Genomic DNA, 115,343 nt, shown 5'->3' on the forward strand with positions numbered 1-115,343 from the left:
TGTTACGCATCCACTTCAAGTGATTCGTACACTTCGTTCTTTAATTAGTGACGATACAACCGTTACATGTGACATCGGTTCCCATTCTATTTGGATGGCGAGATGTTTCCGTTCTTATGAACCACGTAGATTATTATTTAGTAACGGCATGCAAACGTTAGGTGTTGCACTTCCTTGGGCAATCGCTGCTACTTTAGTAGAACCAGGTAAAAAAGTAGTTTCCGTATCAGGTGACGGTGGTTTCTTATTCTCAGCGATGGAGTTAGAAACAGCGGTACGTTTAAATGCTCCAATCGTCCATCTTGTATGGAGAGACGGCACATATGATATGGTTGCATTCCAACAAATGATGAAATACGGCAGAACATCAGCTACAGAGTTTGGCGATGTTGATCTTGTGAAATATGCGGAAAGTTTCGGGGCGTTAGGTCTTCGTGTTAACACGCCTGATGAATTAGAAGGGGTATTAAAATCCGCATTAGCAGCAGACGGCCCTGTCATTATTGATATTCCAATCGACTACCGTGATAACATTAAATTAAGCGAAAAATTATTACCAAACCAACTAAACTAATGGAGGCAGATTTGAGATGACTGTTGCGCAATTAATTGATATTGATGCAAAAAAAACGAAAATGAGTAATGAAGTATATCAAACATCTACAATGCTTGCGCTATTAGATGGTATATATGATGGTGTGATTAGCTTTGAAGATTTGAAAAAACATGGTGATTTCGGCATCGGCACATTTGATCAATTAGACGGTGAAATGATTGCATTTGATAATGGATTTTATCATTTACGTTCAGACGGTTCAGCGGAAAAAGTAGAGCCAGAAGAAACAACGCCATTTGCGACTGTAACGTTTTTTGAAAAAGAAATGAGTTATACGGTAGAGCGTCCGATGAATCGTGAAGAAGTTGAAGCGTTATTACATGAATTAATGCCAAGTAAAAACTTATTTTACGCTATTCGAATGGACGGTACGTTCCGTGAAGTAAGAACGAGAACTGTTCCAAGACAAGAAAAACCGTATACACCACTCGTTGAAGTGACGAAATCGCAACCAATCTTTTCGTTTGAAAATACAGAAGGTACGCTTGCTGGATTTTGGACACCAGATTACGCACAAGGTATTGGGGTAGCTGGATTCCACTTACATTACATTGATGATGAAAGAAGCGGAGGCGGACATGTTTTCGACTATGTTGTAGAAAACTGCACGATTCAAATTTGTCAAAAAGCTCATATGCATTTAGCACTTCCAGAAACAGCAGATTTTATGAAGGCTGAATTATCAAGAGAAAATTTAGAGGATAATATTGCAACTGCGGAAGGTGCAGAGTAAGAGGGAAAGACTGTTCCAAAATGGAACAGTCTTCTTTTATTCGTAATGTTATTATTTGTCGATAAATCGATATTTCTTGTCGAACCGTTGATATATTGTAAGTTACGATAGATATATTTGAAAAATCGTTGATATCGCTTATTTCTTTGAAACGAACGGATGTCCTTCATAATAAAAACGCCACGGATAATGTACAGCTTCTTCCGCATAGTCGATGTTAATACGAGGTCCTGCTGTTATTTTATATTGTGATGATAGGTGTTCTTCTTCTGGGACGAGTTCAATATGTAATGTATCACTTTGTAAGGATACACCTCGTTCTTCTAAAGTAATTCCGAGGGCACGGCATAGTTTGCCAGGGCCGTTCGTTACATTTTTATACTGGGCTTTTGTAATGTCGGTTTTGTTGTAGCGTGCTAGTTTTATTTCTTCTATTCCATCTACCGGCTCAAGGGCTCGAATGAGAACACCTTGCGGGGTGCCAACTGGCGCTGTAATGACGTTAAAACAATGATACATACCGTAAATTAAATATACGTAAGCATGTCCCGGTGCACCAAACATGACTTCTGTACGGTCCGTTCGTCTACCTCCGTAACTATGTGCGGCTTTATCATCGGGACCTTTGTATGCTTCTACTTCTACAATGATTCCGCTTCGTTTTACTCCGTCTACAATATGTACAAGTTTCTGTCCGAGTAATTTCTTTGCGACTTCTAACGTATCGCCTTCATAAAAGGAAGGTGGTGCCTGCATTGTACTATCTCCTTTGCTAAGTGTATATGTATATAGTAAACCAAATTTTCAGTAGTAATTCTAACTCGTTCTATTTGCTACATTTATTTCATAAATTATGGATAGAGTACAACAGCGAAGAGGGGGAGTGCGACATGATTTATCGCTTACTAGCTCTTAATATAGATGGGACACTACTATACAACAACGGAAAAATTGCAAAAGGATTAAGAGAAACAATTGAATTTGTGAAAAGAAAAGATGTATACGTTACATTATTTACGAGTCGTAATTTTCAATCCGCTCATAAAGTAGCAAAAGCGTTAAAATTAGATTCTATATTAGTGACACATGGTGGTGCTTTCGTTTCAGCAACGTTAGATAAGCCGTACGTTCAAAGAAGATTATCTGAAGAGAAGACTTTTAACATTGTGCAAGTGTTAGAGCACTTTGATTGTAACGTACGTATTTCTCATGAACGGTTTTCAATCGGAAATCGTGAGAGAAATACACCAAACTTAATTGCGCGCACTGTATTATCAAGCGCAGATCCGTTATTTTATCCAGTTCAATTTGTAGATTCGTTAGGTGATGCGCTTCGTGATCATCCGGTAGCGGCGCCAAAAATTGATGTTCTTTTCCAAACTAAAGGTGAAAAAGAACGCGGGCTAAATACATTAAGAAAAGCGTTCCAAGATGTAGAGTATGTTGAATGTGATTCAAAACGAATAGAAATTTTACCACAAAATGTATCAAAATTACGTGGATTACAATTGCTTGGAGAGCATTTAAATATTTCGCTAAATGAAATGGTTGCGATTGGAGATAGTATGGAAGATTTAGAAGTTATTGAAAACGTGGGACTTGGGGTAGCGATGGGGAACGCACCTGTAGAATTAAAGCAAGCAGCAGATTGGATTACACGTTCAAATAGCGAAAACGGTGTAGAGTATATGATTAAAGAGCATTTCCGTAAGCAATTCCCGCTTCCGTTTTTGAAGAATCATAAAAATACACCGAAACGATGAAAGAAAAACGTAGCTTTTTGGCTACGTTTTTTTGTTTATCTTATTAAAAACAGTGAAAGCGTTTTAAAATATGAATTGTGTACGAAATCCATACAATTCACTTGAATCCTTCAGAAAACTAATGTAAAGTGGATGATGTTGCCAAAACAGTTACACCACATGAAATATTCTTCAGATTAATTTTATTGGGCTCCCATACGTAAAAGTATTTCCGCATGACAGTTTAGTTCACGTATTATTTCAAAAATGAATTGTAGCAATCTTATTAAGTAGTTGTAGTGTTTCTTTGTTTTATTTAAATGGATTATTTTAAGTTAATGTGAGTAAGGTTTGGTACATATGATATGTACTTCTTTTTGTGATTTTAGGAAGTTTAAAAGGGGGAATGAATTTCTTGAGGAAATCATTTAATCAAAAAATTAAAAAGTTAAGTAGTAGTTTAATAGTTGTATTACTAATATGTATGAATTTTTTAATCCACTTACCATTTAAAGCAGAGGCAGCTACAACAGAATTAAAAGGTTTAGGTGATGTATCTTATTACAATGCCATCATTTTTGGAGATCATAGTGCAACGAGTGCGGATATTGAAGGTGCGATGGCTGTTCAGAAAAATATGAACGCATCAAGTTATACAGTCGTAGCGGCTGCAACTGTAGCAAATAACTTAGCTGGAGCAACTTGGGTAGATGAAGGATATCCATCATTATTACTAGGCGGTCAATTTACGAAAGCGGGAGCAGGACAAGTAATTATTCAAGATGGAACAGTGGCGATGACAAAAGACGGTGACCCAGATGGCGCAATGAAAACATCATATGACCGTATCTCTTATAAAGAGCAAGCGGAGATTGATGCTAAGTTTAAAGAATTTAGAAAAGACGTCGATGGTGTAATTGGGGATGCAAGTAAACTACACACTGATAAGCCAAAACCTAATATGAGCTTTGGAATCGGTGAAGATGTAAACAACCCTAATATTTATGTCTCTTCAGGCCAAACGGGAAAGAAAACATTTGATGTAAAAGACGTTTTTCTTCCGAATGTAGAGAATAAAGACTTTATTGTTATTTATTCAGATGCAGAAGAAGTGAGTTTTGGTGGCGGTGCAATTTTGTATGATACAAGAAATACTGGGATGGCGACGGATTTAATTAATACATCTCAAGCATACGACCCTAATTCATCTTTTACTGAGTTAGCTAGTAAGGTAATTTGGGTATTTCCTAATGCTACAAAGATAACAACTAAAGGTTATGGTGTAGTAGGTAGTGTGTTTGCACCTAATGCAGTTGTAGAAACAAAAGGTGGTTCTATTAATGGACAAGCCTATGTTGGAGGATTACACCAAAGAGATGGTTTTGAGGTTCATAATTTTAAATTTAACTGGCCAAAGTGGAATAAGCCAGCAGCTGAAAAAGGACATTTACAAATTAAAAAAGTTGATGAAAATGATGAAAACATTGTTTTAAAAGATGCAAAATTTGATGTTATAGACAAAGATAATAACGTTGTGGCTACTGTTACAACAAACGAAAAGGGTATTGCGGAAGTTAAAGATTTACCATTTGGTGACTATTTTGTAAAAGAAATAAATGCACCAGAAGGATATATAAAAGTTGATACACCAGTCAAAGTAACAATTGATAATACAAACGTAATTGAACTTGTTATGAAGAATACGAGAAAAGTAGAGAATGGCCAATTTAAATTATTGAAAAAAGATAGTGAATCTGGTCAACTTCTACCAGGTGCAAAATTTGATGTTATCGATAAAGATGGGAAAGTTGTGGAAACAATTGTTACAGATGATAAAGGTGAAGCCTTATCGAAACAACTTCCAGTTGGAAGCTATACATTAAAAGAAGTAGAAGCACCAAAAGGATATGAATTATCATCTAGTTCAGTTTCTATTGATGTAGAGGCTAATAAAGTAGTGACTGTAGATGTGGTGAATAAAAAGATCCCCGAAAAAGTAACGGGTCAATTCGAAATCGTGAAAGTAGATGCGGAAGATAAAACGAAAGTATTATCAGATGCAGAATTCGAAGTGTATAAAGATGGTAAAAAAGTAGAGACGTTACGAACAGATAAAACTGGTAAAGTAGTTTCACAGAAATTAGAACCAGGAAAGTATACATTAAAAGAAACGAAAGCACCACAAGGATATAAATTGTTAAAAGAAGAAATTGAAGTCGTTGTGGAAGCAAACAAGTTAGTAGAAGTACAAATAGAAAATGCGAAAGAACTAGGAAGCTTACAAGTAATCAAAAAGGATGCAGAGAGTGGAACAGTTCTAGCAGGTGCAGAATTTAAATTAAAGAACGAAGCTGGTCAAGTAGTTGGAGAAGCGAAAACAACGAATAAAGAAGGTGTTGTGAAATTCGAAAACTTAGTGCCAGGAAAGTACACGTTAGAGGAAACAAAAGCGCCAGAAGGTTATAAGGCGTTAGAAGTAACAGTAGAAGTAAATGTTATAGCGAACGAAGTAGTAAAACAAGAAGTTACGAATGAAAAAGTAACAGGTCAATTTGAAATCGTGAAAGTAGATGCGAATGATAAAACGAAATTGTTATCAGGTGCAGAATTCGAAGTGTATAAAGATGGTAAAAAGGTAGCAGAACTAAAAACAGATGAGAGTGGAAAAGTGATGTCACCGAAATTACCGCTAGGTGAATACACAGTGAAAGAAACGAAAGCACCAGCGGGCTACAAGCTTTCAAATAAAGAATGGAAAGTAACAATTCAAAACGAGAAAGAAGTAGTAAAAGTAGAGGCAGAAAACGAAAAAATCTTAGGTTCTCTACAAATTATTAAAATGGATGATAAAGATCAAACGAAACGCTTAGCAGGCGCACAATTTACATTGAAAGATGTGAAAGGAAATGTTGTAAAAGAAGGAATTACAACAGATAAGTCTGGAACGGTTAAAGTAGACGGACTTGTGCCAGGTGAATATACGTTAGAAGAAACAAAAGCACCAGAAGGTTATGAGTTAACAAAACAAATAATTCATGTAACAGTTGACGGTGAAAAAGTTGTTGATGTAAAAGTAACGAACAGTAAGAGCCTTGGTCAATTCGAAATCGTGAAAGTAGATGCGGAAGATAAAACGAAAGTATTATCAGACGCAGAATTCGAAGTGTATAAAGATGGTAAAAAAGTAGAGACGTTACGAACAGATAAAACTGGTAAAGTAATCTCTAAGAAATTAGAACCAGGAACATACACATTAAAAGAAACGAAAGCACCACAAGGATATAAATTGTTAAAAGAAGAGATTGAAGTCGTTGTGGAAGCAAACAAAGTAGTAGAAGTACAAGTAGAAAACGCAAAAGAACTAGGAAGCTTACAAGTAACCAAAAAGGATGCAGAGAGTGGAACAGTTCTAGCAGGTGCAGAATTTAAATTAAAGAACGAAGCTGGTCAAGTAGTTGGAGAAGCGAAAACAACGAATAAAGAAGGTGTTGTGAAATTCGAAAACTTAGTGCCAGGAAAGTACACGTTAGAGGAAACAAAAGCGCCAGAAGGTTATAAGGCGTTAGAAGTAACAGTAGAAGTAAACGTTGTAGCGAACGAAGTAGTAAAACAAGAAGTTATGAATGAAAAAGTGAAAGAAGAAATTACAGGTCAATTAGAAATTACAAAGGTAGATGCCAATAATACAAATAAAACTTTAGCAGGCGCAGTGTTTGAAATTTGGAAAGACGGAACAAAAATCGACACATTAACAACAAACAAGAGCGGTAAAGCGACTTCTAAGAAGTTAGAACCAGGAGATTACACTTTAAAAGAAATCCAAGCGCCAGAAGGATATACTTTATCCGATAAGGAAATGAAATTTACGATTTCTAATGAAAAAATTGAAGTTGTAAAGCTTCAAATTACAAATAAAAAAGATACAGAAAAAGGTCCGGAAAAACCAGGTGAAGGAACAGAAAAGCCAGGTGAAGAAACAGGGAAGCCAGGTGAAGAAACAGGGAAGCCAGGTGAAGAAACAGGGAAGCCAGGTGAAGAAACAGGGAAGCCAGGTGAAGAAACAGGGAAGCCAGGTGAAGAAACAGAAAAACCAGGTGAAGAAACAGGGAAGCCAGGTGAAGAAACAGAGAAGCCAGGTGAAGAAACAGGGAAGCCAGGTGAAGAAACAGAAAAACCAGGTGAAGAAACAGGGAAGCCAGGTGAAGGAACAGAGAAGCCAGGTGAAGGAACAGAAAAGCCAGGTGAAGGAACAGAAAAGCCAGGTGAAGGAACAGAGAAGCCAGATGAAGGAACAGAGAAGCCGGGAGAAGGAACAGAAAAACCAGGTGAGGGAGTAGAAAAACCTAATTTACCAGAAAAAGGACAAGGTTCTTCTAATAATCAACAACTTCCAGCTACAGGACACAATACGAATTACGTTCCATTCATCGGTTTTATGCTTCTGTTATTAGGAATACGTTTAAGATTCATGGCTAAAAATAGCTAACAGATGTATAAAAGGCATCAGAGATATATAGTCTCTGATGCCTTTTAAGTGAATACAGATAAAATGAAAATATCTATATGGAATGATAAATATGTTAAGCTTCAATTACGCTAAGCATTCTGTTTATAAATGCAGCTGCGTGAGCACGTTGTGATGGTCCTTTTGGTACGAATTGATTAAATTCATTACCTTTTACAATTCCATATCCATACACTCTTTGTACTTCTTCTTTAGCGTAAATTAAGTTTTGGTCTACGAATGGTAGTTCAACTTGTTTTGCAAAAATACCAGCGTGTTTTAGAGAACGATCAATCATAATAACAGCTTCTTCGCGTGTAATTGTAGTATTTGGATCAAATGTATTATCACCACGTCCGCGGATTATGCCTGCGCTTGCTGCACGATTAATACCGTCTCTTAACGATGGGTGTACTTGTTCTAAGTCTGTGAAATTAGCATTTCCACTTGGTAATTGTAAAGCACGAGTAATTAGTGTAGCAAATTCAGCACGCGTTACAAGACGTTCTGGGAAGTACTTGCCGTTCCCTTCTCCTTGCATAATGCCTCTAGCTGCTAATTGACGAATGTCTTGTTCATACCATCCACCTGTAATGTCATCAGTTACTGGATCTTTTTGGTTTTCCTTATAGTATGTTTCAGTTCCTTTTAAGAAAGCATCCCATTGTCCGCGTTGAATCATAAACGCAGGGCAGTTTTTTCCTGACCAAAATTGGTGTTTTTGGACCTTATCTAGAGAAATATTTAAGTCGTTCATTAAATAAGCTGCCAATTTACGGGCATTTTCTACCGCTTTTTCATAGTTTCCATCTTGATTAACGGCAATTTCAATTCCGATAGATTCATAGTTTCCAGTTTTATTTCCAGCATGCCAACCAACTTCATTTACTGGAAGATGTTGATAAATTTCTTTATCATCTACTGTGAAATGCCAAGATGCAGCGCGATCAGCTGTTCCGCGTGCTTGATTATCTAAGAATTTTGCATGATTTAGAGCATTGGCACCTTTCGCTGTATTAGCCGTTTCGTGAATCGTAATATATTTAGGTACCATTGGGTAGCCAGGGCGAATATCATCGTTTCCTTTTGGGACAATCATTTCTTTAAATGTAACGCCATAAATATTGTTTGTTTGTAGAGCTTCTGGCGATCTCAATAAACTATTTTTAGCAGTACGACTGTTTTTTAATAATGAAGCTTTTGTACCTTCAAATGTAGCAGCAGGTGCATAAATCCATTTTGCGGTTTCATTTATTTGGACTTTAAACCAATTTCCAGCTTGTTCAGTAGGAGTTATGACTTGTGGCTGTAGTTTCCCTTCTTCTTTAAATGATTGGAACGGAAGGGCATGTATGGAAGCTTCTTCTTTTACGATTAATTTTTGGTTAGATAGTTTATGAATCTCTTGAACTTCTAAACTATTATCATTGTTATCTATCCATCCAGCGCCAGTTGGCGTCGTTATGTAATAAGCATTTCCTTTTTTCTTTGTCGCCGTTACGACTTGTTCTGTAATCTCGATATTCGATTTGTTTTTTAAATCATTCGCGGTATATAATGAATGTTTTTTTGAAGTGTATAGTAGGAATTGACCAGTAACCTCGATATCTTCTTCATGAGTACTATGCTCATTAACATGCTCTTTAATACTTTTAAAAACTTGATCTTCCGTATATACTTCAGCGGATTTTTCAGCACTCTCTGCAAATGAATAAGTAGGTGCAAGAACAGTTTGTAATGCAAGAGAGAGAGTTAAAACACTATAAAATTTCTTTTTCATATTTGTTTTTAACACATTAGATTATGGAATCTAGTGTTAACATTCCTCCTTTTTATATTGTATTTTCACTATGTATCGATTTTAATACTAATAAATTTTAACAAGAGAAAATGATGATGTCTATATACATGAGCGATATTCATAAAAAGAATTATTTGAAAAAATGTAAGAGAAACAGGTAAAACCTTCTGTATTGACCTGTAAACGCCCTTCAAGTAAACTAAAGAGAGTTTGCAAATGAAAAGGTGATAATGTTGTTAATTTCAATTAAAACGTTACAAGATGATCGTTTTTTACGTCCGCTACAAAATATTGGCGGCTTATTTTTTGAAGATAGTACGATTGGATTTGAACAAGAGGAAGCGAATCTTATCGTTGATATACACATTGAGGATAATGTGAAAGCATCCGCTCGATTAACGGATGTTAGCACAGGAAATGTGTATGAAGAAACATTCTCGAAAGATTTATCTGCTTTCACAGATGAAAAAGAGCGTATGAAGCAAGTGAAACACGTTGTTTCTTATGTATATCTTTCTGTTCTTCAGCAGTTAACTGGTATTGAACAAAGCTGGGGTATTTTAACCGGAGTACGTCCGACGAAACTTCTTCATAAAATGCTTCAAAATGGTATGTCAAAAGAAGAAGCGCATCAAGAGCTTCGTGAAAGTTATTTAATTCATGAAGAGAAAATTGAACTTCTTCAGCGCATTGTTGATTGCCAATTAGCAGTTGTTCCGGATTTATACCGTTTGAAAGAAGAAGTAAGTATTTATATCGGTATTCCGTTCTGCCCAACGAAGTGTGCATATTGTACATTCCCGGCTTATGCGATTAATGGACGCCAAGGCTCTGTTGATTCGTTCTTAGGTGGTTTACATTATGAAGTTCGTGAAATTGGTAAGTTTTTAAAAGAAAAAGGTGTAACAGTCACGACGATTTATTACGGCGGCGGTACACCGACAAGTATTACAGCAGAAGAGATGGATATGCTGTATGAAGAAATGTATGAAGCGTTCCCAGATGTGAAAAATGTGCGTGAAGTAACAGTTGAGGCAGGTCGACCAGATACGATCACGCCAGCAAAGCTAGAAGTGTTAAATAAATGGAACATTGACCGTATTAGTATTAATCCGCAGTCATACCATCAAGAGACACTAAAAGCAATTGGACGTCATCATACTGTAGAAGAAACAATTGAGAAATACCATTTAGCTCGTGAAATGGGAATGAACAATATTAATATGGACTTAATTATTGGTCTTCCTGGTGAAGGGTTAGATATCTTCAAACATACGTTAGATGAAACAGAAAAGTTAATGCCAGAATCATTAACAGTTCATATGTTATCATTTAAACGTGCTTCTGAAATGACGCAAAACAAACGTAAATATAAAGTAGCAGGTCGCGAAGAAATTACAGCGATGATGCACGAAGCAGAAGAGTGGACGCAAAAGCATAATTACGTACCATATTACCTATATCGTCAAAAGAATATTTTAGGTAACTTAGAGAACGTTGGGTATGCAATGCCGACGCAAGAAAGTATTTACAACATTGTTATTATGGAAGAAGTACAATCGATTATCGGACTTGGCTGTGGTGCATCAAGTAAATTTGTTCACCCGAAGACGGGGGCAATTACGCACTTCGCAAATCCGAAAGATCCAAAATCATATAACGATGGCTTCGTAAAATATACAGAAGACAAACTGAAAATTTTAGAAGAGCTATTTGCATAAGAAGAAAGAGGTTGTTCCGAGTCGGAACAACCTCTTTTTTATCCTGCAGTAATGGGCGGTCCGATTATATCTTGTCAGTTTTTGTCGGTAAGTCGATATATTCGAAAAATCGCTGATATAATTCGAGTTGCGCTGATATATTTCAAGTTACGGTCGATATACCTGGAAAATGGCTGATATAATTTCATTTACCTTCTAGCGGCACCGTATGTAAAACTATGTCGATAATAATCAGAAAAATTAGTCAAATCATTAAAGGACAATGTCTACTTATGGACGAAATGATAGATTTATGAAAGAGAAAAGGGGGAAATTGTTGGCATGTACATGACGATAGGGAGAATTTTTGATTTATCAGTTGGTAAGTATCCGAATAAAGAGGCGTTAGTGGAACCTGAAAAGAATATTCGCTGGACGTATAAACAGTGGGATGAACAAATAAATAAAACAGCGCACGCTCTATTAGAAGACGGAGTAAGAAAGGGAGATACTGTATCTGTTTACTTATATAATTGCCGTGAATTTGTAAACGTTTACTTAGCCTGTGCGAAAATTGGAGCGATCTTTAACCCGATTAATTTCCGCTTAAAAGCAAAAGAAGTATCTTATATTCTTCAGGACGCATCCTCGAAAGTCGTTGTCTTTGAAAAAGCAGTTGAGTCAACTGTTGCTATAATTGAAAGAGATTTTCCAAATACATCTTTTTGGTCTATAGAAAACGATAAACCTTCCTATGCAAGTTCCTACCATGAAAAAGTGAATGCAGCATCTTCTGAGAAAGTAAATATCGAAATTGATGAAATGGATTATTGTTCAATGCTTTATACGAGCGGTACGACAGGTCATCCGAAAGGCGTATTACATCGTCATCGTGAAATGACTGAGCATAGTATGATTTGTACGTATTTCCTTAAATATAATAGAGATAGTGTAGGGCTTGTTGTGGCGCCTTTATATCACTGTGGTGAATTAAATGCCGGAATCATACCACGCATTCAAGTTGGTGGAAAGAATGTTATTTTGCATCATTTTGATACAGAAACAGTATTACATACGATTCAAGAAGAAAAGATTACGACGTTCTTTGCAGCGCCGACGATGTGGAATATGTTGTTGCAAAAAGATTTAGCTCAGTATGATTTAACTTCGATGAAGATTGGTATATACGGCGGAGCAGCAATGGCACCGGCGTTAGTGAAGGAATGTAAAGAACGCCTTTATATTGATCTTGTTCAAATATACGGAATGACAGAAATGGGACCAGTTGTTGCGTTTCTCGTAGAGGAGGATCAAATTACGAAAGCTGGTTCAGCAGGCACGCCATGCTTTAGCCATGAAGTTCGTATTGTGAAACCGAACGAGGATGCACCGGCAGAACCAGAGGATGTATTACCTCCTTATGAAGTGGGAGAAATTATTTTGCGCGGCCCAACTATGATGGCTGGCTATCATAATCGTGAAGAAGCGAATAAAAAATCGATGTATAAAGGATGGTATCATTCTGGTGATCTAGGCTATTTTGATAAAGACGGTTATTTATTCGTTGCTGATCGCGTTGATGATATGGTAATTAGCGGTGGCGTAAATATTTATCCTCGTGAAATTGAAGATTTCCTTCATAGTCATCCTGGTATATTAGATGTGGCGGTACTTGGTGAGCCAGATGAATTATGGGGAGAGCGTGTTGTAGCAGTTATTGTGAAGAAAGATGAAACAATAACTGAAGCTGATTTAGAAACGTATTGCAAAGAAAGTGATGAACTAGCAGATTATAAACGTCCGCGTCATTATTTATTTGTAGATGAACTTCCGCGTAATGCGAGCGGTAAGTTGCAGAAGTTTGTGCTGAGGGAATCGTTGAAAGGGGCAAAAAATAGAAAATGAAGGGTGCCTCATACCTATGGGATTTTTGTCCCTTGTTCTGTAAGAGATTAAACCGAAGAAACAATATCTTTGTTAATTCTTAAATGTCCTGTTCCTTTATAGAGATTGAGAATTAAGTGAATATCAATCACTTTATATTTACTTAATTCTCGTTTCTTCTTGGTGAAGGTTAATTAGCGCATTTGAAATAAGGTGGAAAAACAAAATGGATGTAATGTCCAAAAAGAAAAGACACCTTAAGGTGCCTCTCTCCGACTTGAACCATTTCATTTCATACGAATCGGAATCTATCCGTATTACCATTACCCCTTTGTTATGAGTGTAAACACACACTATAAAGCAGAATCGTCTATATACACTAGATTGTTAGTTCACAAAAGACAAGAGATTTGAGATCAATATCGAAGTGACGCCACATCCCCTATAATAATTGATATGTTACGCCTTTTAAAAGAATCTGCTTTATAGAACGTGCCCACAAGTTATATTTTACTACATGTAATATTCATTTAGTGTATTTTTTAATGAATATGTATAATTACATAAAATGTATGAAAAAAGAGTATACTCTAATATTGTGTAATAAAGATAAAGCCCACCTACGGAATGAAGTGCACCCCAATTGTTAGACACAGTCTAACAATTGGAGGTGCATTTTTTATGGCTAAATTTTCTTCAAAAGAAAAAATCCAAGCGGTGAAACGATATTTAGATGGTACAGAAAGTGGAAAAACAATTGCTAAATCTATAGGAGTTAACCCTAGCGTACTTCGTGAGTGGATTAGACGATATGAGTCTTCAGGTGAAAAGGCCTTTGAAAAGTGCTATACATTCTACCCAGCCCAGTATAAACTAGATGTACTTTATTATATGAATGAACACGGGACATCTATCAGAGAAACAGCGGCACTTTTCAATATACCGTCTTATGAAACACTTCGGAAATGGAAAATAGCTTATGAAACAGGAGGATTGGATGCCCTACAATCAAAGAAAAAGGGGCGTCCAACCATGAAAGATAAAAAAATAAAACCAGTAGATGAAGGATCAATCGAAGCCTTACAAGCGGAAAATGAGCGTTTACGTATGGAAAATTCATATTTAAAAAAGTTGAATGCCTTAGTTCAAAACAAAGAAAAATCACCAAACAAGACAAAGCGCAAGTAATCTACGAGTTAAGGCATGAATTTCCTATCAAGGAGTTACTTCAACTCGCAAACATTCCACGTAGTACGTACTATTACTGGATGAAACATTTTAATCGTCCTGATCCAAATGCGGAGGTAAAAGAACTGATTCAAGCTATTTATAATGAACACGATGGGTGTTATGGTTATCGTCGTATTCGTGATGAACTTATGAATCGTGGACACAAAGTAAATCATAAAAAAGTGTATCGTCTTATGAAAGAATTAGGGTTAAAATGTCTGGTTCGTATGAAAAAATATCGCTCTTACAAAGGGACAGTTGGGAAAATTGCACCAAATATTTTAAATCGCAACTTCCAAGCTGAAAAACCAAATGAAAAGTGGGTTACAGATATTACGGAGTTTAAGTTATTTGGGGAGAAGTTATACCTATCACCAATGTTGGATTTATTTAATGGTGAAATTATCACGTATACAATTGGTTCAAGACCGACCTATTCCCTTGTTTCAACGATGTTGGACCAAGCCCTTTATTGTGTAACCGATCCGGATAAACTCCTCATTCACTCTGATCAAGGTTGGCACTATCAAATGAAACAATACCGTCATTCTCTTAAGAATTGTGGCATAACTCAAAGTATGTCTCGCAAAGGAAACTGTTATGACAATGCCGTTATTGAAAATTTCTTCGGTATCATGAAATCGGAATTTCTGTATCGAAAAGAATTTGAAAGTATAACACATTTCAAACAAGAGTTAGCAAAGTATATAGAATACTATAATCATAAAAGAATTAAGGCAAAATTAAAGGGTATGAGCCCAGTACAATACCGGGCTCATACCCTAGAGGCTGCCTAATGAAACGACCTGTCTAACTTTCGGGGGTCACTTCACATATAGGAGTGGCTTTTTTGTTTTTTGTTCATATTTAATTGTTTTATGAATCTTCGTGTATTTAACATATCAAATTATGTTGTGTAGAATGATGCTTGTTGTTTATTACGTTACAACAAGCTTTTTTATTTGTAAACAATGAAATCAAAACTTTAAATTAAACATGAGTAGAAATTTATATAAATCAAGTTTAATATTTTAACCATTTCCAAATACGTTCTAGTAAATTTAAATTGGGTGAAAAAATCAATGACAGCTGTTGGCTGTTCTTTCTTAGGAACGGCTTGGATAACTTCGCATGATGAATACGAGCATTATCCAATACCATGATAATGTGTTTTTTGAGGTTTTCTTTTACAATATATTGTAGAATATCTTGAAAGGTAATCGCATTACAAGCAGTAGTCTCTATACAATGTAAATGTCTATTTGACAGATTTACTGCACCAAATAACGTGACACTTGCATGTTGCATGGCCGCCATATGTAGGAATTTGTTTACCACGAAGAAACCAAGAAGTATGTAGAGCTTGATAATCAATCACGTATATGTGTTTCATCTTCATAGAATAGTCTCATATCGCTTCTGTTGCAAAGTTTTTGGAGCTAGACTGTAGAAAAAATGAGACGAGGAGCATAACATATGGGATATTTTAAAGAAAAACAATTCGAGAGAGACATTATCTTGGTAGCCGTCGGCTATTATTGTCGTTTTTCTTTAAGTTATCGTGATGTTTCTGAAATCTTGAAAGAACGTGGTATATCTGTTCATCCTACGACCATTATGCGTTGGATTCATGAATATGACAATTTGATTTATCAAATCTGGAAAAAGAAAAACAAAACGACGCTTTGTCAAATCTTCTGGATTCCAAAGTATCCGTCATGCTTCTCGTACCATAAAAGGGATTGAAACGATTCAGGCTAGATATAAACAGAGACGAAGTCTTGAATGAGACTCCGTCTTTTCGGCGTATAATGAACTACAAAAATTAGTAGCGGTTGCTTAAACCCAAATGCCACTTTATAATCCGTTCTCTATTTTTTTAACTTTGCAACAGAACCTGTTTTTTCATACTAATCACACATCTTATTATTTTGGGGAATCCCCTATTTGTACACTGGATAAGGACAAATTACAACTATCTAACGATAAATATAAAAATTAAAATAATGATACAGTGTATCTCCAGATGGAATGAACCAAACCCGATCGATGATTTAGAGCGAAAAGTAATGAAGCACTTTTACAAAATATCAACATAATCGTAATCCTTTGATGGAATATTTATGTATTATGAATATTTTTGCATCATCATTGAGAAAAATGTAGGGAGGATTACCTTTACAAAGCTGAAGGTGTTATTGAAAGACCAAAACATTCTTAAAAATTCCATTTTTTAGAAAGGAGTGTACCTAATAACTATATTAGGAATTTATAAACCATGCTACTATCACGACAAATCGACTTATTATCCATATTAATTGAGGATAAACATTGGCATACTTTTTCGGAAATTGCTCAAAAGATACATTGCTCCTCAAAAACCGTGCAACGTGATTTACAGGTGATAAAAGATGTATTGCCTGTAAATTGGAGAATCGACATTTGTAAAGGAAAAGGGGCCGTACTGTATAAACCTCCAGGCAGCTCTCGGAGGGAATTAGATTTTCTATGTAGGAGAGGGGAGATCACATTTCAAATCATAGATATTCTTTTTCGAAGTCCTCCCCTTACTGTTACTGAATTATCTTCTAAGTTATATATTCCAGTGACATCACTATATGCCCATCTAAAAAAGGTAGACCAATATCTACAACGGTTTGGATTACGGCTAAAGCGAAAGCCCCTTTCTATCCAAGGAGAATCTGCAAATTTGATTTTTATGTATCAAGAATTCTATACGTCTTCATATGGAGATCATGAATGGGCTTTTCAGCAACTGGCAGAAAGAGATATGGAACAATATATATTGAATATCGAAAAAAAATTAAATATTTTCTTTTATCCAATGTATAAAAGAAAATTAATGTATATGTTAGCCATTCTCCTCGAACATAAAAAGAAAAAAAACACTATCCAATTAGATGAAACTTTTATGAATAGGATGATTGATACACCTTTTTATCAGAATATTTCAGAACTAAACTCTTCTATAGGAACTCAATATTTTTTGAATAAAGAAGAAATAGCTCTCTTAGTGATTGCAATTAATTGCTCAAAATATATAAACGAAAATTTAAATACGTATAAACAGGAAGTATTAGAGTATTTTCAAACAGGCACCAGCACAATATGTAAATATATAAAAGAATTTATCCTTCAATTAGAGAATAATTTTCATATATCGTTACTTAATAACGATGAATTCATTTTTGCTATTTTAGAATACCTTAAGTATATTTTGTCCAAATATCGTTTTTTACCTCGGTTTGATTGTCCTGTGAACAAGACTACGCTATACATTAAGAATCAACATAGGGATACTTTTGTAAAAGTTTGGAGCATTTACCGTGAGTGGGTTGAACAATATAAGATTCAGACCTCTATTTCTGATGAGGAAATAGCTACCCTAACACTGCACTTGGAAGGGGCTTTTATGTTGGCCCATACACGGACTGTTAAGGTATTATTATTAATTGAGGATGGGATAAAATGGGAATCTTATATAAAAGGTATTTTACATGCTGTTTTTAATTCCATATTTCATTTTGTTCAAGCTGATATACAAGATATTAGAATGTATGATTATTCAAAATTAGATATAGATGTAATCATTACCACTTTTCTCAGTGTACAATCATCGGTTCCTATTGTGCGAATATCTACTATACCTACAAATCGAGAATTACACGATATAAGGGCATTTATATATAAAAATTAAATTGAAACAGGAATATGATATACAATAAAACCAAGCATACCTATAACGTTGTTCTCCATTCTGGTACAAAAACTATAAAACCTGTGCAATGAGTCTTAAAATTTCGGACATACTGATACGATTACTCTACAAAAGGGATTTGATCAGTATGAAAAAGAAAAATTTGTTTAAATGGAAGCATTATCAACCAGATATTATTGTATTAACAATACGTTGATACCTATGGTACACAGGCTGTGGAGAAAGTTCTTTTACATTCTATTTTTCATGTTCACTGTCTTTGTAGGTCTGTTATGATGAAAGAAAAGGATAAGAGGGGCGAGACCTTATGATGGGGGAACAAAAAAATCATAGAGAAGAACGTGTTACGATATCTGTAGAAGAGTTAGTGCTGAAGAAAGACTTCGTCCTTATTATTGTGAAAATAATGGTGGCCCTTCTATTCATCCTATTACTTTATTCAAAATGATGTTTATCGGTTATTTTTATGGTATTCGTTCCGAACGACAACTTGAAAAAAGAAATTCAAACGAATATCGAATATCTTTGGTTTTTGGGGTTCTTTTTATCCGCCCCCATTCCAGATCAATCGACTATGAGTTGGAATCGCCGTACCCGATTTTTATACATACAAATATTTTTCAAGAGATTTTAGATGAAATTTTACACCAAGTTATGGAGCATCGTATGATAGGTGGACGAGCTCTGCTGAAAGATTCTACTTATATCAAGGCAAAATGCGAATAAAATTAAATTGATCAAGCAAGTTCAGCAAGTACATCCACTAGAAACGACTATAATAGCGGACCGTATTTAACAAGGAAAAAGGCACTTGTACAACGAAAGGAAGATGATGCAAAATACAATATTATTACAGATCCCTATATTACGGCTGGAAATGTGACAGATTCCGAGCCGTATTTAGCACGTCTGCAAGAACAAATTAATAAATTTGGTTTTCAAGTAGAAGTGGTTGCTTTAGATGTGGGGTATTGTAACAATTATATTTGTAAAAAGCTAACGGAATAACGGATTTTTATGGTGATGGGTTATCGACGTTTCGGAAAATCAAAACAAGAAGTACCTGGAAGGTTCTTTCAATATGTCAAACAAATCGATAAATTTGCTTGCCCAATGGGGTGTATTCTCACATATTGTACAACGGATCGTGAAAGGCAAAGACAATACAAATCTAGCAGACGGTGCAGTCTGTCCACTTCGTTCAGGTTATTTTTCAGCAAATCAAACATGTCGAAGAATCACTCGAAATGTTTGGGAAGAATACAAAGCACTCGCTTTTGTGAATAAACGAACGAGTGCTGGAATACGTTTATATAAATTACGCAGTTCAACCAGTGAACGAAGCTTTGTGGATGCCAAAGAACTACATGGCTACCAGTATGCTCGTTTCTGAGGGCGGGAGTCTGTCCAAATACAGGCGTATCTTACAGCGTATTACCAAAATAAAGAAATAAATTGTTCTTCACCCAGCTAAAAAAACGGGTAAAGAGCGATTTCTTTAATTTTACATTCATACATGTCATATTTTGTCATGTATCCTATAAAAAAGTCATGTGTTCAGGGGTTTTTTCAACACTCTGGAGGACCTTTGCTCCTTGCTTTTGAAAAGGTACATAACCTAGTTCATCTAAAATTAATAAATCACAGGCTTCAATTTGCTTCTTGATACGGGTTAAAACGCATAGTTAAGAAGACTGAGTTCAATATTCGTATGGACTTAGGTTCTTTATTTGAGAAGGGAAGGGATAGAGTAGGTCTTCTCATGCAGATAGTTTTGTCAATATCAAAGAATCATTTATCACAGGACTTATTCTTATGTTTTACAGTTTGAATTTAATGCTACTATAAGAATGGCCCAAAATACATTATATACACAGATATTTTGAATAACATCTTTGGAGGAGCTATACTATGATAAAATTAAAAATAAAATTCGAGAAAATCATCCCGATAACAATACTATTAGCGGCTACGCTAACATTTGCGCCCCTTTCTTCTTTTGCAGTTGAACTAGACAGTTCTTTTACAGAAGAAGAGTCTATGCAGCATGCTCTTGACTGGGCAGTTTTGGGTCTTTAATAGTAGTTCTAGTGCAAATATAATAAGATATAATCTGAAATCTTGAAAGAACGTGGTATATTTGTTCATCCTACGACCATTATGCGTTGGGTTCATGAATATGGCAATTTGATTTATCAAATCTGGAAAAAGAAAAACACAACGACACAACCTGTTTGGCATTTAGATGAGACTTACATTAAAGTTAAAGAGGAGTGATGCTATCTTTATCGTGCCATTGATGGAGATGGACATACTTTGGATATTCAACTTCGTAGAACTCGTGATCATCAAGCGGCTTATATGTTTATGAAGCGACTTGTCAAAGCTTTTGGAGAACCGTCGGTTCTTACGACAGACAAGGCCCCCAGCTTTGCTTTGTGCATTCAAAAAATTGAAGAAAGACGATTATTATACACATACCAAATATCGTAATAATCTTATTGAACAAGATCGTCGACATGTAAAACGATGCTTTGCCAAATATGATAGTAAAAATACAACGTTTTCCAGTTGTTTGGGAAGTCACTTGGTAGATTGCGCCATTGGCAGCCTGTGGTAAGTACGTATAATACGCCGCAGAATACCTCATATAAATCAACTGTACGTGGACGCGTCCTTTTACGTGCGTTTTCTAAATCTTCTCCAATGAGTTCAAACTGTTCATGTGCAATGTTACGTGTATAATTATGTATCATAGAAAATACCCTTTTTGTACAGATTATACCATAAATTCTAAATGTTGTTCACGATTCTTTATACAGCAAGCTTTCCAAGGAAGCACTTCATGCTTAAAACTTATACTTTTTTATCTTGTTAAAAAGAATATTGAAATTAATGGATTAAAATCAGGATCTGATAGTCCTGATTAATACAAAAATGACGCTACAATTCATATTTTGAATTATAGCGTCGTTTTTGTATTATTATTTTTTAATCTGTACAAAAATCCGAAGGATTTTCAGTGGCTTCATTTTTCATTAAATCGTTTATTTAAGCCTTCGGGGCTCAGTAAAGTCCCTGTAGCTGCGTGAAGCCTACTACACAATTGGACTAAAGGATCACTGAGCACTCTTTGGCTGATTCAAATACAAATGGTAGCTAAATCTGATCCCGAAAATTTGCGTTTTTTCTTTACAAACTTCATCTCTCTTGCCAGTTCTTCCTAAAAAATTAAGTGTGATATAGCGCTGCAATTCTTCTGCAAATGGTTGTAGCGCTTCTTGAATCGAAAGATTCATAAAAAACGTCAACCTTTCTCATAGATATAAAAAAGAATAAAGTTTTTTTGTACTTGGGGATTGATAGGCATATATGGTGAGGCCTATACAATAAAACAGTTTTTATTCGCTAGCTTTCATTACTTCAAAAGGTGTTTGTTTATCATCCAACGGTATCCTGAATCTACCATTATCACGATCATATACATACCGATAATTTATTGACTCTATCCAAGCCTTTTCTTCATTTTTTCCTTTATATTCATCAAAAAAGCACTTCATCCAATTTAGATTACTTAGATCTAACACATTTCTAAACATTCCAATGCCTATGGAATTATCTTCAGAGGATCCATAGATGACATGATCTGCGCGGTTACTATAATTCAAATAAATAGAATTTAACAAAGGATCATAAGCCCAATAGTTCATACCAGGTTTAGTGGCATTAGTGAATTTTATTCTTATTTCATCGGTAGATTCGATGCACCCGTCTTTTCCATCTCTATGCTCAAAAATAATAGATGTTCCATTATCCATTACAGAATCCGCAAACAGAACGAAATCACCCAAGAAGCCCCAAGGTTCGAATGTGACACCACCTTTACCTGATAAATTTTTATCCTTTACATAATACGGTGTATTATATTTCAATCGTTCTCCATTTTTTGTGACAGGATCGGAATTATCTGCAGCTAACGCTGTTACTGGCAGGGAGGCTGCAGTAATTACTAAAGTCAGTACACTCGCTAATATTTTTTTCATATTTCACATCTCCTCGTATGATTAAATTAGATTTTTAGGAAAGAAATTTACCTATATAAACCCAAGGTATTTTAACTGCAGTAAAAATACTGTTACTTGTAGATAGAGTGGGTTCTAGTACAAAAATGATTTTATAAAGCTTCCAATCTGAACATTCCTCGGTTTTGAAAATGAATCATTGGAAATCTGAAGCGAAATTGCGGGTTGTAATGATAATTATTTATCCAACGTTCGGAATCCATCTTATATTTTTCCATCATGCGAGGTTTGCACCGGAACCCTTAAAACCTTAAGATTCAGGAGCTATACGAAAACTACTTTCTTTTATGTTTAATTGATTAATAATATTCGCAACTACAGCCGTAAGAGTTTTTTCATCAAACTAAGCTATTAGATTATCATCCGAATAAATATTCCATTTTTTCTAAAATGACCCATTTCTTTTCCGCCATCTTCTGCTTCCACATGTAAAGTATCCTTCTCTAACCTGAAAATAAGTTTTCCAAAATAGGAACCAAGTTTGAATAGGACATTTTGGAAAACACCATCCTTATCAAAGTAATATTGTTTCCCCTCTATTATAGGAGTGTCGGTTACCTTGAATCCTTTCTCATCATAGTAATATTTTTCCCCGTTTTCTGATTAGTCACTTAACCTTTTGGGGTAATTTGTATATTTATTTTTGCTTGGAGTTTTAATTTCATCGGATCTATTTTTCAATTTAGCTGTTTTCTTGCTTGTTTTTCCACCATTTCTGCGTTCCACTCCTCATGAGATAGGCGACCTTTTCCTGCTACCATTGCATTATATTGAGTGGAATCTAGTTGTACTCTTTTTCGTGGTTCTAAATCACTCAATTGATCGATATTAATGGAAATTGGCATTGGTCCAAAATCATCTATTTTGTTAAGTAAAATTGGTAGGCTACTTAAGTCAGGATACGTTTCATCAGAATTAATTCTATTTGCTATTTGATTTTCTTTTGCCTTTATAGTCGCAAGTGTAGCATTTTTTCCGATTCCTAAAGAAATTGTTGGCTTTACTTTATATGCGGGTGCTGTCCCTATATTGGTATACCTTAATCGGGCACCTAAATAAGCTGCTTCTCCGGTCTGTATCCCAATGGTTTGAGACCAATTTCTTTCCCAAGTAGATGAATTTTCCTTCGCCATTATTGCAGTAGAGCTCTGTGATTGATTAAAAGTGCTTGTTATACTTGTATGTATTGTTAAGAAAGCAGATAAATTAACCAAGACTGTTGTACTAATTCTTTCAGATGCTTCTAATGTTTTACTATTAGAAGTACGGGCTCCAAAAGTATGACTTGTTACTCCTCCATATAAAGCTGTCGATTCTTGATTTTTCGAAATGACCAAGCTTTCCATTTTTACCCCCATATTCGGATATGCTGCAACTAATGGATTTTGAGCGTCTTTCTTTGTAGCTCCATCTATTTTACCAGCTGCTTTTTCATAATCCGTATAAGGATCTCCGGCTGTATGTACCTTATATGGACTTTAGATGGCCGAGTAATTATAAAATAATTTAGAATATTTGCACCAGAACTCTTATAAATAATTATACTCTTTCAACTTATCTTCTATATATTTCACAGCTTCGGGTGCTTCTTTTCTAATTGATTCGCGATATTTAACAATTGACGAATACATCGATTTAAATATTTCTGCAAAAAATTCAATAGTACTTTCTTGTGCATAATCATGTACTGTATTTAATTTTGTAACATTAGATTTTTCTTCCTTAATAAATCCTAACTTTTCAGCAGTAAAATGTAGGACAAAATCGCCTGATTTCATTATTTCACCCCCAATCTGTTTTGATAATTCCATTGAACTAGTCAAAAAATTAAAAACGTCTTCGCTTTTAACCAATACCTAAATAGAAAAGAAAATTCTCTTTTCACTTCATTTTTTAGATGAATTGTATTCCCTTATTTCTTACAATTTTTTTGCCATTCGTCCATCTTGTTGTTTGGGATACATCATGTACTTCCTGACAATGTAATAAGATCAGTAAAAAAATCGTTTTTATTACCTAGACAAATTGTTTTTGATTCATTTTCACTTGCATGAGAAACAATGGAATCAAACGGTAAAATTGAGAATGCACATGCTGATGCTATAGCAGTGGCTTTTAAATTCATTCATTTTTCTCCTTTACTGCATAGTACTGGAATATTATTATGCATAATAATATTCCATTTACCACATATTTAAATTATTTAGTTCCTAATATTTGTCCTTTTACAAATGACATTAAGAGATTCTATTTTCCAGTTGCGAAATTTACTTTAAGAGTCTGTTTATAGTCTCATAAATATGTTAGGATGTATGAAAAAACAGGAGATAAGTGTATATCTTATCCAAGGGATATCAGCCATGAAAAACTCGAGATTATTAGTGAGGGTTCTGTTGCAAAGTTTGAAAAAGGTTTACACGAGTAGAGAAATGAGAGGAAATATTTATGCAGTGGCCACTAATTGTTGTAATTCATTGTATACCGAAAAGACGAAATTCGTTTGAAAATTTCGCCTCTGTTTATAGATAGCCTGAATCGTTTCGATTCCTTTAATAGTACGAGAAGCATGACGAAGAGTTTGAAATCCAGCTGATTTCACAAATCGGCGTTTGACATGTCGATGGTCCTGTTCAATAAGATTATTACGATGTTTAATCGTACAATGTTTGGTCTGTGTATAATAATCGTCTTTCTTCAATTTTTTAAATGCACAAAGTAAAGCAGGAGCCTTGTCTGTCGTAAGAACCGATGGTTCTCCAAACTGTTTGACCAACCTTTTCATGAAGGAATAAGCAGCTTGATGATTACGTGTTTTTCGAAGTTGAAAGTCCAGTGTATGTCCATCACTATCAATGGCGCGATATAAATAACACCATTCTCCTTTGACTTTCATATACGTCTCATCCAAATGCCAAACATGGTGCGCTAATTTGTTTTTCTTCTTCCGCATTTGATAGATGAGATTGCCATATTCATGCACCCAACGCATGATGGTTGTAGGATGCACTGATACACCACGTTCTTTCAACATTTCAGATACATCACGATAGCTTAAAGAAAAACGGCTACTAAAATAATGTCTTTTTTGAACTGTTTTCCTTTAAAATATCTCATTTTGGATGCTCCTCACTCTGTTTTGCAAAAGTTTAGCTTCATTTAAAAAACTTTGCAACAGAACCGTTTTGATCATGTTGATACAACCAATCTATATGAAACGAATGGTTTTGTGTACCAACTGTATACGAACTCACTTGAAACAAACTCTTCAGATTGACTAGTAAACGTTTTTAATTTATGCGGAGTAGGAAAAGCATGTGAACGAATTAAAACGAGTACACAACCCTATAAGAACCTTTAAAATAATTGAAGGTGTTTTTCTAATAAAAGAGCATTGTATTTTTAATATAATTCCCGTAAAGTAAGCGCATACCATACAAAATATACAACTAGGAGTGTGATACACAATGAAACCCATTTTCAAAACAAGTATAGCTCTAACACTTTTTTCTCTTTCTCTTATAGGGTGTCAGTCACCACAAACACAGCCGAAACAACCATTTTCACTAACCGAACAACAAGTGATGGCAGATGCTTGGTATCAAACCGCTGGAGAAGTCAAAGCGCTCTATCATCAAGGATATAATATCGGAAAGATGAAATTAGACGCAGCACTTGCCAAAGGTACCGAGAAAAAGGCTGCCATCGTTTTAGATTTAGATGAAACTGTCGTGGATAATAGTCCGTATCAAGCCATGACAGTAAAAGAGAAGAAAGGATTTCCTTATAAATGGGAGGATTGGATTCAACAAGCGAAAGCAGAAGATCTTCCTGGTGCCGTTTCCTTTTTACAATATGCAAATAAAAAAGGTGTGGCGATCTACTACATTTCAAATCGCAAACAAAGTCAATTAGATGCTACCTTACAAAATTTACAGAATCTGAATATCCCGCAAGCTGATAAGGAGCATGTCTTATTGCAGGGAAAAGAAGAAAAAGGGAAGGAAGAACGCAGAAAGAAAGTTGCGACAGAACATGATATTATTCTATTCTTTGGAGATAATTTATCTGATTTTACAGGATTTGATGAGAAATCTGTACAAGATAGAAATCAATCAGTTGAAGCGATACACGAAGCATTTGGAGAAAAATTTATTGTGTTCCCGAATCCGATGTATGGGGATTGGGAATCCGCTTTATATCAATACGATTTCAAAAGGTCAGATACTGAAAAAGATAAGCTCCGTAAAGATGCATTGCATGTATTTGAAGATGCGAAATAATAAACGTATTGAGACAAATGGATATATGTTTGCTATTATATTCTATAAGCTGTGGTAAGCTGTCATTTGGAAGATTGGGCGCATTCGCTCAATCTTTTTTCCTATTTTTTATGATCCCATGATTAAATTGCAACATATGGCGAATACATACTACCTATCAAGGGGATTTCCTTGACGATAAAATGTTGATGCATCAACGATATAGGGCTTTTATCCCAATCTTTATGTTTTAAACAAACGTTTAATTCGACATCTTTCGTACAAATCCCACACGGATTCGCTACAATTCGTCAATATTTGTATGCATTTTTTGAGAAAGGAATTCTCTTATGTATAAATCTAATTTCGTTGCTTTCTTACTATTCGTAATCTCTTTTTCTTGTTACATCATCTATGTAACCAAAAACCCACTCTATTTGAAGTGAACCCGAATAGTGGTACATGAAAAAAACACCTCCTGAATTCGCATACTAAGTATGCAAATTCATTGGAGGTGTTTTTCGTTTGAAGACAAGAGTTCATTACCCAGAAGAAACAAAGTGGAAAGTGATTGAAATGAAGAAAGACGGCTACTCAAATCGTACAATTATGGAGAAACTCGGAATTAAAAATGTTTCCCAAATTAAGACATGGATGAAATGGTATCGTACAGATCAAACGTATCGTTTTCAACAACCTGTAGGAAAACAATATTCTTATGGAAAAGGACCAAAAGAGCTCAGTGAATTAGAACAGATACGTTTAGAAAATAAACATCTAAAAACAAAATTACTTGTATGGGGAAAGTATCTGGAAATCGAAAGGGGCTGAAACCAGAAACTGTAGTTGCTTTATGGGAAAATGTAAAAACAAAAATAACGGTAAAAGAATTGTGTAACGTATTAGAATTACCCCGTTCCACATTTTATCGTTGGTTACAACGAACGGAAGATTTGAAAGATGGTATAGAAGAGAAAGTAAAGGACGTTTGTCTTAGGCATAAATTCCGGTATGGATATCGAAGAGTGACCGCTACTCTTCGAAAAATGGGACTGTGTGTCAATCATAAAAAAGTATTACGAATCATGAGACAAAATCACATTCTTTCAAAAGTACGTCGAAAGAAAAAGAAATATATCAATGGTACGGAGCCAATGGTATCCCCTCATCGATTGGAGCGCCAATTCGATGCATCCAGACCAAATGAAAAGTGGTTTACGGATGTGACGTATCTCTTATTTGGAGAGCGTACCTTGTATTTATCAACGATTATGGATGCCTTTAATCGTGAAATTATTAGTTGTGTCATCAGCGAATCACAAACACTGACATTAGCGATGAAGACATTAAAACAAGCAATGAGAGGGCGAAAAGTAAAAGATGTCCTTCTTCACTCAGATCAAGGAAGTATTTATACAGCAAAAGAATTTCAAGCGTATGCCAAAGAAAACGGCATGATCACCAGCATGTCCCGGAGAGGAAATTGCCATGATAATGCCGTCATGGAAAGCTTCTTTGGTCATTTAAAAAGTGAAGCCTTCTATTCACAAGAGATAACAAAAGTATCCAACACAACTGTGCAAAAGATTGTGCTAGAATACATTCATTACTACAATTGTGTGCGAATTCAAGAAAAATTAAACCACCTATCCCCTAAAGAATTTAGGGAACAAGTGGTTTAGGTGTTTTGATTGGTGTCCCCTTTTCGGGGGTCACTTCAATTTTACAGGGTTTTTTGTTAGTTCTAGTTTATTTTTTTGTCTTCCTAAGCGCTAAGCATACTAGTATAAGTTGAGAAATGAACAAAACGATAATGATAGGCAAACCTTTCTCACGATGTAACTGTAACCATCTAAAGCCCAATTCATAAACTATGATGGAGGCTTTTTACTTACTAATCGGATGAAAAAGGAGTGTAATCATGAAGAAATGTACTGTTAATGAAGCGGGAGGGAATGTGCCACAACCAATCCGCAGCGACGGAGCAGGTGCGATTGATTCTGGACCTCGTAATGTTATGCGGGATATTCAAAATCCGAATATGCTTGTTCCGCCTATAACGGATGCAGGGTTAGTTCCTAACTTGAAGTTTTCATTCTCGGACACTTCTATGATTTTGAAACAAGGCGGGTGGTCTCGGGAGATTACTGCTCGGGAACTACCGGTTTCGACGACGATTGCGGGAGTGAATATGAGTTTAACGGCCGGTGGAGTACGAGAACTACATTGGCATAAAGAGGCAGAATGGGCGTATATGCTTTTAGGACGGGCGCGCATAACGGCTGTTGATCAAAATGGGCGTAATTTTATTGCTGATGTTGGGCCAGGTGATCTTTGGTATTTTCCTCCTGGTATTCCGCATTCCATTCAAGGATTGGAACATTGTGAATTTCTACTCGTTTTCGATGATGGGCATTTTTCTGATTTATCTACTTTAGCTATTTCTGATTGGTTTGCGCATACGCCAAAAGAAGTGTTGTCGGCTAATTTCGGAGTACCTGAGAGTGCTTTTCGTTCTATTCCTTCAGATCAAGTTTATATTTATCAAGGAGAGGTGCCAGGTTCGCTTGAAAGTCAGGAAATTCAATCACCTAAAGGAGAAGTTCCTTTAACATTTAAACATGAATTGTTAAAACAAAAGCCGATTAAGACTCCTGGTGGTAGCGTTCGAATTGTAGATTCTACAAATTTCCCTATTTCCAAAACAATCGCAGCAGCGCTCGTTGAGGTTGAGCCTGGCGGAATGAGAGAACTTCATTGGCACCCGAATAATGATGAATGGCAATATTATTTGACAGGGGAAGCGAGAATGACTGTGTTTCTTGGAAATGGTACCGCTCGTACATTTGATTATAGAGCTGGCGATGTCGGATATGTACCGTTTGCGACGGGGCATTATATTCAAAATACAGGTACCGAAACATTATGGTTTTTAGAGATGTTCAGAAGTAATCGTTTTGAAGATGTATCGTTAAATCAATGGATGGCACTGACTCCTAAAGAAATAGTGGAGAGTAATATACATGTTGGCCCGCAAGTAATGGATTCCCTGCGTAAGGAGAAGTGGCCTGTTGTGAAATATCCGGGGTTTTCATATAGTCCGAAAAATGATGAGTAAAAATGAAAATTTGCGTTATTCTTTCTGGAGACTGATAAGAAGGGATGGCGTATTTTTTATGCCTAATCTAGTCTTTATCCCGCTATTTGCCGGGCAGTAAGACCCCCCACCTCAAAATTCAGCGGAAGCAAAGAAGTTAGGTGGGGGATCAACAAAACCCCCACTGATTAAAGTTTCAATTTATTAGTATCCGTCCTTTGTATTATTGTTCGGGAAATTATTATTGGAGCATAGTATAGGGAAGAAACATATAAAATAGCGCCATTATAAGCTGTAACGCATAAGTTGCGCAGGAAATGCAACGATAACTCGCTTTACTCTTCATCATTTATTTGAACATAATGGGCATAGAGAGGTGATAAACACAGTATGATTTTTAGTGAGCGTTTAAAAGAAGAAAGGGAAAAAAGAAATTGGTCGCAAAATGATTTGGCTGAAAAACTTCGTGTGAGCAGGTAATCTGTTTCGAAATGGGAGACGGGAAAGAACTATCCGAGCATTGAAATTATTATTCATTTAAGTGATCTGTTCGGTATTACAATTGATGAACTGCTGAGGAGTGATGAAGAATTGACGCAGAAAGTAATTGAAGATAGTAAGCAATTGGCGTATCCAAAATGGAAGGTGTTTTTTGATAGTCTATTTATGATAGGAGTATTTTTGTTTATTGCAAAAATCGTTGTATGGATGCTAAATAAGTTTGCTGGAGCAAGTATTACAATTGTAGCAGATGCGCCATATGTAATGAATCTTTTGCCCCTTGCACTAATGATTATAGGTGGTATAGGTTCCGATAAGTTGAAGAAAATATATAGATAAGAGAAAGATTTGAAAGAAATCCCCAACACTAGCTGTTCTTTTCACTTAAATTGTGTACTATAAAGGATAGGATGACATAAAGAAGGGGACATATAGAATGGAATTTCATGAACAGAAGATTTTGCCGGCAGTGAGGCAAATTAAAGATTTGGAAAAGCTATTACATAGTTCGTATGAATATATCGTTATTTTAGATATTCATGTCGGTCAATTGAAGAGTGTTATATCACTTGCGAAGCAATATTGTAAAAAGGTGTTTTTACATGTGGATTTAATTCATGGTTTGCAGAGTGATGGGCATGCGACGGAATATTTATGTCAGGAGTTTAGACCGTACGGGTTACTTTCAACAAAGGCGAGCGTTATTATGAAGGCGAAGCAAAAAGGTGTTGTGGCAATACAACGCATCTTTTTAATCGATTCGAGTGCAATGGAGAAGAGCTGCAATCTTTTAGATAAGACGAAACCGGATTATATTGAGGTACTTCCTGGAGCATTAACGGACGTTATCGCTGAAGTGAAAGAGCGTACTGGTGTACCGATTTTAGCGGGTGGTTTTATTCGTACTGTAGAAGATGTGGAAAGAGCTTTAAACGCTGGTGCGACAGCAATTACGACATCAAAACGCGAACTATGGAAACATTACCAAAAAAAGTGACGAAAATGTGAATTTTTTCGTTGACACCGCTTTCATTTACGGTTAACATTATAGACAAGTTAATAAACGTGACGGAGAAAAGTAGAGATCCACATTTCATTGTTTCTATATAAATGTATATAGAAGCGTGCAAGCTGTGGGTCTTTTTCTTTTGACAAAAACGAATGGCCATTCATTTTACCTCTATCACATTTGGAAGCGTTTAAATTGATTGTGGAGGGATACTATGTCAGCATTTTTAGGAGAGTTAATAGGGACTGCGTTGTTAATCGTACTTGGTGGCGGCGTTTGTGCTGGTGTAAGTTTAAAGAAATCGTTTGCGAAAGATTCAGGTTGGATTGTTATTACAATGGGCTGGGGCTTAGCAGTAGCGGTTGCAGCGTATGCGGTTGGATCAATTAGTGGGGCACATTTGAATCCAGCTTTAACGATAGGATTAGCATTTAAGGGAGCGTTCCCATGGAGTGACGTACCAGGTTATATCGTAGCACAAATGATTGGGGCAATTATCGGGGCAGTTATCGTATATTTACATTACTTACCACACTGGAAAGAAACAGAAGATCCAGGAACAAAGTTAGGTGTATTTGCAACAGGTCCAGCAATTCCGAACACATTTGCAAACCTTTTAAGTGAAATGATTGGAACATTCGTTTTAGTATTTGGTATATTAGCAATTGGTGCAAATAAATTTGCAGATGGATTAAATCCATTTATCGTAGGTTTCTTAATTGTAAGTATTGGTTTATCATTAGGTGGGACAACAGGATACGCAATTAACCCAGCGCGTGATTTAGGTCCGCGTATCGCACACTTCTTCCTTCCGATTGCAGGAAAAGGCGGTTCAAACTGGAAGTATGCATGGATTCCAGTAGTTGGTCCAATTTTAGGTGGATCACTTGCAGGTTTATTCCATCAAGTTGTATTTGAAGGAAAGCAAAATTCAGCACTTATTTATGTGATTATCGCAACTGTGATTGTACTAGCAATCTCTTATATGACAAGTAAAAAAAGCGGAAGCAATACAAATAGTAGAAAAGTAGCATAAGGGGGAAACCGATATGAAAAAATATATTCTTTCATTAGACCAAGGAACAACAAGCTCACGCGCAATTCTTTTCAATAAAAAAGGTGAAATTGTTCATTCAGCTCAAAAAGAGTTTACACAACATTTTCCAAAGCCGGGCTGGGTAGAGCATAATGCACAAGAAATTTGGGGATCTATTTTAGCAGTTATCGCAACTTGCTTAAGCGAAGCAGATGTAAAACCAGAACAAATCGCTGGTATCGGTATTACGAACCAACGTGAAACAACGGTTGTCTGGGATAAAACGACTAGTAAACCAATTTACAACGCAATCGTATGGCAATCTCGCCAAACAGCTGAAATTTGTGATGAGTTAAAAGAAAAAGGTTATAGTGAAATGGTTCGCGAAAAAACAGGTCTTTTAATTGATGCATACTTCTCTGGAACGAAAGTAAAATGGATTTTAGATAACGTTGAAGGTGCAAGAGAAAAAGCAGAAAACGGCGATCTATTATTCGGAACAATTGATTCGTGGCTTGTATGGAAACTATCTGGTGGTAAAGCACACGTAACAGATTACTCAAACGCATCACGTACGTTAATGTTTAACATTCACGACTTACAGTGGGATGATGAGCTTCTAGAAATGTTAACAGTACCAAAGAGCATGCTTCCAGAAGTACGTCCATCATCTGAAATTTACGGAGAAACAATTGATTACCACTTCTTCGGTCAAAATGTACCGATTGCAGGTGTAGCTGGTGACCAACAAGCAGCATTATTTGGACAAGCTTGTTTCGGTGAAGGTATGGCGAAAAATACTTACGGAACTGGTTGCTTCATGTTAATGAACACAGGTGAAAAAGCAGTAGCTTCTGAGCACGGTCTATTAACAACAATTGCATGGGGAATAGATGGTAAAGTAAACTACGCATTAGAAGGAAGTATTTTCGTAGCAGGTTCTGCAATTCAGTGGTTACGTGACGGAATGCGCATGTTTAAAGATGCAAGTGAGAGTGAAGTGTATGCGAATCGCGTTGAATCAACTGATGGTGTATACGTTGTACCAGCATTCGTTGGACTAGGAACACCTTATTGGGATAGTGAAGTACGCGGCGCTATGTTTGGTGTAACACGCGGTACGACGAAAGAGCATTTCATTCGTGCAACGCTAGAATCTTTAGCTTACCAAACGAAAGATGTATTATGCGCAATGGAAGCAGATTCAGGTATTGAACTGAAAACATTACGCGTTGATGGCGGAGCGGTTAAAAATAACTTCTTAATGAAGTTCCAAAGTGATATTTTAGATGTTCCTGTAGAGCGTCCAGTGATCAACGAAACAACGGCTCTAGGTGCAGCATACTTAGCTGGTCTTGCAGTTGGATATTGGAAAAACCAAGATGAAATTAAAGAACAGTGGCATATGGACAAACGCTTTGAGCCAACGATGGAAGCGAAAACAAGCGAAGAGCTATATGCTGGATGGAAAAAAGCAATTGAAGCAACAAAAGCTTTCAAATAATCATAAACAGTGTTATAATGATGACAAGTTAATAATTCGGTAGGAGATTTGGAGAGACCACAACGCGCTATAGAGGCGAAATCTATAGCGGAGTTTGTGGTCTCTTTTTTCGTTATCAAAGGGAGGAATTACCATGAAATTTTCAAGTAAACAACGTAAAGACGTATTAAACGGAGTAAATAAACAAGAGTTAGATGTGATCGTAATTGGTGGAGGTATTACTGGTTCTGGTATTGCATTAGATGGAGCAACACGCGGGTTATCAACAATTGTGTTTGAAATGCAGGACTTTGCAGCAGGTACATCAAGTCGTTCAACGAAGCTTGTACATGGTGGTCTACGTTATTTAAAACAACTTGAAGTGAAAATGGTAGCAGAGGTGGGTAAAGAGCGTGCGATCGTATATGAGAACGGTCCCCATGTAACAACACCAGAGTGGATGTTACTTCCGTTCCATACAGGCGGTACGTTCGGATCATTTAGTACATCAATTGGTCTTCGTGTATACGACTTCTTAGCAGGTGTAAAACGAAGCGAGCGCAGAAAGATGTTTAACCGTGAAGAAACATTAAACAAAGAGCCTCTTGTAAAAAAAGAAGGATTAAAAGGCGGCGGTTACTACGTAGAATATCGTACAGATGATGCGCGTCTTACAATTGAAGTAATGAAAGAAGCAATTGAGCACGGCGCAAAAGCTGTTAACTACGCAAAAGTAGACAGTTTCTTATATAAAGATGGAAAAGTATGCGGTGTACGTGTAATCGATTTACTAGACGGTGAAGTATATGAAGTGTACGGTAAGAAAATTGTAAACGCAGCTGGCCCTTGGGTAGATACACTTCGTGAAAAAGATAACTCGAAAAAAGGAAAAGTACTTCAGTTATCAAAAGGTGTTCACTTAGTAATTGACCAAAAACGTTTCCCATTAGGTCAAGCAATTTACTTCGATACACCAGATAAACGTATGGTGTTCGCGATTCCTCGCGGCGGAAAAACTTATGTAGGTACAACAGATACGTTCTACGATAAAGACGCAGCTGTACCACAAATGACAACAGAAGATCGCACATACATCATTAATGCGATTAACTACATGTTCCCAAGCGTGAAAATTACAGAGAAAGACATTGAATCAAGCTGGGCTGGTGTACGTCCGTTAATTTATGAAGAAGGTAAGAGTGCATCTGAAATTTCTCGTAAAGATGAAATTTGGACTTCTGAATCTGGTTTAATTACAATCGCAGGTGGTAAATTAACAGGATACCGCAAAATGGCTGAAATGGTAGTAGACTACGTAACGAACTTACTACAAAAAGAAGGTCATAGCGCATATCCGAAGAGCGACACGAAACATATGCCAATCTCTGGTGGACATGTAGATGGTTCACACGGATTCCCAGCATTCGTTGCGAAAAAAGCTGGCGAAGGTACGAAATATGGTTTAACAACAGCACAAGCAGAAGAATTCGCGAAATTCTACGGTTCTAACGTTGACGTACTATTTGACTTAGCGAAAAAACATAAAGACGAAGCGAAAGAATACAACATGCCGCTTGACGTTCTAATCCCGCTTGTATACGCAATGGATTACGAAATGACAGCAAAACCAGTTGACTTCTTCGTACGCCGTAGAGGCGCTGTATTCTTCAACATCCACTGGGTATACGAGTGGAAAGAAGCAGTAATCAACTACATGGCTGCGAAACTAGGCTGGAGCAAAGAAGAACAAATGAAATATACAGCTGAACTAGAAAAAGCATTAACAGACGCTGTAATTCCTGTAGATCAACAAGAACAGGCGGCTGCGTTAGCATAAAATAGAGAACCACCTGAAGGGGAGCCTTTAGGTGGTTTTTTTATGGAATATTCTTCTAACTATATTGTATAACGACATATGTTGTTATACGATGTATATAAGGTGGTGGTATTGTTGGACAAAGAAATCTTGAAGGGAAGTATAGATATTTTATTACTTTCTATCATTGCAAAACGTGATACATATGGATATGAAATAGCTCAAAGTTTAAAGGATGCAAGTGAAGATTTGTATAGTATGGGGCAGGGAACTTTATATCCTGCTTTAAAGAGATTAGAGAAAAAGGAGTTTCTTGAATCTTATTGGAATGAATCTGAGAATGGGATGAAAAGGAAATTCTATACTATTACAGATAAAGGGAAAAAAGAATTGCAGAAGAAAGTGAACTCTTGGGAGAGTGTAACAGCATTAATTCAAGCTTGTCAGAAAGGAGTTATTTATGAGTGAATTTGATGAGTATATTAAGTCTATTTTAGCCTATTCAGAACTTAGTGATATTGAACAGGATGAGTTATTTCTAGAAATGTATGATCACTTGAACAGCTTGAAAGAAGAATATATGGAACAAGGTATGAATGAAAAAGCAGCGATTTATAAAGCGATTCAAAGTTTTGGAGAATCAAAAGTTATTGGCGTAGAGATTAATAAATCGGTATACGAAGTTCCTAGGTCATTAAAGGTATTATCAAAAATTTTATGTATTCCTTATATAATCATTTGTTTTATTGTCTTTTTAGGAACGTTTATTTCAACTTCTACATTTGACTCTGTTCGCAGTTTGACAGGTGGGACTGTCTATCATCCCATTGAATTTTGGCAGCAATTTTTACATATATCTGATTTAGAAACGTTATTACAACTTTTTGGAATAACACTTTGGCAAGTTGAAGATTTTATTGCACATCCAGGTCCTTGGGGAAACTCAACTTATTGGCTAAGCGTTTTACAACATATAATATTAGTAGTTCCATTTGGATTTTTCGTTCCAGTGCTTATTAATAAAGTGACTAACTACAAGAAAGCTCGTAAGTGGTATGTTATGACCTTTCTTGTTTGGGAGATATTACATTTACTAACTTTGTCTGATGTTTTTGATGTGTGGCGGATTGCTATAAATATGCTCGGTGCGTCGGTAGGATATCTTTTATTTATAAGCATGATACAAATAGATAATAAATTTAGGATAATGCGCAAGAAGATATTTGAAAATTAGCTTGCTATTCTGTAGTTTAAATTATACAAATTTAGTTTGATGGTAATAGAGTATTGCTGAAAACATAGGTGTTATATAGTGAGAGGATTTTTTATATTCGTAATAGGTGTTGTTCCTTGTTTACTCATACTGTTATGAAGCGGGTACATAATCCGTCTTTATTGGTGCTATAAATGATGAGAGCGGCACAGCTGAACTAGAAAAAGTCTAGATCAACAAGAACAGGCAGCTGCGTTAGCATAAAATAGAGAACCACCTGAAGGGGAGCCTTTAGGTGGTTTTTTCTCTTGACTAAAAATAAATAAAATGTGTTACAATGATGATAGAGTATGTAGTGTGAATTTTGCATAAAATAAAGAAGACAGAAGCCTGAGAAACTTCTGCCTTGTGTAACCTAACTTGCTATTGTGGTGGTAGTAGGTGCGGTTATAAGACAATTACATTAACGTTTTAGCCGAGAACCGCCCTTACCTTTTCCACGAAGCAGGGTGGTTCTCGCTTTTTTGTATACAGAAATTAGCCACGGACCGACGTATCTTCTACCGATGACAACGCCAGCTCCGGTTAGGATACCGTACACTAATTTAATGACAAACATCGCGATCATTTTATCACCTCCCCCCTTTTTTCAAAATGGAAGAGATGATTACCACACCTACTAGTTATAGCTTATTAAGTTACATTTCAATTGTATTATGTTTTAAAATAGGGAACAAGACAAATGAATACGGATATGAGGTGTATCATAAAAAAATTAATTACTTATGATCCTAAAATCTAGATGGTATATCTGTATGTAATTCCGTTCACTTCAGAAATTGAGGTTGAATCGACTGAAGAGTTAGCAGAAAATCCAAAACTAAATGTAGATATTGTAAAATGACAATAAAGTTATTTAATTTAAAAGCCCAAACAAGTATAACCCCGTTCTAAATTTAGGACGGGGTTAAAAATATAGTTGTTTAATCTTGATGTAAGATACTTTACTACACTAAAAAAATATAACAATAAAGTGGTTTGGAAATTTAGGTTTTATTCAAAAAATGGCACCCGTTTGTTAAACAAGAAAATGTAGTATTCCCTATTAATCGAAAGTTGCGATCACTTGATTTAATTCATTTAAGGCCTGTGGTTCAAGTTTTAAAGTAAATGTTGATTGACCAGTACCTCCGTAAATATAATCATAATGGAAAAGTCGTTTGTCTATCACACAAGGTAAATCAAGACCTACCATACGAACACTTCCTACCTGAAAGCCTGTAACTTTTTGAACTTCCTCTGGAGATGCTAATTTCACTTTACTACAACCTAAAATATTAGCTATTTTCTCAAAATTAATTTTACTACGGCTTCCAGATACAATTAACACAAAGAAGCCTTTATCGGTTTTTAGTATCATCGTTGGAGCTGTTTGCCCAACTTCAATCCCAAAATACTCTGAGCCCTCTTGTCTTGAGTGTATCGGTTTTTCGTGTTGAATTATTGCATATGTATAGTTGCTTTTCTCTAAAATTTCTTGCAATTCCTCCATAAGAAACACCTCCAACATTAATTTTAACATAGAAAATTGCGGTAATATTTAAAAGGCGAACTATTAAATTAAATGAGTTCTCTTTTTAATTTAGCGGAGGATACACCCTGCTCAAAGAAAATTACCTAGAAGCTTTTGGATGATGAATTTGATAAAAACATTTATGAAGATCCAGAACTACTAGAGCACTACGATAAAACCCTTATCACAAACTGAAAGAGCGCCTTGGGAGAGAGTCGCTCTTTCAGTGAATGTATTGTAACGACTATTCGGTTTATTATATGTAAGTGGCTGGAAAGTGTTTTATAAAAAAACGTTATTGCCGTCCGTATTTTTTATACATTTATAAAACTTTTCTATACAGTGCGTCGTCTAATATATGGGAAGGAGGAAATGATGTGGATGAATTAACGGTAGAAGCGTTTGAAATAGAAGATAAGGAACTCCTTATCGATGAAATCATGAACAAGTATGGACAAGAAGTCCTGCAGCTTGTGTATTCATATGTAAACAATAAAGAAATCGCTGAGGATGTAACGCAAGATATATTTGTGAAATGTTATAAGTCTCTTCATACATACAAAGGGAAGTCGAATGTGAAAACGTGGTTATGGAGAATTGCGATTAATCAATGTAAGGACTATATAAAAAGTTGGTATAACAAAAAGGTGATCGTGACAGAGGATGAATCTGCTTATATGGGGGTTCAAAATGATAGTGTCGAACAAACTGTTATGCAAAATGCGGAGGATCGTGAGCTCGCTTCTGCGGTAATGAATTTACCGATAAAATATCGAGAAGTCATTTATCTATTTTATTATGAAGAATTATCAATTAAAGAGATTGCTACTGTAATAGACGTGAAAGAAAACACGATAAAAACGAGACTGAAAAAAGCGAAGGAGCTTTTGAAGAAAGGATTGGAGGGATAATCAAATGGAAGATCGATTAAAAGGCTTGCGAAAATCAATGGAGAACACAACGTTTAAACATTTGAGTTTTTCTGATCAACACCAGAAGCAGGTGCGCGAAAAAATTAAGCAATCGTCCGAAAAGGAAGAAGATATCCTTTTAGCAGTGTTACAACTTCTTATGAATGAAAAAACAGGTTATGAATTGATGCAGTTACTAAGAGGGAGAGGGATTCAAAAATTCGAAGGTGATGAAGGGTCTCTATACACTTTATTACATCGTCTAGAACAGAATCGCTTTATCCAATCTAACTGGGATCACGTAGGAGCTAAATATTATCAATTAAATGATAAAGGAAACAAGATGCTGCGAAAGGCAGAGAAGAATGCTACGAAGGCACGATTTATATTAAAAGGATTAGTACAGGAGTGAGAAAAAATTGAACAAAAAAGGGGAGCGTTTTTTAAAGGAAGTTACGAACCATATTAAATCAAAAGAAGCGAAGGACTTGGTGGTAACGGAACTAGAATTTCACTTAAAACAGACGAAGAATATGTGGATAGGGAAAGGGTTAAGTGAGGCAGTTGCGGAAGATAAGGCCGTTGAACAAATGGGAAGTCCGGTCAAACTTGGCGAAGAACTTAACAAACTGTATAAACCAAAGGTGGATTGGTTTTTAATTGGTTTATTAGTGGCTGCGATGGGGTTAGGGTTTTTGCCGGTTATAACTTTTGGACATGCTGACTTATTCATGAATAAGGTGATATTTGTTATTCTCGGTGTTGTAACAGCTGTTGGGATAATGCTGATTGATTATCGGAAGTTAGAGAGGTTTGGATGGTTGTTTTATACAATTGGGGTACTGATCTTATTAATGATAAAATGTTTTCCGACTGGTTACGTGATTGGAGAGGCAATCATAAAAATTGGTCCCATCACAATTGACTGTTTAATGACGATACCATTCTTCTTTCTGGCTTGGGCTTCTTTTTTCAATAATAGTAGGTTAAAGCTTATGCATCTTCTCATGTTGTACGTATTTTCTTTATATCTATTTTCAACTACATCAATTCTTTTACCAATTTTCATCTATATTACGATGGTATTTGTTATGCTTTGGTGGAGTAAGTTAGGAAAGAAAACGGCATGGCTCATTACGATTTTACCTATTGTACCATTGATTATTAGGGATCTACTTTCCTGGTCTGCTGTAAAAGAATACCGTATGGCCAGAATTTTAGGAATGTTAAATCCAGAGCATGATCTATGGTATTTACGTTTAAAAGAGGCAATGGCATCGGCAGGTTGGTTTGGTACATATGAAAATATAAAGTCTATCCCTGCTACTCATACTGATTTTGTATTTGCAAGTTTGACTTACTATTATGGATATGTACTTGCGCTAGTTCTTGTCGTGATTCTTTCTCTTTTTGCAGTAAGAATAATGAACATAGCTTATAAAATAAATGATGGTTATGGTAAATTGCTTCTCGTTGGCGGAGTGACTCTTTTTGTAATCCATTTTATTTGTAATGTTGGCATGACCCTCGGGATATTACCACGTGTTTCTATATCATTACCATTTATTAGCTACGGATTGATACCAACTCTGTTTCATGCATTTATAATGGGAATTGTGTTAAGTGTATATCGACGTAAAGATATTCCTTTTAGAATGAGAAAAACACCTTGATAATCATCAAGGTGTTTTAGTTATTAGCTCAAAACTATACGAATCAGCCCCAAGCACAAAAGGACTAACCTCGCCAACGCTATAAAGTTGCAATTCATGCATCGCGCGCGTACAAGCAGTGTAGAACAATCTACGAACGCTCTCAGTGCTGTACACATCTTTAGAAGCATCGTAAATAATAACGGCATCAAATTCGATACCTTTCGCTAAGTAAGCAGGGATCACGACAATGCCTTGCTCATACTCGGCTGAGTTACTCTTCACGAGTTTAATATTATCGATATGATTAAGTGCTTCGTATGCAGCGGCGCTTTCAGCTGCGGATTTACATATAATTGCGATTGTATTGTGCTGCTCTTTTTGTAGTTCAGCAACTTTGGCAGTAATATGTTCGTGCAGTTCGCTCTCATTCGCTACTTTCGTCACTGTGGGTTTCTCGCCGTCACGTTCAAAGGCGTGAATGTTCTTGCCTTCCGGTACGAGAGCGCGTGTGAATTCAATAATCGGTTTTGTGGAGCGATAGCTACGAGTTAAGTTAATGCCGTTTGTTTCGTCTGGACCGTATAAATTTGTAAGTGTATCGAAATTAACTGTTTCACTCGCATGAGCAAATATCGCTTGGTTAAAGTCGCCGAGTACTGTCATTCTCGCGGCAGGGAAGAGACGTTTTAAAAACTCGAACTGAAACGGCGAATAATCTTGCGCTTCGTCTACGAGTACGTGTTTAATCGATCTGTTCGTTTGGAAGCCTTCAATTAACTCTTTTAAAAGTAAAAATGGAGTTGCGTCCTCGTAATATAGTTTTCCTTCATCGAGCATGTTTACTGTTAATGAGCAAATGTCATCCCACTCTTTTGGTTTTTCCCCAGTAACCCATGATGCATCTGTGAAGAGCTGTTTATATATGCCTGTGAAATTGATGAAACGCAATGTTTGAACGCCTTTACGAAGTGGCTTCATTTTTTTACGGACAATCATACGTCCAAGTACTCTCGTTTCTTTTTCAAAATCATGAAAGGAGTTGTCGTCAAACTCGCCTTTTTTCTGTAAATATTTATAAGCCTTTTGGTATTCATCTTTACTAAGTAATTCAATTTCTTCTTCTACCCAAGGCTTTTTCAGTTCTGCTTTTTCAAGTGCATCTATTTGCTTATTTAGCCAATCCGTTAACTTCTCAATTCGACTATGGAAGCGGAGGGAGGAGTCAGTATTATAAAATTGCTCTGTAATTTCTTTAGCTGAGACGATTAGTTTTCCTCTAAATTTCATTCCTCTAAATAGCATACCTGAAGATTCAAGAGATTGTCTGTACGCTCTAATCATCTCGAAAAATTGAGTGGATGCTTTAAATCGGATGCTCGCATTTCTCGTTTTATAGGTAGGGCTATTCGTTTCAGTTAACATATATTCCAATTGCTCATAAGGATCTTCAACTTCAAATGACTTACTTAGTCTATGATTTAAATATTCTTGGAATGTAACTTGCTGCATATTTTCTTCACCGAGTTCAGGTAGTACGTTAGAAACGTAGCTATTGAACATAGAGTTAGGAGAGAAGAGAATAATTTGATCTGCTTTTAGCCATTCGCGATATTTATATAGTAAGTAGGCGATTCGTTGCAATGCCGCTGATGTTTTACCACTACCAGCGGCTCCTTGCACGATAAGGAGTCGGCCTTCATCGTGACGGATAATTTCATTTTGCTCGCGCTGAATCGTAGCGACGATGCTTTGCATATGTTTGTTCGTGCCTTTTCCAAGCGCTTGTTGCAAGATTTCATCACCAATTGTAAGGCTCGTATCGAACATAGAATCAATCTCGCCATTTTGAATAATGTATTGTAATTTTTTCTCCACGTTACCGTGGATTACGCCGTCTGGTGTACTATATTCAGCAGGTCCTGGTGGATAATCATAGTACACACTCGAAATAGGTGCGCGCCAGTCATATATAAGGAAGTTTTCTCCGCTTGCATCAGTAAGTGTAGCGACGCCGATATAAATTTGATCTGCGGCAGATTCTCCTTCTTCTTTAAAATCAATTCTTCCGAAATAAGGTGCTTTATGCATACGTCTTAATGCGGCAAGTCGATTAAAGGTGTGCTTATGGGTAATTTGTGTGACAGCTAGTGACTGAGCTTGTTGTCTTAAGTTGATAACTGTTTCAAGATAATCATCGAAAGTATCCGTGTTCACTTTCACATCATCCCAAAAGTGTTTACGAATATTGATTACTTCTGCTCGGCGTCTGCCAGTTTCGTTTTCCAGTTTATCAATTTGCTCCGTAATTGTTTCAATTACGGTATCCAATCGTTTTTGCTCTTGATCAAGTTTTTTATTCATACGGTAGCACTCCTTTAAAAGTGAAAAATAGAGGTTGACTGAAGATGTGTTTTGGTGTAAAATTAAGATACGGGTAAATACGTTCCTTTTGTTTTGTGAAACGTGTTTCTGTTCTAATTTAACATAGTTTTTTCATTTAATCAATGATAATAAGATAAACCTTGGTTCTACGTGGCGTGGATCAAGGTTTTTTTGTGTTTGAAGAGGGAGTCACGCTTGTTGTCGTTTTTTGTCGGTAAGTCGATATATTTCGAAAATCGCTGATATAATTGGAGTTGCGCTGATATATTTTGAAAATCGCCGATATAATTGGAGTTGCGGTCGATATATTTGAAAAATCGCCGATATAATTTCATTTACCGAATCTAGATATAACTACCGGGAGAAGAGGGGATAAAAAAAGCTCGGGCCTAAGCCCAAGCTTTTTACTGCATTATTTCTTTTCTTCTTTTTTATCGTCAGCTTTTTTCTCTTCGAAAAGATCTTTTAAATCTTTATCGTCAACTTTTACGTCAGCTTTTTTGATTTCTTTCATCATAAGATCATTCATGAATGCAGCATCTTGTGCTTTCTTCTGAACTAGATCTTTTTTGATGTCGCCTTTTACTTCATCAAATGGTTTTTGTTCTTTAATGTCTGTTACTTTAATGATGTGGTAACCGAATTGTGATTTTACAGGCTCGCTTACTTCATCTTTTTTCAGTTTATAAGCAGCATCTTCGAATTCTTTAACCATTTTACCAGCAGTAAAGTAGCCAAGGTCTCCACCTTTTTCTTTTGAACCAGTATCTTCAGAATATTGTTTCGCTAACTCTTCGAAAGATTTACCTTGTCCAAGTTCTTCTTTTACCTTTTTCGCAGTAGCTTCATCTTTTACAAGGATGTGGCTTGCTTTAATTTCAGGCTTGTAGTTTTCTTTTAGTTCTTTATCAGTGATTGTTTTCTCGATAGCTTTTTCTTGAGCTAATTGAGCACGCACACCAGTTTTTATAGTTTCTTCTTTAATACCTTGTTGTTTTAATAGTGTATCGAATTGATCACCGTATTGTTTTTTCATTTCATCGAACTTTTTGTCTACATCTTTGTCTTCAACTTTGTAGTTTTTAATAAGTACTTTTTCCATAACCATGTTGTTTAGTACTTGTTTACCAGCTTGTGTCTTCATTTGATCGTAGAATTCTTCTTTTGTAATGTCACCAGCTTTAGATGTAACGATTTTGTCTGATGATGATGTTCCACATGCTGATAATGCGATTACACTTGTTGCGGCTAAGGCAAGCATAGCTTTCTTCATTCAATAAACACTCCTACTATTATGTATTTTTAATTTATCCTACACCAATGAATTTTGATTCATAAGAGCCCGATTAAGTCTCACTGATACTTTTGCTTTTTTATATTGGTAAAGCGCGCTTAACAGGGCTTACCGTGGCTGAGGATAAAGTTTTGATGAATGTTTTGTTCTATAGTATAAGCAATATGTACAAAATTTAATATATCATATTTCGAACCGTTTTCATATTGATAAAGAAAAATTAACCAGCACGTGTCAGATTTTGAAAGTGTGCCATATTGGGCGCATGCCGCATATACAGAATAGAGGAGGGGATGGGGATGAATTCTCAACTTATTTTATTACTTGTACTGTTTATTTTATTGGTTATTGTAGGTATAATTTGCTTATAGAGGAAAAAAGTGAGGAAGGGGCTTTCCTTCCTCACTTTCCATGAAATATAATTTCTATATAACTAGAAATTAATAAAATTGTTATACATACATTAATAACCCGAAAGACACCGGGCTGGCGGCTCGCAGCTATTTGTTTTCGTTCACACAGTGTATGTGTCATGAAATTCGTGTAAAATATAACAAGAAGTGCGAATGCGACAAAAACAACTGTTATAAGTGTCATGAGGCGAGACCTCCTTTTGGCTAAAATACATATACATACATTGTATCACACGATATTTTGTTCGTGTTACAAAATTCAGAAATAGAAGACTTTGTGTTAGAAAGTGAGGGAGAAAATGGACGTTGTTAGAAGATTAGAACAAGCTGAATACTATGTAGACCTACTATTTAAAATGATTGATGAAGAGAAGTGTCCATTTTATTCTTTGATCATAAAGAAAAAAGCTCGTAAAAAAGATATTGAACGTATACTAAATCTTTGTGAAAAACTGAACGAGCAATATGTAGTGGAGAAAGCAGAAGGGCTTCTTTTGTTCGATGCGCTGTTAGATCAATTTGAAAAAGCGCTTCCACATCAGCTCGAAGTACACGAAACTGCGGAAGCGCTAGCAAAACAAGGTTTATTTAAGCCGCTTATGAATGAATTCTTAAGCATGATTGCGAAAAAATAAATAGATTATTTCTTAACTAACTTTTGATCGGATTCTGTAAAGTTCTCTTCAATATCTTCTAATGATTTCTCAAAAATATCGATAAAGTCTTGTCCGTAAATATTACGCAGGATTGCAATCAGTTCGATATTTTCTGGGAACTTCCCATAAAAATTACGGAGTGCAAGAGCCCCATTAAACACTGAATTATTTTCAGGATCATACTCCTCCATTAAGCGAAGTAGTAATTCTTCCCCTTTGTCTGTAATTTCAATGTACGTATTTCGTTTATCATCTTCCTTTTTTGAGAATACAAGATAGCCGCGTTCTTCCAGCTTTTTCGAGAAGTTAAACGCTGTTGATACGTGCATAACTCCAAACTTAGCAATCTCAGAAATAGAAGCCCCTTTTAAATGATAAGCGATTGTTAAAATATGATGTTCATTAATATTTAAATCGTAAGGTTTAATCCACTGCTGCCAATCTTTCTCTACACATTTCCATAACGCTTTCGATAATTGAGCAATGCGTTGGCTGAAAATCATCGCTTCTTTTACCGAGTAATCTTTTTCTCCACTTTTCATTTACTCACCCACTTTAACATTCTTTTTTCATTACTATCTATTATGCCAGTAAAATAAAAATTAATAAAGTCTTTTTGTGAGAATTGTGAAAATTTTTCGGAAAAATGACATTCTATACAAATCATGCATAACTATGGAAGCGTTTTATGAGTCGTGAATACATACGTTGTCCTTACATGTTAAGTGATAACATATATTGTAAATGCATAAAAACACGGCATATCTATACGATATGCCGTGTCAAGGTCAATTTATATAAAAAATATTTGTTATATGCAAAAAACTAAGCAGGAATTTGTTTACGCTTTTTCTGGAACAGCTTCTTGTAGTTTCTCAATTGACTTTTGGATGTCCAAAATTTCTTTCTCAATATGGCGCTTGTTTTGAGAAATATCTTGCTTCCAGTTAGAAAGTGTATCGTGCATATCGTCTTTTAATTCTTGAAACACTTCTTTACCTTCTGAAGCAGTTTCAACGATTTGACGTTTTAATAATTTCGTATCAGCTGTAATATCAGCTAAAGTCTTTTTAATATCATTTCCTTTTTCTTTTAACTTGCCGCGCATGTCTTTACCAGAAGAAGGAGTTGAGAAAAGAACAGCTAGTCCAGCAACTGCTCCGCCGCAAATAACACCTGTAATAAAGGATTTAGCTTTTGACATAAAAGGAGACCTCCTTATTTTTTGTTCGTATTCATGATGGAAAAAATATGCATATCTTTCTTATCTGTGCTATGCACAAACAATCATCCCTGAGCATTTTAAGTGAAGAAACAAGCCATGCGGAATTTGATGACTTCAGGGAAGTGGCTTGTTATGTATTACGCCTTCTTATAGTGTCATTATTTCACACTATTTGCAATTGTACTTGCGATGTTTTGTAAATTTTCCATAGTGTATTCATTTTGATGTGATTTCCAAACAGCACCGAAACCATCTTTTTCACCGTAGCGTGGAATTAAATGAAGGTGGAAGTGGAACACAGTTTGTCCAGCTTTTTCACCGTTATTGTTAAGTAGGTTAAAGCCAACTGGATTAAACTCTGCTTTAATCGCATTTGCGATTTTTGGAACGACAGAAAAAATGTGTGATGCGATTTCTGGCGTTAACGCAAAAATGTCTTGTTTGTGAACTTTCGGAATAACAAGAGTATGTCCTTTTGTTACTTGACTAATATCTAAAAATGCAAGCACATGTTCATCTTCGTATACTTTTGAGCAAGGGATTTGCCCGTCAATGATTTTACAAAAAATACAATTGTCTGCTGTATGATTCATTGATCTCATCCTTTCAAATATCCTTAGCCGTATTTTACCATAATTACATAAGAGAACAAACACGAAAAACAGGAAGCTGACTCAGCTTCCTGTTTTCTGAAGAGGGATTGAAAAAGCATTATCGTAATTTACGTTTCGCAGACACCTCATTTATTTAAGAAATGCACGGTAAATCGGCTAAAGTTTCTGCCGTAGACACCCCATTTTCAAGTGAAATGAATTGCAATCTTTTTTAAAATGAAATTGTTTATTTTTTAAAACAGTATATGCTCTTTCAGAGACACCCCGTTTCGAAAATGAAACAAATGATCTGGTTATGTGTAAATTTCATTGTCCAACTTGGACACCCCATTTCATGATGACTTCACTATGTTGTTGTACTCATCAATTGGTGGTTGCTTTTTCAATGTGTTCCTTCTTCAATAATTATGATGTCCGCTTTCGGAAAAATATATGCTAATAAATTTTAAAAATTTTTTTGAGTACATGGATACTATGTAGTACGGCATAATTTTTGGTAAGATGAATATAGAATGAATACTAATGAAGAAAGTGGTGTCGTATGAGCGAGTTATTGCGTGTAGAAAATGTTACAGGAGGATATACGAAACGACCTGTATTAAAAGACGTTTCGTTCTCTGTTAATAAAGGCGAACTTGTCGGCTTAATCGGTTTAAATGGAGCTGGTAAAAGTACGACGATTAAACATATTATCGGTTTAATGGAACCGAAAAAAGGAACTGTCACAATTAATGGGAAAACAATTCGTGATGATATGACAGCGTACCGTTCCAGCTTTTCATTCATTCCAGAAACGCCGGTATTATATGATGAATTAACGTTAGAAGAGCATTTGAAATTAACAGCTATGGCGTATGGTGTTGATGAAAAACAATATGAAGAACGTGTAGGACAACTACTACAAGAGTTTCGTATGAAAAATCGTTTAAAATGGTTTCCATCTCATTTCTCAAAAGGGATGAAACAAAAGGTAATGATTATGAGCGCATTTTTAGTGGAGCCATCTCTTTACATAGTAGACGAACCTTTCGTTGGATTAGATCCGTTAGCGATTCAATCGCTTCTTCAAATGATGGACCAAATGAAAAAGAGTGGCGCGGGTATTTTAATGAGTACACATATTTTAGCGACAGCAGAGCGTTACTGTGATTCGTTCATTATTTTGCATCAAGGTGAAGTAAGGGCGAAGGGAACGTTATCTGAACTGCAATCACAGTTTCATATGCCAGGTGCAACGTTAGATGATATTTACATCGCGCTAACAAAGGAAGAAGATTATGAATAGCACAGCGTTATGGAAAGAACGATTTCGTCACTTTCTAAAAGAAGTTCGTACATATAGTAAATACGTATTTAATGATCATTTGAAATTTATTTTCGTGTTCATCATCGGTGCGGGAGCGTATTATTACCAGCAATGGTTACAAACGTTAACAACTTCGTTTCCGGCGGCGCTCGTAATGGCAGTATTAATTGGACTTGTGTTAACGGCTGGATCCATTCAAACATTATTAAAAGAAGCGGATCTCGTTTACTTACTGCCAGTTGAAGAAAAGTTAAAACCTTACTTCACAAAGGCATTTCTTTTTACATTTATGATTCAGTTATACATAATCGCAATCGTAGCAGCTGCGCTTGCCCCGTTATATTTCCAACAAATGAAACAAACAGGAGCTGCTTACATATGGATTGTACTCGCGTTTGTCATTGTAAAAGCGTGGAATTTATTTGTAGCGTGGGAAAAGTCATTTTTAACAGATCAAAATATACAAAGGGCTGATTGGTTTGTTCGTTTTATCTTAAACGGTTTATTTGTATATTTCCTTGTAGAACGTACTTCAGTTCTTTTCATTGGCGGAATCGTCCTTCTCATGGTGTTATACCTCGCTATCATGCATCAAATGGTAAAGGGAAAGCCGCTAAACTGGGAGTATTTAATTTCTGAAGAAGGTAAGAAAATGATGCTGCTGTACCGCATCGCGAACATGTTCGTTGATGTACCAGCATTAAAAGAAAGAGTAGCACGTAGGAAATGGCTTGATTTCATTCTTTCGGTAATCGGCGAAAAGCGTACATATTTATACTTATATACGAGAACGTTTTTAAGATCAGGTAACTATTTTGGATTATATGTGCGCCTGCTCGCTCTTGGCGGAGTTATTCTTTACTTCATTCCGTTTTTATATGGACGATTTATCGTAAGCTTTATCTTCCTATACTTAATCGGTTATCAGCTCTTAACTTTATGGAAGCATCACCGTATGAAGATTTGGCTTGATTTGTATCCGGTTGGGGGAGAAGAGAAGAAGAAAGATTTTCTTACTTTATTAAATGCGATTCTAATCATCGGGAGCGTAATCTTTACAGTTATATTTGCACTAGCAACGAAAAATTTCATAATGACAGGAATTTTACTTATCCTAAGCATATTATTTAGTATCGGTTTCGTTTACCAATACGGGGCGAAGCGCATTGAGCGTTTAAATTGAAAGGAATGAACCTATGATTACATACGAAGAGAAGGTTATAAAAGAATTGGAGCAGTGGAAAGCTACATTCATGAAAGATTCTTCTATGATGACACGGTTCTCCAAAAAAGTGCAGACGAAAGTGCAACAGCTCATTCCGGCGAAAGTACAAAAGGTACTAACAGAGACGATTCGTATGATGGTGCAAACGATCAGCGCCGGGTCAAACTTTATAAAGCCGAAGCTAAAAGAGACGACATGGTCACTGCAAAGACGTGACGATGAAGTGCGTAAAAAAATGGATGAGTACAAAAAAATAGCTGCGGCAGAAGGAGCAGGGACGGGGGCTGGTGGTATTTTACTCGGTCTTGCTGACTTTCCGCTTTTACTTACGATTAAAATTAAATTTTTATTCGATGCAGCAACGTTGTATGGATTTGATACAAGTAAACAAGAAGAGCGTCTTTTTATTCTTCACGTTTTCCAACTCGCCTTTTCAAGTGATGATCATAGAAAAGAAATATGGAAAGCAATTGAAACGTGGGATACAGAAAAAGAAAATCATATGGACTGGGAAAAGTTCCAAACAGAGTACCGAGACTATATTGATTTAGCGAAAATGCTTCAGCTCGTACCAGTAATCGGTGCCCCAGTCGGCGCATATGCAAACTATCAATTGCTGCAAAGACTTGGAGAAGTGACGATGAATTGTTATCGTATGCGATTGCTGAATAGGGATTAAAAAGAAGGCGTCCTACATGTGTAATGTGGGACGCCTTTTCTTAGAAGCCAAGTCCGATATAGTTAACTCCAACTATAATCAATACGATAAAAAGTAAAATGATTAATGAAAATCCGCTCTTACCAGCTTGTCCCGCTTCACCGCCGCCATTATCCCCACTACCCCATTACCACCAAGTCCCATACGATATCCTCTTTATTGTTATATATTGCTTTTACTTTATAATTTTCGGTATTTTCCTATAAATACCTTATGTAGTACTAATTAAATTGAAAATCATTTCGTTTTGTTTTATAATTTACTTACCGACCGGTAAGTAAAAATAAGTGAGGTACAGTATGACGAAGAATTTACAAACATCGCAGAACATTGTAGAGGCATCATTTAAACTTATGGCAGAACACGGCATTGAGAAGATGAGTCTTTCCATGATTGCGAAAGAGGTAGGTATTTCAAAACCGGCTATTTACTATCATTTTTCTTCTAAAGAAGCGTTAGTTGATTTTTTATTTGAAGAGATTTTTTCTGATTATCATTTCGCAAATTACTTCGATGAAGAGCAGTATACGAAAGAAAACTTTGCAGAAAAGCTAATCACAGATGGTTTACATATGCTCTCTGAGTATGAAGGGCAAGAAGGAATACTACGCGTTATCAATGAATTTATCGTAACTGCATCGCGAAATGAAAAGTACCAGAAACGTTTATTTGAAATACAAGAGGATTTCTTACATGGTTTCCACGATTTATTGAAGAAAGGCGCGAGACTGGGCGTTGTGTTACAACATGAAACGGAAGAAAATGCTCATACGCTAGCACTCGTGATCGATAATATGAGCAACTATATGCTCATGGGATTCCAGTTAAAGTATAAAGAAATTTGGATTCGAAATGTGAAAAACGTAATGAAGGAGGAGTAAAAATGAAAATGCAAAAAAACTGGTGGCTCGGTTTTCTTGGATTTATTGGGGTTTATAAAATACCAGGTATGATTGAAGCTTTTCAAGCGGATGGAAATTGGATGAAGTTAATCGGTTTCATTTGGCTACTTTGGTTCGGATATTTTATTCCTGAGAAGAAAGAAGATTGAATTTCAATTTTCTGTAAAGTTACGTAAAATATAGATTAAGAGTATTCATATATTAGATTACTAGATTTGGAGTGGTTACATGGAGCCATTGAAAAATGAAATTCACCCTGACATGGTCAAGGTGTGGAAAGTTCGTGCTGTAATTGAAGAAGGGATCGGTATTCTCGTCATTTTAGCTTACCTTTTCCTCATGATAAAGTTTGATTGGTGGGCATGGATTTTGTATGTGATGATTGGGCTAACAGTTGTGTTCGCACCATTTTCGTACTTCTTATTCCCGAAACTACGTCAACGTTATTACAGTTATCAATTAAATGAAGAAGAGCTTGAAATTCAGCACGGTCTTTTCGTCGTAAAGCGCGTATTAGTACCGATGATTCGTGTGCAGCACGTGACAATTGAACAAGGACCGATTATGAGAAAATATGACTTAGCAGAATTACATATTTCTACAGCGGCAACTTCTCACAGCATCCCAGGCTTAACGATGTATGAAGCAGAAATGTTGAAAACAAAAATCGCAGAATTAGCGAAAGTGAGTGATGAGGATGTATAAGAGGCAGCATCCAATCACGATGTTATTGGAATTAAAAATAAGAGATTTTATACCACTCTTTATTTTCATGTTTAGCTTAAATGGAAAATTCCCGTTTTGGTACTTAATTCCCGCCGCATTTGGTTTACTCACTGTCTTTTCAGCGTTTGAAAAATGGTATTACACAACATACTGGGTTGAAAATAACGTATTACATGTGAAGCAAGGTCTCTTTGTGAAAAAGGAGAGCTACTTAAATAAAGAACGTGTTCAAACAATCAATACAAGCTCTAACGTGTTATATCAAATGCTTGGCTTAAAGAAAATCCAAATTGAAACAGCTGGTGGGGGCGATGATGCGGAGGTTAGCTTAGCCGGTATTACAGTAGAAGAGGCAACTGAGCTTATTGCTTTGCTAAATGAGCCAACTCCAGAAGTGAAAGCAGAAGGAACGCTAGACGAAAAAACGGAACATGAAGTAGAAAAAGAAATCGTTACAGAAGAAAAACAAACGACAGAATATAAATTGACTTGGAAAGAAATTTTACTAGCCTCTGTTACATCGGGGCAGTTTGGACTATTATTCTCGTTAATCTTTTTCGTGTATCACCAAGTACAGGAGTACATTCCGAAATGGATAGAGAATAGCGTAAAGTCATATGTAATGGAGTATGATATATATGGCTGGATTTTCATGGTAGCTATTTTGCTCGTCCTTTCGTGGATTATATCTACAATCGGTTATGCGCTAAAACATGGAGATTTCACAGTGAATCGAAGAAATGATGAAGTCCGCATTTCGCAAGGATTACTTGAGAAAAAAGAACTCGTACTAAAATTGCACCGTATTCAAGGTATTACCATAAAAGAAAGTATTTTACGTCAGCCATTCGGCTATTGTGCTGTGCAAGTAGAAGTGATTCAAAGTAAGGGAACGGATGATGAAAAAGAAAAAGTTACACTGCATCCAATCATTCGAAAAGATCGAGTACAACAGTTACTCGCGCATTTACAACTACCATACGAACTGGATACAAATATTATTTCATTACCAAAAGCAGCATTACGCCGCTATCTCATTGATAGTTTAATCTTTTTCGCTATGCTCGCAATCCCGCTTACTGGAATAAGCATATACTTTGAAAAGTATTACATCATGTGGGCATTACTACCGCTCGCAATCCTTATCTTTACACTTGGCTACGCAACATTTAAAACAAATGGTTACAGTGTTAACGGAGAACAAATTACACTTGTCTATCGTAGCGTCGGAAAATATACAGGACTTATTAGAAGAAGACACGTCCAATCAATGGAGAAGACACAATCATATTTCCAGCGCCGTGCGGATTTATGTACGTATAAGTTTTCGAGTGCATCATCTAGTTACAAAATAGAGCATACGAGAGTAGAAGATGCGGAGAGAATGCAGGATTGGTATAAGAAGAAAATAAATGAGAAATAACCAGAGAGAGCTTGCCTATTATGAAGGGCAAGCTTTCTCTGGTTATAGGGAAAAGAGTGGTTTAATCCATATATCAGTACAACTACAGCACACATATACCAATACGTATGAAAAAAGGTAATATGCTTCTGTTTTAGGAAAATATGTGGGATTTTTGATATAAATGGTATAATAAAATGGAAATAGTATTAGGAGGTTATATATGATAAGTCAGTTGAAAAGAGAAGCACTTGATGCATTAAAAGGAAGATGGGGATTAGCGGTAGGGGCAACCTTATTAATTGGAATCCTTATTGGCGTTGTTGAAATGCTAACAACAGGTATTTTCTCGATATTTTGGGGTTGGGAAGAAGCAAGTGATTCATTTACAGTAAGTATTATTGTAATGCTTGTTATAGGTCCATTAACAATAGGTGCCTATTATCTTGTTTTAAATGCAATTCGTGGGACTGATGCTAGCATTGGTCATATATTTAGATGGTTTAGCGATGGAAGTAAGTTGATGAAGTCGTTTTTAACATATTTACTAATGTATGTATACTTGACTCTATGGACATTACTTCTTATTATCCCAGGTATTATTAAATCATTTTCTTATTCTATGACATATTTTATTTTGAATGATCATCCAGAATATACAGCGAATCAAGCGATTACTGAGAGTCGTCATATGATGAATGGACATAAAATGGATTACTTTTTACTATGCTTAAGTTTCTTAGGGTGGTTCATTTTAAGTATTCTTACTGTAGGAATTGGTTTCTTATGGTTAGTACCTTATTTCTACTCGACATCGGCAGCATTTTATGAAGAGATTTCAAAAGAATATTATAAAAAAGTGAGCACTACTTTCTAATAAAACATATAAACTATCTACCCTAAAGAATGTAGGGAGCAGATAGCAGATGGTTTAGGTGTTGTCCTATTTTTGGGATTCACTTCAGGATAAGGTATAGATTTTTATATAGAAATGCTACCCTCTATGTTTTATCATAGAGGGTTATTTTTTTATGTAAAAATGATAGGAAATAATGAATAATATATGTAAAGAAAAAAGCGAGGTGAATGAGAGTGAGCAAATTTTTAATACCGTATTCATTTTCTATATTAAGTTTCTTTATTTCAGCAACAGCACTTGATTTATATGATAGGATGGGAAACGATAGTGAGCTGGTTTCGCCGAACATAATTGGAAAGATAATTCAATCTACTGCGCAAATGGGAGTCCTTACATTGTATTTCGGAGTACCTATTATTTTAGGTGGCTGTCTACTTGGTGAGCTATTGTTTAGAGGTATCATTTTACGATTTAAACTAAGCTATATTATATCTTTATTATTATATCTATTTTTAGCTTTTAGTATTGTTTTCGTAACGGTAGGCATTCCAACTACATATGAAGATTCTAATACATTTTTCATGGGGATAACTATGATTTGTGCTGTTACATTCTTTGTGAGTCGGAATATATGGGAAAACAAGTTAATAATGGAGTGACAAAATGAAATACACCTGTCCATGTTGCGTATATAAAGTGAAACTTTAATCAGTGGGGATTTTGTTCATTCCCCACTGATTATTAGTTGAACCAATCGGGCATTTATGGGCAGTTAATCTTCCACCTAACTCCTTTGCTCTAGTTGAATTTTGAGGTGGGAATTTTACTGTCCGTTAATGCGGGGTAAAACATTGGAAGAAGAACCACCAGATACATATGAAATTTGTAATATATGTTATTGGGAAGATGATGGGGGTCAGTTTAACGATCCTGACTTTGAAGGCGGTGCAAATGAAGTCTCGTTAAGACAAGCACAGAAAAATTTTATTGCATTTGGTGCTTGCGAGGAATGTTTTGTTGGATTAGTTAGAAAACCGACTAGTGAAGATGTGAAGGATGCTAGTTGGCAGCGAATTTGTTAAGTGAAATGTTATTACTCAATTCAATGGGAGTAATAACATTTTTTATTTAGTGCTGAAAGAATTACTGCCGTCTTATAAAGTAATAAGAAGGACTAAATTGGTAAATTTTATTAATGGATATATTTTCAATAAATACAAAAGTATAGATGTATAGTCAACTATGAGCATTTAATGTTATCATATTGAATGATATGGAAATTTTTAATAGAATAAGTAACTAAAAATTCAAAGGTAATGAAGCTTTTGTTGTATAAAGAAAATACTTAGTAGTAATCAACAATATTAAAAATAAGATTCGTATTTATATAAATTTAGTAGAAATGGGGTTTTAAAAAGGAATGAGTATAAGCATAACGCGGCAAAAGATTTTGGCGGCCGCTTCTCAAATTGTGCAATGTAAAGGGGTTGCTAAATTAACCTTAGAAGCAGTGGCAAAAGAGGCGGGTGTAAGTAAAGGTGGATTATTGTATCACTTTTCAAATAAAGAAGCTTTAATAGAAGGTATGATAGTCAGAGGGATAGAGGATTATGAAGGGGCCATTTACAATAAAGTAGCGGAAGACTCAGAGAGGAAAGGGAGATGGGTTCGCTCTTTTGTAGAGGAAAGATTAAATAATGAGAGAAGAACAGAAGAGTTATCTAGTAGTATGATGGCAGCATTCATGTTAAAACCTGAATTACTTGAGCCATTACAACAATCATTTCAGCAACTGCAAAAGAATATAGAAAATGATGAGATAGATTCAGTTTGTGCAACAATTATTAGATTAGCAGCAGATGGATTATGGTATTCGGAATATTTAGGGGTTGGAAGACTAAGCCCCGAGTTAAGAGAAAAAGTGATTCAAGCACTTATTAGGAATTCATATAAATAGAATATACGAACTATATAATGTGAAAATAATTCACCGTTGCTTCTTTAATGTAGTGGTGAATTATTTTTTTTATTAGAAAAATAGAACAATTTTATAGAGTATTGAATTATAACCGTCCAGACGGTATAGTAATATTTGGTTTAAGAGGAAAATTAAACAAAAAAAGAATAAAAGATATTTTTAGCACACTATTCGAAAGGATAGGCCGCAAAGCTTAGAGTCTACGGTAATACATATTGGTTACTAAGATCGTCTGGTTGCACATTTTTGATGCAACCGGACGGTCTTTTTTTGTTATATAAATATAAAAAATAGGAGGGAACTATGCAAATGAAAAGTACTAAAAGACATATTTCAATGGTTTCATTAGTTTTTCTAGTATTATTTTCAGTGCTGAATGTGTGGGCTCCAGTTATTCAAGCTGCTGTGATGAAAAGTCCAGTGGACGAAATTAATATTTCCCGTACTGATGGCACGACATCTGAACCGTATCAAGCCTCAGATGGTATGAAAGTAGAAGTGAAGTGGTCAGCTAAAGAAAAAATAAAAAGTGGAGATCAATTCACAATTGATATGCCAAAAGAGTTTCGAAAAGACCTTATGAATATGAGTTTTCCTTTAAAAGATGCTGAAGGAAAAACAGTTGGTACATGTGAGATGAAAAAGGGTCTATTAACGTGTACTATGGGTGATTACGTAGAAGGAAAGAATAACATTAAAGGTTCTTTATTCGTAGAATTCTACTTTGGTCTAGAAGCATATGATGGTGTTAAAGAAATTCCATTAGAATTTAACGTTGATGGTCAAATCGTCAATAAAGAAGTAAATGTAAGTAATACGACAGAGAGACCGAAGCCACAGCCCAATACAGATAATCTATTGAAATGGGGTTCTTATAATCAAGAAGATCCTTCGATTGCTGATTGGCTTGTATATGTAAATGCAACTGGAACAGAAATGCAAGATCTTAAATTAACAGATACATTAGGACCTGGGCATGAGTTAATTACAGACAGCGTAGTATTAGAAGAGGCTGTATTTGAAGATGGTTATGCACCAACAAATATTAAGCCAGCAGATTTATCTAACATTAAAATTAATGCAACAAAGGCTGGATTTACAATTGAGTTTCCAGACAGTTCAAAAGGCTATATTTTAAGATATAAAACAAAGGTTACAAATCCTGCTGCGAAGCCTCATAAAAATACTGTGAAATTAGAAGGTAAAAATATTAAAACTGAAGAAAAAGTAGGACAAGTATTTGTAAGTGGTGGGGGAGGATCCGGTTCAGGTGACAATAATCCACCTAGCATTGAAAAAAATATAGTTGATGAGAATGGCAAGCTTGTAGAGAATGAGCAGTTAACAAAAATGGATCAAGTGATTCAATACCAAGTTGGTACACACATACCGAACGATCCTCCTAAATACACATCAATGGTAATTAGTGATGATTTAGAAGATGTTTTAGAAGTATTAGAGGCAAAAGTGTATGATCAAAATGGCCAAGATATTACATCTAAAGGAACGTTAAATATAGATAAACAAAGAAGTGAAGTAACATTTACGTTTGGTGAGAATTTTGACTATAAGTCATATGAAGACCAGATAATTAATCTCAGTATCAAGGCGAAAATTAAAAATGATGCAGACTTATCTTCTTACGTAGATAAGAAGATTCCTAATAAAGCGGAATTACATTTTGATGATAAAACATTAACATCAAAAGAAGTAACTATTACGCCGCCTGAAGCTCCAAAGGATGGTACAGTATCGATTCATAAAATAGATTCTGAGAATCCGAACAAAGGGTTAAAAGGTGCCGAATTTGAAGTTCGAAATAGTGCAAATGAAGTTGTTGCAAAACTGAAAACGGACGAAAAAGGTTTTTCAGTACCTCAAACTTTAGCTCCTGGGACGTATAAAGTTTATGAAACAGTAGCACCAGAAGGATATCAAAAATTAACAAGCCCAGTAGAGGTTACACTTCAAGCTGGAGAAACAAAAACAATTGAAATTAAAAATACTATGCAAAAGGGTCAAATTGAAGTAAAGAAAATTGATTCGGAAAATGGTGAAAAACCATTAGCAAATGCAGAGTTTGATATAGTAAAAGACGGTGTAGTAGTCGAACATATTGTTACAGATAAAGATGGTAAGGCAACTTCTAAACCGTTAGCACTAGGAAAATATATTTTAAAAGAAACGAAAGCGCCTGAAGGCTACCAATTAAAAGAAATAGAGTTCGAAGTAAATGTAACAGGGGACGGCATATTTCCAATACAAGTGGAAAATGCAATGATAGACAAAGGTAATATAGAAATTACAAAAGTGGACAAAGCAAACGGGGCAGTATTAGCGAGTGTCGAATTTGAAGTCCAAGATGAGAAAGATGGAGTAGTAAGAAAAGTAGTAACAGATAAAGATGGAAAAGCAAACGTTTCAGATTTATCAGTAGGAAAGTACAAATTAGTAGAGACGAAAAGCTTACCGGGTTATAAAAAGCTAACAGAACCAGTACCATTTGAAATAAAAAAAGGTATGACAAAAGCTTTAGCAATAAAAGTAGAAAATGAGCAGTTAGACAAAGGCTCAGTAGAAATTACAAAAATAGATAAAGATAGTCAAAAAGTATTAGAAGGCGTAGTCTTCGAAGTGCAAGATGAGCAAGGTAAAGTAGTAACAGAAGTAAAAACAGATAAAGATGGTAAAGCAAAAATCTCTGATTTATCAGTAGGGAAGTACAAATTAGTAGAGACGAAAAGTTTACCAGGCTACAAAAAGCTAACAGATTCAGTATCATTCGAAATTACAAAAGGTATGACAACGGTCCTATCGTTGAAAGTAGAAAATGAACAGTTAGATAAAGGTTCAGTAGAAATTACAAAAGTAGATAAAGACAGCAAAAAAGTATTAAAAGGCGTAGTCTTTGAAGTGCAAGATGAAGCTGGAACAGTAGTAAAGGAAGTAAAAACAGATAAAGATGGTAAAGCAAAAATCTCAGATCTATCAGTAGGAAAGTACAAATTAGTAGAGAAAGAAAGTTTACCAGGCTATAAGAAACTAACAGATCCAGTATCATTTGAAATAAAAAAAGGCATGACCGAAGTTCTATCATTAAAAATAGAAAATGAAATGGTAGATACGGGAAATATAGAAATTACAAAGATAGATAAAGATAATAAAGCACCGTTAGCGGGAGTAACATTCATCGTCCAAGATGAAAAGGGTAATGAAGTTACAAAAGTAACGACAGATAAAGATGGAAAAGCAAATGTTTCAGATTTACCTGTAGGAAAGTATGAATTAGTAGAGGTAGAAAGTTTACCTGGTTATAAAAAGTTAGAAAAACCAATATCATTTGAAATAAAAAAAGGCATGACCGAAGTCCTATCATTAAAAGTAGAAAATGAAATGGTGGATACAGGGAATGTAGAGATAACAAAAATAGATAAAGATAGTAAAGCTCCATTAGAAAATGTTGTATTTGAAGTACGTGATTTAAAAGGAAAAGTAGTTGCGAAAGTAAAAACGGATAAAGAAGGAAAAGCAAACGTTTCAGATTTATCTATTGGGAAGTATGAGTTGGTAGAAGTAGAAACACCGGCAGGATACAAACCACTAGAAAAGCCAATTTCATTCGAAATTGAAAAGGGTAGAGTAACAGCGCTAAAGCTAACAGTAGAAAATGAATTAGTGGATACAGGAAATGTAGAAATTACAAAAGTAGACAAAGAAACGAAAGATGCTTTAGCTGATGCAGTCTTTGAAATTCAAGATGAAGCAGGACAAGTAGTCGCTAAAATAACGACAGATAAAAAAGGACAAGCACAAGCTACTAATTTATCAGTTGGCACATACAAGTTAGTAGAAGTAAAAGCACCAAAAGGATATAAACAATTAGTAGATCCGATTACTTTCCAAATTGAAAAAGGCATGACAAAATCTCTTGCTTTAACAGTAGAAAATGAAATGTTAGACAAGGGAAATGTAGAAATCACAAAAGTAGATAAAGATAGTCAAAAAGTATTAGCAGGTGTAGTCTTCGAAGTACAAGACGAACAAGGCAAAGTAGTAACAGAAGTAACGACAGATAAAGAAGGAAAAGCAACAATTTCAGATTTATCAGTAGGAAAGTATAAATTAGTAGAAAAAGAAAGCTTACCAGGCTACAAAAAATTAACAGAACCAGTATCGTTTGAAATTAAAAAAGGTATGACGAAAGTTTTATCATTGAAAGTAGAGAACGAACAGTTAGACAAAGGTTCAGTAGAGATTACAAAAGTGGACAAAGAAAGTGGCGCAGTATTAGCGGGCGTAACATTCGAAGTGCAAGATGAAAAAGATAAAGTAGTAACGAAAGTAACAACAGATAAAGAAGGAAAAACAACAATTTCAGATTTATCAGTAGGAAAATATAAGCTAGTAGAGGTAGAAAGCTTACCAGGATATAAAAAACTAGCGAAACCAGTATCATTCGAAATCAAAAAAGGTATGACAGAAGTCTTATCACTAAAAGTAGAGAATGAACTAGTAGACAAAGGATCAGTAGAAATCACAAAAGTAGATAAAGATAGTCAAAAAGTATTAGAAGGCGTAGTCTTCGAAGTACAAGACGAACAAGGCAAAGTAGTAACGGAAGTAAAAACAGATAAAAATGGTAAAGCAAAAATCTCAGACTTATCTGTAGGAAAGTACAAATTAGTAGAGAAAGAAAGCTTACCAGGCTACAAAAAATTAACAGAACCAGTATCGTTTGAAATTAAAAAGGGTATGACAGAAGTTCTATCATTAAAAATAGAAAATGAAATGGTAGATACGGGAAATGTAGAAATTACAAAAATAGATAAAGATAATAAGGCACCGTTAGCAGGTGTAGTCTTTGAAGTACAAGACGACAAAGGCAAAGTAGTAACGAAAGTAACGACAGATAAAGCTGGAAAAGCAATAGTTGCAGATTTATCAGTAGGAAAGTACAAGCTAGTAGAAGTAGAGAGTTTACCAGGCTACAAAAAATTAGAAAAGCCTGTACTATTTGAAATTACAAAAGGTATGATAAAATCTTTAGCGTTCACTGTAGAAAATGAAATGGTAGATACGGGGAATGTAGAAATCACAAAAATAGATAAAGACAGTAAAGCACCATTAGAAAATGTTGTATTTGAAGTACGTGACTCAAAAGGCAAAGTAGTTGCGAAAGTAACAACGGATAAAGAAGGAAAAGCAGACGTTTCAGATTTATCTATTGGAAAGTATGAGTTAGTAGAAGTAGAAACACCAGCAGGCTACAAACTACTAGAAAAGCCAGTTTCATTCGAAATCAAAAAAGGTATGACGAAAGTCTTATCATTGAAAGTAGAGAATGAACAGTTAGACAAAGGTTCAGTGGAGATTACAAAAATGGCTGCTGAAAGCAAGGAAGTCTTATCAGGAGCTGTGTTTGAAGTTCATGATGAAAAGGGAAAAGTAGTAGTCAAAGTAACAACAGATAAAGATGGAAAGGCAAAAATCGCAGATCTATCTGTAGGTAACTACACACTAGTAGAAGTAGAAGCACCAAAAGGATATGAAAAATTAACTAATCCAATTCCATTTGAAATTACAAATGGAATGATAAATGCAGTTCAATTAGAAGTATTAAACAAATTGAATCATTTAGCACCACCAGGTCCAGAAACACCAGATCCAGAAAATCCTGGAACACCGGATCCAGAAAATCCTGGAACACCGGATCCAGAAAATCCTGGAACACCAGATCCGGAAAATCCTGGAATACCAGATCCAGAAAATCCTGGAACACCAGATCCAGAAAATCCTGGAACACCGAATCCAGAAAATCCTGGAACACCAGATCCAGAAAATCCTGGAACCCCGAATTCAGAAAATCCTGGAACACCAGATCCAGAGAAACCTGGAACACAAAATCCAGAAAAACCTGAAAAAGAATTACCGAAGACAGGGCAGAAAATGCCTGTGGAACCATATATGGGAGCACTTCTTGTAATGATGAGTTTTGGATTACTCGTATTAGGTAGAAAACAGCAGAGATAATAAAGGTGAAAAGGTATCCTCAAAGTATTTGAGGATACCTTTTTTAGCATAAAAAAAGGCATCTAGCAAAAGTACTAGATGCAAATAAAAACACAAGGGAAGACAAAATTCTTCCCTTTTCCCGTATGTAATTATATCAAAAAATTTATAAAAAACTAGCTATATTTCAAATATAATTTTAAAAAAAGTTATATACATAAATAATTGCAATACACGCAGTTTTATCTTTCTGAAAAATCTATTTCTTTATTTTTGAATAATAAGACTAATGTTGATAAATCTTCAGATAATTAGAAAAAATACCCGGAAGGATATATAATATTGCTTAATAAATAATTTTAATGAATTACGTATATTTCATTTGGTGTATTAATTGAATATCATAATTTTAAATTTTATTAAGCAAGAATCTCGGTTACTTATTGCATTTCTAACATAGGGTGAGATAGAAAAATAAAATAGTGTGGAGGTTTTTATAATGACGTTTGTTCTTAGTAAAATGAGTGGCTTTAGCATAGAAGAAAAGGTACATGAATTTGAATCTAAAGGATTCCTTGAAATCTCAAATGAAATCTTTTTACAAGAGGAAGAGAATCATCGTTTATTAACACAAGCACAGTTAGATTATTATAATTTGGAAGATGATACGTACGGTGAATGCCGTGCTAGATCTTATTCAAGGTATATAAAGTATGTTGATTCACCAGATTATATTTTAGATAATAGTAATGATTACTTCCAATCTAAAGAATATAACTATGACGATGGCGGGAAAGTTAGACAGTTCAATAGCATAAATGATAGCTTTTTATGTAATCCTTTAATTCAAAATATCGTGCGTTTCGATACTGAATTTGCATTTAAAACAAATATAATAGATACAAGTAAAGACTTAATTATAGGTTTACATCAAGTAAGATATAAAGCTACTAAAGAAAGACCATCTTTTAGTTCACCTATTTGGTTACATAAAGATGATGAACCAGTAGTGTTTTTACACCTTATGAATTTAAGTAATACAGCTATTGGCGGAGATAATTTAATAGCTAATTCTCCTCGGGAAATTAATCAGTTTATAAGTTTGAAGGAGCCTTTAGAAACTTTAGTATTTGGACAAAAGGTCTTCCATGCCGTAACGCCACTTGGAACAGAATGTAGTACGGAGGCTTTTCGCGATATTTTATTAGTAACATTTTCTTATAAGGAGACAAAATGAGAGAGAATAAAATAATTATGATTTCTGGAGCCAATAGCGGTATAGGTTATGCTTGTATAAAATACTTTTTAGAAAAATCATTTCATGTAATAGCGCTTGATATTAATAATAATAATTTAATAGATTATATGAAAACAGATATGCCTTTGAAAGTAGTGCAAATTGATTTAAGTAATAGCGAAGCAATTCATAATCTTTTTACTCAATTAGATTTAGAAAAGCTTTCTCCTGATATATTAATAAATGCAGCTGGTATTCGAGAGATAACACCTGTTTTACATTTATCCGATGATATGTTTAAAAAAGTAATTGATGTAAATTTAGTAGCCCCATTTATCCTTTCTAGGGAAGTAGCGAAGCGATGGTGTGAATCGAAAATAAAAGGTTGTATTGTGAATATAGCATCGGTTTCTGGATTAATGGCTGAACCAGAGCGAGCTGCTTATGTTGCATCAAAGCATGCTTTAATCGGATTAACTAAACAGATGGCTATGGAATTTGGGAAGCAAAATATAAGGGTAAATAGCATTTCTCCTGGTGTTATTAGAACTGAACTTACAGAAGAATACTTTAGTAATAAAGCCTTGATGTCTATGATAAAAAGTAATCAATCTTTAGATACTTGGGGGTTGCCGCAGGATATTGTTTCATGTATTGAGTACTTGATTTCTGATCAGGCCCGCTTTATTACTGGTTCTAATTTTGTAATTGATGGTGGTTGGACTGCTGGGAAAAATTTATAATTGAGTGTTTTTGAGGAAAAGCACCTGTCCTTTTTTAGGCTGGTGTTTTTCTCACTATAAACCGAGTTTTTATTGGAGGGGGATTAATTTGCTTCAAAAAAGTTTTAAGCAAGAGAAAACGGTACCGGCCTTAAAGATGATAGCGTCAATGGTTATCTTTGGATCAGTTGGATTTTTTTCGGTTCAAACAAACTTACCTTCGTTTGAATTAGTGTTTGTAAGGTGTATTTTTGCGACAATATTTTTAAGTGTATGCTGGTTGCTTACAGGGCAATATAAACAAGATAAATGGGAACGAAAAGAAGTTATTCAAGTTTTAATATGTGGCTTTTTCTTAGTATTTAATTGGGTTTTCTTATTTAAAGCCTTTGAAAATATGTCAGTTACAATTGCTATCTCAGTTTATCATCTTGCACCAGTAATTGTACTGTTAATTGGAAGTATCGTCTTTAAAGAAAAATTAACATTAATATCTATCATTTCAATAGTTGTGTGTTTTGCAGGAGCTTTATTAATTGCTGGTATCGATGGAAGCTTCTCTGTCGGCTCATTAATGTCTTCAGGTATGATATGGGGATTTCTTGCAGCTCTCTTTTATGCATTTACAACTTTATTTGGTAAAGGGATTAACAAAATGAGTGCGTATGCAATGACATTTTTACAAACATTCTTGGGGATATTTCTTTTAATACCATTTATAGATTTAGATGCTTTTAGTGGCCTCACTCAAAGTAATTGGACATATATTATAGCTACTGGTTTTATTCACACAGGGATAGTATATTATCTGTTTTTTGATAGTCTACGTTATTTATCTACAAAAACAATCTCAATATTAGTTTTTTTAGATCCGGCAGTGGCAATATTATTAGATACTGTACTTACTGGATTCCGTCCAACTTTAATGCAAATAACAGGAATTCTTTTTATTTTTATTGGCATGACTTTAACATTAAAAAAATCTAAAGATAAAAAACTGAGCCAAAAAGAAAATCAAATTGAAAGCGATGCTAGTATATCTCAACAATAATGAAATATATTGTGCATAAAACGATAAACCTTGCATGAATTATGTAAGGTTTATTTTAGTTCAAAATAATTCATATTTATAATATATAATTTTCAAAACTGAGGTATGTGTTTCTTTAATATGCTTTTGATTCATATTTTTTGATAATATATAAGTAATAAATTCATAGAATTGGAGTGATGAGATGCAGCCGTTAGAAAGAGAGATTCATTCTAATATGCTGAAAGTGTGGCGAATTCACGCTTTAATTGGGGCGGCAGTTATACTAACAGTCGTAATTGCGTATTTCTTTTTTATGATTAATTTTAACTGGTGGGGCTGGTTGTTTGGACTATTAGTAACAGGAGCCATTATATTTATTCCACTTGATTATTTTGTGTTTCCAAATTTACGTCAGCGCTATTATAGTTACAGATTAAATGAAGAAGAGATTGAGATTCAAAAGGGAATGTTCGTTGTAAAACGCGTACTTATTCCGATGATCCGTGTGCAGCACGTAACGATTGAGCAAGGGCCAATCATGAGAAAGTATAATTTAGCAGAATTACATATTTCAACAGCCGCAACTTCTCATAGTATCCCAGGTTTAACGAAAGAAGAAGCAGAACAGCTGAAAAGACAAATTGGAGAACTTGCGAAAGTGAGTGATGAGGATGTATAAGAGGCAACATCCGATTACAATATTGTTAGGTATTAGGGTTGCGAGTTTGTTGCCACTTATTATTCTTGTTTTATTTTAAACCTGATGAACAAGTGGAACCTTGGTATTTATTTTATCTTTTTCTTCTGGTTGTTTTATTCATCATGGCTATTTTTTCAGCAATTAAATGGTATTTTAAAGTGTACTGGATTGAGAATAATATTCTACATATAAAGCACGGTGTTTTTGTAAAGAAGGAAAGTTATTTAAATAAAGAACGTGTGCAAAATGTTAGTACGTCTTCTAACGTTATTTATCAGATGCTTGGACTTATGAAGTTAAATATAGAAGTAGCGGGTGGTGGTAGTGAACCAGAAGTGATGTTGGCTGGTATTAAAGAAGACGAGGCAAAACATTTAATCGCTTTATTACATAAGAAAGAAACTACTGTAAAAGAAGAAATAGAAGAGGAAGAAAGCAAGACAGTTTATCAGTTAACAGCGAAAGAGGTTTTAGCAGCAGCGATTACCTCTGGTCGGTTCGGACTAGTGTTTTCTGGACTAGTACTTCTTTACACAAAGTTTGATTTTATTCTTCCTGAAGGATTCACAAGTAAAGTAGAAGCGTATGTGATGGGAAACGGTGTTTATAAACTAATTGTAATAGCATTAATTTTAATGGCAATTTCATGGATTATTTCCACGGCTGGATATGTGTTGAAATATGCAAACTTTAAAATTGAGCGAAAAGGGGAAGAAATTCGTATCGTTCAAGGTTTATTTGAAAAGAAAGAGTTTGTCTTAAAATTGCACCGAATTCAAGCGATTACTGTAAAAGAAGGTATGCTTCGCCAGCCATTTGGTTATTGCGCTGTTGAAGTGGAAGCAATTCACAGTATTGGAGCAGCAAGTAATGAAGTGATGCTGCATCCGTTTATGAAGAAAAAAGATGTACGGCAACTGCTCACATATTTAGAGTTACCTTATGAAATTGAAGCGGAGATCGTTCACTTACCAAAAACAGCGTTGCGTCGTTATTTCATTATGGGCTGGTTAATAAGTATCATACTAACAGTTCTAATTGCCAGCGTTAGTATATATTTAAAACAATATATTGCATTGTTTGTTATTTTACCGTTATTTATCGTATTTTCGTTACTTGCGTATGCTAGATATAAAAGCGGCGGTTATGAATTAAGAGAAAATCAACTAACGGTTGTATATCGTGATTTTTCGAAATATACAGGAATAATGCGAAGAAGACATGTTCAAGCAGTAGGTTATAATCAATCGTATTTTCAAAGAAAGGATGAATTATGTACAACTCTTGTAGCGGTAGCGGGGCGGGGTTATGAAGTAAAGCATATGAGAAAAAAAGATTCACTTCGTATATATAATTGGTACAAAGAAAAAGGAAACACCGGTGTGTAATGGTGTTTCCTTTTTATGTCATGATTTGTCGATAAGTCGATATATTCGAAGAATCGCTGATATAATTCGAGTTACGCCGATATATTCGAAAAATCGCCGATATAATTTCACATACCGAGAATTCCGAACTCCAAACTCCAAAAAATTAAACTAACACATTAAAAGTAGTCACAAAAGATGGACGTGAGAAAATACTCTTTTGCTGTTCCGCATGTGGATGTGCCGGAGCTTGTCCTTCTGCTTGCGTGGGACGTTTTTTATGAGCGTTTTCGAATGAACGTGATTCTGTCCAGTCTTTAAAGTTTTGCTCTGTTTCCCACATCGTTAAGATAACATATGTATCGTTACTTAATGGGCGTAGAACACGGATCGCTTGGAATCCTGGTTCGTTTTCGATAAGGCCTGCGCGGTTTTTAAAGCGGTTTTCAAATACAGGGCGACCTTCGTCTGTGACAGAAATGTTGTTACAAACGATATAGCCAGGTTGTCCTTTAAATTCACCGACAGCATCTAGTACGTCATACTTAAGTGAGCCTTCTACAGATTCTTCTGTATTTTCTTTATAAAACATATTTTTTTCATCATTTTTTGCAGTGAAATGTGCTTGTTCTAGAGGTGTTTCATATGAAATAATAGCCTTCATTTTAATGCCCCCTTAATAGTTTGTTTCTATTATATCAACTCTCTTAAAAAACTTCGAAGATAATATACATAAAGATACTTCTTTTTCAAATAATAAATGTACCATCATTTGGAAAGAAGGACGATGTATGAAGAAAGTAAAGTGGACTTTATTAGGCGGCGTCGCAACGTTCGTAGTAGCGATTGTACTCTATAAACTTATCGTGTTAGCTGGTGGCTATATGATGGATGAAAAGCAGCTCGTTTTCCACTCTTCATCACGTATCGTTGACCAGAAAGGGAAAGAAATTACGAAATTATACGTAGAAAATAGAGAGCTCGTACCGATCGAGCAAATTCCGAAGTATGTGCAACAGGCATTTGTTGCGGTGGAAGATTCTCGTTTTTATGAGCATCAAGGAATTGATTATCCCTCTATATTCCGTGCTCTTTATAAAGATACGTTAGCTGGAGAAAAGGTAGAGGGGGGTAGTACCATTACGCAGCAACTCGCTAAAAACGTCTTTTTAACTCGTGAAAAAACATTTACGCGCAAATTGAAGGAAGTCGCAATTTCTCTTCAATTAGAGCAAAAATATACGAAGCAACAAATTCTTGAAATGTATATGAACCATATTTATTTTGGTCATGGGGCTTACGGTATTCAAGCAGCAGCAAAGTTATATTTTAATAAAAATGTTGAGGATTTAACAGTAGAGGAAGGGGCAATGCTTGCAGGCCTTCCGAAGTCACCAAACGGATATTCACCGTACTATTCTGCAGAGAAGAGTAAGGAACGCCGCGATCTAGTATTGTCACTTATGCATAAACAAGGCTATTTGACTGCCGAAGATAGCGTACGTTATCAAGGAAAGACGATTGCTTTATATAAAAACTTAGACGAAAATGAGCTCGCATATATGCCGTATATTGATATGGTCATAGATGAAGCAGCTCGTTTATACGGATTGTCTCATCAAGAAGTACTTCGCGGAGGATATACGTTTGTCGTACCTATGGATGAAAAAATTCAAAAGGTAGCGTATAACCAGTTTCAAGATGCAAGGAATTTTCCTGGGAAAGAAGAAGGGGCACAAGGTGCATTTTTATTAATGGATAATCGTACGGGAGGGATTAAAGCGGCGATTGGGGGAAGAAAGTACGTCCCGAGAGGATTTAATCGTGTTTTTGCCAAAAGGCAGCCCGGATCTGTTTTAAAACCACTTATCGTTTATGCACCAGCACTAGAAACGAAAAAGTATAATCCGTATTCTTTATTAACGAATGAAAGAAATTCTTTTGAAGGGTATGAACCTCGAAATTATAATCATGAGTATTCAAAAGAAATGACGATGTATGATGCGATTTTAGAGTCGGCAAACGTACCGGCAGTTTCTTTATTAAATGAGTTAGGGGTAGAAGAAGGAAAGCAATATTTAGAAAAAGGAAATGTCCATATTGCAGATGCTGGTTTAAGTACAGCGCTTGGCGGATTGAAAAATGGCGTTTCAACATTTGATCTTGTAAAAATGTATCGTTCATTTTTAGCAAATGGAAATATTATCGAGCCGCACGTTATTGATAAAGTATTAAATAGACACGGTGCAGTCATTGGGGAATCTCCAAAAGTAGAGACGAAAATCTTCTCGAAGCAGACAGCATGGTATATGACGAAAATGTTAGAAGGAGTTGTGAAGGAGGGGACAGCGAGAGCAGGTGTATATAACGGTGCGCTAGCTGGAAAAACGGGTACAACTTCATTGCCAAATGACGATAAGGGAGCAAGAGATATGTGGTTCGTCGGCTATACACCGAACTTAGTAGGCGCTGTTTGGATTGGTTATGACCGTACGGATAAGGAACATCAGTTGCAAGGAGAAAGTGCATCTGCGACAAAATTGTTTAAGAAAATTTTAACGAAGGCTAATGTAGAACATAAAGAGAAGTTTATGAAGCCTGAAGGTGTGGAAACAATCGGTGCTCCGATTCGGCTGCGCAAAATTGAAGATGTAAAAATGAAACTATCATTTAGCCCTTTCGGTTTATTTAAAGCAAAATTAAGTTGGACGCCACTTCCAGATAACAGAATTATGTACCGAATCTATAGAGTGGAGAACGGAATTCATACGCATGTTAGCACTGTAAATGGTGCTGGAGAATATGAGGAAAAGTTCGTTAACATATTTTCAAAACCGAGCTTTTACGTTGTACCATATAATTCACAAACGAATCGCGAAGGAGAAAAGTCAAAAGTAGCTAAACCATAGTTTTTCTCTGTGTTATAATAAGAATGTTGTGAAAATAGTAAGCGTTTTTACGAATGTTTGTGTCAATTTAATGAACAACGTACATAATATTATGCATTTTGTTTTTACAAGCTGTATAGTAAAAAAAGATAAATATCGAACGTATTCGAAGCATTGGTAAGGAAGGGAGCAAGGGTCTTGGTAAGAACTATAAATGAGACATTTTTAAAAGCATGTAGGGGGGAACGTACCGATTATGTACCAGCATGGTATATGCGTCAAGCAGGTCGTTCACAGCCGGAATATAGAAAGATTAAAGAAAAGTATTCTTTATTTGAAATTACACACAATCCAGAGTTATGTGCTTACGTTACAAAATTGCCGGTTGATCAATATAACGTAGACGCAGCAATTCTTTATAAAGATATTATGTCACCACTACCTGCAATTGGTGTGGATGTAGAAATTAAATCAGGTATTGGCCCAGTTATCGATAACCCAATCCGTTCTTTACAAGACGTAGAAAAACTAGGGGAAATCAATCCAGAAGATGATGTACCGTACATACTAGATACAATTCGTTTATTAACGACAGAAATGTTAGACGTACCGTTAATCGGTTTTTCAGGAGCTCCATTTACATTAGCGAGCTATATGATTGAAGGCGGTCCATCTCGTAACTACCATAATACGAAAGCGTTCATGTATGCAGAGCCAAAAGCTTGGTTTGCTTTAATGGATAAGCTAGCAGATATGGTTATTACATATTTAAAAGCGCAAATTAACGCAGGAGCAAAAGCAGTTCAAATTTTCGATTCTTGGGTTGGAACAGTAAATGTAGCAGATTATCGCGTATTTATTAAACCAGCAATGGAGCGTATTTTTGCAGAAGTTCGTAAGATGGGTGTACCGATGATTATGCACGGCGTAGGAGCTGCACACTTAGTGAATGAGTGGCACGACTTACCGCTTGATGTAGTCGGCTTAGACTGGCGCTTACCGATTGAAGAAGCACGTGCACGCGGCGTTCTTAAGGCGGTACAAGGAAATATGGACCCTTCATTCTTACTTGCACCATGGTCTGTTATTGAAGAACATGTAAAAGGTATTTTAGATCAAGGGATGAAACAGCCGGGTTATATCTTTAACTTAGGTCACGGTGTGTTCCCAGAAGTAAATCCAGATACATTAAAACGTTTAACTACATTTATTCATGAATATTCTAAAGGGAAGTTAGCGAAGTAAAGGAGAATTGCTGTATGAAAAAGAAAATTGGTTTGCTTGTAATGGCATACGGAACGCCATATAAAGAAGAAGATATTGAACGTTACTATACACATATTCGCAGAGGAAGAAAGCCAAGTCCTGAAATGTTGGAAGATTTAACAGAGCGTTACCGTGCAATTGGTGGTATTTCTCCTTTAGCTACTATTACATTAGAGCAAGCTAAGAAGTTAGAGAAGCGCTTAAATGAAGTACAAGATGAAGTAGAGTACCATATGTATCTTGGCTTAAAACATATTGAACCGTTTATTGAAGATGCAGTGAAAGATATGCATAACGACGGAATACAAGATGCAATCGCACTTGTTCTTGCACCTCATTATTCTACGTTTAGCGTGAAATCATACGTTGGACGAGCACAAGAAGAAGCTGAGAAACTTGGAAACTTAACAATTCATGGCATTGATAGCTGGTATAAAGAGCCGAAATTCATCCAGTACTGGGTTGATGCAGTGAAAGGTATATATAACGGTATGTCAGATGCAGAGCGTGAAAAAGCAGTATTAATTGTATCTGCACATAGCTTACCAGAGAAAATTATTGCAATGGGCGATCCATATCCAGATCAATTAAATGAAACAGCGGATTATATCGCGCGCGGAGCTGAAGTAGCAAACTATGCAGTAGGCTGGCAAAGTGCAGGAAACACACCAGATCCTTGGATTGGTCCAGATGTACAAGATTTAACGAGAGAACTAAATGAAAAGCACGGTTATACTTCATTCGTATATGCACCAGTTGGATTTGTTGCGGAACATTTAGAAGTTTTATATGACAACGACTTTGAGTGTAAAGTTGTAACGGATGAAATTGGTGCGAAATATTATCGTCCAGAAATGCCAAATGCATCGGACGCATTTATTGATTGTTTAACAGATGTTGTATTAAAGAAAAAAGAATCTGTACTGTAAGAAGAAAGGGGGAGCCTGCTTGAGGAAAAAAGTTGTGATCGTCGGCGGAGGTATTACTGGATTAACAGCAATGTATAACTTACAAAAAAATATTCATGAAAAAAACTTGCCGATTGATACATTACTTATAGAAGCATCGGGTAAACTTGGCGGAAAAATTCAAACCGTTCGAAAAGATGGATTTACAATTGAGCGCGGACCGGATTCTTTCTTAGCACGAAAAGAAAGTGCAGCTAGATTAGTGAAAGAATTAGGCCTTGGCGATGAACTTGTAAATAATCAAGCCGGTCAATCATTTATCCTCGTAAACAATCGATTACATAAAATGCCGAATGGATCAATGATGGGAATTCCAACGCAAATTACGCCGTTTCTATTTTCCGGGCTGTTCTCCCCAATTGGTAAACTAAGAGCTGGTTTTGATCTATTAATGCCAAGGTCAAAGCCAGTATCTGACCAATCACTCGGACAATTCTTCAGACATCGTCTTGGAAACGAAGTGGTTGAAAACTTAATAGAACCGTTACTATCGGGTATTTATGCAGGGGATATTGATGAAATGAGCTTAATGTCAACATTCCCGCAAATGTATCAGATTGAGCAGAAACATCGCAGCATTTCACTCGGTATGCGTACGCTCGCTCCGAAAGAAGAGAAAGCTGAACCGAAAAAAGGAATCTTCCAAACAGTGAAAACAGGTTTAGAATCTATCGTTGAATCTCTTGAAGCAAAGATGCATGAAGGTACGATAATAAAGGGAACTCGCATTGAAAAAGTTGCAAAACAGGGTGATGGTTATACGATTACTCTTAGTAACGGAAAAGAAATAGAAGCAGACGCTATCGTAGTGGCAACTTCGCATAAAGTATTGCCGTCCATGTTTGCTCAATACAAGCAGTTTCGTTTCTTTCGTAATATTCCATCCACATCCGTTGCGAATGTCGCACTTGCTTTCCGAAAGTCCGCAATCCAGCGCGATATTAATGGTACAGGATTTGTCGTATCACGAAATAGCGATTACACCATTACAGCATGTACGTGGACGCATAAAAAATGGCCACATACAACGCCAGAAGGAAAAACACTCCTTCGCTGTTACGTTGGACGTGCTGGTGATGAAGCGGTTGTAGAACAAACTGAAGAAGAGCTCGTTCAGCTCGTACTAGAAGATTTAAGAAAGACGATGGATATTACAGAGGATCCAGAGTTTACAATCGTAAGCCGCTGGAAAGAAGCGATGCCTCAATATACAGTAGGCCATAACGAGCGAATGAAAAAGCTCACAACATTTATGGAGAAAGAGTTGCCTGGTATATACTTGGCAGGTAGCTCCTATGCTGGTGCTGGACTTCCAGATTGTATTAATCAAGGTGAGGAAGCTGCAAAGCGTGTATTATCTCATTTGGAGAAAGTAATAGATGCTGAATTAATCGCACAATAAACGAAACGCCTTCAATCATATTGAAGGCGTTTCGTTTATTATATAAAATACTTATTCGCCAATAAACATATATAAGTTATTTGGCTTTATAACAGCATCTCCTGCATAAATAACCCATTCTGTTAAGTTATCAAAATCTAAATGATAACTATTTCCTTCACTCATATCTTCTATGAAATATGGTTCATTAATGAGTATTCCTTGAATGAAATCTTCCGTAATGTTTTGCATTTCAAACCACATATGTTCACTTTTTCCTTCTTCGTAGGAGACACCAAACTTAGCAAGGAAACGAAAATCTTCATTTGATTGTTCAATGTGAAAAATGTTGCTGAAATACCCAAAAGTATTTTTCGCATTGTAAGCCATACGATCGGTTTCACTATTTGTTTTATAGAACATGAGCCCTGTAGCTTCCTCGTGTTCTTTGAAAAAACTTTCAATATATTCTTCTGAAGTATTAAATTTGAATAAGAGAACGGATGGAGATTGATGGTATTCATCTCGGGCATCCATTCCGCCTAAGAATGCATTTTGTGAATCTATTGGTTGTAGACTCACTTCCTCATCTTCGATTGAAGATAATTGGTCCATACTCGTTTTATGCCCTATATAAGATAATCCTTTTTCCCACGGAACAGCGACTGTATGTATAGAACCTTGCTGACTATGCGCGATAACGATAGGCTCATTCATAGGGACTTGTCCATTCTCAACGGCATTATTAGCAAATGTTTGAAAGAGATCGCTAATGCCGTAGTAGGAAGAAATGCGATTTGGAATAATTAACTCTATTTCAGTTACGCCTGCTCTTAAAAGACCATGTGTATGAAACCAATATTGCGTAGGCTCACCGTCTTTATCGTCTTCATAAACGGAATGAATAACGTATAAGTCAGGAATGTCAGGTAATAATTCATTTTCAACGTGATATTCAATATAGCTTCTAGATATCACTTTCATTGCTGCACTTGAATCGATTACAAATAACAAATCTGGGGCGAGATTCCATAAGAACTGTAACTGCTGGAAAAAGCAGTCCAGTACATCGCCTACAAATAGCGTACGAGTGAAAATTTCAGTGCCGAAAGCTGCATCTTCAAAATTACGATCTACGATTGTAGTATCTTGTCTATTGTACATTTTATATCCTTCTGGATCGTTCGGTTCATCAATATGCAGTTCATACGGTATGACTGTTTCACCCATATGTAATTCAACAATAAGGCTTGTCTCATCACTATAAACAATTTTTAAATCATCAACTTTAGTAGCGATCGTTTCTAGTCGCTGTTTTAACTGCTCAATTGTAATTCTAGTTGGTATAACGGCAATCATATCTGAAAAATGACGTTCTAATGTTCCATTCATAGCTGCGCGGTATGTTTCTGTTTGCACTTCCATCCAATCACTCCTATTCAAATGAATCCATTTTACATGCCAATTAAATGTCGATATTTTCTGTTTTCTCTCTCTAACATTATAGAGTGTATTTGTAGAAGGTGTAAAATTATTATTTTGTATTATAGTTTGAAAGCTTGTAAATTAAATAAATCTTTTGTAAAATTTGTCGAAATATAGTTCTATATAACGAATCATTTGTTATGATAGAAATGCTGAGAAAATATGAAATAGAGAGAGGAAAATGGCTGTGAAGAAATTGTTAAGTGTCTTTTTATCATTCTTGCTATTGCTTTCATTTACTGGAACTTTAGCGCAAGCAGAAGAAACTGCTTCTATGTCAGTAGAAAAAGCAATTGAAGTATTTAAGCAGCAAGGGAAAACGAAGGGGATAGTAGAAGGATATATTGTTGGATATACGCAAAGTTCTTCTAAATATACGAAGGATCCAGCTAAGTTTGATGATACAAACGTAGCAATTGCAGATTCGCCAAACGAAACGAATCCAGACAAAATCATGCCCGTTCAGTTACCGAAAGGTGATGTGAGAACGGCAGTGAATGTAAAAGATCACCCTGAAAATATCGGGAAGAAAGTTATTTTGACTGGGACTCTTGAATTATATTTTAGTAACCCAGGTCTAAAATCAGTAACAGCTTATAAGTTTCAAGGTGAAGGACAAAACCGTGTTAGCGATGTAGTAGCTTCACCGAACGGTGGAGAAGTTGCTAAAGGAACAGCGGTAACATTAACGACGAATACAGAGGGAGCAACAATCTACTATACGTTAGATGGCTCTAATCCTACTAATAAAGGTGTTCGTTATAATGGACAAATTATAGTGAATGAAAATAGTGTAGTGAAAGCAATCGCAGAAAAAGAAGGACTTACTTCTTCAGCAATTTCGACATTTTCATTTATTATCGTAAATAATGAACAGGTTCGTATTCATGACATTCAAGGAAAATCACATATGTCTCCTTACAACGGGAAGAAAGTATACAATGTGGAAGGCGTTGTCACAGCGCTTGATAAAAACGGCTTTTATATAGAAGATAATCAACCAGATAATGATCCAGCTACTTCAGAAGGTATGTACGTATATAAAAAAGATGCGAATGTAGCAGTAGGAGATCTTATTCAAGTTGATGGAGTAGTAGAAGAATATGTTGGACCAGGATATGCAGAGCGATTTGAAACAGACTTAACGACGACAGAAATTAAGGCGAGTCGCGTTGCTGTAGTCGCAAAAGATCAACCTTTACCAGCACCGATCATACTTGGAGAAAACGGTGTGAAAATCCCGGACCAGATTATTGATAATGATGCATTTGGTTTATTTGATCCAACTGAAGATGCAATCGACTTCTATGAAAGTATAGAAGGTATGCGTGTTACGATGCCAACACCAAAAATCATTACACCTCAGAAAAACGGAAATTTATATGTAACAGTAAAAAATGGTGGAGATAAAATAGTAACACAATATGGAACACCTCTATTAGATGAAAATCAATTAAACCCAGAGCGCCTTTCTGTAAAAGTACCTCGCGATTATGTAGCAAAAGTAGGAGATACTTTCACTGGAGATATAACAGGGGTAGTCGGATATGATTACGGTTCGTTCCGCATTTCGCCAATAACGGAATTACCATCTGTAGTGGATGGTGGATTTAAGCAAGTAGGCGCAAATATTCAGCCTCGTCTTGATAAGTTAACAGTTGCTACATATAACATTGAAAACTTCTCGGCGAATAAAAAAGAAACAACAGATGAAAAGGTAAAAGCGTTAGCATATTCTATTAAATACAATTTAAAAATGCCAGATATTATCGGTGTAGAGGAAATGCAAGATAATAACGGATCAATTAATGACGGTACAACAGATGCGTCATTAAGCGCAAAACGTATCATTGATGCAGTTCTAGAAATTCGCGGGCCAAAGTATGAGTATGTAGAAATCGCTCCAAACAATAATCAAGACGGAGGAGCACCAGGAGCGAATATTCGCGTCGGTTTCTTCTATAATCCATCACGCGTGAAATTAGCGACGGTACCGAAGTTACTTGATAAAAATGTCGTTCGTATTGGAGACGAAAATCCATTATTTGAAAGTACACGTAAACCGTTAGCGGTAGAATTTACGTTCCAAGGACAAAACATTGTTGTCGTTGCAAATCACTTAAACTCAAAAATAGGAGATGCAACGCCATTTGGAAAAGTGCAGCCGCTCGTATTAAAAAGTGAAGACAAACGAATTCAGTTAGCGCAAGAAGTAAATCATTTCGTACAAGGAATTCAGAAAAAGAATACGAATGCACCAGTTGTCGTGTTAGGTGATATGAACGATTTCGAATTCTCTAAACCACTAAAAACACTAGAGGGAACAATCTTAAAAGATATGTTAAACACAGTACCGAAAGAGAATCGTTACACGTACATTCACGAAGGAAATGCGCAAGTGTTAGAGCATATTTTAGTAACAAACAACATCGCACCGCACACAATTGTAGATCCAGTGCACTTAAACTCAAACATAATGAAAGAGCACGGACGTGTAAGTGACCACGACCCAGTACTTGCTCAAATTGATTTGAAGAAGGCTTCTTAAAGTGGGGAACGCTTAGGTGACTAAGCGTTCTTTTTTTTGCATCGTTATAGAATAGTATAAAGAGATGATTCCTTTTTTTGTAATCTAATGATAAAATTGATTGAATATTTAGTTTTTAACAAGGGGGACAACAATGCAGTTACAAATAAATGGAAAGGTAATGAATCAGTTTGCAATTTTTTTTAGTACGATCATCATGCTTCAGTTTGTAGCTGATATAACAGGACTTACAAGCAATCTAGATATTACGTATAACTTAATACATACAGCAGCTTCTTATATAACATTTAGTTTGGCGGTTATTTTCACTTTAATAGGTGCAAGAAGAGAATTAAGTAAATATGCAATTGTTTCATTATGTTTAGTTGTAGGTATTAAAGCGATTTATTTTGTAGCGGTCGTTATTTTATGGGGGTTGGCTGGTACACCGTAAGTGAATAGTAAATAAACCCTAATTTCCAATATAGTAAGGAAATTAGGGTTTTATTATACTTGAAACGCTTTTCTACACCGCTCTCTTTTTTGCAGTCTTCTTTTATATTTTTTTCTATCCCGCTTTACTCCTTGTATATACATAAGTAAGCTAACGAAAAGGAAGAAAGCACATTGCGTCATTAAAATATATGGTGACATGCCTTGCAATGGTTGTTTCGGATCATATAAATGAAAAGGTGCTCCGCCTATTGAAGGAAGTATTGTATTTAGCAGGACGTACGGAATGGAGGCGGCTGCAAATGGAAAGAGAATTGCCATATAGTCTTTTTGTGACCATACAGATGCAGCAAGTCCTAAAAGGGCCATTAAACCTGCAAATAAAAAATTAATTCCAATATATACAGTAATGTAAGTGAGAGGCGCATCAAAATATAGGTTTGCGAACATTCCATCAGCATTTATGATGCCTGACCCAACCGTAGGTGTTCCGTCTGGAATGGTTAATTTGCAAAATAATAACGATAAGATGAATGGAAGTGTATAAAGAAATCCTCCGCAAAAAAACGTAACGATATATTTCGCTACGGAATAAGGAAATATAGAAATCCCCTTACTCACAAACGGTTTAAAACCATCGGACTTATCCGAATTGTAACTTGTACTAAAGGGGAAACTCGCAATAACTGGCATTAATAATAAATAAACATCCATTTCATTGTCGCGAAATCCAATCCATTTTAAATCTGTTGATATAGGACCATTTGCTGCGTCTCCTAAATAACGAATTACATAATAATAGTGATAAATGCAAATAAGAACGAATCCACTAAGCATCATAATGAAAGAAATACGACTACAAAAAGCTTGCTTTATATTTAAACGAAGTGCACGCATCATGAATGAAAAAGCCTCCACTGTTTTGATAAACTTTTCTATTTTCTATATTACTATTAATTGTAAAGATTTTCTTGTTTTTTTTATTTGATTATTTAAAAAAGAGGAATTTTGTTGTTGTAAAGTAAGGTTAGCTGGAATTAATTTTTTCTAAAATATGGTTGACAATTAAGTATTACATTTGTAATCTTAATTGTAGATTACGAATGTAATACTTAGGAGTGAACCATACGATGACAAATCAATTACCTAAAATATCTGAAGCAGAATTAGAAATTATGAAAGTACTTTGGTCGAATTCTCCACAAACAGCGAATGAAATTATAGAAGAACTGGAAGATACAATGGACTGGAAACCAAAAACAATCCGCACATTAATTAATCGATTAGTACAAAAGGAAGCCGTTTCTTACCATCAAGATAAAGGGCGAATGTATGCTTATTATCCGTTAGTATCACAAGATAATTATTTGCAAGTGGAAACGAAATCTTTACTAAAGCGTTTTTGCGGTGCAGCGTTTAAACCATTACTTGTTAATTTCTTAAAAGAGGAGAAATTATCTTCAGAAGATATTAATGAATTAAAACGCATTTTAGATGAGAAGACAGAGGAGAATAAGAGGAAGGATCGATAAAAATGATAAACACGCTTATAAATGTATACCTTCCTCATTTTTTTGATTGGCTTATAGAAACGTCACTTATGGCTAGCATATTAGTTGGATTTATTTTATGTATAAAAGTTCTATTTAGAAATAAATTAACCCCCCGGTGGCAATATATGCTGTGGATCGTATTAATGATAAGACTCCTGTTACCGTGGTCGCCAGATAGCTCTTATAGCATTTACTCATTACTTTCTTATAGTTCTAGCGTATCGGAAGTTATTCCAAAAAATATGCCGGCTACTGAGAATATAGTGAACATAGAAAGCGACCGAAAAGTGGAATTGGAATCAAATTCTAAAATGGTGACAAAAACTAGCGAACCGGAAGTAAAAGTCAGTTCGGAAAAACAGACTACATTTTCTTTATACAAACTTGCTTTGTATGTGTGGCTAGCTGGGGTAATCATATTAGCAGCCATCACGTTTCTTACAAATAGACGTTTATATTCTTACATAAAGAAACAACCGGATATTACGGACGAACAGGTCACTACAGTGTTTAATCGCTGTAAGCAGTCTATGAAAATGAAGAAGGCAGTTTCATTACGTCTTGCAGGAAAGATTGCAAGTCCAACGGTTTTTAGTTTCTTTCGCCCGAAAGTATTACTATCAAAAAAACATATGAAAGTATTAAATGAACAACAATTACAATATGTCTTTTACCATGAGTTAGCTCATATTAAGAGAAACGATGTAGCTGTAAATTGGATTATGTACAGTTTAATCCTATTAAATTGGTTCAATCCAATTCTTTGGTACGCCTATTTTTGTATGCGAGAAGATCAAGAATTAGCCTGTGATGCATATGCACTTACTTTTATAGATAAAGAGGAGCAAATTGCATACGGTCATACAATTATTACCCTTTTAGAACACTATTCCTATCAAGTACCAAGCCTAGCAAATTTAAGTAGAAATAAACGAACACTAAAAAGGAGAATCATTATGATTAAAAAATTCCAAAAGAAATCGTATCGTCTTTCTTTACTTGGAGTTATTGCGATAGCAGCTATAGCAGGCGGATTTTTATTAAATGCAAGGATAACTGAGGGAGATGAAAGACAGAAGGAAAAGGTTGTAGAAAACAAGCAATATAAACCTGCATTTGAAAAAGCGATAGAAACAGTATATGGTACACCAGAGAATGCAAGTAGAGAATGGGGTATGTCGATAAAATCATATAAAAGAGATACAGATTTTTTGTATTTGGCAGAAAAGAATTTTACAAAAGAAGAATTTGAACAATATGTCCAATTATTTAAAGAGGCTAGCGAAATTCAGAAAAAAGCAATGGTTAAGAAAAATGTGCCTGAGAATTATGATGGAGATACAAAGGAATATAAACCTGAACGCTTGAAGAAAGCTGATCAAGAAAGACTAGCTACTATTCAGAAGAAATTAAAACCTTTTGATGATAAATTGCAGAAGTCTTTAACATATACTATGGAAGAAGCAAAAGAACATGTACCGTATCAAATTAAGCAGCCGACTTATATACCTGAAGGTTATGAGTTAAAGAGAGAGTGGGCTGACTCATATTTTGGAAGAGATGTAGAATTAGTTATTAAATCAGAATATACAAAAGGAAAATATGGTTTTACGATTTATCAGTCAAGGATGTATATGGATGGTAATGGTAATGGCACTAAGGATCCGCTACACTATATGATGCCTGGAGTAGAGAATCTAGAAAGTTATAGTTTAGACGGGAAAGAAATGGTATATAATAAATCTTCTCATGGAGAGGGGAAGTTAAGAGGCCTTAAAATGTTTGTACCAGCACAAGGTAAGAATAGTGATTATCAAATTGTCATAGTGAATGATATTTTTACAAGAGATACAAAGATATACGAAGAGATAATCGATGATGAGCTAACTAAGAAAGAAATGGAGAAAATATTACTTTCTATGTCAAAATAATAGACAGTGTTCTTAAACCTTTGGTTTTAAGAACACTGTCTATTTTATTAAATTTCTAGTGGGATCTAGTCAGCAATTATTTATTAATATATTCTAGCTTTCCATACAAGTATACTTTTTGATAAACTATGGACAGTATGATATAACTTGACTGGAATTTTTTATACTGGAAATAATAAAAAGAGAACTTGTATAGAATGTAAGCGTGTGGTAATATCAAAGATGTACTGATTGACTATATTATCCAATCGGTCATTTTTGGAGGTGATGATGTGGCAATAGATCGAAAACGTTCTATTATTGAGGCTGCAACAAAGTCTTTTTCAGCGTTCGGTTATAAAGCAACAACGATGGATCAAGTAGCGAAGTTAGCGAATGTAGGGAAAGGAACGATTTATACTTTTTTCAAAAATAAAGAAGAGTTATTTGGTGAAATTATTTCTAATTTAATTACAGAAATGAAGCAAGTTGCAGAAAGTGCAATTCGTTCAGATGTTTCATTTTTTGAAAATGTACATAGAGCATTATATAGCATCTTGGAATTTAGAAAAGAACATCAGCTCATGATTAAATTAATTCAAGAAGAGCGCGATATGGGAACGAAAGAAGTACAAGAAGTGATGCAACAAGTTGATGTGGAAATCGTTTCTGTTATTCAATCGTATTTAAAGATTGCGATTGAAAAAGGTGAAATTAGCAAATGTGATCCAGAAATTACAGCATTTATTATGCTTCGTCTATATGTATCGCTTATTTTTGATTGGGAAAAAAATCACGAACCGCTAGAAAAAGAAAAAATTGCAGAGTTATTTGAACTTTATTTACTAAAAGGATTGTCAAACTAAGATAATCCTTTTAATTTTATAAAAAATGACCAAATGAACAATGCGGTCATATATTTAAGTTAAGGGGGGATATAGAAAAATTATAATCATAATAAGAAAAAGTTGCATAGTAATAAATTCAGGGATAAGGCATATGTATGAACAAGTATAGCCTTTTTGTTTGGGTAAAAATGACTATATGAACATTTTGGTCATTTTATAAAAGGGGGAGAAATTATGAAAGGGAATCAGTTACTTCGGAAAGAGTTAACGGAAATTATAAAAAGTAAAAAAATATTAATTCCAATTATTGCGGTCTTATTCGTACCGATTTTATATGCAGGGATGTTTTTGTGGGCTTTTTGGGATCCGTATAAACAGTTAGATGACTTACCAGTTGCAGTAGTCAATTTAGATAAAGGCGCAGTATTTGATGGGAAACCAATTGAGGTCGGAAAAGGGCTCGTTGATAATTTAAAAGATAATAAAAGTTTTAAATGGGAGTTCGTAAGTGAAAAAGAAGCGAAGAAAGGAATGGAAGGTAGAAAGTATTACATGTTAGTGCGCATTCCAAATGACTTCTCCAGTAATGCTACAACGTTACTAAAAGACGATCCGAAGCCATTAAACTTAGAATATATTCCAAACGAAAGTTTGAACTTCTTATCTTCACAAATTGGCGGAACAGCCATTGAAAAAATTAAAGGTGAAGTAGCAAGCACGTTAACGAAAACATATGCAGAGAAAATGTTTGATTCCATTCAAGACGTCTCAAAAGGATTAGCAGATGGAGCGGAAGGTGCAAATAAACTACACGACGGATCAAGTGAGCTGCATGATGGTTCAAGTAAAGTGACAGATGGCCTTCATACACTGCAAGGGAAGTCTGGGGAGATGAAGGATGGGGTTGGAAAACTATTTGATGGATCAGGGAAAGTGACAGCAGGTTTAAATACGTTAAATAGCAAAAACGGTGAAATGCAAATAGGTATCGGGAAATTAGTGGATGGATCAGGAAAAGTAACAGATGGTTTACATGCACTAAATAGTAATACAGGTATCGGAAAATTAGTAGATGGCTCCGGAAAAGTAACAGACGGTTTACATGCACTAAATAGCAATGCAGGTATTGGGAAATTAGTAGACGGATCGGGCAAAGTAACAGACGGTTTAAATACGTTAAATAGTAAAACGGGTGAGTTGCGTGATGGATCTGAGAAAGTGACCGGTGGCTTGAACAAATTAATAAGTAAATCCGGTGAATTAAAAACAGGAACAACGGACCTATCAAATGGTATGGGAAAACTTGTTGAAGGGCAAAGCCAATTAGAGGAAGGTTCTCAAGCGATCCAAAAGGGATTGCAAGAGTTAAATAGTAACGTACAAAAGTCTGCTGCAGGCTTAGAGGAAATGCAGTCGAAAGTTCCTTCTATATTGAATACAGTAAATGAAAAAATAGATGGAGCTGGGGAGAATGTAAATCAGTTAAATGAACTTACACAATCAACAGCAGGAGATGCTAAAACTGCAGCGCAAGATGTAGCGAATTTACAAAAGCAAATTGAAAGTTTACCAAAAGAATATCAAGAGCAGTTACAGCCATTCGTAACAAGTGCTGTAAAAAGTACAGCGACAGTTCAGCAAAAAGCTGCCGGAGTAGCAGGTGGAACAAATAAATTAAATGAAGAAGTGAAACAATTAAAAGGTGAAATACATCAAACAACAAATGGGTTGCAAAAAAACTTACCAAATCCAGCAGGGATAAAAACTCTAGCAGGTGGTATTGAGAAACTAACGAGCGCACAAAATGAATTTGTTAGTAAGTTTCATGGATTTGGTGAGGGATTAGATAATGCAAAAATAGGTGCCGATAAATTAAAAGATGGATCAGTTCAATTAATTGATGGAGTAACGCAATTACAAAGTGGCTCTGGAAAAGTGACAGCAGGATTAGGTCAATTATCTGCAGGAGTAAATCAATTAGCAGATGGGTCTGGTCAAGTAACAGGCGGTTTAGGGACATTATCTGTAGGTGTAACGAAATTAGCAGATGGCTCAAGCCAAGTAACAGGTGGTTTAGGAACATTATCTGTAGGAGCAAACCAAATGGCAGGTGGAGTAAATCAATTAGCAGATGGCTCCGGTCAAGTAACAACAGGCTTAGGTGCATTATCAACTGGCTCAACCCAGCTAATCGACGGCGTAAATAAACTAGCAGACGGATCAGGAAAAGTAACTGATGGACTAGTGAAAGTAAATGATGGTTCAGGTGAACTTGCAGAGAAACTTGGCGAAGGGGCAGAGAAAACTGGGGAAGTAAAAGGAACGGAGAAAACGTATGATATGTTTGCAAGCCCTGTAAAAGTGAAAACGGAGAAAATGGCGGAAGTTCCAAACTACGGGACTGGATTTACGCCGTATTTCTTATCACTTGGTTTATTTGTTGGGGCATTATTATTATCAATCGTATATCCATTACGTGATACAGTCGGTGTTTCAAAATCAGGGTTTAGCTGGTTTATTAGTAAGTTCGGTGTTTTACTATCAGTCGGTATTATTCAAGCGGTAGTAGCAGATATTATATTGCTATTTGGATTAGGTGTAGAAGTACAAAGTATTCCGTATTTCATACTCTTTAGCATCGTTACAAGTTTAGCGTTTATCGCATTAATTCAATGTTTAGTAACAGCGTTTGGTGATGCAGGGCGTTTCATCGCCATCATCACATTAATTATGCAGCTTACAACGAGTGCTGGAACATTCCCATTAGAATTGATTCCGAAGTTTTTACAGCCATTCAATGCTTGGTTGCCGATGACATACTCTGTATCAGGATTGAAAGCAGTCGTATCGAGTGGAGACTTTGACTTCATGTGGCAAAACATAGGAATGCTCATGATCTTTATCGTTGTATTATCACTTGGAACAATCGCTTCCTTAACTTTGATGCACAAACGAAAATTTAAAAATGTGGTTGGAAATCAATCGGTTGAAGCGTAGATAAAAGCACCTTTTTGGTGCTTTTTTATTTTAATAGAGGGCATCTTTTCCTTAGTTCATCTATAAGTCCTTCTAAAAGCTATAGAAACGAAAGAAAAGGAATTACAACAATTTACAGAGAAACATAGGGTAGAGGAGTTGATATGATGAAAGGCAATCTTACTTATTATTTTATCGTAAATCCGCTAATAATCTTTCTTGTTTATGCCCTTTCACCTATATTGTTTGATAAAGAAGTATATACAAGTATGAAAGATGCATTTGGAATACTTACGTTCTACTATGTGTTAATGGGTGGATATTACTTTATTGATATTTTAAGTGAAAAGATAAAGAAAAAAAGTGATGGAGGATAAAAAATGACTGAAAGTGAAATGAAATTCCGTGATACGACCATTCGTAACTTTTTCGATAAAGAGGATCGTTTAAAATCGATTCCAGGTCAAAAGAAGAAGAAACTAGTATTGTTAGAGCATTTAATTAGCAAGTTAGATGCTGGAAATCAATATACAGAAAAAGAAATTAATACATTTATAAAACAATATCATGATGATTTTTGTACAATTAGACGTGAATTTATTGTACACAGGTTTATGGATAGAGAGGATAATATGTACCGTATAAACGGGAGAGAAGTTTGGACGAAGTGGGAGGAGTTAAAATAATGAATTAGCGAGGGGATCCCCGCTGATTATAAGCCCGTGCTAGTCTTGCTGTTTCTTTGTAGTAAGTCTATGAACGCTTCAACATTCGAACTTGTAATGTACCCAAGCGTTATATATTCATCTTCATAGTAAAATATTATTTTTTTGTCAAAGATTCTTCTTTTCGTTTCTATGGATAGAATTTTTTCATAATCAAATTCGGCAATGAATGTGTTTTTATATTGGCTAAAAAAGAGAAGTCTTTGATTAGTAGCAAGTAACATGCCAGGATACGGGACTTTATGCGTAATCATATAGCCAGTAAGTGAACATTTTAAAGTAGATAAAATCTTTTCTTCTTTATGTAATAGTTGTTTTGCAGCTGTTAAGATTGGATTCATTGCATACATTCCTTTTATTTTGATGTATGAATATTGTATCAAGAGTAAAAAGATTCTCAATATGCAATATTGCATATTGGACGTTTTATAGTTTTAATATTATTTTTTAAAAGAAAAAGTACGAGGTGATTCAATGATACGATTAGCAAAAGAGGCTGATGCAGAAGCAATAATGAACATTAGAAAAGAAATTATATTATCGGAAAATACTACAAAGTTTTTCATAGTATCCCCGAAGAAGTTACCGAATGATATGAATGCAGAAAGAGAAAAGATACGGAAAAGCAATGAGAAAGGAAATCTTTATATCGTGTATGAAGTAGATGGGAAGGTAGTTGGCTTTTTAATTTTCAACCGATATGAACTAGAACGGTTACAACACGCAGGCACAATGGGAATGGGGATTAAAGAGGCGTATTGTAATCAAGGCATCGGCACGAAATTAATTGAATTTCTTATTAGTTGGGCTAAAAGGCAGAAAGGTTTAGAAAAAATTTGTTTAGGTGTAGTTTCTGTTAATGATCGGGCAATTAAAGTGTACAAACGTATGGGTTTTGTAGAAGAAGGAAGACAAAGAAAGCAAATAAAGTATGAAGATGGATCATATGGAGATGACGTATTGATGGGGTTTTATATTGAATAAAGGATATATGGTATTAAGAAAAGGAATGTACCTAACGTAAATTTCTAAAAGCAGTATATTGCTCCTGCATTAACAGACTTTTTCCTATGTATAATATTAATATAGTAAAATCATAACAACCGATATTGCAGTTTCCAATAATATACTATATAATCAATTTAAGAAAACGTTTTCATGCAAAGGGGGAGAATTTCGTGTCGACTATAGAGGACGTGGCGAAATTAGCGGGGTTATCAAGGACAACGGTTTCTAGGGTGATTAATAATCATCCATATGTTTCAGATGAGAAGAAAAAAAGGGTTCAATTAGCAATGAAGCATTTAGGCTTCGTTCCTAATTCTGCGGCGAGAAGGCTTCGTAAACAAAAAACGGAAACAATTGCGGTGCTAGTTCCAAGGATTACAAATCCTTTCTTCAGTAGATTTATTGAAGCAATCGAGATTGCTGCTTCTGAACATAAATATAAACTGATTATTTGTCAAACAAGATATTTACCGGAAAAAGAGATGGAGTATTTACAATTATTATCTACGAAACAAGTAGATGGGATTATTCTATGTTCACTAGAAAATCCGTGGGAAGATGTAGAGCCATACTTACAGCACGGTCCAATCGTGTTGTGTAATGAATATATTGAGGAAGCAAATATTCCAACAGTGAAGTTTGATCATGCGCAAGGAGCATACATAGCTGCGAAGCATGTGTTAGATCAAGGATATCGTAATCTTATTTTTTGCCGTGGTAACGAAACCAAAGTCGTTAGCCAGCAGCGAAAAATGGGCTTTTTACGTGCAATAACTGAGAAGAGCCGCCAAGTAGAAGCGATTGATTTTCTTGAAAACGCTTTCTCTTGGGAAGATGGAAAACGAATATTCCATGAAGTATTAAAGGACAAAAAAAATCCTACCGCGATTTTGGCAGGAGGCGATGAGGTAGCAGCTGGAATTATCTCAGAGGCGAAACGCCATAACTGGAGCATTCCAGATGATCTTGCTGTTATCGGTTTTGATAATCAAATATTATCGCAGATTACAGAACCAGGTATTACGACAATTGAACAGCCAATTGATGAAATGGCCCGAAAAGTTGTCGACCTAATGATGGATAAAATCCATACGAAAAATTATCGAAAAAAAGAATTGTATGAGTTTGAACTGGAGCTCTTGGTGAAAGGTTCAACGATGAAGGATAAGATGTTATTAGCCTAGTAGACTATGTCTGCTAGGTTTTTTTATGTTCACAAACTACTATTCTTCGTGAACGCAATCGTCACATTTGTTATGGTATGCTTCGTGCTGCTCATCAATTTCTTTCCCGCAGTGTGCGCAAGTTTTCGTCGGTAAATTTCTGAAAAACTCCATTGGTTGATCGATCATGTCAATCCCTCCATTTCCATTTCTTACTATCATTGTATTAGTACAAAAAATAAAAGTCAACAACTGTTTTATAACAAAATTGAAAATTAATGAAAAAGTTTAGGAAATGGATTATAGTTAACAATGTAGGATGTAAGTAAAACATGCATTTCTACTGGGTTTTAGAAAGGATGGATACATATGAAAATGACTGTTGTCGGCTTTTGGGGCGGCTTTCCAGAAGCGGGAGAAGCAACGTCGGGGTATTTGTTTGAACACGATGGTTTTCGTTTACTTGTAGACTGTGGTAGTGGTGTACTAGCACAGCTTCAAAAATATATAACACCATCTCATATAGATGCAGTTGTACTGTCACACTATCATCATGATCATGTTGCGGATATCGGGGTATTGCAATATGCGAGATTAATTATGAGCGGGGCGAAGGGGCAACTACCGGAATTACCAATATACGGCCATACCTTTGACGAGAATGGATTCCATTCTTTAACGCATGAACCACATACGAAAGGAATCGCGTACAATCCAGAAGAAACACTTCAAGTTGGACCGTTCTCGATTTCATTCTTAAAAACTGTTCATCCTGTTACATGCTTTGCGATGCGTATTACAGCTGGAGATGATGCTGTAGTATACAGCGCTGATTCAAGTTATATTCCTGAATTCATTCCATTCACGAAAGATGCTGATCTTTTCATTTGTGAGTGTAATATGTATGCACATCAAGAGGCTGCAAAAGCAGGGCATATGAATAGTACAGAAGTAGCAAGTATTGCGAAAGATGCAAATGTAAAAGAACTTTTATTAACGCACTTACCGCATACAGGCAACCCAGCTGATTTAGTAACAGAAGCAAAACAAATTTTCAGTGGCCATATTACGCTAGCGCATAGTGGCTACGTATGGAACTCATGAGGTGATACGATGTTATTTATTGATAATAAAGGAATTACAGACCCTAGAATAAACTTAGCAATTGAAGAATATTGTGTGAAGAATTTAGATATTAACGAAACATATTTACTGTTTTACATTAATGAGCCTTCGATAATCATTGGTAAAAACCAAAACACAGTAGAAGAAATTAATGCAGATTACGTAAAAGAAAAAGGTATTCATGTCGTTCGTCGTCTATCAGGTGGAGGCGCAGTATATCATGATTTAGGAAACTTAAACTTCAGTTTTATTACGAAAGATGATGGAGACAGTTTCAGCAACTTCAAAAAATTCACAGAGCCTGTAACGAAAGCGCTTAGTAAATTAGGTGTAAATGCAGAACTAAGTGGTCGTAACGACATTTTAGCTGAAGGTAGAAAAATTTCAGGTAACGCGCAGTTCTCAACGAAAGGTCGTATGTTCAGTCACGGTACGTTACTATTTGACTCTGAAATCGATCACGTCGTATCAGCATTAAAAGTAAAAATGGATAAGATTCAATCAAAAGGTATTAAATCAATCCGTAGCCGCGTTGCGAACATTACAGAGTTCCTAAACGAAGAAATGACGACAGAAGAGTTTAGACAACTTCTTCTAGAAACAATTTTCGAAGGAGAAACAGAAATCCCAACGTATGAATTAACAGAAGAGGATTGGAAAGAGATCCACAAACTTTCTGAAGAACGCTACCAAAATTGGGATTGGAACTACGGAAAATCACCGAAGTTCAACTTACAACATTCACACCGCTTCCCAGTTGGACAAGTTGACGTTCGTCTTGAGGTGAAAAAAGGAACAGTAACAGAATGCAAAATTTACGGTGACTTCTTCGGTTCACTAGATGTGCATGATATCGAAGAGCGTCTAACAGGCGTTCAATTCGATAAAGATGCATTCACTGTAGCTTTAGAAGGCGTAGATATCGCACGCTACTTCGGTAACATTACAACAGAAGATTTCTTACATTTATTCTTCTAAAAATGAGGGAGGCTGCCATAATGGGTAGCCTCTTTCTTTTTGTGTAGATTGTCAGATTTTGTCGGTAAGTCGATATAACTGGAAAATCGATGATATAAATGGAGTTGCGCTGATATATTTGAAAAATCGCCGATATAAATCGAGCTGCACTGATATAACTGAAAAATTGCTCATATAATTTCATTTACCACAAAACATAAAATCACAGGACATTTGCCTCTTATAAAGGAATATATATATTCAAAAGGAGGAGAATCGAAATGAAAAGGGTAATGTACGTTGTATTATTACTCAGCTTCGTCGTCGGAATGACAGCGTGTAGCAGTGGATTGCCCTCAAGTCGTACAATTTTGTCTATCGGAAAACCAGCGGAGGATAATGTTATATATTTTACGCATACAGATAACAAACGAAAGATACATGATATACAAGACATGTTTCAAAATAAGAAGTGGAAAAGAAATGAAACATTCAGCACTGTTAATAAAACACCAGATGTCGTCTTATCAATAGATGAAGACAACAAAGGGTTACCGGCATTATATGTTACCGTGTATTTTCATGAAAATGGAGCGGACGTTTTGAATTTGTATGGGGAGTATACGAGCTTAAATAAAGAGGAACTTGAAAATCTTAGAAAAAAGATGAGTGCATATTATCCTAAAATGATTTTTGGTCTAGTGTTATAAATTACTTGTAAATAAAATCCCCTTATTTTTCCAAAGTAAACTAAGAGAAGGTGATCTGTCTATATGCAGTTAATAGAATATCACTTGCCACTTTAATTTTCTTTTAATATAATTAATTTAGAATTTTTAAATATTCTAAATTTTATAAAGGTGGGGTTTTTGTGAATCTCGTTCAATCTTTGGCTGAAACGGCAAAAAAGAAGGGGGAAAAACCGGCTTATATATTTATGGATCAGTCGGTCTCATATGACCAATTAAACAAAATGGTCACAAGGTTTTCTAGCAATTTAGCAGAAATGGGCATTGGAAAAGGGGACAATGTCGCATTAGTTGTTGGGAACTCACCACATTTTTTGGTCGGTTTATACGGAACAATGAAAGCCGGAGCAACTGTTATTCCAGTTAATCCAATTTATACAGCAGACGAAATGCATTATATTTTACAAAATGGAGATGTAAAAACAATCATCGTACTCGACGTCCTTCTACCTGTTATACAATCTCTTACAACAAGACTTCCTTCATTAGAAAACATCATCATATGTGAAACCTCATCAGATTTTAACCATACAGAAACCGAAAAAATGAAAACGTTTACTAGTTTTGTGGGGACTGGAGATACAACTTACGAAGGTCCTGAACTAGATGAAGAAGATGTAGCGGTTATTCTATACACTTCGGGCACAACTGGAAAACCGAAAGGCGCTATGTTAACACATAAAAATTTATATAGTAATGCGAACGATGTGGCGTCGTATTTACAATATACGGCTGATGACCGCGTTGTTGCGGCACTGCCTATGTTCCATGTATTCTGTTTAACAGTTGCGGTAAATGCACCGATTGTGAACGGGGCAACGATTTTAATGTTACCGAAATTTAGTCCGAAAGAAGTATTCCGTATTTGTCGCACGTACGAACCAACGATCTTTGCTGGCGTACCGACGATGTACAATTATTTATATTTATTTGAAGAAGCAAGTGCAGAAGATGTGAAGACGCTTCGCCTTTGTATTTCCGGTGGTGCATCGATGCCTGTTGCTCTTCTGCAAAACTTTGAAAAACGTTTTAACGTTATTGTTTCAGAAGGATACGGTTTATCAGAAGCATCACCAGTTACTTGTTTCAATCCGCTAGATCGTCCTCGTAAACCAGGATCAATTGGCACAAATATTTGGCATGTAGAAAATAAAATTGTAAATGAACTTGGGGAAGAAGTACCTGTCGGCGCAGTCGGCGAATTAATCGTTCGCGGACCTAACGTTATGAAAGGATACTATAATGCACCAGAAGATACAGCTGCGACATTGAAAGACGGCTGGCTATATACAGGTGACTTAGCGAAAATGGATGAAGAAGGTTACTTCTATATCGTTGATCGTAAAAAAGATATCGTCCTAGTTGGCGGTTATAACGTATATCCTCGTGAAGTAGAAGAAGTATTATATACGCACCAATCAGTAGCTGAAGTTGTTGTAATCGGTGTTCCTGATGAAAACTTAGGAGAAGCTGTGCGAGCGTACGTCGTTTTGAAGCAAGCAAACGTAACAGAAGAAGAACTAATGCATTACTGTACGTTACATTTAGCGAAATATAAAGTGCCGAAAAGCATTGAGTTTTTAATAGAATTACCGAAGAATACGACTGGTAAGTTGTTAAGAAGAGCATTGAGAGAGAAAGCGATGCAAGTGTAATGAAGAAAAGGTCTCCTAAAAGATATTTTAGGAGACCTTTTCTTTGTTTATCGTAATAACTTTTTCTCATATGAAATGTAGTAGGAAGTTTGTATATATAATAGCGGAGCGTGTTCAACTATTTGATACGAGTAGTAATGAAGATATTTCTCTTACTTTCTTAAACACAGTTATTACAATTAGAAAACCCACATTTATGCTATTCCAATGAAACTCAATGTATTAGCTTCATTGGAATACTAGAACAAAAGTGAATGTAAAAGTTTAGTTGAATCATGTTCATATTCTGTTGTTAGTAAATAATAATAGATGTGATTATTGTAATCTTAAATTATATAACAGAATTAATTATCTGTAATGATATTTTAAAAATTGTTATTAAATTGTCGTATTTTGTGCACAAAATCTTCAAAACTTTAAAACTGCATTTACATTACTCTTTAGTTTATATAAATTGTGATATGTAACATTATATATGTTAAAAATATTTCAGTGAGGTGAGTTTATGGAAGGTAAGAAACAAAGGAAGTGGTATCAGTATTTAATACAACTTATCGTAGTTGCATTAATTGTTACTTCTATACCACTGAATGGGTTGGCAGAAACGGCACCACCGTTTACACCATCTCCAAATTCAGAACAAAGTCCAGAAGTGGAAAAGAAAGAGGAGCAGGAATTACCAGCTCCACATCCAGATCAATTAAAGAAGGATAAGGCTAAAGCACAGGCGAGTCCGACTGAGATTGTAGAAGAAAGAACGGAAACCGAAAAGGTTTTTGATAACAATGATGGTACTTTTACAAAGAGGGTATATACGGAACCGATTCATGCAGAGAAAGATGGAAAGCTAGAAGAGGTTTCACCAAAATTAGTAGAAGCACCAAATGAAAAAATTGTAACGGAAAATACAACATTAGAACCAGAGTTCGAGAAAGCGACACAAGATGGAAAGTACGTTCAATTTAAAGTAAAAGATCATACTATTCAGTATAAACTAATAAGTGCAAATGGTGAAAAAGGTGAAATGAAGCCATCACCAGTAACCGCAACACATGAAAATAATACAGTATGGTATAAAGGGGTCTTCCCAAATATTGATTTAAAGAGTACGACATTCAATGAAAATGTAAAAGAAGATTTTGTATTACGTGAGTATACAGGACACCACATTTTTACATTTTCATTAGAAACAGATTTAACACCTAGCTTACAGGAAGATGGTTCAATCGACTTCCAAGATGAGAAAAAAGAAAAAGTATTCACATTGCCGAAACCATATATGAATGATTCCAATGTGGATCAGCAATCAGGTGAGGCTGTAACGTCAGATGCGGTTCGCTACAATATTGAGAAGAAAGATGAAAAAACATATACATTAACTGTTACTGCAGACCCGCAGTGGTTACAAGCACCAGAGCGAAAATATCCGGTATATGTAGATCCTTCAATTGAATTGGATAATTTTGAAAATGCTTACGCTTCAAGTGCGTATCCAACTGTCAATTATTCAGGGGGAAAACTTTGGGATTCAGGTCAAAATGCTTATACGTTAAAAGTTGGATATTATGATGGAGCATCTGGAACTAATTTTTCATTTATTAAACCAGATGTTTCAAACTTAAAGGGTGCAAAGATTGAAAGTGCAACATTCCATGCCTATGCAGTTTGGCATTATTATGCGAATCAACCAAATGGTGTTTGGTTAGATGAAGTAACAAGTGGATGGAATGTTGGAAGTGTAAACTGGAATAACAAACCAGGTTCTAACAACATTGCACACGCTGATGTGGGCCGCGGAAAATGGGCCCAGTTCAATGTAACCAATACAGTGAAAGCATGGGTAGAAGGCGCGAGACCAAACAATGGCTTTAAGCTACATGCAAATGGTAATGGTCAAAACCATTGGAAGAAATTCATTGCAGCTGAAAATGGAACGAATGCACCATTCTTGGAAGTGAAATATTCCTACGCAAAACCGAATAAGCCAAGAGTACAAGCTTACTCAAATGGCAGTGGGAGTGGTTCAGGTCACTTCAATGTACAATGGGACGCAGTTCCAGGAGCAACAGGTTATAAAGTTGCCATTTTTAATGGATATGACTATGAATATATTCCTGTTGGGAATGTGACAAGCTGGACGACGAAAGATAAAAAAATATTCCCGACGCCAGAAGAAATTGCACAAGGGCGTTACTGGATACATGATGACGGAAAAGGTGCAGAAGCGCCTACTAACCCAGGACAAATATATAAAAATGCTTACGAGTCAGGAGGTCCGTACGGGGATTATAGCGGAAGAAGTAGCTACTGGATTCGTATTGTAGCAGAGTATCCGTTTGGGGATAGTCCACTTTCAGATGAAATAGTTCCATTTATTCCATTAGAACAAGTGAAAAAGCCAGATGGATCGGCCTACATTAATGCGACAGATAAAGAAACAGGATATGTCACATTAAAGTGGGATGCAGTTCCAGCGGCTGCAGGCTATAAAGTTTGGATTTATAACGGAAAAGATTACGAAGCGTTCGATGTAGGAAATAAAACAAATTGGACAACGCAAAATGAGAAAATTTGGCCAACGAAAGATGAAATTGCAAAAGGCCAATATTTACTTCATCATGATAAAAAAGGTGCAGAATTAGCAGTTGATCCATCACCTGTGTATAAGAATTCTGGCGGAATTTATGCTGGTTTTAAAAATTATTGGTTCCGTGTAACAGCGTATAGTAAAGCCGGACATGCTGAAAGTGAAATTTCGCATGAGTTTGTACCTAAATTTGCTCAAGACTTTGGGTTTATAGGGATGTTTGATTACTGGGCATCAGTTCCGGTACTAAATGGCACAGTGAATGCTACAAATGGTAACTTTATTATGAGTGAGAAAGATATTACGTTATCAGGGCGCGGACCGGATGTATCAGTAGAAAGAACGTATAATAGCCAAAGTAAAAAAGTAGGTTTATTTGGTACAGGTTGGTCTAGTGGATTAGAAGAAAGAATTTTGGCTGAAGGAAATGGAAACTTACTATTAATTTCTGCCGATGGCGCAAATATTACTTTTACTAGAACGGGAGATAATACGTATCAAGCCCCTACTGGTATATATTTAGAAATTAAACAAGTATCAGGCGGATATGAAATAAAAGATAAAGACCAAACGGTTACTTTCTATAAATCTGGAGATGCACAAGGTCGTATCCAGTATACAAAAGATAAATACGGAAATACGACGACATATGAGTATGATGGTGAATCACGCTTATCAAAAGTGAAAAATGCTTCTGGTAAAGAGTTAGTCGTACAATATGATGGAAATAATAAAAAAGCAGCAAGAGTAATCGGCCCAGATAGCAAAACGATTACATTTAAATATGATGGAGATTTACTCGTTTCTTCTACAACACCAGAAGGAAAAGTATATAAATACGGATATGATAATGGATTACTAACATCTATTTATGATCCGCAACATACAGATGCCAAACCATATAAAACATCGTATGCATACGAGAATAATAGATTAGTAAAAGTAACGGACCCATTAGGAAAAGCTACGACATTAGCATATAATACAGATGCGAAAGAAGTTACGTTAACGAATCCTAAAGGGCGTAAAACTGTTTATACGTATAACGATGCTGGAAACCCAGTCAAAACAGTTGAAGATTCTGGGCGTCTAAATTTAACAACAACGTATGAATATAATGCAAATAACCTAGTAAAAACAACAACTCCTAAAAATCAAACAGAAACAGCGACCTATGATGGTAATGGGAATGTAACTTCTGTTACTGATGAAATGGGAACAGAAAAGTTTGAGTACAATAAAGACAACGGGCTTATAAAAGCGACAGATAACGAGAATCGTGAAACAACAGTTGCTTATAAGGCTGCAAATACAGAAGTATCTGAAACAGACCAAGCAGCAAATACATCATCTTTCATGCAGTATGATCAGTTTGGAAATCCAATTGCGACAACTAGAGAGTTGGGAACAGGAGAAAACCTGATTCAAAATCCAAGCTTTGAAATGAATGGTACGGAAAAATGGGTACCAGTAAATGCGAATAATTCCGGATCTATTACAAAAGATGCAACACCGGCACCAGGTGGTCTGGGCGGAGAATCATCACTTAAAATTTCAACAAAAGCAACGAATAATGATTGGGGCTATATTGCTGCAATTCAAGAAGTAACGTTAGAACCAAATACAACGTATACGTTAAGTGGTATGATGAAAACGGATTTAGCCAATGGTGCCGCTTTCTTCAATGTACAGTTATTAAATGAAAACGGTGCTGGTGTAGATGGTGGATGGCATGATACTCGTCACAATAAAGTTCAAGGAACGAGGGATTGGGTTAACCGTCAAGTTACTTTTAAAACAACAGAACAAACGAGAAAAGTAAAAATCTATTTACAAGTAGAAAATGGCAGTTCTGCTACGAGTGGTTCAGTCTGGTTTGATAAGATTCAACTAGAAAAAGGTGAAGTTTCTTCTAGCTTTAACCCAATTGAAAATAGTAGTTTAGAAAATACGGCGGGAAATGGCTGTATGCCAGGTTGGATTAGAGGAGATGGAACAAGCTGTGATCCGAAAGATGTTTCTCAGCAAGAGAGCTTTACGGGACATTCATCTATTGTATTAGAGCGTAGCCAATATGGTGGTTCAGATGTAGGATATGGCAAGCATATCACTATAAATCAGAAAAAAGCAGAACCAATTACGCTAACAGGAATGTCTAAATCAGTAAATGTAGAAAATACTGCACCAGATAAACTCTCTCGAGATTACTCTATTTGGGCAGATGTACATTATCAAGATGGTAGTGGGGAAAATTTCCAAGCGAAATTCCCAAGTGGGACAAATGATTGGAATCGTAGTGCGGTTGTAATCCCTGCCACTAAACCAATTAAACGTATGGAAGTTTATATGCTCTTTAGAAGAGAGAATAAAGGAAAAGTTTGGTTTGATGATATACGTCTATTAGAAGGAAATGCTCTAATTAAAAATGAGTACGATAACGATGGAAATGTTGTTGCTGCTTATGATGAAGAAGGACAGAAAAACACCTTCACATATGATACATCAGGAAATAAAAAGAGCGAGACAGATGAAAAAGGAAATACAAAATTATATGATTATAACAAAGATAATCTATTAACGAAGGTTACTTTGAAAAATGGTACTTCTGTAAATTATCGTTATGATCATAATGGAAACACAACAGAGAAATCTGTTATGTTTGGTGGGAAAACGCAAACACACAAATATGAATATGATGTAGATAATAAAAATACAGTGTATATCGATGCGTTAAACCGTCGTATTGAAAACACGTACGATGAAAATGCAAACAAGATTAAAACGAAAATGCCAAACGGTTCTATTTTAGAATCTGTTTATGATACAGCAGACCGTGTCATTGGTGAAAAACGCAATGGAAAAGATTCATTTACATTTGAACGTGATCAAAATGGACAAGTTACGAAAGTGAAAGATCTTGTCAACGGCGTAGAACGCACGAAAACATACGACAAGGCAGACCGCGTCACAAGTGCAACAGATAGCCGAGGCGGAAAAATTGATTGGGCATATCACGATAAAGCAAACAGTAAGACAGAAAAACTAAAAGAACAAACAGTAACGCAAGGCGGATACACAAATAAAGTATCGTATGACTACAACACGTTAGATCAAAACATTCGTGTGACAGACGGTTCTCAAACGTATCGATTTGATTATGACGATCAAGGCAATGTTCGTACGTATACAGCTGGAAATGGTTCAGGCTCTACTTTCAACTATGATCATGCGAACAAAATTAAAGATTTAGTAGTAGGTACGTCAAATAGTATTCTACTTTCTGAACGATATGAATATGACCAAGCGGGTAACCGTACGAAGATTAAACATGAAGGTGCGGACGGAAAAGTAACGGAAACAAACTTTGTATATGACCCGATCAACCAACTATTAAATGAAGCATTACCAAACGGAACAACTAAATCATACACATATGATGGATTTGGGAACCGTACAAGTGTGAAAGTTATAGAGAATGGAAAAGAAACAAAATCTATAGCAGCAACATTCAATGAAGGAAATCAACTTGTAAAATTCGGGAACGAATCGTTAACGTATGATGCGAATGGAAATCGTACATCTGATGGAAAGTACAAGTATACATGGAATGAAGATGACCAAATTGTAGCTATTACAAAACAAGGTGAGAGCAATACATTCGCAACTTATAAGTATGATGAGGATAATCGTCGTATTGAAAAGAGTGTAAATGGTCAAGTAACACGTTATTTCTATGATGGAGACAGCATTAATCCGTTATATGAGACGGATGGTAGTGGAAATGTTCTTCGTCAATATGTATACTCAACAAGTGGCGCGCGTCTAGCGATGAAATCAAAAGGACAAACGTTATACTACCACTACAACCCTCGTGGTGATGTCATTGCGATGACAGATCAAAATAGAGAAGTTGTAGCAACGTATGAATATGATTCATGGGGTAACGTATTAAAGAGCGACGCAAAAGGTATCGCAGCAGATAATCCATTTGGATATGCGGGATACATGTATGATAAAGAGATCGGCATGTATTATCTAATTGCGCGTTATTATAATCCAGATCATGGTGTGTTCTTATCGGTGGATCCAGATCCGGGTGATAGTGATGATCCTGTTACGCAAAACGGATATACGTATGCAGATAATAATCCAGCGATGATGACGGATCCTGATGGGCATGCACCTTGGCTTATTCCTGTAGCGATAGGTGGCTATAGAGCTTATAAAGGATACAAAGCAATTAAAAAAGTTAATAATTATAATAAGCAAATTAAGAAAATAAATAAGCAGAAAAATAGGCATTCAAATAGTAAAAGAAACCCTCAATTATATCATGGATATGAAATATACAATAAACATACCCAACAAGTCGTTAAAGTTGGGATTAGTGGGAATAGAATTAAAAAAAATGGAAAATCATCGAGAGCAGAAACTCAGGTAAGAAACTTTAATAAAAATCATGGTAATCAATTTGCCTCACGTATAGTTAGAAAGAATTTAAGAGGAAGGTATAATGCTGAAACGTGGGAAAAGAGACATGTGAATTATATTAATATGAAACAAGGGAAGAAGTTGACTAAACCTTTTCATAGTAGACCTTAAAATAGAAATAAGATTAGATAAGGTGTGATGATATGGCAATAATAAAAGATATTCAATTATCGTTATTAAAAGAATACATTAATAATCCAATGGAAAAGAGAATGCATAATATTAGTAGATTATGTGAGGATGAAATCTTCTTCAAACAAACTAGATGTATTACGTCTTTATACAGTAGGTTACTTCCAAGATTAGTAACAAAATATGAAAAGGGTATCCTAATACATTGTGTAGAAAATATGGATTTATTAAATGAATCAGAGAGAGCATGTCATGTATTTCCAGAGTATATTAATATATTTTTGGGATTTGATAGCGAAAAGTATTTTTCACTTATTTCAGATAGAGAAAAAAAAGAATTAGTACTTAACCTGATACATGCTGAAATGAAAAAAATTGCAGAACAATATAATTGGGATTTAGAATCGTTGGAAGGCGTGTACAATAAAATAGTAGATTTAAATTATACTAATCATTTTAGTTATAAAAAAAAGAGTAGCACAAATAAAAAATATATGTGCAGTATAATTTGTGAGCATGAGGTATCATATGCTGATATTTATTTAGAAATAAAAACGTATAGAAGTAAAAAGTTAATAAAAAAAGAACTTCTGGTTAGAGAAAAAGAAACATATGAAGCAGAAATACTTAGGCATGTAGGGAAAATACTTTGGACATTGGATCATAAAGTTACAATTATGGATGAGAGAAATCAAACGGGATGGATACTCACATTTTTGGAAAAAGAACATATATCAGATTTGATTTGGAAGCTTGAGAGAATTGAAAATTAGACTAGATGATTTAGATATATGAAAGAATAATAGAATATTTAGTGGCAGAAATCGATATAAACGGGTAAAGAATTAGTATGTGAAAGTGAATAAGTAGAGTAATAATTAACAAAGGGAAAAGAGCTCATATAGGCTCTTTTCCCTTTGCATATATTAATCCTTAAAAATACACATAGAACTATGAAAACCCAAGGACAAATGTTCTATAATTTTCATAAAGATTTAGTTACAATGACAGATAGATAAAAGTAACGAAATTTATCGTTTTGATTAAGGAATTCTTTTCAGTTAAATTTAATTATAAAAATAGGGAGATGGTGTATAGTTGATTAAATTGATTAAACAAGAAAAGGGTAAAATCTTGTACTGGGAAGTATGGGAAGAAGATAAGAAAACTTTAATTGTACATTGCGGCTGTGTTGGTGATACAGGTGAAGTGTATGAAATAGAACTGTATCCATTTCAACGTGTTGAAAAAGAAATGAAAGAGTTAGCAGATGAACATTTGGCGGATGGCTATAAGGTACTCGATGAGGAAGAGCTAATAGAATTTGTTTTGCAATATGATTACACAGAAAATCAGTTGGAAGAAGCGTTGGAAAAACGAAACCAAGTTCAAGAGATAATGGATGAAGCGTTAGGGTGGTCTGGAAATGGCCATTGTGATGATGGAGATATTGGTAGCGGGACAATTAACATATTTAACTTTGTAATTGACGTTGATAAAGCGTTGAAAACAATTCTAGATGAATTAGAAAATAAGCAGTTGTTAGATGGTGTGAAGATTGCCTATGTAAACGATGAGGAAGATTATATACAGGTGTATCCTAGTGAAGGTGAATTTGATTTACTATAAATCTACTGAGTAGAGGTGCCAAATGTATGTATCAGGAGTAGGTATTTTTGAAGATAATCTATCTGAAGATATAAAGTTTGATTTCCAAGATTTGATTAGTGAAGGCTATAGCTCAGAAGAAGCTACTGAGATGATGGTGAATACATATATTTCATCTTTACGAAAACATGAGGAAAATATTTTTTGGCTAGCGTTGGCTGCAATTCAATGGGAACTAGGAAGATTGAATCCTCAAGTTAAGGAAAAAGCCATTTGTATTATTGAAAGTAAATCAGATTTAAAACGATGGTGGAGAGAACCAGAATTAAAGAAGAAAAGAGAGCTTGTTTTGGAGAAATTAAAAAAGAATTTAGTTTCACCTTTGCCAGAACCGAAAAAGGTAAAAAGAAGAGTGGTTCTAAAAACTGAGCTTGAAATTGGAGATGTCATTACGTATCGGTTATTAAGCGGGCAGTACATTATACTAAAAGTCGTGGGTGTGAATGAGTATGCTGGAAATGCATATCCAATATTGATGTTATGTGACTGGATTGGACGAAATATTCCTGATAAAGATGGAATTCTCACGATGGAAATGAAAGAAGGATTAAATCAATATTTTCAAAAAGGATTTCAGTACATAGAAGTGTTTCCATTAAAGAAAAAGAGTTATCCAAAAGAACGTATTCGCCTTGTATATAAAAATATAGAGGTACCGTCAAGGGATGCCTATCCAATTATGTCTATGGCATGGGATGAGTTTGATGATGATATTGAAGAATATTATGAATTAAAATAAAAAAAGATAAAACATGAAATATAAAATGCACCCAAAGTATTGAGTGCATTTTTTTACAATCTTTATATATTTGGCTGCATTAATTCCAAAATGTGCATCACAATATAACATGTGAAATTTTAAAATACCAGTTAATACCCGATTAATTTAACTAATAAAATAATGAGTGGAGGATGAAGCCCCTCACTCATTAAAGTTTCACTTTATTTTTTCTCTACCAATTTCTTATTCTTCCAATCTAGTGTGAACAATTTATTAAATGTTTTTTGATCAACGTCTTTTACGTTGTTTCCAACCCAGTTTGCAGTTCCGAATGTGTAGCCTAGACGAAGTTGGTAGTCGTCGGCGTGTTTTGTATAAGCGACCTGTAAGTTAGATTGATCTGTATTTTTTTCAGAGATAACAACAGCAATCATACCAGGAGAGAAACCACTATTTGTTAATGCTGGAAGTTGATCCATCGGTATTAAATTACCTTTTGCATCAGATTCATATAGGTATGTGCGAGAGTACATAAACAGTTGGTTTCCGTATAAAGAATGGTAGGAATCACGTGTGTAAATACCCCAGTTTTGATTGTTAAATCCGTTAAAGAATACGTTCCATTTTACGTTTTTGTTTGTTTGGTCAATTAAATTTGTTTTATAACTAGTTTGTTTATAGCTTACAGAGTCCGACCAAGTGACTTGACCAGTTGCACCCGCTTCAGCGCTAGGGCCATTAGGCGTTACAGAAGCTTTAACAGAGCCACCAAGTTGATAAGATACGCTAGATGTTACAGTCGTTTCTTCTACAGCATTTGTAGGTGCTACGTTAAAGAAACGAGCGCTGTTATCTTGAAGGTTAAATGCAACATCATATTGTGAAGGATAACGTAATGTTGCACTAGCGCCAGGGATTGGGTAGTTATCAATAGGTGCATCACTTATAGTAGAATTTGCTTTTAGAAAACTACCAGTTGTATTAATAACGGCAATCTGTTTATCAGCGCTTGGGTCATCGATAAAAGTCACCTTTAAAGACATTGTCATATTATCAGCTTGATCATTATTAAATGTATTATAGCTCGTATGTGTTTTTGCATTTTGCCCGATATCTGTTACAACTTGCGATGTTGTTTGAGCATAAGCAGCAGGTGGTGAAAGAGTTACAGCGCTACTAGCAAAAACAGCGGATAATGCTAAACATTTTAAGTATGTTTTAGAACGTTTCATACAATCACTTCCTTTTATCTTTGTCGATATATGTCGTATTACATTTATATCGTAACATGAAAATAAAACGGAATGGATGGTTATGCATAATTGCATAGATGAGTTTTAAAGGATAAAGATAATAGAATTTCATCCAACACTTAAGACTCAAAAATGTCCATTACAGCCGTTCTTAAAAATTTTAAGACAATATGTTTATCAATGTTCTTATTCTGAAGATTGAAGCGCTTAATATTTACGTTATAAGTGCATAACAAGTTATAATAGAAGAAATCAATAAGGAGGCTGGCTGTGAAGAATCTTCGTTATCTCAATATATTTACCATATTAATTATATACACACTACTTATGTTTTACATCGGCTGGAACGGATGGATTTGGCTTCATGCGGTATTTGGCTGGGAATCTTGGGGATATTATGCTTTCATAGTTGCATTTATTTCATATGCGTACATTCTCGTGCAAGTGTTTAAGTTTTTGCCATTTCTGCGAACGATAGGTTCGATTTGGTTTGCGGTTATACAATATGCGCTTATGCTGTTGCCATTAGCTAATATTATGGTCTTTCTTTTACAGTTTTCAGTAGAGAAAGAAGCGGCAATTATTTGGACAGGGGCGGCTGTGATAGCTGCATTTATCTTTATCTTTGCGTACGGAGTATTTAATGCGTATAGCCCGGTAGTAAGAAAGTACGAGGTGCACATACCGAAAAAGGTAGAGGGGCGTAAAAGTTTACGCATTGCGATGGCTTCTGATATGCATTTTGGTAAACTGTCTGGCGTTTCGCATTTAAAAAGACTTGTTCGTCATGTAAATGAGATGGAGCCCGATATTATTTTGCTACCAGGTGATATTATCGATGATCATCCAGGTGTGTTCATTCAAAAGAATATGGGACCAATCATGAAACAAATGAAAGCACCATTAGGCGTATATGGTGTTTTAGGGAACCATGAATACTACGGTAGAGCGGTTCCAGAGTTTTTACAAGAGATGGATAAGATTGATATTCGTATTCTTTTAGATGAAGTAATTACAATTGAAGATGACTTTTATCTCGTTGGAAGAAGAGATAAAACAGAGCGAGATCGTCAAAGCTTTGAACAATTAATGAGTACGGTAGATAAATCGATGCCTGTTATCGCAATGGATCACCAGCCATTTGAGTTGAAACAAGCAGCAGCGGCAGGTGTAGATTTATTATTATCCGGTCATACACACCGCGGACAAATGGCGCCCAATCATATTGTAACGAGAAGAATGTACGAGCTAGACTGGGGATACTCACAAAAAGGCGCGTTCCACGCAATTGTTTCTTCTGGATTTGGATTTTGGGGACCACCGCTTAGACTTGGAAGTAGGTCGGAGATTGTGCAGGTAGAAGTTACATTTGAATAGGGGTTATGAAATAGAGAGCTAATGGCTCTCTATTTTTTTAAATAAAAACAAATAACAATAAATATTTATGTTGGTGCTAATTTCATAAAAGAGATAAGATTATAAGACTCGATTAAAATAAAGGGGGATTGTAAGTGATCATATCAGATGTACTATACGGAGAATTTGAAGTGGATCAAGTAGTAGAAGAATTAATTTCAAGTAAGTCTATGCAAAGACTAAAGGGAATTCATCAAGCAGGCGCAAGTTACTTAATGAACGAGAAATGGAATGTAACGCGCTTTGATCATTCAGTTGGTGTTATGTTATTAGTGAAAAAACTAGGTGGTTCAGTAGAAGAACAGATTGCTGGTTTACTACATGACGTATCACATACTGCTTTTTCCCATGTGATTGATTACGTTTTTGATAATGAAGATGAAAGTTATCATGAAGAGATATTTAGTTCTGTTGTGAAAAACTCAGAAATTCCAGCGATTCTTGCGAAGTATGGTTATAACTATGAAGATATTTTGTTAGATGATTCGAAGTGGACGTTACTCGAAAGGTCAGCACCAGAATTATGCGCAGACAGAGTGGATTATACATTACGAGATATGTATACATATGGGTATGTTTCTTTAGAAGAAGTTCACAGTTTTTTAGAAGATGTCATCGCTGTAGATGGGAAAATGGTTGTTCAAAGTGTCGAAATGGCAGAATGGTTTACAGAAACGTATTACAAGGAAGTAATCGATTTCTTTATGGAACCAATGAATATTTACGGAAATGATATGTTAGCGAAAACGTTAAAGGTAGCTCTTCATAAAAGGATTATTCATGCAGATGATTTTCTTCTTGAAGATGAGGAGCTTATTTCGAAATTGCAGCAATGTAATGACCCCGAAGTAGAAGCTTTATTAAGCAAAGTTCATCGAAATGTAAAGGTAAAAGAAGATAGAAACGATTATGATTTACATCAGAAAAATAAAGTGCGTCTTATTGATCCGCCGTTACTTCGTGAAGGGAAAATCGTTCAGTCGTCTGTTGTGTCAGAAAACATAAGACAGATGAGTGATATTGCTTATGAAAAAGCGGTGAGAGGGATGTATGTGAAAGTGATTTCGAATTAAAAAAGAAGTAGCGCATCGTTTTTAGAGCGCTACTTCTTTTTTATTAATGATCAAACCAATTCCAAATCTCAATATCTCCAAGAGTCGCATAACGTACGTGCGGGGAGTTTTGTAATTTTAATAACTCTTTCGATGGGCCAGTAATAACAATTCCGTATACTTTTACACCGTTATCCTTTACATATTGATAACGTTTATCTAAGTTTAGTTCTTTCTCAGAAAGCGCTGCTATTTTGCTTACCGTTTTTTTATGGATAGAAAGGACGCGCATCATTTCGGTTACTTTGTCTTCTTGCGTTTTCTGCCCGTCAGTTTCATTATCGAGGAATCTTACATGTTCTGGAAACCCTATAGCTTCTCCGCCATGTAGGATATAGTCATCTACATTTTTTCTTTCTTGTCCTGTATCTAAAGCGTACCATACAGGAGTTGGAGGGAGTTCTTGTGCCTCGAATATGCTATATAAAAGCGGTTCTAATTCTTTTAAAGTGTAAGCTTTATCAAAAGAAATTGCTACTTCTGCAACGGTTCCATCATGTACTTTTGCAAGTGTATCCCATACTTTTTTTGATGAATCCTTTAAATAATCACCCTGCTCTGTTTTTGGATGAACAAAGAAGAGTTTTGGTTGATAGAACGGATTCATCCAAGTTTGCTTCGTGATATCTACAGATGATAAGAAGCTTTTTGTTTCTATTGTACCGAGGGGCATTTCTTTTTTACCGATGGTTCTTACTAAATCAAATTGGCTATTCGTACGGAAAAAAGCTTCTACACTTGTTCCGCCTCCCATAACGCGGCTATTTGGGATAGTTGCTTCAAGTGCAAGCGAAGGAACCTCTCTAATTTCTTTTAGCCTTTTATCATTATTAGCTTGAAAATAAAAGGCTGATAATACCCCGCCGATTATATAGATAACGATGCAAATTGATAATATAAAACCAAACGTTTGTAAACGATGTTTCCACTTAATTCTCCAAAACGGAATTTTAAGATCTTTTGGAGGTAACTTTTTCTTAATTGGTTCTGTTTTTGTTAACAGCTCATCTAAGTAAGCTTCACACTCTTCACATGACTCAATATGACTTTCTAACAGTTCTTGTTCATCATGCGTGAGCGTTCCATTTTCATACTTCTTCCATAGTTTTTTAAATTCTGCACAGCCCATCTGTATCACTCCTTTATGCTTTTTATTTCTTTTCGTCCCCTGTGTAATTCAATTTTCACTTTCGCTAATGAGAGACCAGTCATTTCTGCTATTTCCTTATAGGAGAATCCATAGTAATCTCGTAGTAGCAGGGCATTTCGTCTTTCGAGCGGAAGAGCGTATAAACTTTCTAACCAACTAGCAATCTCAAATTTTACGAAATATGCATGTTCTGTACTTGGAACGTTTGGTAAATGGAATTCTGCAACTTCTGTTGTTTTATATTTCTTTTCTTTTCGATACCAATCGATAAAGGCATTGTAGGCAATTGTAAATAACCACGGCCTAATTTCTTCGCCTTTATAATAATCAATATGGACGAGCATTCGGTAAAATGTTTCTTGCATGAGATCTTCCGCATAGTGGGAATCTCCGGTTAGGGAGAGAAGATAGCGAAATAAATCTTGCATATGCTCGGAGTAAATGTCTTCTAATGATTGTTTGCGTTTCACTACATTTCCCTCCCTTCATACATAACAACGAAATACATATAAAAAAGTTACAATTTTTTATGGAATTATAGTAAAAAACGTCAAGAATTGGATAGGATTCTCTTTTATCATAATACATATAAGGCGGGTGAACAGAGATGGAAAGCTATGAAACACAAATTCAAAGGTCAATTGATTATATTGAGGAAGATGTAATGGAAAAACAGACGCTGCGTAATTTAGCACGTATTGCAGGTTTTTCTGAGTCGCATTTTCATCGTGTATTTCAGGCATTAGTAGGTGATACAGTAATGGAGTATGTTCGAAAGAGGAGGTTAGCTCGGGCAGCTTATCAACTTTCTCATACGGATGAAAAAGTTATTGATATCGCATTTGAGCATGGCTTTCAATCTCACGAAACGTTCACGAGAGCCTTTAAGAAATTATTTCAAATGACACCGAGTGAATATCGAAAACAAGAAATTGAAACACCGATGTATTACAGCGTGAATGTAAAGCAAAGAAAATTAAATCCGTATTTAGGAGGCATACAAATGGAATATCGTATTGTAAATAAACCAGAATTTTTAATGGCAGGTTATGAACTGAAGACGACAAGTAAAGAAGGGAAAAACCATCAAGACATCCCAGCATTTTGGCAAGAATATTTACAAAAAGATCTTGGAACAACGATTCCGAATCGTAAAGATACGAGCCAATGGGTAGAGCTTGGATTATGTACTGATTTTAATTTAGAAACAGGGGACTTCACTTATATTATTGGAATGGAAGTTACAGACTTTGAAAATGTACCAAATGAAATTGCAAAGCGTACTTTCCCTGCAGCAACATATGTAGTATTTACAACGCCGAAAGTTCCTCATAAAGAAATGGTATCGTCTATTCACCAAACTTGGAATGCAGTATTCTCAGAATGGTTCCCGCATTCAGGATATGAACATTGCGGAGTTACAGAGTTTGAACTGTACGATGAGCGTTGCCACGAAGATAAGAGTGAGTTTGCACAAGTAGAGCTTTGGATACCGGTGAAGAAAAAATAATAGGGTAAGAGCGAATCATTGAGAGATGGTTCGCTTTTTTTATAAGTGGATTGTTAAATTTGTATTGTTTTATCTGTAATACATATGAAAATGGTAAAATAAAATAGCAATTAAATATTGTGGGTGGAAGGTTATGCCCTTTCTTCATTTGGTGAAGAAAGGAGGTGTAATCGTATGGAATTTCTTTTGCAAATTTTGTTGGAAATCACAAAAACTATAGCTAGAGAAGGTATAGTTTTGGGATTTAAGAAATTAACGGCAAAAAAGCGCAAAAAGAAGACCACCCGTCTGCCTGCGAAGCGTGGGAAGTCTTCTAAGCGCAAATAAGCTTTAGTTGCAACCTTCCACCTTACGGTAATTAGTTGCAGTGACGGGGTGTTGGAAGCACCTCGTCTACTTCATTTTATGCAAAACTTAGTTAGTTTATACTTCTATTTATAGTATAACAGTTTAGAAATGTATTTGTTAATAGTTTTATTTTTACTTTGTATAGTAGGGAGGTAGGTTAGTATTGTCGGTTTTTGTCGGTAAGTCGATATATCTAGAAAATCGCTGATATATTTTGAATTGCGCCGATATATTTCGAAAATCGCTGATATAATTCGAGTTGCGCTGATATATTCAAAAAATCGCTGATATAATTTCATATACCGCTAAAACACCTCAAAAAAACGATCTGCATAATTTCAATTACCGCAAAACTCTCCCAGAAAAGAAAAAAGACGCCACATAGCGTCTTTCCTACGAACGAAACGGAAATACAAGAATAATCGTCGTTCCTTTTCCGAGTGCACTATCAACGGAAATTGTCCCGTTATGAGCATGAACGAGCTGTTTTGTAATGGCTAGGCCAAGTCCAGTTCCGATGTTGCTTTCTTCTGTGTTTGTTCCGCGGTAATATCGTTCAAATAGAAGTTCTTTCGTTTTTTCATCCATTCCTTTTCCATCATCTGAAATGGAGAGTGTAAAGGAATTAGCGTTTTGTGATAGTTTTACGATGACATTAGTCGTTTCGTTATTATGTTTTACAGCATTTACGAGTAAGTTTTCGATAATACGCTGAAACCATTTTTCTTCAATGAAATATTGAATTTTATTTGAGCTCGGTACGAATTCAATATTTTGATTTTGGAGTGTTGGATTGTTAATAAATTGCAATAATACTTTTTGAACGAACTGATTGATTTCAACGTTTACGTGCTGTGCAGGAAGGCTATTATTTTTTAATTGATACGTTAAGCTTAAATCATCAATTAATGTCGTCATATATTGAGATTTCTCTTTCATAACACTACCAAATTGCTGAATATCACGATCAGTCCAGTTATATTGATTCGATTCAAGTAATAATGCGTAGCCATATATAGAGCTAAGTGGTGTTTTTAAATCATGCGTTAGACCAGTAATCCATTCTTCTCGTGTTTGCTGGAGTACTTGCCTCATCGCATCATTTTTTTTGAGTGTAATAGAAAGGTGTTCTAGTGAACTTGTCACATCTCTAAACAAACGGAATGACCATTTTTCTTTACCAGATCGCCGGAACCTGACAGGTTTTCCTTTTTTACTAATAGGTTCTTCATACTTTCCACCAGCGATATTTTTAAGCCAGCGCATCGCATGTAATAACGGTTTCCCGAATTTATTACCGTACCAAATAGAAAGAATGACTAAATAAACAAATACGATAAGAAGGATTAATCCGCATCCGATGAGAAACTTCTTAGTAAATACATCTTCCATTTCATCATCTGGATAGTAGTGCTCATTTTTTGCAGTTACAACGAGAAGGTTGCCACTATTTGCATCGTAAAAGCTAGACGTGTTTTCTTTATGATTCCACGGTTCTTTTTCATTAAGGGCAATTTGTATTGCTGAAAATGTTTTTTTCTTTCCAGTTGGATAGGAAAAAACCTCTTCGCCATTTTGATTAAATATTTGAAGTGCTGCTTTTTCTTTAGACAGTAACTGTTTTTCTTGATCTGTTAATGTGAACGAATCCATCGTTAAAGAGGAATGATCCTTTTGAATTGCTGTCAGTAACGCATTGCTTTTTAACATACCACCATAAATAACAAGTACTTTCTTTTCTTCTAATTCAATTTCCCAATATGTAAATTTATAATTACTTTCGATATGATGTTGTATGTATGCGACTAAAGATGTCTTCGTATAAGCATTCGGAACATCATTTGGTGTATTAAAGTGGTAGAGGATTTTTCCGTCTTCATCTACAACTTGGAGCCAATCATTTTTCTCTTTTATTAAATCTTGCACTTCAGATTGTAATGAAATATGCCCATCTTCTGAAGAGATGTATCTTGAAATTGTAAAACTATCAGAATCTGGAATATTAGGTTCGTATAAAGTACTAGTAAGAAGAAAAATTAAATAAGTAAAAGCAGCAACTACAGCGATAAGTAATGTAACTAAAACAAAAACGTGTTGCATGATAAATTGAATAATAAGTCGTTTATTAAAATTCATATCGTCACCCTACTTTGTAACGAACTTATAACCAAGCCCGCGAACGGTTTTTATATATTCTGGTTTACTTGGATCGTGTTCAATTTTTTCACGTAGTTTTCGAATGTGGACCATAACAGTGTTGTCATCGCCATTATAGGCAGGTGCTCCCCAAACTTTTTCATATATTTCCTCTTTCGAAAATACGTAGTTTGGATTCTCGCAAAAGAAGAGTAGTAGTTGAAAGAGTTGAGCGGAACATTCGACAATATGCCCATCTACTGTTAGTTCTGCAGAGTGCTGATCAATTTCAAATCTTCCAAATGAAATCGAGTGTGATTTTTGCTCGTGTGGAACGGTTTGTTTCATATGTCTCCGAAGCTGTGCTTTCATGCGTACTACTACTTCTAATGGATTAAAGGGCTTCGTAATATAATCATCCGCACCGTATGAAAATCCAGATATTTTATCTAAATCAGATGCTTTTGCTGATAGGAAGAAAATGGGACAATCTGTTTGTTGGCGAATGATTGGACAAATATCAAAACCAGATTGTCCAGGAAGCATTACATCTAAAATAATTAAATCGTAATTGTTTTCCTTAGTTAGAGATAAAGCTATTTCAGCTGATGTTGCAGTTGTAATATGAGAAAAACCTTCTTTTTCAAGAATGGTAGTTAGTAATTGTAAAATTGCAGTTTCATCATCAACGAGTAAAATATTTGCTTGGTACATAAACATCCCTCCTAATTTTCTCGAATATCATATCATCCTTTTGTAACTTATGGAATTTTTAAGGAAATTTTAAGGTTTTCTTTCGCAAAAAATTAAGAATCAAATGATATGATAAAAGTAACATAGGGGAGGAGATGAGTGTGAATCCGTTTCAAGTGATGCGAGCTAGATATTTTTTAATTGTATTTGCACTATTAATTTTAATAGCGAGAAGTAGTGGCGATTTGCTAACAAGTATATTTCATATACAAAATTCTTCTTTTATAAATACCCTTATATTCTATATCCTTCCGATGGTATGGATTTTTTATGAGTATAGAAAGCATCACATTTCATTTTCATTGTTTATTAATAAAAATGAAACATTTAACTTGGTGCAAGTTTTATACATTACGGTTATGTTATGCATGTTTAGTTACGGGTATCTTATTTTGTATATGTATAGTTTTGCATGGATTACACCGGACTTTATTATGAATGCCCTGCATGAACCGATTGTAGATAGTACTGGGGGATATGTATCTCAAGTCATTAGGGTCGTATTCATCGCACCAGTTATTGGGGAATTTGTTTTTCGCGGATTTTTACTTCAACGTTTTGCCACAAAATGGGGAACGAGCATAGCGACCATCGTTGTAGCAATATTGTTTGCGTTGTTACATGTTGATTTCCTCGGTGCAGCCATATTCAGCATCGTATTGTCGATTGTATATATTCGTACGAAAAGTTTACTCATGCCAATTGCAATACATATGTTAAACAATGCATTTGTAATAGGTGCGTCTTTTCTAATAAGTAGAGAAAAAATTATGAGTTTTGCCGATTTCTCAAATTATACGACATTCTTTCCTGGACTTATTATTTTTATAACAGGATTAAACTTAGTACTTATCTTTTTATTTGTTAATCGCAAGTATTGGAGTAAAGAAGTGCCAGTTATATATGCAGAGCAGGAAAAGAGCTTTTCAGATGTAGTCGGGAGTAAATAAGATGAAGAAGACGGTTGAAAAAATATTAAAAGATATTATAGATGCTACGTCTATCACAGATATGTGTGATAAAAGCTTTTGTCATTGGCTTCAACCTGTAGTAGATACGATTGTGTTTCCAGAGTATTACTTATTTTCTAGTACTCATTTAAAAGAAAATATTATTTCTCTTCTTATTGTGTTCGGGGTTTTACTAATATTTGGTCTAATTGTAGAAGAAATGATGAAGCGCATCTTCAGAAAGAATGAAGAGAAGTATATGTGGATTCATAAAGTATTCGAGAAAGTAATGGTGGCTTTCCTTTTGTTTTATGGTATAAAAACAATCATTTACTTTATAGCTTTGAAACATCATTAATTCGAAATTTGAAAGGGATGTATAAAATCATATGAATGAAACGATATCATCAAATAAGTTTTTTTATTTGATTTTGCTTAGTCTAGTGTTAATAACGACAGTGAATGTTATTTTGCGCTGGGAGGAAGCTTACTTTTTCATGTATTTAGCGCTCCATTTGTTGGGGATTTTATGTATAAGTGGTGGAGTCGTTACTGAAAAAAAGAGTGAAGAAAGCGTTAACTATATGTGTGTGATCGGTCTTGTTTTACTTTTAGCTGTACAGGGTATTATGAAATATAGTTCTTTCTCTTTACAAGATTTTAGTTTATTAATAGATGTACTTCCTTAAAGAGGCTCTTTATGTTATCTAAACAGTAAGTAGGATACGTGTTGGTTTGTAAGTGCGATCCTTATTCCGGATTATGAACCGAAGAAAGTGTTTAAAAATAGGTAAAACTCTTCTTATGTAGAAGAGTTTTTTTATGTAAATAAAAAGATTCAGCGCAATTCACATAATAAGCTTGTTCTATTTTAGCGTGTACGAACTTACAATAATAATAGACAGGCAGCATAGAGGAGGGAATAGCGTGAGGAAGGTTATCGGTTGGTCGCTTTTTTTGTACGTTGGATTTGCGTTACTTATATATTGGTATTTATTTGGATGGAATCATGAACTTATTCCGGACATGTATAAAGGAACGAGTGCAGATCCAGAAACGTTTATGAGTGCGAGAGAGCTTACGCTAAGCCAAGATTATTCGCGCGTGAAAAATTTACTATACTTTTTAGCGACGCCTCTTGAATGGATTATTTTATTATTTGTACTTGTGTTAGGTATTTCAAGAAAGTTTGAGAAATGGTCGAAGGAAACGACTAAAATAAGTGTCTTGCAAGTTGCGATTTATTTCTTTTATTTATCATTACTGACAACAGTGCTTGCCTTACCGATGCAATGGATTGGCCGGAAAGTGTCCGTTGATTACGGCATTTCAACACAAAGTACACAAAGCTGGATAAAAGATCATGTTATCGGTTTTTGGGAAAGTTATGCGACTATGTTAATCGTAGTTATCGTTCTATTATGGCTTATCCGTAAATTTCCGAAGAGATGGTGGCTAGCAGGGTGGGCACTCTCTGTTCCATTTACAATCTTTTTAACATTCATACAGCCTGTCGTTATTGATCCGCTGTATAATGACTTCTCAACGCTGAAAAATAAAGAATTAGAAACGAAAATTTTAGCGATAGCAGATAAAGCGGACATTCCTGCTAAACACGTATATGAAGTAAATATGTCAGAAAAAACGAATGCATTAAATGCTTACGTAACAGGAATTGGCCCTAACGCCCGTATTGTAATGTGGGATACAACGCTTAAGCAGTTAAAAGATAAAGAGATTTTATTTATCATGGCTCATGAAATGGGACATTATGTTATGAAGCATATATATTTTGGCGTTGCAAGTTATGTGTTGCTATCGTTTATAGGTATGTTTTTAATTAGTCGTATTATAAATATGTGTATTCGCAAATGGGGAGATACATTGCAAATTTCAAAAGTGGCATGTTTCTCCATTTTACCTTTATTTTTCTTAATTTCTTCTATACTCTCTTTTGCAGCACAACCAGCAACAAACTACGTTTCACGTATAGAAGAAAGAGCCGCAGATCAATATGCTTTAAATATGACGAAGGACGGGAAATCTGGTGTGAAAACTTTTCAATATTTATCAAAAACAAGTTTAAGCCAAGTAAATCCGCCTGCGTTAGTGAAATTTTTCTTATAC

General features: G+C 35.4%; 93 protein-coding genes, 14 pseudogenes and 1 riboswitch (2 of these 108 cut by a window edge). Of the genes and pseudogenes, 76 read left to right on the forward strand and 31 right to left on the reverse strand.

Going from position 1 to position 115,343, the window contains the following annotated elements; all coding sequences use genetic code 11:
• Positions 1–574: the 3' portion of an acetolactate synthase AlsS gene (gene alsS, locus F3I02_RS13590; RefSeq protein ID WP_000102393.1), read on the forward strand. It extends 1,115 nt beyond the left edge of the window; 574 of the gene's 1,689 nt are visible here — the last part of the coding sequence; the start codon falls outside the window, past its left edge; its stop codon occupies positions 572–574.
• A gap of 16 nt (positions 575–590) precedes the next feature.
• Entirely contained in the window at positions 591–1,349 is a 759-nt protein-coding gene (alsD, locus tag F3I02_RS13595) for an alpha-acetolactate decarboxylase (protein WP_000215009.1), read from the forward strand.
• A gap of 138 nt (positions 1,350–1,487) precedes the next feature.
• Here the strand turns inward: alsD and F3I02_RS13600 are convergent, their stop codons facing one another.
• Positions 1,488–2,105 (reverse strand): DNA-3-methyladenine glycosylase, encoded by a 618-nt coding sequence (locus tag F3I02_RS13600; RefSeq protein WP_001148809.1) that lies wholly within the window; start codon positions 2,103–2,105, stop codon positions 1,488–1,490.
• 134 nt (positions 2,106–2,239) lie between these two features.
• On the opposite strand from F3I02_RS13600, the gene F3I02_RS13605 reads away from it, so the two are divergent.
• Complete coding sequence (locus F3I02_RS13605; protein WP_000640430.1) at positions 2,240–3,112, forward strand: Cof-type HAD-IIB family hydrolase; 873 nt, start codon at positions 2,240–2,242, stop codon at positions 3,110–3,112.
• 385 nt (positions 3,113–3,497) lie between these two features.
• Complete coding sequence (locus tag F3I02_RS13610) at positions 3,498–7,577, forward strand: SpaA isopeptide-forming pilin-related protein (protein ID WP_230876829.1); 4,080 nt, start codon at positions 3,498–3,500, stop codon at positions 7,575–7,577.
• A gap of 94 nt (positions 7,578–7,671) precedes the next feature.
• Here the strand turns inward: F3I02_RS13610 and F3I02_RS13615 are convergent, their stop codons facing one another.
• Complete coding sequence (locus F3I02_RS13615) at positions 7,672–9,375, reverse strand: S-layer homology domain-containing protein (protein ID WP_000726525.1); 1,704 nt, start codon at positions 9,373–9,375, stop codon at positions 7,672–7,674.
• 251 nt (positions 9,376–9,626) lie between these two features.
• Here F3I02_RS13615 and F3I02_RS13620 point away from each other — a divergent pair, with 251 nt between their 5' ends.
• The 3 genes from F3I02_RS13620 (at position 9,627) to F3I02_RS13630 (ending at position 15,007) form a co-directional block, all read left to right on the forward strand.
• Positions 9,627–11,117: a coproporphyrinogen III oxidase gene (locus tag F3I02_RS13620; RefSeq protein ID WP_196478064.1), complete on the forward strand. Its 1,491-nt coding sequence runs from the start codon at positions 9,627–9,629 to the stop codon at positions 11,115–11,117.
• A 321-nt stretch (positions 11,118–11,438) separates the two neighbouring features.
• Entirely contained in the window at positions 11,439–13,001 is a 1,563-nt protein-coding gene (locus tag F3I02_RS13625; RefSeq protein WP_000281981.1) for a fatty acid--CoA ligase, read from the forward strand.
• 660 nt (positions 13,002–13,661) lie between these two features.
• Positions 13,662–15,007, forward strand: a protein-coding gene (locus tag F3I02_RS13630) for an IS3-like element ISBth10 family transposase (RefSeq protein WP_085960089.1) whose coding sequence is annotated in 2 segments (ribosomal slippage) — positions 13,662–14,103 and positions 14,103–15,007 — 1,347 coding nt in all. Because the reading frame shifts where the segments join, the coding sequence is not laid out codon by codon here.
• Between the two features lie 226 nt (positions 15,008–15,233).
• Here F3I02_RS13630 and F3I02_RS34870 read toward each other — a convergent pair.
• Positions 15,234–15,527 carry a transposase gene (locus F3I02_RS34870; RefSeq protein WP_196478065.1) on the reverse strand — a complete coding sequence of 98 codons (294 nt, stop codon included), beginning with the start codon at positions 15,525–15,527 and terminating at the stop codon, positions 15,234–15,236.
• A 159-nt stretch (positions 15,528–15,686) separates the two neighbouring features.
• Here F3I02_RS34870 and F3I02_RS13640 point away from each other — a divergent pair.
• From F3I02_RS13640 to F3I02_RS35115, 4 genes and pseudogenes are all read left to right on the forward strand, one after another.
• Positions 15,687–15,887 (forward strand): annotated as a pseudogene (locus F3I02_RS13640) (IS6 family transposase); the annotation flags it as partial.
• A gap of 601 nt (positions 15,888–16,488) precedes the next feature.
• Positions 16,489–17,928, forward strand: coding sequence for a BglG family transcription antiterminator (locus tag F3I02_RS13645; RefSeq protein ID WP_196478067.1), 1,440 nt, complete (start codon positions 16,489–16,491; stop codon positions 17,926–17,928).
• Positions 17,929–18,067: 139 nt separating this feature from the next.
• Positions 18,068–18,142 (forward strand): annotated as a pseudogene (locus F3I02_RS34875) (IS6 family transposase); the annotation flags it as partial.
• Positions 18,143–18,256: 114 nt separating this feature from the next.
• Positions 18,257–19,339, forward strand: a pseudogene (locus tag F3I02_RS35115) (transposase); the annotation flags it as partial.
• Between the two features lie 190 nt (positions 19,340–19,529).
• On the opposite strand, the pseudogene F3I02_RS33920 reads toward F3I02_RS35115, so the two are convergent.
• Positions 19,530–19,625: pseudogene (locus F3I02_RS33920) on the reverse strand (ATP-binding protein); the annotation flags it as partial.
• Between the two features lie 235 nt (positions 19,626–19,860).
• On the opposite strand from F3I02_RS33920, the gene F3I02_RS13655 reads away from it, so the two are divergent.
• Together F3I02_RS13655 and F3I02_RS13660 are read left to right on the forward strand one after the other, a co-directional pair.
• A complete protein-coding gene (locus F3I02_RS13655; protein ID WP_196478068.1) occupies positions 19,861–20,028 on the forward strand; it encodes a hypothetical protein in 168 nt (55 codons plus the stop codon).
• Between the two features lie 33 nt (positions 20,029–20,061).
• Positions 20,062–20,491, forward strand: a pseudogene (locus F3I02_RS13660) (IS6 family transposase); the annotation flags it as partial.
• Here F3I02_RS13660 and F3I02_RS13665 read toward each other — a convergent pair.
• The 8 genes and pseudogenes from F3I02_RS13665 to F3I02_RS13700 form a co-directional block, all read right to left on the reverse strand.
• Positions 20,487–20,705, reverse strand: a pseudogene (locus F3I02_RS13665) (transposase); the annotation flags it as partial. The pseudogenes F3I02_RS13660 and F3I02_RS13665 overlap by 5 nt on opposite strands.
• Positions 20,706–20,980: 275 nt before the next feature.
• Positions 20,981–21,248, reverse strand: a pseudogene (locus F3I02_RS13670) (IS4 family transposase); the annotation flags it as partial.
• Between the two features lie 102 nt (positions 21,249–21,350).
• Entirely contained in the window at positions 21,351–21,992 is a 642-nt protein-coding gene (locus F3I02_RS13675; protein ID WP_196478070.1) for a hypothetical protein, read from the reverse strand.
• Between the two features lie 716 nt (positions 21,993–22,708).
• On the reverse strand, positions 22,709–23,377 hold the full coding sequence (locus F3I02_RS13680) for a hypothetical protein (protein ID WP_196478071.1): 669 nt from the start codon (positions 23,375–23,377) through the stop codon (positions 22,709–22,711).
• A 36-nt stretch (positions 23,378–23,413) separates the two neighbouring features.
• Positions 23,414–23,497: pseudogene (locus F3I02_RS34900) on the reverse strand (binary toxin-like calcium binding domain-containing protein); the annotation flags it as partial.
• Positions 23,498–23,560: 63 nt separating this feature from the next.
• Entirely contained in the window at positions 23,561–23,809 is a 249-nt protein-coding gene (locus tag F3I02_RS13690) for an anthrax toxin lethal factor-related metalloendopeptidase (protein WP_196478072.1), read from the reverse strand.
• 185 nt (positions 23,810–23,994) lie between these two features.
• On the reverse strand, positions 23,995–24,156 hold the full coding sequence (locus F3I02_RS13695) for a hypothetical protein (protein WP_196478073.1): 162 nt from the start codon (positions 24,154–24,156) through the stop codon (positions 23,995–23,997).
• Positions 24,157–24,474: 318 nt separating this feature from the next.
• Positions 24,475–25,145 (reverse strand): annotated as a pseudogene (locus F3I02_RS13700) (IS6 family transposase).
• Between the two features lie 350 nt (positions 25,146–25,495).
• On the opposite strand from F3I02_RS13700, the gene F3I02_RS13705 reads away from it, so the two are divergent.
• The 11 genes and pseudogenes from F3I02_RS13705 to F3I02_RS35120 all read left to right on the forward strand — a co-directional run.
• Entirely contained in the window at positions 25,496–26,311 is an 816-nt protein-coding gene (locus F3I02_RS13705; RefSeq protein ID WP_196477520.1) for a 5'-nucleotidase, lipoprotein e(P4) family, read from the forward strand.
• A gap of 504 nt (positions 26,312–26,815) precedes the next feature.
• A protein-coding gene (locus F3I02_RS13710) for an IS3 family transposase (RefSeq protein ID WP_196477871.1) occupies positions 26,816–27,972 on the forward strand; the annotation gives its coding sequence in 2 pieces (ribosomal slippage) (positions 26,816–27,068 and positions 27,068–27,972; 1,158 coding nt in all).
• A gap of 239 nt (positions 27,973–28,211) precedes the next feature.
• Positions 28,212–29,408: an oxalate decarboxylase family bicupin gene (locus F3I02_RS13715; RefSeq protein WP_131250233.1), complete on the forward strand. Its 1,197-nt coding sequence runs from the start codon at positions 28,212–28,214 to the stop codon at positions 29,406–29,408.
• Positions 29,409–29,777: 369 nt separating this feature from the next.
• A pseudogene (locus F3I02_RS13720) lies at positions 29,778–30,227 on the forward strand (helix-turn-helix domain-containing protein).
• Positions 30,228–30,324: 97 nt separating this feature from the next.
• A complete protein-coding gene (glpP, locus tag F3I02_RS13725) occupies positions 30,325–30,885 on the forward strand; it encodes a glycerol uptake operon antiterminator GlpP (RefSeq protein ID WP_000394285.1) in 561 nt (186 codons plus the stop codon).
• A gap of 226 nt (positions 30,886–31,111) precedes the next feature.
• Positions 31,112–31,933, forward strand: a complete 822-nt coding sequence (gene glpF / locus F3I02_RS13730; RefSeq protein WP_001272200.1) for a glycerol uptake facilitator protein GlpF — start codon at positions 31,112–31,114, stop codon at positions 31,931–31,933.
• Between the two features lie 13 nt (positions 31,934–31,946).
• Positions 31,947–33,437 carry a glycerol kinase GlpK gene (gene glpK / locus F3I02_RS13735; RefSeq protein ID WP_000760009.1) on the forward strand — a complete coding sequence of 497 codons (1,491 nt, stop codon included), beginning with the start codon at positions 31,947–31,949 and terminating at the stop codon, positions 33,435–33,437.
• Positions 33,438–33,570: 133 nt separating this feature from the next.
• The gene (glpD, locus tag F3I02_RS13740; protein ID WP_000672831.1) at positions 33,571–35,253 is read left to right on the forward strand and encodes an aerobic glycerol-3-phosphate dehydrogenase; all 1,683 of its coding nucleotides are present in this window, start codon (positions 33,571–33,573) and stop codon (positions 35,251–35,253) included.
• A gap of 114 nt (positions 35,254–35,367) precedes the next feature.
• Positions 35,368–35,700 (forward strand): PadR family transcriptional regulator, encoded by a 333-nt coding sequence (locus F3I02_RS13745; protein ID WP_000356630.1) that lies wholly within the window; start codon positions 35,368–35,370, stop codon positions 35,698–35,700.
• Entirely contained in the window at positions 35,693–36,466 is a 774-nt protein-coding gene (locus F3I02_RS13750; RefSeq protein WP_001288371.1) for a VanZ family protein, read from the forward strand. Before F3I02_RS13745 ends, F3I02_RS13750 begins: the two co-directional genes overlap by 8 nt.
• A gap of 745 nt (positions 36,467–37,211) precedes the next feature.
• A pseudogene (locus F3I02_RS35120) lies at positions 37,212–37,340 on the forward strand (DUF2283 domain-containing protein); the annotation flags it as partial.
• Between the two features lie 210 nt (positions 37,341–37,550).
• Here F3I02_RS35120 and F3I02_RS13755 read toward each other — a convergent pair.
• The gene (locus F3I02_RS13755) at positions 37,551–37,997 is read right to left on the reverse strand and encodes an aminoacyl-tRNA deacylase (RefSeq protein WP_000391907.1); all 447 of its coding nucleotides are present in this window, start codon (positions 37,995–37,997) and stop codon (positions 37,551–37,553) included.
• Positions 37,998–38,395: 398 nt separating this feature from the next.
• Between F3I02_RS13755 and F3I02_RS13760 the strand changes: the two genes are divergently transcribed.
• The 3 genes from F3I02_RS13760 to F3I02_RS13770 are packed head-to-tail and all read left to right on the forward strand — an operon-like array spanning position 38,396 to position 40,602.
• Positions 38,396–38,929, forward strand: a complete 534-nt coding sequence (locus tag F3I02_RS13760; protein WP_000344022.1) for a sigma-70 family RNA polymerase sigma factor — start codon at positions 38,396–38,398, stop codon at positions 38,927–38,929.
• A gap of 4 nt (positions 38,930–38,933) precedes the next feature.
• Positions 38,934–39,341 (forward strand): PadR family transcriptional regulator, encoded by a 408-nt coding sequence (locus tag F3I02_RS13765; protein WP_196478074.1) that lies wholly within the window; start codon positions 38,934–38,936, stop codon positions 39,339–39,341.
• 7 nt (positions 39,342–39,348) lie between these two features.
• Complete coding sequence (locus F3I02_RS13770) at positions 39,349–40,602, forward strand: FtsW/RodA/SpoVE family cell cycle protein (RefSeq protein WP_131250237.1); 1,254 nt, start codon at positions 39,349–39,351, stop codon at positions 40,600–40,602.
• A 6-nt stretch (positions 40,603–40,608) separates the two neighbouring features.
• On the opposite strand, the gene helD is transcribed toward F3I02_RS13770, so the two are convergent.
• The 3 genes from helD to F3I02_RS13785 all read right to left on the reverse strand — a co-directional run bounded on the left by helD (position 40,609) and on the right by F3I02_RS13785 (position 44,857).
• Positions 40,609–42,945, reverse strand: coding sequence for an RNA polymerase recycling motor HelD (gene helD, locus F3I02_RS13775; RefSeq protein WP_131250239.1), 2,337 nt, complete (start codon positions 42,943–42,945; stop codon positions 40,609–40,611).
• Positions 42,946–43,378: 433 nt separating this feature from the next.
• Positions 43,379–44,239 carry a peptidylprolyl isomerase PrsA gene (prsA, locus tag F3I02_RS13780; RefSeq protein WP_000710058.1) on the reverse strand — a complete coding sequence of 287 codons (861 nt, stop codon included), beginning with the start codon at positions 44,237–44,239 and terminating at the stop codon, positions 43,379–43,381.
• Between the two features lie 423 nt (positions 44,240–44,662).
• A complete protein-coding gene (locus tag F3I02_RS13785) occupies positions 44,663–44,857 on the reverse strand; it encodes a hypothetical protein (protein ID WP_000172690.1) in 195 nt (64 codons plus the stop codon).
• Positions 44,858–44,972: 115 nt separating this feature from the next.
• On the opposite strand from F3I02_RS13785, the gene F3I02_RS13790 reads away from it, so the two are divergent.
• Positions 44,973–45,308, forward strand: coding sequence for a DUF1878 family protein (locus tag F3I02_RS13790; protein WP_000383655.1), 336 nt, complete (start codon positions 44,973–44,975; stop codon positions 45,306–45,308).
• A gap of 5 nt (positions 45,309–45,313) precedes the next feature.
• On the opposite strand, the gene F3I02_RS13795 is transcribed toward F3I02_RS13790, so the two are convergent.
• The 3 genes from F3I02_RS13795 to F3I02_RS13805 form a co-directional block, all read right to left on the reverse strand.
• A complete protein-coding gene (locus F3I02_RS13795; protein WP_000834924.1) occupies positions 45,314–45,871 on the reverse strand; it encodes an HTH-type transcriptional regulator Hpr in 558 nt (185 codons plus the stop codon).
• Positions 45,872–46,170: 299 nt separating this feature from the next.
• The gene (locus tag F3I02_RS13800) at positions 46,171–46,533 is read right to left on the reverse strand and encodes a YtxH domain-containing protein (protein WP_000030300.1); all 363 of its coding nucleotides are present in this window, start codon (positions 46,531–46,533) and stop codon (positions 46,171–46,173) included.
• A gap of 179 nt (positions 46,534–46,712) precedes the next feature.
• Positions 46,713–47,147 carry an HIT family protein gene (locus tag F3I02_RS13805; protein ID WP_001016835.1) on the reverse strand — a complete coding sequence of 145 codons (435 nt, stop codon included), beginning with the start codon at positions 47,145–47,147 and terminating at the stop codon, positions 46,713–46,715.
• 562 nt (positions 47,148–47,709) lie between these two features.
• Between F3I02_RS13805 and ecsA the strand changes: the two genes are divergently transcribed.
• The 3 genes from ecsA to ecsC are packed head-to-tail and all read left to right on the forward strand — an operon-like array spanning position 47,710 to position 50,378.
• Positions 47,710–48,453 (forward strand): ABC transporter ATP-binding protein EcsA, encoded by a 744-nt coding sequence (ecsA, locus tag F3I02_RS13810; protein WP_001292602.1) that lies wholly within the window; start codon positions 47,710–47,712, stop codon positions 48,451–48,453.
• Complete coding sequence (gene ecsB / locus F3I02_RS13815; protein WP_196478075.1) at positions 48,446–49,657, forward strand: ABC transporter permease EcsB; 1,212 nt, start codon at positions 48,446–48,448, stop codon at positions 49,655–49,657. The genes ecsA and ecsB overlap by 8 nt, the downstream gene beginning before the upstream one ends.
• A gap of 13 nt (positions 49,658–49,670) precedes the next feature.
• Positions 49,671–50,378 (forward strand): ecs operon protein EcsC, encoded by a 708-nt coding sequence (ecsC, locus tag F3I02_RS13820; RefSeq protein ID WP_000634142.1) that lies wholly within the window; start codon positions 49,671–49,673, stop codon positions 50,376–50,378.
• 40 nt (positions 50,379–50,418) lie between these two features.
• On the opposite strand, the pseudogene F3I02_RS13825 reads toward ecsC, so the two are convergent.
• A pseudogene (locus F3I02_RS13825) lies at positions 50,419–50,561 on the reverse strand (YjcZ family sporulation protein).
• A gap of 155 nt (positions 50,562–50,716) precedes the next feature.
• On the opposite strand from F3I02_RS13825, the gene F3I02_RS13830 reads away from it, so the two are divergent.
• The 14 genes and pseudogenes from F3I02_RS13830 (at position 50,717) to F3I02_RS13895 (ending at position 67,373) form a co-directional block, all read left to right on the forward strand.
• Complete coding sequence (locus F3I02_RS13830) at positions 50,717–51,298, forward strand: TetR/AcrR family transcriptional regulator (RefSeq protein ID WP_061883865.1); 582 nt, start codon at positions 50,717–50,719, stop codon at positions 51,296–51,298.
• 2 nt (positions 51,299–51,300) lie between these two features.
• The gene (locus tag F3I02_RS13835) at positions 51,301–51,468 is read left to right on the forward strand and encodes a hypothetical protein (protein ID WP_000783813.1); all 168 of its coding nucleotides are present in this window, start codon (positions 51,301–51,303) and stop codon (positions 51,466–51,468) included.
• A 79-nt stretch (positions 51,469–51,547) separates the two neighbouring features.
• Positions 51,548–52,024 carry a PH domain-containing protein gene (locus F3I02_RS13840; protein ID WP_000433536.1) on the forward strand — a complete coding sequence of 159 codons (477 nt, stop codon included), beginning with the start codon at positions 51,548–51,550 and terminating at the stop codon, positions 52,022–52,024.
• Positions 52,017–53,468 carry a PH domain-containing protein gene (locus F3I02_RS13845; protein ID WP_000278176.1) on the forward strand — a complete coding sequence of 484 codons (1,452 nt, stop codon included), beginning with the start codon at positions 52,017–52,019 and terminating at the stop codon, positions 53,466–53,468. The genes F3I02_RS13840 and F3I02_RS13845 overlap by 8 nt, the downstream gene beginning before the upstream one ends.
• A gap of 202 nt (positions 53,469–53,670) precedes the next feature.
• Positions 53,671–54,324: a DUF975 family protein gene (locus F3I02_RS13850; RefSeq protein WP_000625406.1), complete on the forward strand. Its 654-nt coding sequence runs from the start codon at positions 53,671–53,673 to the stop codon at positions 54,322–54,324.
• Positions 54,325–54,539: 215 nt separating this feature from the next.
• Positions 54,540–54,965 (forward strand): hypothetical protein, encoded by a 426-nt coding sequence (locus tag F3I02_RS13855; protein ID WP_002098741.1) that lies wholly within the window; start codon positions 54,540–54,542, stop codon positions 54,963–54,965.
• Positions 54,966–55,142: 177 nt separating this feature from the next.
• Positions 55,143–55,388: a CPCC family cysteine-rich protein gene (locus tag F3I02_RS13860; protein WP_196478076.1), complete on the forward strand. Its 246-nt coding sequence runs from the start codon at positions 55,143–55,145 to the stop codon at positions 55,386–55,388.
• 338 nt (positions 55,389–55,726) lie between these two features.
• The gene (locus F3I02_RS13865) at positions 55,727–56,263 is read left to right on the forward strand and encodes a TetR/AcrR family transcriptional regulator (protein WP_046392431.1); all 537 of its coding nucleotides are present in this window, start codon (positions 55,727–55,729) and stop codon (positions 56,261–56,263) included.
• Positions 56,264–56,435: 172 nt separating this feature from the next.
• Positions 56,436–56,528: riboswitch (cyclic di-GMP riboswitch) on the forward strand.
• Between the two features lie 59 nt (positions 56,529–56,587).
• A complete protein-coding gene (locus F3I02_RS13870; protein ID WP_196478077.1) occupies positions 56,588–62,314 on the forward strand; it encodes a SpaA isopeptide-forming pilin-related protein in 5,727 nt (1,908 codons plus the stop codon).
• Between the two features lie 478 nt (positions 62,315–62,792).
• Positions 62,793–63,530 (forward strand): 2OG-Fe dioxygenase family protein, encoded by a 738-nt coding sequence (locus F3I02_RS13875; protein WP_196478078.1) that lies wholly within the window; start codon positions 62,793–62,795, stop codon positions 63,528–63,530.
• Positions 63,527–64,273 carry an SDR family NAD(P)-dependent oxidoreductase gene (locus F3I02_RS13880; RefSeq protein WP_001208950.1) on the forward strand — a complete coding sequence of 249 codons (747 nt, stop codon included), beginning with the start codon at positions 63,527–63,529 and terminating at the stop codon, positions 64,271–64,273. The genes F3I02_RS13875 and F3I02_RS13880 overlap by 4 nt, the downstream gene beginning before the upstream one ends.
• A gap of 88 nt (positions 64,274–64,361) precedes the next feature.
• A complete protein-coding gene (locus F3I02_RS13885) occupies positions 64,362–65,303 on the forward strand; it encodes a DMT family transporter (protein ID WP_000939631.1) in 942 nt (313 codons plus the stop codon).
• Positions 65,304–65,487: 184 nt separating this feature from the next.
• A complete protein-coding gene (locus F3I02_RS13890; RefSeq protein ID WP_001182719.1) occupies positions 65,488–65,964 on the forward strand; it encodes a PH domain-containing protein in 477 nt (158 codons plus the stop codon).
• Positions 65,957–67,373, forward strand: a pseudogene (locus F3I02_RS13895) (PH domain-containing protein). The gene F3I02_RS13890 and the pseudogene F3I02_RS13895 overlap by 8 nt, the downstream one beginning before the upstream one ends.
• 145 nt (positions 67,374–67,518) lie before the next feature.
• Here the strand turns inward: F3I02_RS13895 and hmoB are convergent.
• Positions 67,519–68,016: a heme-degrading monooxygenase HmoB gene (gene hmoB / locus F3I02_RS13900; RefSeq protein ID WP_000644056.1), complete on the reverse strand. Its 498-nt coding sequence runs from the start codon at positions 68,014–68,016 to the stop codon at positions 67,519–67,521.
• Between the two features lie 127 nt (positions 68,017–68,143).
• On the opposite strand from hmoB, the gene F3I02_RS13905 reads away from it, so the two are divergent.
• From F3I02_RS13905 to hemY, 4 genes are all read left to right on the forward strand, one after another.
• Entirely contained in the window at positions 68,144–70,261 is a 2,118-nt protein-coding gene (locus F3I02_RS13905; RefSeq protein WP_000756299.1) for a transglycosylase domain-containing protein, read from the forward strand.
• Between the two features lie 177 nt (positions 70,262–70,438).
• Positions 70,439–71,485, forward strand: a complete 1,047-nt coding sequence (hemE, locus tag F3I02_RS13910; RefSeq protein ID WP_000252606.1) for a uroporphyrinogen decarboxylase — start codon at positions 70,439–70,441, stop codon at positions 71,483–71,485.
• Positions 71,486–71,499: 14 nt separating this feature from the next.
• On the forward strand, positions 71,500–72,435 hold the full coding sequence (gene hemH, locus F3I02_RS13915) for a ferrochelatase (protein WP_000726775.1): 936 nt from the start codon (positions 71,500–71,502) through the stop codon (positions 72,433–72,435).
• A gap of 19 nt (positions 72,436–72,454) precedes the next feature.
• Complete coding sequence (hemY, locus tag F3I02_RS13920) at positions 72,455–73,876, forward strand: protoporphyrinogen oxidase (protein ID WP_061883868.1); 1,422 nt, start codon at positions 72,455–72,457, stop codon at positions 73,874–73,876.
• Between the two features lie 51 nt (positions 73,877–73,927).
• Here the strand turns inward: hemY and F3I02_RS13925 are convergent, their stop codons facing one another.
• The gene (locus tag F3I02_RS13925) at positions 73,928–75,280 is read right to left on the reverse strand and encodes a DUF4026 domain-containing protein (RefSeq protein ID WP_000453723.1); all 1,353 of its coding nucleotides are present in this window, start codon (positions 75,278–75,280) and stop codon (positions 73,928–73,930) included.
• A 241-nt stretch (positions 75,281–75,521) separates the two neighbouring features.
• Between F3I02_RS13925 and F3I02_RS13930 the strand changes: the two genes are divergently transcribed.
• Complete coding sequence (locus tag F3I02_RS13930) at positions 75,522–77,888, forward strand: DUF6359 domain-containing protein (RefSeq protein WP_196478080.1); 2,367 nt, start codon at positions 75,522–75,524, stop codon at positions 77,886–77,888.
• Between the two features lie 133 nt (positions 77,889–78,021).
• Positions 78,022–78,321, forward strand: coding sequence for a hypothetical protein (locus F3I02_RS13935; protein ID WP_001176844.1), 300 nt, complete (start codon positions 78,022–78,024; stop codon positions 78,319–78,321).
• A gap of 53 nt (positions 78,322–78,374) precedes the next feature.
• Here the strand turns inward: F3I02_RS13935 and F3I02_RS13940 are convergent, their stop codons facing one another.
• Entirely contained in the window at positions 78,375–79,220 is an 846-nt protein-coding gene (locus F3I02_RS13940; RefSeq protein WP_000984166.1) for a hypothetical protein, read from the reverse strand.
• 230 nt (positions 79,221–79,450) lie between these two features.
• Between F3I02_RS13940 and F3I02_RS13945 the strand changes: the two genes are divergently transcribed.
• From F3I02_RS13945 to F3I02_RS13970, 6 genes are all read left to right on the forward strand, one after another.
• A complete protein-coding gene (locus F3I02_RS13945) occupies positions 79,451–79,852 on the forward strand; it encodes a BlaI/MecI/CopY family transcriptional regulator (protein ID WP_000184507.1) in 402 nt (133 codons plus the stop codon).
• A gap of 2 nt (positions 79,853–79,854) precedes the next feature.
• Positions 79,855–81,804 carry a M56 family metallopeptidase gene (locus F3I02_RS13950; protein WP_000611130.1) on the forward strand — a complete coding sequence of 650 codons (1,950 nt, stop codon included), beginning with the start codon at positions 79,855–79,857 and terminating at the stop codon, positions 81,802–81,804.
• Positions 81,805–82,076: 272 nt separating this feature from the next.
• On the forward strand, positions 82,077–82,649 hold the full coding sequence (locus tag F3I02_RS13955; protein WP_000963381.1) for a TetR/AcrR family transcriptional regulator: 573 nt from the start codon (positions 82,077–82,079) through the stop codon (positions 82,647–82,649).
• 216 nt (positions 82,650–82,865) lie between these two features.
• Entirely contained in the window at positions 82,866–85,628 is a 2,763-nt protein-coding gene (locus F3I02_RS13960) for a YhgE/Pip family protein (RefSeq protein WP_196478081.1), read from the forward strand.
• A gap of 143 nt (positions 85,629–85,771) precedes the next feature.
• Positions 85,772–85,984, forward strand: coding sequence for a hypothetical protein (locus tag F3I02_RS13965; protein ID WP_001986098.1), 213 nt, complete (start codon positions 85,772–85,774; stop codon positions 85,982–85,984).
• A 3-nt stretch (positions 85,985–85,987) separates the two neighbouring features.
• On the forward strand, positions 85,988–86,293 hold the full coding sequence (locus tag F3I02_RS13970; RefSeq protein WP_000140286.1) for a DUF2087 domain-containing protein: 306 nt from the start codon (positions 85,988–85,990) through the stop codon (positions 86,291–86,293).
• Positions 86,294–86,319: 26 nt separating this feature from the next.
• Here F3I02_RS13970 and F3I02_RS13975 read toward each other — a convergent pair whose 3' ends face one another.
• A complete protein-coding gene (locus tag F3I02_RS13975) occupies positions 86,320–86,673 on the reverse strand; it encodes a PH domain-containing protein (RefSeq protein ID WP_001068220.1) in 354 nt (117 codons plus the stop codon).
• Positions 86,674–86,806: 133 nt separating this feature from the next.
• On the opposite strand from F3I02_RS13975, the gene F3I02_RS13980 reads away from it, so the two are divergent.
• Together F3I02_RS13980 and F3I02_RS13985 are read left to right on the forward strand one after the other, a co-directional pair.
• On the forward strand, positions 86,807–87,316 hold the full coding sequence (locus F3I02_RS13980) for a GNAT family N-acetyltransferase (RefSeq protein WP_097855559.1): 510 nt from the start codon (positions 86,807–86,809) through the stop codon (positions 87,314–87,316).
• Between the two features lie 194 nt (positions 87,317–87,510).
• Positions 87,511–88,524 (forward strand): LacI family DNA-binding transcriptional regulator, encoded by a 1,014-nt coding sequence (locus tag F3I02_RS13985; protein WP_000103715.1) that lies wholly within the window; start codon positions 87,511–87,513, stop codon positions 88,522–88,524.
• Positions 88,525–88,563: 39 nt separating this feature from the next.
• Here the strand turns inward: F3I02_RS13985 and yhfH are convergent, their stop codons facing one another.
• On the reverse strand, positions 88,564–88,692 hold the full coding sequence (yhfH, locus tag F3I02_RS13990) for a protein YhfH (protein WP_000567010.1): 129 nt from the start codon (positions 88,690–88,692) through the stop codon (positions 88,564–88,566).
• Positions 88,693–88,872: 180 nt separating this feature from the next.
• On the opposite strand from yhfH, the gene F3I02_RS13995 reads away from it, so the two are divergent.
• From F3I02_RS13995 to F3I02_RS14035, 9 genes are all read left to right on the forward strand, one after another.
• The gene (locus F3I02_RS13995) at positions 88,873–89,607 is read left to right on the forward strand and encodes an MBL fold metallo-hydrolase (RefSeq protein WP_000784679.1); all 735 of its coding nucleotides are present in this window, start codon (positions 88,873–88,875) and stop codon (positions 89,605–89,607) included.
• Positions 89,608–89,616: 9 nt separating this feature from the next.
• Positions 89,617–90,606: a lipoate--protein ligase gene (lplA, locus tag F3I02_RS14000; protein WP_000897281.1), complete on the forward strand. Its 990-nt coding sequence runs from the start codon at positions 89,617–89,619 to the stop codon at positions 90,604–90,606.
• Positions 90,607–90,866: 260 nt separating this feature from the next.
• The gene (locus F3I02_RS14005) at positions 90,867–91,295 is read left to right on the forward strand and encodes an electron transport complex subunit RsxD (RefSeq protein WP_046945935.1); all 429 of its coding nucleotides are present in this window, start codon (positions 90,867–90,869) and stop codon (positions 91,293–91,295) included.
• 161 nt (positions 91,296–91,456) lie between these two features.
• Positions 91,457–92,989, forward strand: a complete 1,533-nt coding sequence (locus F3I02_RS14010) for a fatty acid--CoA ligase family protein (protein WP_196478082.1) — start codon at positions 91,457–91,459, stop codon at positions 92,987–92,989.
• A 43-nt stretch (positions 92,990–93,032) separates the two neighbouring features.
• On the forward strand, positions 93,033–93,200 hold the full coding sequence (locus F3I02_RS14015; protein WP_170965442.1) for a hypothetical protein: 168 nt from the start codon (positions 93,033–93,035) through the stop codon (positions 93,198–93,200).
• A gap of 294 nt (positions 93,201–93,494) precedes the next feature.
• Complete coding sequence (locus F3I02_RS14020; RefSeq protein WP_230876830.1) at positions 93,495–100,178, forward strand: DNRLRE domain-containing protein; 6,684 nt, start codon at positions 93,495–93,497, stop codon at positions 100,176–100,178.
• A gap of 32 nt (positions 100,179–100,210) precedes the next feature.
• Entirely contained in the window at positions 100,211–100,972 is a 762-nt protein-coding gene (locus F3I02_RS14025; protein ID WP_176133242.1) for a hypothetical protein, read from the forward strand.
• A gap of 325 nt (positions 100,973–101,297) precedes the next feature.
• Complete coding sequence (locus F3I02_RS14030) at positions 101,298–101,828, forward strand: hypothetical protein (protein WP_078439360.1); 531 nt, start codon at positions 101,298–101,300, stop codon at positions 101,826–101,828.
• 22 nt (positions 101,829–101,850) lie between these two features.
• Positions 101,851–102,606, forward strand: coding sequence for a hypothetical protein (locus F3I02_RS14035; protein WP_078439359.1), 756 nt, complete (start codon positions 101,851–101,853; stop codon positions 102,604–102,606).
• 203 nt (positions 102,607–102,809) lie between these two features.
• Here the strand turns inward: F3I02_RS14035 and cytK2 are convergent, their stop codons facing one another.
• Together cytK2 and F3I02_RS34660 are read right to left on the reverse strand one after the other, a co-directional pair.
• Positions 102,810–103,820 (reverse strand): beta-channel forming cytolysin CytK2, encoded by a 1,011-nt coding sequence (gene cytK2 / locus F3I02_RS14040; RefSeq protein WP_196478083.1) that lies wholly within the window; start codon positions 103,818–103,820, stop codon positions 102,810–102,812.
• Positions 103,821–103,963: 143 nt separating this feature from the next.
• Positions 103,964–104,077, reverse strand: a pseudogene (locus tag F3I02_RS34660) (TetR family transcriptional regulator); the annotation flags it as partial.
• 34 nt (positions 104,078–104,111) lie between these two features.
• Between F3I02_RS34660 and F3I02_RS14050 the strand changes: the two are divergent.
• On the forward strand, positions 104,112–105,218 hold the full coding sequence (locus F3I02_RS14050) for a metallophosphoesterase (RefSeq protein WP_196478084.1): 1,107 nt from the start codon (positions 104,112–104,114) through the stop codon (positions 105,216–105,218).
• A gap of 134 nt (positions 105,219–105,352) precedes the next feature.
• Positions 105,353–106,330 (forward strand): HD domain-containing protein, encoded by a 978-nt coding sequence (locus tag F3I02_RS14055; protein ID WP_046945930.1) that lies wholly within the window; start codon positions 105,353–105,355, stop codon positions 106,328–106,330.
• Positions 106,331–106,373: 43 nt separating this feature from the next.
• Here the strand turns inward: F3I02_RS14055 and F3I02_RS14060 are convergent, their stop codons facing one another.
• Positions 106,374–107,498 carry an anti-sigma factor gene (locus tag F3I02_RS14060; protein ID WP_046945929.1) on the reverse strand — a complete coding sequence of 375 codons (1,125 nt, stop codon included), beginning with the start codon at positions 107,496–107,498 and terminating at the stop codon, positions 106,374–106,376.
• A 5-nt stretch (positions 107,499–107,503) separates the two neighbouring features.
• Positions 107,504–107,989, reverse strand: coding sequence for an RNA polymerase sigma factor (locus F3I02_RS14065; protein WP_196478085.1), 486 nt, complete (start codon positions 107,987–107,989; stop codon positions 107,504–107,506).
• Positions 107,990–108,126: 137 nt separating this feature from the next.
• Between F3I02_RS14065 and F3I02_RS14070 the strand changes: the two genes are divergently transcribed.
• Together F3I02_RS14070 and F3I02_RS14075 are read left to right on the forward strand one after the other, a co-directional pair.
• Positions 108,127–109,029, forward strand: a complete 903-nt coding sequence (locus tag F3I02_RS14070) for an AraC family transcriptional regulator (RefSeq protein WP_046945927.1) — start codon at positions 108,127–108,129, stop codon at positions 109,027–109,029.
• A gap of 174 nt (positions 109,030–109,203) precedes the next feature.
• Positions 109,204–109,356: a hypothetical protein gene (locus F3I02_RS14075; protein WP_000394945.1), complete on the forward strand. Its 153-nt coding sequence runs from the start codon at positions 109,204–109,206 to the stop codon at positions 109,354–109,356.
• A gap of 414 nt (positions 109,357–109,770) precedes the next feature.
• Here the strand turns inward: F3I02_RS14075 and F3I02_RS14080 are convergent, their stop codons facing one another.
• Both F3I02_RS14080 and F3I02_RS14085 read right to left on the reverse strand, forming a co-directional pair.
• A complete protein-coding gene (locus F3I02_RS14080) occupies positions 109,771–111,513 on the reverse strand; it encodes a sensor histidine kinase (RefSeq protein ID WP_046945926.1) in 1,743 nt (580 codons plus the stop codon).
• Positions 111,514–111,522: 9 nt separating this feature from the next.
• The gene (locus F3I02_RS14085; RefSeq protein ID WP_000283861.1) at positions 111,523–112,227 is read right to left on the reverse strand and encodes a response regulator transcription factor; all 705 of its coding nucleotides are present in this window, start codon (positions 112,225–112,227) and stop codon (positions 111,523–111,525) included.
• A 140-nt stretch (positions 112,228–112,367) separates the two neighbouring features.
• On the opposite strand from F3I02_RS14085, the gene F3I02_RS14090 reads away from it, so the two are divergent.
• The 4 genes from F3I02_RS14090 to F3I02_RS14105 all read left to right on the forward strand — a co-directional run.
• Positions 112,368–113,216 carry a CPBP family intramembrane glutamic endopeptidase gene (locus F3I02_RS14090; RefSeq protein ID WP_001067990.1) on the forward strand — a complete coding sequence of 283 codons (849 nt, stop codon included), beginning with the start codon at positions 112,368–112,370 and terminating at the stop codon, positions 113,214–113,216.
• Between the two features lies 1 nt (position 113,217).
• Entirely contained in the window at positions 113,218–113,574 is a 357-nt protein-coding gene (locus F3I02_RS14095) for a hypothetical protein (RefSeq protein WP_000754328.1), read from the forward strand.
• A 31-nt stretch (positions 113,575–113,605) separates the two neighbouring features.
• Complete coding sequence (locus F3I02_RS14100; protein WP_002163887.1) at positions 113,606–113,905, forward strand: DUF2101 family protein; 300 nt, start codon at positions 113,606–113,608, stop codon at positions 113,903–113,905.
• Positions 113,906–114,143: 238 nt separating this feature from the next.
• A protein-coding gene (locus F3I02_RS14105; protein ID WP_196478086.1) for a M48 family metallopeptidase crosses the window boundary here: on the forward strand, positions 114,144–115,343 show its 5' portion. 69 nt of this gene lie beyond the right edge of the window; only the first 1,200 of its 1,269 coding nucleotides appear in the window; its start codon is at positions 114,144–114,146; its stop codon lies beyond the right edge, outside the window.

Origin of the sequence: Bacillus sp. SRB3LM, from assembly GCF_015712745.1 — a bacterium.
GTDB classification, from domain to species: Bacteria; Bacillota; Bacilli; order Bacillales; family Bacillaceae_G; genus Bacillus_A; species Bacillus_A thuringiensis_K.

Excerpts from the sequence above, each read along its gene's own strand:
- F3I02_RS14025 (WP_176133242.1), top strand. The coding sequence starts at position 100,211 with ATGGCAATAATAAAAGATATTCAATTATCGTTATTAAAAGAATACATT.
- F3I02_RS13600 (WP_001148809.1), bottom strand. The coding sequence starts at position 2,105 with ATGCAGGCACCACCTTCCTTTTATGAAGGCGATACGTTAGAAGTCGCA.
- F3I02_RS14035 (WP_078439359.1), top strand. The coding sequence starts at position 101,851 with ATGTATGTATCAGGAGTAGGTATTTTTGAAGATAATCTATCTGAAGAT.
- F3I02_RS13605 (WP_000640430.1), top strand. The coding sequence starts at position 2,240 with ATGATTTATCGCTTACTAGCTCTTAATATAGATGGGACACTACTATAC.
- F3I02_RS13980 (WP_097855559.1), top strand. The coding sequence starts at position 86,807 with ATGATACGATTAGCAAAAGAGGCTGATGCAGAAGCAATAATGAACATT.
- F3I02_RS13645 (WP_196478067.1), top strand. The coding sequence starts at position 16,489 with ATGCTACTATCACGACAAATCGACTTATTATCCATATTAATTGAGGAT.
- F3I02_RS13655 (WP_196478068.1), top strand. The coding sequence starts at position 19,861 with ATGATAAAATTAAAAATAAAATTCGAGAAAATCATCCCGATAACAATA.
- F3I02_RS13690 (WP_196478072.1), bottom strand. The coding sequence starts at position 23,809 with ATGAAATCAGGCGATTTTGTCCTACATTTTACTGCTGAAAAGTTAGGA.
- F3I02_RS13880 (WP_001208950.1), top strand. The coding sequence starts at position 63,527 with ATGAGAGAGAATAAAATAATTATGATTTCTGGAGCCAATAGCGGTATA.
- F3I02_RS14060 (WP_046945929.1), bottom strand. The coding sequence starts at position 107,498 with ATGGGCTGTGCAGAATTTAAAAAACTATGGAAGAAGTATGAAAATGGA.
- F3I02_RS14020 (WP_230876830.1), top strand. The coding sequence starts at position 93,495 with ATGGAAGGTAAGAAACAAAGGAAGTGGTATCAGTATTTAATACAACTT.
- F3I02_RS14005 (WP_046945935.1), top strand. The coding sequence starts at position 90,867 with ATGAAAAGGGTAATGTACGTTGTATTATTACTCAGCTTCGTCGTCGGA.
- F3I02_RS13995 (WP_000784679.1), top strand. The coding sequence starts at position 88,873 with ATGAAAATGACTGTTGTCGGCTTTTGGGGCGGCTTTCCAGAAGCGGGA.
- F3I02_RS13800 (WP_000030300.1), bottom strand. The coding sequence starts at position 46,533 with ATGTCAAAAGCTAAATCCTTTATTACAGGTGTTATTTGCGGCGGAGCA.
- F3I02_RS13615 (WP_000726525.1), bottom strand. The coding sequence starts at position 9,375 with ATGAAAAAGAAATTTTATAGTGTTTTAACTCTCTCTCTTGCATTACAA.
- F3I02_RS13675 (WP_196478070.1), bottom strand. The coding sequence starts at position 21,992 with ATGAAAAAAATATTAGCGAGTGTACTGACTTTAGTAATTACTGCAGCC.
- yhfH (WP_000567010.1), bottom strand. The coding sequence starts at position 88,692 with ATGATCGATCAACCAATGGAGTTTTTCAGAAATTTACCGACGAAAACT.
- glpP (WP_000394285.1), top strand. The coding sequence starts at position 30,325 with ATGGAATTTCATGAACAGAAGATTTTGCCGGCAGTGAGGCAAATTAAA.
- F3I02_RS13940 (WP_000984166.1), bottom strand. The coding sequence starts at position 79,220 with ATGATGCGTGCACTTCGTTTAAATATAAAGCAAGCTTTTTGTAGTCGT.
- prsA (WP_000710058.1), bottom strand. The coding sequence starts at position 44,239 with ATGAAGAAAGCTATGCTTGCCTTAGCCGCAACAAGTGTAATCGCATTA.
- F3I02_RS13795 (WP_000834924.1), bottom strand. The coding sequence starts at position 45,871 with ATGAAAAGTGGAGAAAAAGATTACTCGGTAAAAGAAGCGATGATTTTC.
- F3I02_RS13970 (WP_000140286.1), top strand. The coding sequence starts at position 85,988 with ATGACTGAAAGTGAAATGAAATTCCGTGATACGACCATTCGTAACTTT.
- F3I02_RS13930 (WP_196478080.1), top strand. The coding sequence starts at position 75,522 with ATGGCTGTGAAGAAATTGTTAAGTGTCTTTTTATCATTCTTGCTATTG.
- F3I02_RS13945 (WP_000184507.1), top strand. The coding sequence starts at position 79,451 with ATGACAAATCAATTACCTAAAATATCTGAAGCAGAATTAGAAATTATG.
- F3I02_RS13870 (WP_196478077.1), top strand. The coding sequence starts at position 56,588 with ATGCAAATGAAAAGTACTAAAAGACATATTTCAATGGTTTCATTAGTT.
- hmoB (WP_000644056.1), bottom strand. The coding sequence starts at position 68,016 with ATGAAGGCTATTATTTCATATGAAACACCTCTAGAACAAGCACATTTC.
- F3I02_RS13960 (WP_196478081.1), top strand. The coding sequence starts at position 82,866 with ATGAAAGGGAATCAGTTACTTCGGAAAGAGTTAACGGAAATTATAAAA.
- F3I02_RS13875 (WP_196478078.1), top strand. The coding sequence starts at position 62,793 with ATGACGTTTGTTCTTAGTAAAATGAGTGGCTTTAGCATAGAAGAAAAG.
- F3I02_RS13610 (WP_230876829.1), top strand. The coding sequence starts at position 3,498 with ATGAATTTCTTGAGGAAATCATTTAATCAAAAAATTAAAAAGTTAAGT.
- F3I02_RS13975 (WP_001068220.1), bottom strand. The coding sequence starts at position 86,673 with ATGAATCCAATCTTAACAGCTGCAAAACAACTATTACATAAAGAAGAA.
- F3I02_RS13715 (WP_131250233.1), top strand. The coding sequence starts at position 28,212 with ATGAAGAAATGTACTGTTAATGAAGCGGGAGGGAATGTGCCACAACCA.
- ecsC (WP_000634142.1), top strand. The coding sequence starts at position 49,671 with ATGATTACATACGAAGAGAAGGTTATAAAAGAATTGGAGCAGTGGAAA.
- F3I02_RS13830 (WP_061883865.1), top strand. The coding sequence starts at position 50,717 with ATGACGAAGAATTTACAAACATCGCAGAACATTGTAGAGGCATCATTT.
- F3I02_RS13965 (WP_001986098.1), top strand. The coding sequence starts at position 85,772 with ATGATGAAAGGCAATCTTACTTATTATTTTATCGTAAATCCGCTAATA.
- F3I02_RS13950 (WP_000611130.1), top strand. The coding sequence starts at position 79,855 with ATGATAAACACGCTTATAAATGTATACCTTCCTCATTTTTTTGATTGG.
- F3I02_RS13835 (WP_000783813.1), top strand. The coding sequence starts at position 51,301 with ATGAAAATGCAAAAAAACTGGTGGCTCGGTTTTCTTGGATTTATTGGG.
- F3I02_RS13840 (WP_000433536.1), top strand. The coding sequence starts at position 51,548 with ATGGAGCCATTGAAAAATGAAATTCACCCTGACATGGTCAAGGTGTGG.
- F3I02_RS34870 (WP_196478065.1), bottom strand. The coding sequence starts at position 15,527 with ATGGCGGCCATGCAACATGCAAGTGTCACGTTATTTGGTGCAGTAAAT.
- F3I02_RS14085 (WP_000283861.1), bottom strand. The coding sequence starts at position 112,227 with ATGTACCAAGCAAATATTTTACTCGTTGATGATGAAACTGCAATTTTA.
- F3I02_RS13755 (WP_000391907.1), bottom strand. The coding sequence starts at position 37,997 with ATGGAGGAATTGCAAGAAATTTTAGAGAAAAGCAACTATACATATGCA.
- F3I02_RS13680 (WP_196478071.1), bottom strand. The coding sequence starts at position 23,377 with ATGGAAAGCTTGGTCATTTCGAAAAATCAAGAATCGACAGCTTTATAT.
- F3I02_RS13860 (WP_196478076.1), top strand. The coding sequence starts at position 55,143 with ATGCGGGGTAAAACATTGGAAGAAGAACCACCAGATACATATGAAATT.
- F3I02_RS14080 (WP_046945926.1), bottom strand. The coding sequence starts at position 111,513 with ATGAATTTTAATAAACGACTTATTATTCAATTTATCATGCAACACGTT.
- lplA (WP_000897281.1), top strand. The coding sequence starts at position 89,617 with ATGTTATTTATTGATAATAAAGGAATTACAGACCCTAGAATAAACTTA.
- F3I02_RS13705 (WP_196477520.1), top strand. The coding sequence starts at position 25,496 with ATGAAACCCATTTTCAAAACAAGTATAGCTCTAACACTTTTTTCTCTT.
- F3I02_RS13805 (WP_001016835.1), bottom strand. The coding sequence starts at position 47,147 with ATGAATCATACAGCAGACAATTGTATTTTTTGTAAAATCATTGACGGG.
- F3I02_RS14095 (WP_000754328.1), top strand. The coding sequence starts at position 113,218 with ATGAAGAAGACGGTTGAAAAAATATTAAAAGATATTATAGATGCTACG.
- F3I02_RS13765 (WP_196478074.1), top strand. The coding sequence starts at position 38,934 with ATGGAAGATCGATTAAAAGGCTTGCGAAAATCAATGGAGAACACAACG.
- F3I02_RS13620 (WP_196478064.1), top strand. The coding sequence starts at position 9,627 with ATGTTGTTAATTTCAATTAAAACGTTACAAGATGATCGTTTTTTACGT.
- hemH (WP_000726775.1), top strand. The coding sequence starts at position 71,500 with ATGAAAAAGAAAATTGGTTTGCTTGTAATGGCATACGGAACGCCATAT.
- F3I02_RS13695 (WP_196478073.1), bottom strand. The coding sequence starts at position 24,156 with ATGAATTTAAAAGCCACTGCTATAGCATCAGCATGTGCATTCTCAATT.
- F3I02_RS13935 (WP_001176844.1), top strand. The coding sequence starts at position 78,022 with ATGCAGTTACAAATAAATGGAAAGGTAATGAATCAGTTTGCAATTTTT.
- F3I02_RS14100 (WP_002163887.1), top strand. The coding sequence starts at position 113,606 with ATGAATGAAACGATATCATCAAATAAGTTTTTTTATTTGATTTTGCTT.
- F3I02_RS13785 (WP_000172690.1), bottom strand. The coding sequence starts at position 44,857 with ATGACACTTATAACAGTTGTTTTTGTCGCATTCGCACTTCTTGTTATA.
- ecsB (WP_196478075.1), top strand. The coding sequence starts at position 48,446 with ATGAATAGCACAGCGTTATGGAAAGAACGATTTCGTCACTTTCTAAAA.
- glpF (WP_001272200.1), top strand. The coding sequence starts at position 31,112 with ATGTCAGCATTTTTAGGAGAGTTAATAGGGACTGCGTTGTTAATCGTA.
- F3I02_RS13865 (WP_046392431.1), top strand. The coding sequence starts at position 55,727 with ATGAGTATAAGCATAACGCGGCAAAAGATTTTGGCGGCCGCTTCTCAA.
- F3I02_RS14075 (WP_000394945.1), top strand. The coding sequence starts at position 109,204 with ATGGAATTTCTTTTGCAAATTTTGTTGGAAATCACAAAAACTATAGCT.
- alsD (WP_000215009.1), top strand. The coding sequence starts at position 591 with ATGACTGTTGCGCAATTAATTGATATTGATGCAAAAAAAACGAAAATG.
- F3I02_RS13890 (WP_001182719.1), top strand. The coding sequence starts at position 65,488 with ATGCAGCCGTTAGAAAGAGAGATTCATTCTAATATGCTGAAAGTGTGG.
- F3I02_RS13925 (WP_000453723.1), bottom strand. The coding sequence starts at position 75,280 with ATGGAAGTGCAAACAGAAACATACCGCGCAGCTATGAATGGAACATTA.
- F3I02_RS13905 (WP_000756299.1), top strand. The coding sequence starts at position 68,144 with ATGAAGAAAGTAAAGTGGACTTTATTAGGCGGCGTCGCAACGTTCGTA.
- ecsA (WP_001292602.1), top strand. The coding sequence starts at position 47,710 with ATGAGCGAGTTATTGCGTGTAGAAAATGTTACAGGAGGATATACGAAA.
- F3I02_RS13850 (WP_000625406.1), top strand. The coding sequence starts at position 53,671 with ATGATAAGTCAGTTGAAAAGAGAAGCACTTGATGCATTAAAAGGAAGA.
- F3I02_RS14070 (WP_046945927.1), top strand. The coding sequence starts at position 108,127 with ATGGAAAGCTATGAAACACAAATTCAAAGGTCAATTGATTATATTGAG.
- F3I02_RS13845 (WP_000278176.1), top strand. The coding sequence starts at position 52,017 with ATGTATAAGAGGCAGCATCCAATCACGATGTTATTGGAATTAAAAATA.
- helD (WP_131250239.1), bottom strand. The coding sequence starts at position 42,945 with ATGAATAAAAAACTTGATCAAGAGCAAAAACGATTGGATACCGTAATT.
- glpD (WP_000672831.1), top strand. The coding sequence starts at position 33,571 with ATGAAATTTTCAAGTAAACAACGTAAAGACGTATTAAACGGAGTAAAT.
- F3I02_RS13750 (WP_001288371.1), top strand. The coding sequence starts at position 35,693 with ATGAGTGAATTTGATGAGTATATTAAGTCTATTTTAGCCTATTCAGAA.
- cytK2 (WP_196478083.1), bottom strand. The coding sequence starts at position 103,820 with ATGAAACGTTCTAAAACATACTTAAAATGTTTAGCATTATCCGCTGTT.
- F3I02_RS13790 (WP_000383655.1), top strand. The coding sequence starts at position 44,973 with ATGGACGTTGTTAGAAGATTAGAACAAGCTGAATACTATGTAGACCTA.
- F3I02_RS13625 (WP_000281981.1), top strand. The coding sequence starts at position 11,439 with ATGTACATGACGATAGGGAGAATTTTTGATTTATCAGTTGGTAAGTAT.
- glpK (WP_000760009.1), top strand. The coding sequence starts at position 31,947 with ATGAAAAAATATATTCTTTCATTAGACCAAGGAACAACAAGCTCACGC.